The organism is Methylobacterium sp. 2A (assembly GCF_009806555.1).
In the GTDB taxonomy this organism is placed as follows: Bacteria; Pseudomonadota; Alphaproteobacteria; order Rhizobiales; family Beijerinckiaceae; genus Methylobacterium.
Genome location: NZ_VUOK01000003.1, coordinates 222,784 through 338,126, shown reverse-complemented (window position 1 = coordinate 338,126; position 115,343 = coordinate 222,784). Strand labels below are relative to the sequence as shown.

The 115,343-nt window shown below is 70.9% G+C and carries 86 protein-coding genes and 6 pseudogenes (2 of these 92 only partly in view); 42 read left to right on the top strand and 50 right to left on the bottom strand.

Annotated features, from left to right (window positions below; translation table 11 throughout):
• Nucleotides 1–1,169 carry the 5' portion of a restriction endonuclease gene (locus FVE89_RS01770; RefSeq protein WP_043075224.1) on the bottom strand. The gene continues 1,168 nt to the left of window position 1, outside the view, so only the first 1,169 of its 2,337 coding nucleotides appear in the window; its start codon is at nt 1,167–1,169; its stop codon lies beyond the left edge, outside the window.
• A gap of 371 nt (nt 1,170–1,540) precedes the next feature.
• Between FVE89_RS01770 and FVE89_RS01765 the strand changes: the two genes are divergently transcribed.
• A complete protein-coding gene (locus FVE89_RS01765) occupies nt 1,541–1,819 on the top strand; it encodes a metal-sensing transcriptional repressor (protein WP_043343706.1) in 279 nt (92 codons plus the stop codon).
• 309 nt (nt 1,820–2,128) lie between these two features.
• On the opposite strand, the gene FVE89_RS01760 is transcribed toward FVE89_RS01765, so the two are convergent.
• Nucleotides 2,129–3,142, bottom strand: a complete 1,014-nt coding sequence (locus FVE89_RS01760; protein ID WP_043075223.1) for a hypothetical protein — start codon at nt 3,140–3,142, stop codon at nt 2,129–2,131.
• Nucleotides 3,143–3,641: 499 nt separating this feature from the next.
• On the opposite strand from FVE89_RS01760, the gene FVE89_RS01755 reads away from it, so the two are divergent.
• Nucleotides 3,642–5,141: a TniQ family protein gene (locus FVE89_RS01755; RefSeq protein ID WP_071000293.1), complete on the top strand. Its 1,500-nt coding sequence runs from the start codon at nt 3,642–3,644 to the stop codon at nt 5,139–5,141.
• A gap of 231 nt (nt 5,142–5,372) precedes the next feature.
• Here FVE89_RS01755 and FVE89_RS01750 read toward each other — a convergent pair whose 3' ends face one another.
• Nucleotides 5,373–6,785 carry a hypothetical protein gene (locus FVE89_RS01750; protein ID WP_160532432.1) on the bottom strand — a complete coding sequence of 471 codons (1,413 nt, stop codon included), beginning with the start codon at nt 6,783–6,785 and terminating at the stop codon, nt 5,373–5,375.
• 485 nt (nt 6,786–7,270) lie between these two features.
• Here FVE89_RS01750 and FVE89_RS31465 point away from each other — a divergent pair, with 485 nt between their 5' ends.
• The 4 genes from FVE89_RS31465 (at nt 7,271) to FVE89_RS01730 (ending at nt 12,938) form a co-directional block, all read left to right on the top strand.
• Nucleotides 7,271–9,952: an EAL domain-containing protein gene (locus tag FVE89_RS31465; protein ID WP_071000292.1), complete on the top strand. Its 2,682-nt coding sequence runs from the start codon at nt 7,271–7,273 to the stop codon at nt 9,950–9,952.
• Nucleotides 9,953–10,247: 295 nt separating this feature from the next.
• Nucleotides 10,248–10,769, top strand: coding sequence for a LysR substrate-binding domain-containing protein (locus FVE89_RS01740; protein WP_107645319.1), 522 nt, complete (start codon nt 10,248–10,250; stop codon nt 10,767–10,769).
• Between the two features lie 608 nt (nt 10,770–11,377).
• Entirely contained in the window at nt 11,378–12,013 is a 636-nt protein-coding gene (locus FVE89_RS01735; protein ID WP_043075221.1) for a PAS domain-containing protein, read from the top strand.
• Nucleotides 12,014–12,275: 262 nt separating this feature from the next.
• Entirely contained in the window at nt 12,276–12,938 is a 663-nt protein-coding gene (locus FVE89_RS01730) for a hypothetical protein (protein WP_043075220.1), read from the top strand.
• A gap of 13 nt (nt 12,939–12,951) precedes the next feature.
• On the opposite strand, the gene FVE89_RS01725 is transcribed toward FVE89_RS01730, so the two are convergent.
• Both FVE89_RS01725 and FVE89_RS01720 read right to left on the bottom strand, forming a co-directional pair.
• Complete coding sequence (locus tag FVE89_RS01725; protein ID WP_071000291.1) at nt 12,952–14,619, bottom strand: TniQ family protein; 1,668 nt, start codon at nt 14,617–14,619, stop codon at nt 12,952–12,954.
• Nucleotides 14,616–15,122, bottom strand: coding sequence for a hypothetical protein (locus FVE89_RS01720; RefSeq protein ID WP_043075217.1), 507 nt, complete (start codon nt 15,120–15,122; stop codon nt 14,616–14,618). Before FVE89_RS01720 ends, FVE89_RS01725 begins: the two co-directional genes overlap by 4 nt.
• Nucleotides 15,123–15,578: 456 nt before the next feature.
• Here FVE89_RS01720 and FVE89_RS01715 point away from each other — a divergent pair, with 456 nt between their 5' ends.
• On the top strand, nt 15,579–16,613 hold the full coding sequence (locus FVE89_RS01715; protein ID WP_083374425.1) for a phage exclusion protein Lit family protein: 1,035 nt from the start codon (nt 15,579–15,581) through the stop codon (nt 16,611–16,613).
• A gap of 132 nt (nt 16,614–16,745) precedes the next feature.
• On the opposite strand, the gene FVE89_RS01710 is transcribed toward FVE89_RS01715, so the two are convergent.
• The 8 genes from FVE89_RS01710 to FVE89_RS01675 all read right to left on the bottom strand — a co-directional run bounded on the left by FVE89_RS01710 (nt 16,746) and on the right by FVE89_RS01675 (nt 25,613).
• Nucleotides 16,746–17,072 carry a DUF6527 family protein gene (locus tag FVE89_RS01710; protein ID WP_238195010.1) on the bottom strand — a complete coding sequence of 109 codons (327 nt, stop codon included), beginning with the start codon at nt 17,070–17,072 and terminating at the stop codon, nt 16,746–16,748.
• Nucleotides 17,073–17,083: 11 nt separating this feature from the next.
• Complete coding sequence (locus FVE89_RS01705) at nt 17,084–18,478, bottom strand: ThiF family adenylyltransferase (RefSeq protein ID WP_071000290.1); 1,395 nt, start codon at nt 18,476–18,478, stop codon at nt 17,084–17,086.
• Nucleotides 18,478–19,170 carry a multiubiquitin domain-containing protein gene (locus FVE89_RS01700; RefSeq protein WP_043075260.1) on the bottom strand — a complete coding sequence of 231 codons (693 nt, stop codon included), beginning with the start codon at nt 19,168–19,170 and terminating at the stop codon, nt 18,478–18,480. The genes FVE89_RS01705 and FVE89_RS01700 overlap by 1 nt, the downstream gene beginning before the upstream one ends.
• A gap of 143 nt (nt 19,171–19,313) precedes the next feature.
• Nucleotides 19,314–22,742, bottom strand: a complete 3,429-nt coding sequence (locus tag FVE89_RS01695) for a UvrD-helicase domain-containing protein (RefSeq protein ID WP_043075261.1) — start codon at nt 22,740–22,742, stop codon at nt 19,314–19,316.
• Nucleotides 22,729–23,361 carry a hypothetical protein gene (locus tag FVE89_RS01690; RefSeq protein ID WP_043075262.1) on the bottom strand — a complete coding sequence of 211 codons (633 nt, stop codon included), beginning with the start codon at nt 23,359–23,361 and terminating at the stop codon, nt 22,729–22,731. The genes FVE89_RS01695 and FVE89_RS01690 overlap by 14 nt, the downstream gene beginning before the upstream one ends.
• A complete protein-coding gene (locus FVE89_RS01685) occupies nt 23,358–24,131 on the bottom strand; it encodes a sigma-70 family RNA polymerase sigma factor (protein WP_043075263.1) in 774 nt (257 codons plus the stop codon). The genes FVE89_RS01690 and FVE89_RS01685 overlap by 4 nt, the downstream gene beginning before the upstream one ends.
• Before the next feature lie 133 nt (nt 24,132–24,264).
• On the bottom strand, nt 24,265–25,062 hold the full coding sequence (locus FVE89_RS01680; RefSeq protein ID WP_043075264.1) for a metallophosphoesterase: 798 nt from the start codon (nt 25,060–25,062) through the stop codon (nt 24,265–24,267).
• Nucleotides 25,059–25,613 carry a metallophosphoesterase family protein gene (locus tag FVE89_RS01675; RefSeq protein WP_043075265.1) on the bottom strand — a complete coding sequence of 185 codons (555 nt, stop codon included), beginning with the start codon at nt 25,611–25,613 and terminating at the stop codon, nt 25,059–25,061. Before FVE89_RS01675 ends, FVE89_RS01680 begins: the two co-directional genes overlap by 4 nt.
• Nucleotides 25,614–25,869: 256 nt before the next feature.
• Between FVE89_RS01675 and FVE89_RS01670 the strand changes: the two genes are divergently transcribed.
• Nucleotides 25,870–26,562, top strand: coding sequence for a DNA-binding protein (locus FVE89_RS01670; protein WP_083374424.1), 693 nt, complete (start codon nt 25,870–25,872; stop codon nt 26,560–26,562).
• Nucleotides 26,563–26,689: 127 nt separating this feature from the next.
• Here FVE89_RS01670 and FVE89_RS01665 read toward each other — a convergent pair whose 3' ends face one another.
• Together FVE89_RS01665 and FVE89_RS01660 are read right to left on the bottom strand one after the other, a co-directional pair.
• Nucleotides 26,690–27,178: a hypothetical protein gene (locus FVE89_RS01665; protein WP_124262949.1), complete on the bottom strand. Its 489-nt coding sequence runs from the start codon at nt 27,176–27,178 to the stop codon at nt 26,690–26,692.
• Nucleotides 27,179–27,379: 201 nt separating this feature from the next.
• Nucleotides 27,380–27,460, bottom strand: a pseudogene (locus FVE89_RS01660) (arsenic resistance protein ArsH); the annotation flags it as partial.
• 223 nt (nt 27,461–27,683) lie between these two features.
• On the opposite strand from FVE89_RS01660, the gene FVE89_RS01655 reads away from it, so the two are divergent.
• The gene (locus FVE89_RS01655) at nt 27,684–27,893 is read left to right on the top strand and encodes a hypothetical protein (RefSeq protein ID WP_043075266.1); all 210 of its coding nucleotides are present in this window, start codon (nt 27,684–27,686) and stop codon (nt 27,891–27,893) included.
• 27 nt (nt 27,894–27,920) lie between these two features.
• Here the strand turns inward: FVE89_RS01655 and FVE89_RS01650 are convergent, their stop codons facing one another.
• Entirely contained in the window at nt 27,921–28,133 is a 213-nt protein-coding gene (locus FVE89_RS01650; RefSeq protein WP_043075267.1) for a DUF2188 domain-containing protein, read from the bottom strand.
• 97 nt (nt 28,134–28,230) lie between these two features.
• On the opposite strand from FVE89_RS01650, the gene FVE89_RS01645 reads away from it, so the two are divergent.
• Nucleotides 28,231–28,587: a hypothetical protein gene (locus FVE89_RS01645; RefSeq protein ID WP_043075268.1), complete on the top strand. Its 357-nt coding sequence runs from the start codon at nt 28,231–28,233 to the stop codon at nt 28,585–28,587.
• A gap of 22 nt (nt 28,588–28,609) precedes the next feature.
• Here the strand turns inward: FVE89_RS01645 and FVE89_RS01640 are convergent, their stop codons facing one another.
• Both FVE89_RS01640 and FVE89_RS01635 read right to left on the bottom strand, forming a co-directional pair.
• On the bottom strand, nt 28,610–29,191 hold the full coding sequence (locus FVE89_RS01640) for a toll/interleukin-1 receptor domain-containing protein (protein ID WP_043075269.1): 582 nt from the start codon (nt 29,189–29,191) through the stop codon (nt 28,610–28,612).
• A gap of 219 nt (nt 29,192–29,410) precedes the next feature.
• Complete coding sequence (locus tag FVE89_RS01635; RefSeq protein ID WP_160532430.1) at nt 29,411–30,163, bottom strand: hypothetical protein; 753 nt, start codon at nt 30,161–30,163, stop codon at nt 29,411–29,413.
• A 515-nt stretch (nt 30,164–30,678) separates the two neighbouring features.
• Between FVE89_RS01635 and FVE89_RS01630 the strand changes: the two genes are divergently transcribed.
• The 7 genes from FVE89_RS01630 (at nt 30,679) to FVE89_RS01600 (ending at nt 40,658) form a co-directional block, all read left to right on the top strand.
• The gene (locus FVE89_RS01630) at nt 30,679–31,341 is read left to right on the top strand and encodes a hypothetical protein (protein ID WP_071000289.1); all 663 of its coding nucleotides are present in this window, start codon (nt 30,679–30,681) and stop codon (nt 31,339–31,341) included.
• A gap of 975 nt (nt 31,342–32,316) precedes the next feature.
• Complete coding sequence (locus FVE89_RS01625; RefSeq protein WP_071000288.1) at nt 32,317–33,303, top strand: hypothetical protein; 987 nt, start codon at nt 32,317–32,319, stop codon at nt 33,301–33,303.
• Between the two features lie 150 nt (nt 33,304–33,453).
• Nucleotides 33,454–34,239, top strand: a complete 786-nt coding sequence (locus FVE89_RS01620; RefSeq protein ID WP_071000287.1) for a hypothetical protein — start codon at nt 33,454–33,456, stop codon at nt 34,237–34,239.
• A 98-nt stretch (nt 34,240–34,337) separates the two neighbouring features.
• A complete protein-coding gene (locus FVE89_RS01615; protein WP_071000286.1) occupies nt 34,338–36,440 on the top strand; it encodes a DDE-type integrase/transposase/recombinase in 2,103 nt (700 codons plus the stop codon).
• A gap of 11 nt (nt 36,441–36,451) precedes the next feature.
• The gene (locus tag FVE89_RS01610) at nt 36,452–37,564 is read left to right on the top strand and encodes a TniB family NTP-binding protein (RefSeq protein ID WP_083374423.1); all 1,113 of its coding nucleotides are present in this window, start codon (nt 36,452–36,454) and stop codon (nt 37,562–37,564) included.
• Nucleotides 37,554–39,473: a TniQ family protein gene (locus FVE89_RS01605; RefSeq protein ID WP_071000285.1), complete on the top strand. Its 1,920-nt coding sequence runs from the start codon at nt 37,554–37,556 to the stop codon at nt 39,471–39,473. The genes FVE89_RS01610 and FVE89_RS01605 overlap by 11 nt, the downstream gene beginning before the upstream one ends.
• Before the next feature lie 879 nt (nt 39,474–40,352).
• Nucleotides 40,353–40,658 carry a hypothetical protein gene (locus FVE89_RS01600; protein WP_024828423.1) on the top strand — a complete coding sequence of 102 codons (306 nt, stop codon included), beginning with the start codon at nt 40,353–40,355 and terminating at the stop codon, nt 40,656–40,658.
• A gap of 64 nt (nt 40,659–40,722) precedes the next feature.
• Here FVE89_RS01600 and FVE89_RS01595 read toward each other — a convergent pair whose 3' ends face one another.
• The 3 genes from FVE89_RS01595 to FVE89_RS01585 all read right to left on the bottom strand — a co-directional run bounded on the left by FVE89_RS01595 (nt 40,723) and on the right by FVE89_RS01585 (nt 44,861).
• Nucleotides 40,723–41,274, bottom strand: a complete 552-nt coding sequence (locus tag FVE89_RS01595) for a PAS domain-containing protein (RefSeq protein WP_043075177.1) — start codon at nt 41,272–41,274, stop codon at nt 40,723–40,725.
• 1,972 nt (nt 41,275–43,246) lie between these two features.
• Nucleotides 43,247–44,578, bottom strand: a complete 1,332-nt coding sequence (locus FVE89_RS01590; protein WP_071000284.1) for an MFS transporter — start codon at nt 44,576–44,578, stop codon at nt 43,247–43,249.
• Nucleotides 44,579–44,588: 10 nt separating this feature from the next.
• Nucleotides 44,589–44,861: a metal-sensing transcriptional repressor gene (locus tag FVE89_RS01585; RefSeq protein ID WP_024828426.1), complete on the bottom strand. Its 273-nt coding sequence runs from the start codon at nt 44,859–44,861 to the stop codon at nt 44,589–44,591.
• A 108-nt stretch (nt 44,862–44,969) separates the two neighbouring features.
• On the opposite strand from FVE89_RS01585, the gene FVE89_RS01580 reads away from it, so the two are divergent.
• On the top strand, nt 44,970–45,269 hold the full coding sequence (locus FVE89_RS01580; RefSeq protein ID WP_071000283.1) for a hypothetical protein: 300 nt from the start codon (nt 44,970–44,972) through the stop codon (nt 45,267–45,269).
• An 849-nt stretch (nt 45,270–46,118) separates the two neighbouring features.
• Here the strand turns inward: FVE89_RS01580 and FVE89_RS30750 are convergent.
• The 8 genes from FVE89_RS30750 to FVE89_RS01540 all read right to left on the bottom strand — a co-directional run bounded on the left by FVE89_RS30750 (nt 46,119) and on the right by FVE89_RS01540 (nt 54,373).
• Nucleotides 46,119–46,418: a hypothetical protein gene (locus FVE89_RS30750; RefSeq protein ID WP_127992114.1), complete on the bottom strand. Its 300-nt coding sequence runs from the start codon at nt 46,416–46,418 to the stop codon at nt 46,119–46,121.
• A 145-nt stretch (nt 46,419–46,563) separates the two neighbouring features.
• Nucleotides 46,564–46,854: a hypothetical protein gene (locus FVE89_RS01570; protein ID WP_024828429.1), complete on the bottom strand. Its 291-nt coding sequence runs from the start codon at nt 46,852–46,854 to the stop codon at nt 46,564–46,566.
• Nucleotides 46,855–46,954: 100 nt separating this feature from the next.
• On the bottom strand, nt 46,955–47,125 hold the full coding sequence (locus FVE89_RS01565; protein ID WP_159392781.1) for a hypothetical protein: 171 nt from the start codon (nt 47,123–47,125) through the stop codon (nt 46,955–46,957).
• Nucleotides 47,126–47,140: 15 nt separating this feature from the next.
• The gene (locus FVE89_RS01560) at nt 47,141–48,082 is read right to left on the bottom strand and encodes a cation diffusion facilitator family transporter (protein WP_043075180.1); all 942 of its coding nucleotides are present in this window, start codon (nt 48,080–48,082) and stop codon (nt 47,141–47,143) included.
• Between the two features lie 40 nt (nt 48,083–48,122).
• The gene (locus FVE89_RS01555; protein ID WP_089231486.1) at nt 48,123–48,683 is read right to left on the bottom strand and encodes a threonyl-trna synthetase; all 561 of its coding nucleotides are present in this window, start codon (nt 48,681–48,683) and stop codon (nt 48,123–48,125) included.
• A gap of 5 nt (nt 48,684–48,688) precedes the next feature.
• On the bottom strand, nt 48,689–51,937 hold the full coding sequence (locus tag FVE89_RS01550) for a CusA/CzcA family heavy metal efflux RND transporter (RefSeq protein WP_043075181.1): 3,249 nt from the start codon (nt 51,935–51,937) through the stop codon (nt 48,689–48,691).
• A gap of 11 nt (nt 51,938–51,948) precedes the next feature.
• A complete protein-coding gene (locus FVE89_RS01545; protein ID WP_071000282.1) occupies nt 51,949–53,316 on the bottom strand; it encodes an efflux RND transporter periplasmic adaptor subunit in 1,368 nt (455 codons plus the stop codon).
• Between the two features lie 793 nt (nt 53,317–54,109).
• Nucleotides 54,110–54,373 carry a hypothetical protein gene (locus FVE89_RS01540; protein WP_024828435.1) on the bottom strand — a complete coding sequence of 88 codons (264 nt, stop codon included), beginning with the start codon at nt 54,371–54,373 and terminating at the stop codon, nt 54,110–54,112.
• 266 nt (nt 54,374–54,639) lie between these two features.
• Here FVE89_RS01540 and FVE89_RS01535 point away from each other — a divergent pair, with 266 nt between their 5' ends.
• Nucleotides 54,640–55,371, top strand: a complete 732-nt coding sequence (locus FVE89_RS01535) for a YoaK family protein (RefSeq protein WP_043075184.1) — start codon at nt 54,640–54,642, stop codon at nt 55,369–55,371.
• Here the strand turns inward: FVE89_RS01535 and FVE89_RS01530 are convergent.
• Nucleotides 55,305–56,726: an ATP-binding protein gene (locus FVE89_RS01530; protein WP_083374422.1), complete on the bottom strand. Its 1,422-nt coding sequence runs from the start codon at nt 56,724–56,726 to the stop codon at nt 55,305–55,307. The genes FVE89_RS01535 and FVE89_RS01530 overlap by 67 nt on opposite strands.
• On the bottom strand, nt 56,723–57,469 hold the full coding sequence (locus FVE89_RS01525) for a response regulator transcription factor (RefSeq protein ID WP_024828438.1): 747 nt from the start codon (nt 57,467–57,469) through the stop codon (nt 56,723–56,725). The genes FVE89_RS01530 and FVE89_RS01525 overlap by 4 nt, the downstream gene beginning before the upstream one ends.
• A gap of 549 nt (nt 57,470–58,018) precedes the next feature.
• Here FVE89_RS01525 and FVE89_RS01520 point away from each other — a divergent pair.
• A pseudogene (locus FVE89_RS01520) lies at nt 58,019–58,333 on the top strand (MgtC/SapB family protein); the annotation flags it as partial.
• Nucleotides 58,334–58,396: 63 nt separating this feature from the next.
• Here the strand turns inward: FVE89_RS01520 and FVE89_RS01515 are convergent.
• Nucleotides 58,397–58,711, bottom strand: a pseudogene (locus FVE89_RS01515) (IS256 family transposase); the annotation flags it as partial.
• A gap of 337 nt (nt 58,712–59,048) precedes the next feature.
• Between FVE89_RS01515 and FVE89_RS01510 the strand changes: the two are divergent.
• A complete protein-coding gene (locus tag FVE89_RS01510; protein WP_071000281.1) occupies nt 59,049–61,244 on the top strand; it encodes a heavy metal translocating P-type ATPase in 2,196 nt (731 codons plus the stop codon).
• A 127-nt stretch (nt 61,245–61,371) separates the two neighbouring features.
• Here the strand turns inward: FVE89_RS01510 and FVE89_RS01505 are convergent, their stop codons facing one another.
• Nucleotides 61,372–61,983, bottom strand: a complete 612-nt coding sequence (locus tag FVE89_RS01505) for an SCO family protein (RefSeq protein WP_024828449.1) — start codon at nt 61,981–61,983, stop codon at nt 61,372–61,374.
• 558 nt (nt 61,984–62,541) lie between these two features.
• Between FVE89_RS01505 and FVE89_RS01500 the strand changes: the two genes are divergently transcribed.
• Nucleotides 62,542–63,480 (top strand): NAD(P)/FAD-dependent oxidoreductase, encoded by a 939-nt coding sequence (locus tag FVE89_RS01500; protein WP_043075186.1) that lies wholly within the window; start codon nt 62,542–62,544, stop codon nt 63,478–63,480.
• Between the two features lie 985 nt (nt 63,481–64,465).
• Here the strand turns inward: FVE89_RS01500 and FVE89_RS01490 are convergent.
• Genes FVE89_RS01490 through FVE89_RS01470 form a run of 5 tightly spaced genes read right to left on the bottom strand, consistent with a single transcriptional unit; the run spans nt 64,466 to nt 66,863 of the window.
• Entirely contained in the window at nt 64,466–64,891 is a 426-nt protein-coding gene (locus FVE89_RS01490) for an MgtC/SapB family protein (RefSeq protein ID WP_043075188.1), read from the bottom strand.
• Nucleotides 64,892–64,921: 30 nt separating this feature from the next.
• On the bottom strand, nt 64,922–65,077 hold the full coding sequence (locus FVE89_RS01485; RefSeq protein WP_159392780.1) for a hypothetical protein: 156 nt from the start codon (nt 65,075–65,077) through the stop codon (nt 64,922–64,924).
• Nucleotides 65,078–65,125: 48 nt separating this feature from the next.
• Entirely contained in the window at nt 65,126–65,509 is a 384-nt protein-coding gene (locus FVE89_RS01480) for a hypothetical protein (RefSeq protein ID WP_024828456.1), read from the bottom strand.
• A complete protein-coding gene (locus tag FVE89_RS01475) occupies nt 65,506–66,501 on the bottom strand; it encodes a thioredoxin family protein (RefSeq protein WP_052516998.1) in 996 nt (331 codons plus the stop codon). The genes FVE89_RS01480 and FVE89_RS01475 overlap by 4 nt, the downstream gene beginning before the upstream one ends.
• Complete coding sequence (locus FVE89_RS01470; protein ID WP_160532426.1) at nt 66,489–66,863, bottom strand: hypothetical protein; 375 nt, start codon at nt 66,861–66,863, stop codon at nt 66,489–66,491. The genes FVE89_RS01475 and FVE89_RS01470 overlap by 13 nt, the downstream gene beginning before the upstream one ends.
• Nucleotides 66,864–67,086: 223 nt before the next feature.
• On the opposite strand from FVE89_RS01470, the gene FVE89_RS01465 reads away from it, so the two are divergent.
• A complete protein-coding gene (locus FVE89_RS01465) occupies nt 67,087–67,962 on the top strand; it encodes a LysR substrate-binding domain-containing protein (RefSeq protein WP_024828459.1) in 876 nt (291 codons plus the stop codon).
• A 956-nt stretch (nt 67,963–68,918) separates the two neighbouring features.
• Here the strand turns inward: FVE89_RS01465 and FVE89_RS01460 are convergent.
• Nucleotides 68,919–69,605 carry a transporter gene (locus tag FVE89_RS01460; RefSeq protein WP_071000280.1) on the bottom strand — a complete coding sequence of 229 codons (687 nt, stop codon included), beginning with the start codon at nt 69,603–69,605 and terminating at the stop codon, nt 68,919–68,921.
• Nucleotides 69,606–69,612: 7 nt separating this feature from the next.
• The gene (locus FVE89_RS01455) at nt 69,613–69,906 is read right to left on the bottom strand and encodes a hypothetical protein (RefSeq protein WP_043075190.1); all 294 of its coding nucleotides are present in this window, start codon (nt 69,904–69,906) and stop codon (nt 69,613–69,615) included.
• Between the two features lie 1,726 nt (nt 69,907–71,632).
• Between FVE89_RS01455 and FVE89_RS01445 the strand changes: the two genes are divergently transcribed.
• Nucleotides 71,633–73,744: a carbohydrate porin gene (locus FVE89_RS01445; RefSeq protein WP_071000279.1), complete on the top strand. Its 2,112-nt coding sequence runs from the start codon at nt 71,633–71,635 to the stop codon at nt 73,742–73,744.
• Between the two features lie 99 nt (nt 73,745–73,843).
• Here FVE89_RS01445 and FVE89_RS01440 read toward each other — a convergent pair whose 3' ends face one another.
• Complete coding sequence (locus FVE89_RS01440; RefSeq protein ID WP_127992115.1) at nt 73,844–74,131, bottom strand: hypothetical protein; 288 nt, start codon at nt 74,129–74,131, stop codon at nt 73,844–73,846.
• Between the two features lie 192 nt (nt 74,132–74,323).
• Here FVE89_RS01440 and FVE89_RS01435 point away from each other — a divergent pair, with 192 nt between their 5' ends.
• Entirely contained in the window at nt 74,324–75,004 is a 681-nt protein-coding gene (locus tag FVE89_RS01435) for a hypothetical protein (RefSeq protein ID WP_124262952.1), read from the top strand.
• Between the two features lie 640 nt (nt 75,005–75,644).
• On the opposite strand, the pseudogene FVE89_RS30825 reads toward FVE89_RS01435, so the two are convergent.
• Nucleotides 75,645–76,094 (bottom strand): annotated as a pseudogene (locus tag FVE89_RS30825) (transposase); the annotation flags it as partial.
• Nucleotides 76,095–76,161: 67 nt separating this feature from the next.
• On the opposite strand from FVE89_RS30825, the gene FVE89_RS01425 reads away from it, so the two are divergent.
• A protein-coding gene (locus FVE89_RS01425; protein ID WP_246730441.1) for an IS3 family transposase occupies nt 76,162–77,360 on the top strand; the annotation gives its coding sequence in 2 pieces (ribosomal slippage) (nt 76,162–76,429 and nt 76,429–77,360; 1,200 coding nt in all).
• 182 nt (nt 77,361–77,542) lie between these two features.
• Here the strand turns inward: FVE89_RS01425 and FVE89_RS01420 are convergent.
• Nucleotides 77,543–78,994 (bottom strand): hypothetical protein, encoded by a 1,452-nt coding sequence (locus tag FVE89_RS01420; RefSeq protein WP_210254041.1) that lies wholly within the window; start codon nt 78,992–78,994, stop codon nt 77,543–77,545.
• A gap of 873 nt (nt 78,995–79,867) precedes the next feature.
• On the opposite strand from FVE89_RS01420, the gene FVE89_RS01415 reads away from it, so the two are divergent.
• Entirely contained in the window at nt 79,868–82,240 is a 2,373-nt protein-coding gene (locus tag FVE89_RS01415; RefSeq protein WP_071000275.1) for an EAL domain-containing protein, read from the top strand.
• Between the two features lie 319 nt (nt 82,241–82,559).
• On the opposite strand, the gene FVE89_RS01410 is transcribed toward FVE89_RS01415, so the two are convergent.
• Nucleotides 82,560–83,642 (bottom strand): catalase family protein, encoded by a 1,083-nt coding sequence (locus tag FVE89_RS01410; protein ID WP_043074875.1) that lies wholly within the window; start codon nt 83,640–83,642, stop codon nt 82,560–82,562.
• Between the two features lie 460 nt (nt 83,643–84,102).
• On the opposite strand from FVE89_RS01410, the gene FVE89_RS01405 reads away from it, so the two are divergent.
• The 7 genes and pseudogenes from FVE89_RS01405 (at nt 84,103) to FVE89_RS01380 (ending at nt 98,803) form a co-directional block, all read left to right on the top strand.
• Entirely contained in the window at nt 84,103–85,245 is a 1,143-nt protein-coding gene (locus tag FVE89_RS01405) for an isocitrate/isopropylmalate dehydrogenase family protein (protein WP_246730440.1), read from the top strand.
• A 432-nt stretch (nt 85,246–85,677) separates the two neighbouring features.
• Nucleotides 85,678–85,887, top strand: a pseudogene (locus tag FVE89_RS31620) (peptidoglycan-binding domain-containing protein); the annotation flags it as partial.
• 930 nt (nt 85,888–86,817) lie between these two features.
• Entirely contained in the window at nt 86,818–88,959 is a 2,142-nt protein-coding gene (locus FVE89_RS31460; RefSeq protein ID WP_071000759.1) for a TerB N-terminal domain-containing protein, read from the top strand.
• On the top strand, nt 88,956–90,296 hold the full coding sequence (locus FVE89_RS01395) for an ATP-binding protein (RefSeq protein ID WP_071000274.1): 1,341 nt from the start codon (nt 88,956–88,958) through the stop codon (nt 90,294–90,296). The genes FVE89_RS31460 and FVE89_RS01395 overlap by 4 nt, the downstream gene beginning before the upstream one ends.
• Entirely contained in the window at nt 90,293–92,611 is a 2,319-nt protein-coding gene (locus tag FVE89_RS01390) for a DEAD/DEAH box helicase (protein ID WP_071000273.1), read from the top strand. The genes FVE89_RS01395 and FVE89_RS01390 overlap by 4 nt, the downstream gene beginning before the upstream one ends.
• 130 nt (nt 92,612–92,741) lie before the next feature.
• Complete coding sequence (locus FVE89_RS01385) at nt 92,742–95,390, top strand: PD-(D/E)XK nuclease family protein (protein WP_199825813.1); 2,649 nt, start codon at nt 92,742–92,744, stop codon at nt 95,388–95,390.
• On the top strand, nt 95,390–98,803 hold the full coding sequence (locus tag FVE89_RS01380; RefSeq protein ID WP_071000271.1) for a UvrD-helicase domain-containing protein: 3,414 nt from the start codon (nt 95,390–95,392) through the stop codon (nt 98,801–98,803). Before FVE89_RS01385 ends, FVE89_RS01380 begins: the two co-directional genes overlap by 1 nt.
• 144 nt (nt 98,804–98,947) lie before the next feature.
• Here the strand turns inward: FVE89_RS01380 and FVE89_RS01375 are convergent, their stop codons facing one another.
• The 3 genes from FVE89_RS01375 to FVE89_RS01365 are packed head-to-tail and all read right to left on the bottom strand — an operon-like array spanning nt 98,948 to nt 101,585.
• Nucleotides 98,948–99,433 (bottom strand): Mov34/MPN/PAD-1 family protein, encoded by a 486-nt coding sequence (locus FVE89_RS01375; protein WP_160532425.1) that lies wholly within the window; start codon nt 99,431–99,433, stop codon nt 98,948–98,950.
• Nucleotides 99,430–101,148, bottom strand: a complete 1,719-nt coding sequence (locus FVE89_RS01370) for a ThiF family adenylyltransferase (RefSeq protein ID WP_159392778.1) — start codon at nt 101,146–101,148, stop codon at nt 99,430–99,432. Before FVE89_RS01370 ends, FVE89_RS01375 begins: the two co-directional genes overlap by 4 nt.
• 2 nt (nt 101,149–101,150) lie before the next feature.
• A complete protein-coding gene (locus FVE89_RS01365) occupies nt 101,151–101,585 on the bottom strand; it encodes a hypothetical protein (RefSeq protein WP_127992122.1) in 435 nt (144 codons plus the stop codon).
• 92 nt (nt 101,586–101,677) lie between these two features.
• Here FVE89_RS01365 and FVE89_RS01360 point away from each other — a divergent pair, with 92 nt between their 5' ends.
• Both FVE89_RS01360 and FVE89_RS01355 read left to right on the top strand, forming a co-directional pair.
• Nucleotides 101,678–102,625 (top strand): WYL domain-containing protein, encoded by a 948-nt coding sequence (locus FVE89_RS01360; RefSeq protein ID WP_071000268.1) that lies wholly within the window; start codon nt 101,678–101,680, stop codon nt 102,623–102,625.
• A gap of 197 nt (nt 102,626–102,822) precedes the next feature.
• Nucleotides 102,823–103,056, top strand: coding sequence for a hypothetical protein (locus FVE89_RS01355; protein WP_052516965.1), 234 nt, complete (start codon nt 102,823–102,825; stop codon nt 103,054–103,056).
• A gap of 135 nt (nt 103,057–103,191) precedes the next feature.
• Here the strand turns inward: FVE89_RS01355 and FVE89_RS30820 are convergent.
• A pseudogene (locus FVE89_RS30820) lies at nt 103,192–103,676 on the bottom strand (HAD-IC family P-type ATPase); the annotation flags it as partial.
• A 668-nt stretch (nt 103,677–104,344) separates the two neighbouring features.
• Here FVE89_RS30820 and FVE89_RS01345 point away from each other — a divergent pair.
• A complete protein-coding gene (locus FVE89_RS01345; RefSeq protein WP_052516963.1) occupies nt 104,345–106,927 on the top strand; it encodes a PAS domain S-box protein in 2,583 nt (860 codons plus the stop codon).
• On the top strand, nt 106,924–107,307 hold the full coding sequence (locus tag FVE89_RS01340) for a response regulator (protein ID WP_043074867.1): 384 nt from the start codon (nt 106,924–106,926) through the stop codon (nt 107,305–107,307). Before FVE89_RS01345 ends, FVE89_RS01340 begins: the two co-directional genes overlap by 4 nt.
• 42 nt (nt 107,308–107,349) lie before the next feature.
• On the opposite strand, the gene FVE89_RS01335 is transcribed toward FVE89_RS01340, so the two are convergent.
• Nucleotides 107,350–109,800 carry a PAS domain-containing protein gene (locus FVE89_RS01335; RefSeq protein ID WP_043074866.1) on the bottom strand — a complete coding sequence of 817 codons (2,451 nt, stop codon included), beginning with the start codon at nt 109,798–109,800 and terminating at the stop codon, nt 107,350–107,352.
• A gap of 720 nt (nt 109,801–110,520) precedes the next feature.
• Nucleotides 110,521–111,327: an SDR family oxidoreductase gene (locus FVE89_RS01330; protein ID WP_071000267.1), complete on the bottom strand. Its 807-nt coding sequence runs from the start codon at nt 111,325–111,327 to the stop codon at nt 110,521–110,523.
• Between the two features lie 291 nt (nt 111,328–111,618).
• On the opposite strand from FVE89_RS01330, the gene dps reads away from it, so the two are divergent.
• The 4 genes from dps to FVE89_RS01310 form a co-directional block, all read left to right on the top strand.
• On the top strand, nt 111,619–112,155 hold the full coding sequence (gene dps, locus FVE89_RS01325) for a DNA starvation/stationary phase protection protein Dps (protein WP_043074865.1): 537 nt from the start codon (nt 111,619–111,621) through the stop codon (nt 112,153–112,155).
• A gap of 594 nt (nt 112,156–112,749) precedes the next feature.
• Nucleotides 112,750–113,874 carry an ATP-binding protein gene (locus tag FVE89_RS01320; protein WP_043074863.1) on the top strand — a complete coding sequence of 375 codons (1,125 nt, stop codon included), beginning with the start codon at nt 112,750–112,752 and terminating at the stop codon, nt 113,872–113,874.
• The gene (locus FVE89_RS01315; RefSeq protein WP_043074862.1) at nt 113,858–114,283 is read left to right on the top strand and encodes a response regulator; all 426 of its coding nucleotides are present in this window, start codon (nt 113,858–113,860) and stop codon (nt 114,281–114,283) included. Before FVE89_RS01320 ends, FVE89_RS01315 begins: the two co-directional genes overlap by 17 nt.
• A gap of 7 nt (nt 114,284–114,290) precedes the next feature.
• A protein-coding gene (locus tag FVE89_RS01310; RefSeq protein ID WP_071000266.1) for a hybrid sensor histidine kinase/response regulator crosses the window boundary here: on the top strand, nt 114,291–115,343 show its 5' portion. The gene runs 120 nt beyond the window's last position; the window shows 1,053 of its 1,173 coding nt (coding positions 1–1,053); it begins with the start codon at nt 114,291–114,293; its stop codon lies beyond the right edge, outside the window.

Here is a 115,343-nt window from a genome sequence, read left to right as displayed (position 1 = left end):
GGCCGCAGGCCCCGCGTGAACGCCGGGTCGCCGAGACGCTCGGCGACCCCGGGCAGGAAGCCGTCGACCTCGGCCACGGCGTCGAGGCAGGGCTTGACCGACGCCTTCCATGCCGGCGCCTGGCCGCCGAACGCGACGTGGTTGTACAGGATCTGCGCCCTCTCGGCACCCGTGAGCGCACCGACGTCGACGACCGCCCGCCCGTCGACGAAGGCGGCGAGGTTGCGCTGCCCAAGGAGCGGCTTGGCGCGCTGGTAGATGTGGCGGCGCGAGGTGAGCAGGAAGCGGTTGCCGTGCGACAGGGCCGCCTCGATCTTCCGGAAGGCGGAACTCCAGTCCTGGACGTACTCGTCCCGCATGACGTTCGGGCCGAAAGCGTCGTCGATCCAGAAGAAGCGCTTCCGATCATTCGGATTCCAGCCGTCACCGAGCTCCCGCGGCCCGGTCAGGTGCAGCACCGTGCAGCCCGCCTCCTCGCTCGCCATCGCCGAGAGGATGGCGCCGATGGTCGACTTGCCCGCCGAGGGGTTGCCAAGGAGCAGGACGGCTCCGTGCTCGTTCAGGGCGTGGACGGCACGGCGGTGCGCCTCGGTCGGCACGTACGAACGCAGCTTCGGCAGCCACTGCTCCAGCAGCGCGCGCGACTGCGCCGCCATGCGCTCGTCCAGGATCGCCCCGAGGTCGCCGAGGCCGTAGACCTGCGGGACGAGGGCGCGCAGGCGGGCGCGCGCACGTATCGACCGGATCAGCCATTCCCGGCCGAGGACGTGCGGCCTCGCGACGCCCCGCGCACGAAGCCGCGCGCGTATCGCGCAAGCCACCGGGGCGTCCACGCCCATGCTGGTCATCAGGATGTAGGTCTTCGCCTGCCCCAGGGCGACGAGCCGGTCGACGCTGGCGAGCTCCGCGGCGATGTCCCCCACCCTCAGGCGCCTCCGTCCGTCCGCGGAGTGCTTGCACTGGATCGTCGCGTCGTGGCCGCCGCCCGGCCCCGACAGGAACACCGCGTCCTGCCCGCCGTCCTGCGCCTCCCGATAGACCTGGACCGGGCGCCGCAGCACCTCCTCGCAGACCTGCGCGCATAGATCCTGGAAGGCCTTCCACCCGATCGTATGCAGGGCGAGGTCGCTCCAGGGCCCCTCGGCCCGCACCCGCATCGTACCGGCCATGCCGTCCCTCCGACCCAGGGCAGCAATCGTTCGCCCAGGCCCAAAGGATAGGCCGGCATCGCCTACCCATTCGATAGCGCATTCGGCCGCCGCACTGGAAAGCCCGGCGCGACGGGGCCGCGGACGATGCCCCCCGATGCTCGGCTAGGTCGGGAGTCCCCTTCGGCCCGCGGGGACGATGACCGGGCATGCCCCTTCGCGGAGCGGCGTCGCCTCCCCGCTCGCCCGCGGCGCGTCCGGTCCGCCACGGGCCCACGGATGCCGGGCGCCGGCCCTCCCGGTCTCCCGCATCGGCGCCTCCCGCCGCCCTGTCGCCCCAGGGTCGACGGCCCCGTCCGGCTCAGCCTATGGTGCGGCGGGAGGACCGTGACGTGGGGGATACGGACGCAGGCAAGGCGAAGCTCGTCGCGCGCATCCGCCGGGTCATGGGACAGGCTGGGGCCGTGGAGCGGTCGATCGTCGACGAGGGCGACACCCTGGAGCTGCTCATGCTCCTGTCGGCGTTGAGCGGGGCGATCGACGGCCTGACGGCCGAGGTGATGGAACGGCACGTCCGCCGGACCCTGGCGGACCCGGCGACCGACCCGGATCCGGGCCGAGCCGACGGGGCGAGCGTCCTGATCAAGGCGATCCGGACGTACATGAAGTGACCGGGCGCCGAATCCGGATCTCGCCAGCAGCGGCTGCCCGGGGACGTGTGCGTGGCCCGGCCATCGTCCGACCGAGGCGTTCATCGACGGCAGGACGCGAGGTTTCGGCGGACGCGCGCCCCGGCGCCGCGGCCGGGTCCCCCGGATCGAGTTCCCGTCCGTCGGCAAGGTGCGCCGATGCGAACCACGGCGGACGCAGCGGTGCCGGCTCACGCCCTCGCCAGGGGCGCCGCCCAGCGGCAGAAAAGGGTCACGGGCGCCCGACGGGCCCACGGCGCCGGCCCGTCCGTCGCCGATCGCGGCGCCCCGTCAGCCACCGCCGATCCCTGCAGGACCCACAAGCGACTGGAACCTTCGCTCGCACCTCTTGCTCATGCCGAGCGAGGACAGGATCCTGGATGCACCCAACGAGTCGACATTCCTGACCCTGTACCGATCCGAGAGTATGTAATTTATCGTCGCCGGCATGCTTCTCCTGATCTCGGGATCGTTCGCCGACGGAATGGAAAGCAAGCGTTTTGCCGCGGCGTAAACGACGCCCTCGACCCCCAATATGGTCAAGGCCTTCTCGTTGACGTCCATGGCTATCAGCCTCAGGATCGAAGAGTTCGAGAGGGCCTGCCTGTGGGTGAAGAGGATCTCCGCACCTTCCTTGAGCGGCAGTATCTCCGGCACGCGCATATCGTCGGTGTGATCCGGCCACGCCTCCAGCGCATCTCGGATCCCGTCCCCTCGCGAGAGGTCTTCCGCCGCGCCGCTCGCGATCGCGTCGCGGTGCGCGATGCAGTTGCGAGCGACGCGAAAGTATACGTACAGGGGCAGCAGGAACTTGACGCCGTCGAGGTCGGCGCCGATCCGCTCATAGTATCTGGTCAGCCCAGCCTCGGCCGCGGCCGCTCCGTCGTCGGTGCCGTCGCCACCCTGCCTGGCAGGGAGACGCCCCTTGGGCTTCGGCTTGGCCCCGCGGAAGCGGCCGTAGCTCTCCAGCTCGGCGCTCAGGTTGTCCAGGAACAGGTCGAACGCCGAGAAGCCGCGAACGACGCCCGCTCGCCCGATATCCAGCCTCCCCTCGTCGATCAGCTCTTGCGGGCGGCCCCAGTCCGGCATCCCGCCCCAGAGGTCGTTCTGGGCGTACAGGATCTCCTTGATGCCGTCGCGGGTCTCGCCCTTGTCGATCGCGTCCTTAAGCATCCCCAGCCCGATGACCTGCGTCTTGAGGGAACGGTTGAGCCTCTCGTGAAAGCGATGAAACCGCAACGACGCCTCGGTGTTGGCCCCCGCGAGACCGTGCTGCGTCTGCATCCTGTCCTTCCGTTCCGTCATCGGCGGGGGGATCGCCCGCCCCTGGGCGCGGCGCGTCTATAGAGGCCTGTCACCGAAGCGTCGATTCCGGGGGAGCGCGCGCCGGCGACTGGCGGCGGCGGAGATCCGACGCGAGGAACCGTGCCCGGCCGCCGCGACGGCACGTATCGGGTGGCCTCGGCATGGAGCCGCGGTTCGAGGGTCGATGACCTTCATCGCCGCAGCGCCGCCGATGCGGGCGTCGCCCCGGCCGGGTCGGCCAGGGATCGGGTCAGGACGAGAAGCGACGCAACCGTGCGGTCCCGGCCCCGTCGGCCGGCCCGCTCGCGGACGTCGCTCGCCAGCCGTGGACGGGGCGCGACGCCGCCGGCCGGCCCTTCTTCCCGGTGCCCGATCTTGCCTCGGCGCGCGGATGGGTGGAGCTGCCCCTAGCCGGGCCGCGCGGCTGAAGGCTTGACGCCGAAGGGGGAACCACCCTTGGGATCGGGCGTCAGGCCGGTTTCGTCAGCACGCCATCACCATGCCACATGCGATCCGCGTTCCGCCGCGGCCGGGGGAGCCCGCGTACGAGGCGTTCGAGCGGCTGGCCGCCCGTTTGGGCGATGCCGACGGCGACCGGCTGGCCCGCTCGCTGGGAATCGATCGCAAGGCCTTGCGGCACGGCGTAGGCGTGGACCGGGTCGGCGAGTTGCTCGGCCTGGAAGCCCGGTCGTTGACCGACGCGACGTTCGTGCGGGAGGCCCGCGGCATGCGGCTCGGCGGCTTCGTCGTGCCGTTCCGGGGCTGGGCGCCTTCGAAGCGCGTCTGCATCCCGTGCCTGGTACAGGATTCAAACGGCGATGATGACGCAGCAACGCTCTGGAAGTACCGTCGGACGTGGTGGGACCTTCGGGCCGTCGACCGCTGCGAACGCCATGGCTGCGCCTTGCTCGACGCCTGCCCGGGATGCGGATCGCCCCTCGCATGGCGCGATCGCCCCCCGCGCCTGTGCTCGTCCTGCGGTCACGACCTTCTCGCCGCGTCGGGGGCCTCGGCCCCCGACGCGGGCTGGGAAGCCTACCTGGTCGGTCGGCTGGGCTTCGGTCCGGCGCGTCCCGCCGCGATCCTCGACGCCATGCCGCTCACCGACGCGCTCTCATGCGTCCTGGCGGTCGGCGAGACGCTGAGCCCTCGTTCGGCGTCCAGGAGCAGCCCGCAGGTCGACCGCGCGCGCGCGACCCTCGGCTTCGGCCTTGTCGGGGACGGGGGCCGCGCGCTGCGGGCCGGCCTCCTCGGGCTGGAGCCACCGTCTCCCCACCTCGACGGCCGGCGCCTGCGCCGGTTGCTCGACCCGCTGCTGGGCTGGCTCGAAGCGCATCCCGGCGATGCGACCGGTCCGATCAGGGACGCGCTCCTGTCCCACGTCCGATCCGCCTGGGTCGTGTCGCGCGAGCTCCCCCTGCTCGGGGAGACCCTCGCGCCGGTGGTCCAGGAGCACCGCCTCGCCCTGGGGCGCCGGCTCGGCCTCGACCCGACGATCCTGGATCGTCTCTTGCGGCACGCCGGCCTCGCCGCCGCGGGCGAGCGAGAATGCAGCGCGGAGGAGTTCGCCAGGCTCAGGGACGCGGTCGAAGCCTCCGTGTCGGTCCCCGAGGCGAGGCGCATCCTCGACCTCGACACGCGGACGCTGTCGGCGCTTGCGGGTATGGACATCCTCCCGCGGGTCCCTTGGGCCGAAGGCGAGGCGACCCGCGGTCGCTTCGTCCGGAGCGCCCTCGAACGCCTGGCGGCGTCGTTGCGGTACGATGTCCCGACGGTGGGTCGCCGGACCGCGGACCATATGACCTTCGACGACGCGTCGCGGGCCCTGCGCCGCGGGTCCCGCCACCACGATCGCGCGCGGGCCATCCGGCACCTGCTGAGCGACAGGATCCGGCCGTGCGCACGGCTCGACCGCGGGCAGGGGCCGACGACGCTTCTGTTCGACCGGCGGACGATCGAGGTTCTCCAGGACGCGGACATGCAGCCCCCAGATCTCTGAGCGTTCGGGCGCCGCTTCAAGCCTCCGCGCTCAGTGGGCGAAGACGCTGCGGGAAGTAGCATCCTGCGTCGTCGATGCCACGAGCGCCACCTGCCTCTAAATAGTGGCTTCCCCGATGACGGCCGCCGCCGCGGAAGGCGGGGCATGACCGGCCCGGGGAACAGGTCCAGCGCGGGCGCGGCGACCGGGGTGCCGCCCCCGGTCCCGAACCGCCCTCGTCCGTACGGCCGATCACCCGGCGGGCCGGCCCTGCTCGATCTCCTGCACATGCGCGGCATGAAGCGCCTCCCCTTGCCGCAGGAGCCAACGCATCGCGGCCGGGATGGCCTCGACGTCGAGCCCTTCCGACCGGGCCCGGCCCGTCAGGGCGGCGGCGATGTCGGGGTGCCTGCCGAACTTCAGCCGCAGGACCCAGAGATCGATGGCCAGCGACCGATGGCGGACGAACTCGGCCTCGGCCACGGCCAAGGCCAGATTGGCCCGGTCGCACGCCTCCGCCTTCGCGACATCGATCTCGGGCTTCTCGTTGTCGCGCACCTCGCCGAGGCATTCGCGCATGTCCTCCAGCGTCAGCGTAGGTCTCCGATCCACGACGGGGCGGGCGGACTGCAGCCTGGAGGAGACGTCGCCGCAGTCCGAGCAGACGTATACCTGCCGGCGCAACGCCACGACGAGCCCGGCGCCGCCGTGGCCGTAGAGCGCATGCCTGAACTCCCGGCTCTGCGGGTCGGTCTCCAGCTCAAGATGCGAATGGGTGCGCAGCTCCGCGAACCATTTGCCGCCGCCGGAGATACGCAGGATCGCGGGCTTGCCACGGCCGCAGCACGGGCAGGCCCAATCGGGCGGCGTCCGCTGCCAGCCCTTCCCGGCCTGTCTCTCGAACGCGGCGATGTCGGCGGCGGTGGGACGCCGCCCGGCGACCGGCTTGCGCGCCCGTCCCGAGTTGCCGACAGCGTCGCGGCGCACGGACCTGGCGCGCAACCGCGCCTCGATCCCCAATTGCCAGGTCCGCATCGCATGCAGGTCCGGGTCGTCGCGGACCCAACGGTCGATCATTCGTTCGTCCGCCGGCCTGGCGAACGCCATGACCGCGTCCGGCCCGCGCTCCTGAGCGAAACTCCCCGAGGCCAGCCGCTCGACCAGGAGCGCGGCGAACGCCAGCCGGTCCTCGAAACCATGCCTGACCTCGCTCCAGGTGCGGCAGGCCGCCTCCACGTCGACCTCGTGGAGCGCATTGGACCGCGGCCGGATGAACCGGCCGATCTCAGCCGGGGAGAAGGAGAAGGCGGGGTGGATCTCCGATCCCAGCAGCCGCTTCGCGGTGCCGTCCGCCGCGTTGCACGCGTCGCAAACGAGCGTGTCGCGGAAGCGCACCACCAGCGCACGCATGTGCTCGCCGGCATGGGCCGACCCGGCGCCGGCGCCCTCCACCCGGGAGACGCCCACCCATGCGCCGACCAGGCTCTGCAGGTGATCCCGGAGGTGGTCGTGATGCAGGTCGAGATGCGCGAGCAGGACCCCGTTCCGTGCCTTGCGCACGATCATCGGCTTGGGCCTGCGACAGCATGTGCAGTGCCAGTCGGCCGGCACGCCGGCCCAATTCGCGTTCAGGTCCAGTCCGGTGGCGCCATGCGCCCGCAGCAACGTCTTGGTCTGCTCCGTCCATTGCCCGTCGAAGCCCGGGAACCAATGCGCGAGCCCGGCATCATCGAGGCCCGGGACGTCGGGCAAGCGCAGGTCGGCCCTGATCATGCCGGCCTCTGACGTAGCCATCTCCAACCCGCTCCAATTTCATGCCGGTCGACGGATCTCGCGCCGCCCCCCCCGCACCCGCCATGGACGTGGCAGGATAGCCGGGCGTCAAGCGCGCCCGGCGCCATCACGCGCGCGCGACGGCGCCGGAGGACGCATTGGGCGCCATCGCGGCCGGTGCCGGTCTCCGAACCGAAGGTCGCGCGGGTCGCGGGGAGCGCTTCGAGCACCACCGTAACGCATGGTTCATCGTATTCGAGGCTCGGCCAGGGGAAGTCGATCGACCGGTAAGATTCTCAACGCACCCGGCCCCAGAAGGCAGCCGGGACGTGCGAAGACATAAGGGGAGCCTGTTGCCGGTGCCGGGACCTCGGTCGATGCTCGCCTCCGCGCTTCGCCCCGGCGCGGCTCTCGCCGCCGCGCTGGCCGCATTGGCCCTGGCGATCGCGTCGGCCGCGGCGCTGCTCGTGGTCGACATGAACCGGCAGGCCGTTCAGGACGTCGAGCGCGGCCTGGTCGGGCTTTCGGCCGTCCTCGCCGACCAGGCCGACCGCTCCCTGCAGGCGATGGAGATGGTGCAGGATGCCGTCATCGACGGCTTGCGCGAGGCGGGCGTCGCCACGTCCGAGGAGTACGCGGCGGCGGCGGGCCGGCAGGACCTCCACCTGGCCCTCAGGGCCCGCATCGCCGCGCTCCCGCAGGTCAACGCGATCACGATCGTCGACCACGCCGGCAAACTGCTGAACTTCAGCCGCTACTGGCCGATCCCCGACGTCAACATCGCGGACCGAGACTACTTCAAGGCGCTCGCCGCGGACCCGGGGCGCGGACGTTTCGTCGGCCGACCGGTTCGGAATCGCGGCGACGGCGCATGGACGATCTACGTCGCCCGCAAGGTCTCAGCCTCCGACGGGACGTTCCTCGGCCTCGTGCTCGGCGCGGTAGAACTCGGCTACTTCGAGGGCCTCTACCGGCAGATCTCGCCGACCGACGACGCCGTCGTCTCGGTCTTCCGCGACGACGGCATGCTGCTCGTGCGCCACCCGCACCGGGCGGCCACGATCGGCAAGGTCCTGCCCACCGCGGCGGCTGCGCTGATCGCCGCGCGGGACCGGGCGGGCGGCGTCCTGCGCAACGTCAGCCCGATCGACGGCCACGAGCGCCTCGTCGCGACGAAGGCCCTCGCCCGCTACCCGCTCATCCTCAGCGTCAGCCGGACGGTGGAGGCGAGCCTCGCCCCCGTCCGGCGCCAGGCTTTCGTCGTCGGCGCGTCGGCGGCGCTCCTGGTGTCATGCATCGCCGCCCTGTCCGCCCTCTTCCTCCGTCAGGCCCGCGCCTTGCGGCGCGCCGCCGCCGCCGAGGAGCGCGCCCGCGGCGAACGCGACCTGCGTGAGCATTGCGAGCGCTTCGGCTTCGCGCTCGACAACATGATCCAGGGCCTCTGCCTCTTCGACGCCGACAGGCGGCTGGTCGTCATGAACCAGCGCTTCGCCGAACTGTACGCGGTCCCGCGCCATCTTCGCGAGCCAGGCGCGAAGGCGGAAGACCTCCGCCGGGTCGTCCTGTCGCTGCGGGGGGAAGCGGGAGGCGACTGGGACATGGTCGTCACCCCGCCGGGTTCGGACGCCCCTTCGTTGACGGCCTCCGTCGTCCGCCTGTCCGACGACCGGGACGTCAGCGTCATGCGCGTGCCCGTTCCCGGCGGGGGGTGGATCTGCACGCACGAGGACGTCACGGAGCGCCGCAGGAGCGAGGAGCGCCTCGGCTTCCTCGCGCGGCACGACGCCCTGACCGAGCTGCCGAATCGCGTGCAGTTCGCGGACGTGGTAGCCCGCGAGCTGGCGATCTGCGCCGGGACGGGGCAGGAGGCCGCGCTCCTCTGCCTCGACCTCGACGGGTTCAAGCAGGTGAACGACCTGTTCGGCCATCCCGCCGGGGACCGCCTGCTCGTCGAGGTCGCCAAACGACTGCGGGGGCTGCTGGGCGAACGCTGCGTCGCCGCGCGCCTGGGAGGCGACGAGTTCGCCGTGCTCGCGACCGGCCTCGATGGCCGCAGGACGCCCGCCACGACCGCACGGGCCGTCATCGACGCGCTGGGCGCGCCCTTCGCGGACGGCGAGCGGCGGATCGACGTCGGCTGCAGCGTCGGAATCGCTTCGTTCCCGCGCGACGGCGACACCTGCGAACGCCTTCTCTCCGCGTCCGACATGGCGTTGGTGCGCGCCAAGCGTGACGGCAAGGGGGGCTACCGTTTCTTCAAGCCGGAGATGGACGCCGCGGCGCGCGAACGGCATCAGCTGGCGCTCGACCTACGCGCGGCCATCGGCACCCCGCAGTTCGCGCTGCATTACCAACCGCAGTTCGAGGTCGCCACGGGCCGCGCCTGCGGCTTCGAGGCCCTCCTGCGCTGGACGCACCCGATCCGGGGAGCGATCCCGCCGACACTGTTCGTGCCGCTCGCCGAGGAGACAGGCGCGATCCTGCCGCTCGGCGAATGGGTGCTGCGGGAGGCCTGCCGCGAGGCTGCAACCTGGGGGCTGCCCCTCGGCATCGCCGTCAACCTCTCGATTGCGCAGTTCCGGCAGGCCGACCTGTGCGACGTGGTCAGGCAAGCGCTCGCGGAGACGGGACTGCGGCCCGATCGCCTGGAACTGGAGGTGACCGAGAGCCTGTTCCTCAATAGCGCGGCGCGCTCGCAGGAGGTGCTGGGCGACCTCAAGGCGCTCGGGGTGCGCATCTCCATGGACGATTTCGGGACCGGCTACTCGTCGCTGGCCACGCTGCAGTCATTCCCCTTCGACAAGATCAAGATCGATCGCTCGTTCGTGGGCCAAGTCGGCGTCACGAGCAAGGGTGGCGCGATCGTGCGCGCGATCATCAGCCTCGGCGAGAGCCTCGGCGTCCCGGTTATCGCCGAAGGGATCGAGACGGAGGAGCAGCTCGCATTCCTGCGGCGGCACCGCTGCGCGGAGATGCAGGGCTATCTGCGCGGCATGCCACGGCCGATAGCGGAGTATCTCCCGCTGCTCGCTGCGGAGGTGGACCTTCGCGTCGCGTAGGCGCGCAGCCGGTGCACCGAACGCTCGGCGGAAGGCGGCGCCGGCACCCGCGACGCGAGCGCTGACCTGGGCGAGACCTGTCAGCAGGCACATGCCGTTCAGGGGTGCCATCGATCTTTTCCCGATGCCGCCGAAGTCTTCATCCGGGGGGCGGTTCTGACGCTCGGCATCCACTGCTGGCGCGATCGAGCGAAGCGCTCGTCCTTCAGCGACCGTGGCGTCAGAACGGTGGCAGGGCGGCCCATTCCGAGGCGCTCCTCCGCCGGTCCATCGACGCCGCGATCACCTGCGATAGATGTCCGACCTCGACGACATCGAGCGGTTTCCGTTCTACCGGGAGCCCTACGTGCTGGTCGTGCCGCGCGGGCTCAGGGAGGAACTCGAAGGGCAGGAATTGGCCGCGATCTTCGAGAAGCATCGTCGCGTCCGGCACAGCGAGCGCTCCTATGTCGGCGGGCAGGTCGAACGGCACCTCAGCCGCTCGGGTCTCCGGCCTCCACGGGCGTTCGAGTTCGACACGTCGGACAGTCTCGTCGCGATGGTGGCGACCGGCATGGGGGTCGCCATCACCACGCCCCTGTGCCTGCTGCAGGGCATCGCGCATGCCAGCCACGTCAGCGTCCTGCCCCTGCCCGGTCCGGGGTTTTCCCGGGAGCCGCTGCTGGTCACGCGCCGAGGTTATCTGGTCTCATTGGCACCCCGGATCGCCGAGCTGGCTCGGGCCGCGATCATCCAGCGAGAGCTGCCCCGCATTCACGCGCTCGTGCCGTGGTTCTCGCCTCCCTCTTCCCCCGCAGCGCCTTCGATGGCTCGATAAGCCCAAGGCTCTGATCCAGCACATCAATACGGCATCAAATCTGCTATGTTTATTGGTGCTTTAAATCTTTTTGATGTGCGTGTATAGATAACCGCGCCACAAGCAGATTAGCCTCTAAGGGCGTTCAATGATTTGTTACTATGTACGCCAAATACAAACTTTTGATACTTCGCAAGTGTCTGCTTTTGGCAAGCGCCGACACTCGTTCTCATGGCTGACATGGGTCGTAGTCTGAACGTCCGGTTGCGTGGAGCGGGTCAGCTTCCGCTTCTGAGCCTGCTTTGATTTTCCGGGCTAGCCACGAATGGCCGCCTACCGGAAGCGACGATCGCAATCCGCGCAGCTGGCATGGTCCGGATCCGAGAGCTGGCATGCGTCGAGCGCTGCCGCGGCAGATGCAAGCGGCTGTGCACGAAACCTGGGCGAAGCTTGTCTGGGAAGCCTGAGCCCATGCCCCGCGAAGCCGCGTTTCGGCCAATGCCTAGCCTGACGCGCTCAAACACAGCATGGCCACCTCGACCCGTCGTACGAAAGCTGCCTTTCGGATTGCTCCGCAGCCCTGGGTTGTGTTTCAAATGCCTTCGGCGGTCTTGGAACCTGGACAGAGCATGCCACGCCGATCAGCGGACGCCCATCTCTCGGCGGCCTCCCTGCCGCTCACGACGCTCGACATCGGCCTGTGGGAAGAAGACGTCGACGCCGACCGGGTCCGCGCCGACGAGGTGATGGCACGGATGTTCGGGCTGTCCGGCGCGGCGGTCACAGAAGGCATCTCGCGCGCGCACCTCCTTTCAATCTTCCATCCCGAGGACGTGGCCCGGGACCCAGAGCGCCGCCGCAGCGTGCGGGAAGAAGGCGGGCTGTTCGTATGGGAGCACCGCATCCTGCCCGCGCCGGGCGTCGTGCGCTGGGTTCTCGCCCGCGGACACTACGAGCGGGACGTAGATGGTGGGATGCGCGGGCGCGGGATCGTCATCGACGTGACCGACAGCCGGACAGACAGCCGCATCGATGGCCCCGCGCACTTCCTCGCGGCCTTCGAGACGTCGGGGTCCGTGTTGGAACGCATCGCGGACAATGCGATCGAGGCCTGCGACCTGATCCGCTCCCTGGACGCGGACAAGGCGGCGCGGCTGCGGCTGCTGGTCGACGCCTTGCTGCACGAACTCGGACGCCAGCTCGCGGCCTCGCTTCACGAGGACGCCGCGAGGCCCGCCATATCGCGCGGTTCCAAGGTACACTGAAGCGGCCCCGCGCGCCGACCCGGTCTGAGTCGAGTATCCGGGCGCTGATAGCCGACCCAATGTTCCGCGTTGAGAACGTAGGGGATGAGAGGCAAGCAACACCATAGTTGCGTGCCTCGAACACCAAAGATCCGCACATGTTTCGAGGCTCTGCGCAACCTCACATGTGATGAGGCTTCGGACGGTTTTTGGGTTGCAGCCCGGGATCAGAGAATCGCTTGACCGGCCGGCGCTCCCGCCGTGGGCGGGACGAGGCTTCGCCATGGGCTACAAGCATAGCAATCCGCAGAACCGGGCGAAGGCGGCGTCCCTGCTCAGGCAGCTGAAGGGCCAGCTCGTGGACGTGACGGGCGTGCGGGTGGAAGCCCTGAGCAACGTCTACGCCGCCGCCGAGGCGTACTGGCAGCTTTCCAAGGCAGCCGGCGTCCACCTGTACCAGGAAGGCGGCGGCTGGCACGCCGACCTGGAGTTCAAGGGACTGCCGCACGGCATCCCGAGGATCGTCGGAACCCCCGAGCCCGTCGCGACGCGGGCGGAGGCCATCGAGAGCGTGGTCGAGATGATGTCGATGTGCGCCCAGCGCGACAACGTCCCGCCCCCGGATCCGGCGACGGGGCTACGCTGGTTCCGGTTCGACGAGCATCAGATCCCGGTCGACCCGCGGATGCTGCAACACTTTGTCTCCCGCGTTCCGGAGGTCGCGTTCGACGCGGATCACATCCGGAAGGAACTCGACGTCCTCCGGGCCGACATCTCGGGCGACGCCCCCGTCACGGCCGATGCCTGGGAGGCTGCCGAGTTCCAGCTCCGTTACGACGCTAGCCGGATGTGCTGCGCCGCCATGGCCTTCGGCATCATGCAGATGTCGTACGATCCGCCGGCGGACCTCGATCTGGCCTTGGCGGCCGCCCCCGGAATGCACTGAACGCCGCGGCCGGTCATGCGGCGTCGGCCGCCGACAGGCAAGCCGTCAGGTCGCGGCGTCGGTAAAGCTTCATCCGGACCCGGTCGTACGCCGCCGCGTCCCCGATGCCGGCTTCAGCGAGCCGACGCATCGCCTGCTGGGGCGCGAGGCCCAGGACGGCGGCCGCCTCCTTCAGGGTGACGTACTCCGAGGCGAACGCCTCGACGCTCGCCCTGGTCAACGCCCTCACTGACCGCGGATCGCGCGGGCGGTATCCGGGTGACCATTCCAGCATCCCTTCCCTGACCGGGCACCACAGTCTCCCCGGGTCCACGCCGGCCAGCATGGCGGCCGCCTCGGTCTCGGTGACGTCGTCGGGGGAGCCGGCGCCCTGGAGGACCGTGGATAGCTCGTCGCGGTCGATCAGGAGGTCGCCGTAGCGTCCGCCCGTCGTATGGCGTCCGACCCATGCGAGCCGCTCGTCGAGGATGAGGTTCAGGATCTCGACGGTGCCGACGCGCAAGCCGGGCGCCGCACGCTCGATCGTCATCCTCGGCTCGGCGGGGTTGGCCACCGGCACCGCGTTCCTAAACAGCCTCGCCATGAAGGCGTCGACGTCCGGACGGAGGAATCGGCGTTTCGAGCCCGCGTTCCGGTCGGCCTCGGGCAAGGGCGACAGCAGTCCCGCCTCCTCAAGGTGCCCGACCTGCTTCGCTGAGAAGCCGGTCCTGGCGGCGACGTCCTTGGCCGTGAGGTGGTCCTCGACGTCGGCGACGACCCTCCCGAACTCCTCGACGGTGATCCAGAGCCGCCGCCCGTCGGCGACCGCCTCGGGGCCGACCAGCCGGATCAGCCCGGCGTCGGACCGGGAGCTCGAAAAAGCGGCGCTCCTTTGCGTGTGCATGCGCCGCTCGTCCAGCCGCACGCCGAGGAAGGCGGTCCCCGGGCTTATGGGGAGCCTCCCGAAGGCGTGCTCCCGCAGGACGTGGCGGAATTTCTCGAACGCGACGTCCTTGGGATTCGCCCGCAGGACTGCGTGGACGCGCCCGTAGACCTTGCCATGGCCGACGGAGCCGCGCTTCCCGAAACGGACGCGCCCGACGATGCCGTCGAGGGCGCTCCCGACCGCCTCGGCCCCCTGCGCGGCGGTGCGGTAGCCCTCCTCCGCGGCCCGCGCGAGGTCCGCCATGCCCATGTCCGAGGGATGCGTTCCCGGACCGTGAAGGACCGAGGTCCCGAGCCCCTCGCAGAAGGCCGAGGCGGCGTGCAGGGGCACGTCGTCGAGCCAGTTGCCGGGATTGCGCATGCCATCGAGCCTGGCGACGAACCAGTCCACGAAGGCGGTGCCAGTGGCGGGTTCAGCCTCCGCCCGGAGCCGGTCGAGCACGGGGAGCACGCGGCGCGCCAACGTCGCCGAGAAGTCGTGACCGGCCCGGAGCGTCGCATCGGCCTCGACGTGGACCAGCACGGCCCCGTGCCGGCCGCAGACCCGGACCGGTAGCAGCAACCATTCAAGCCTCGACCACGGCCGGGCCTTCGTGGGGTTCTCGAACCGGGCGAGGTCTTCCGCGACGCAGTGCGGGCAGACCCTCGTCGCGGAGGTCAGGACCGATCCGGGCGGGAGCCGGTGACCGCCGACCTCCGCGGCCTTGTCGCCGACGGCGTGCGTGGGCGTGTAGCGACCGAGGTCGAAGCGGCTCACCGGCGTCGGCCGGCGCAGGTTGGCCAGGAGATCGGCCCGATCCTGACGTAGAGGTCGGCGGATGCGACGAGGGTCGCAGGCAGGTAGCGCGCCGGGCTCTGCGAGACGCCTGCGACGCGCGCGCCGTCCGAGAGCAGGCGCCCGACCTTCTCATTGCCCTCCGTCGGTCTATCCTGAGTGCGTGAGGCGCCGGATCTGCAGCAGATGTGGGCGAAATCGGTGAGACTCCGGAGCGCCAGTTCGATGCCGGGGATCCAGTCCGGGCTCGGAACCTCGACCACGACGGCGATGCCGTCCGCTTCCCGCAGGCGGCGCAGACCCGCGGGGCCAAGGGCTTCGGCGAGCGCCACGGTGGGAAGCACGTCGCGGGCGGGGCGTAGGCCGTTCAGGCAGGCGGCGACGTAGGTGTCGTCGGCCGCTTCGACGGGGAACTCGACATCGATGGGGTCCGCCGGCGGGCGACGCTTGCCGAGGATGCGGCTCTCGATGGTCTGACGGGTCATGGCTGCCTCCAAGCGCGAGGCAGCCATCCGCTGACGCGGCGAGCTAGGCCTCGGGAGGTTTCTGGGTCTGGCGAGGGATGCGCGGCCGGCCGGCTATGCCGACGGGCGTCGCGGACCGGCGGGAACGCCGGCGATCCCGTTTTCGCGGGCACGTCCAGGGCATAGAAGGGCTTTCGAGGCTGGGGCCGCCCGAGCGTCAGCTACGAGGGCGGTATGGGTGCTTCCGCATCGGCGGGGGCACAGGAAGCGCCTTCGACGCGCCGAGAACACATACAGAACGCCGCGAATCGGCGTCAACAGATTTGGCAGTTCCCGAACTACCTTTCATGCGTTCCCGTGGATAGCGGGGATGACGCTGGGGGCTCTCTACCGATCGCGCGAACCCCAAGCTCGCTCGCGCCCTAGCCCAAGGGTTGCCTCGGATCACCCCGAGAGCGTGCGAGCCGCCGATACTTGATGGCCAATGGGCGTCCTAGCCATATCGGCGGCGGCAGGCACGACCTACTCGATGCCGTGTCCCGCGCCGCACGTAGAGCAAAATCCATGAGTTGCCTTCCTCAGGTGTTCTCGACATTCCGACCCGTCGTCGAACGATGGTACCTCGCCTGCTGTGACGATGCCGGCGTGACACCGGCCGAAGTGCCCTTGAAGCTTGAGGACTTGGCTCTGGAAGTTCCTCGGACCTTCAGGTCGGAGTTCGCGGCCGTGACGCCCCCGCCTGCAGTGAGGATCACCTGGAACGGTCTTGCGAGCCTGTGGGCTTTTTCCCAGGCGGTCGTTCGGGTCGGACGTCCCATGTTCGAGGCCCAGAGAACAGCCGACCCTACCGCAGGCCCTCCGCAGCTTGCGATCGGCGGAGAGCTTGAGGAGGGGCTGCATCTCTTCGAACTGTCGTCGAGACTGAGCAGGAACAAGTTCGACGGCTGGGTCGATTGGGCTCCGGTGCCGGACCCCGACGCCGTCGGTGCCAGCCTTGGCGGCAACCGCACCTTCGAGAACGCACTCGGCTGGATCATGCGTCACGAGTTGGCTCATCTGAGGCTGAACCATCATGCCGTGGCCGAGCCGTTGCCGCACGAAGCCAAGGAACAGGAATTCCAGGCCGACGCGCAAGCCACGCATTGGATGAAGGGATCGTTGCAGGTCGATCCGGGCAGGGCTCTGGAGACGCGACCCTCGGAGACCGAGCTGGATCTGGAGCGGCGTGCCCTCGGCATGTTCACCGGGCTTGCCTGGGTGGCGCAATTCGAACTCGTCCCTCATGGAAACAGCTCGACGCATCCGCCCGTGATGGATCGCATCGGTAGGATGATCGGCGACCTGAGACTCGCGGATGACAGTTTCGCCTGTGAGATGCTCTCTTACGTGACCAAGGTGTTGGTCGATCCGGAAGGCGTATGGCCTCCGGACCAGGAAGTCCCGACCGCCAAGGACGCGGCGATGGAAGCGATGTTCAGGCTGAGCCGTGCGGTGGCCGCCTTCAAAGGCTGACGCGCGGTTCGAAAGGCTCGTAGATCCCGGTGACCCGGGCCGGCCAAGCCATGCCCGGGTGTGTCGCGCTCTCGGGCATGGCTTGGCATGCTTGAGGCGTCGCCTAACGAGATTTCGACGCCGGCGTCGCGGTCAGCACCACTCGACCCTGCCCTTGCGGAGCCAGAAATGGCTCTTGCATCCGACCTTGCGCCAGACGCTGGGTGCGAGCGACGCGGTGCCGTCCCAATGATCCCTCAACTTCCAGCCGGGACGGTCGCCGGGGACGAGCGAGAGCTTGATGGTCTCGCCGCAACCGCAGGGGCAATCGAAAGCCGCGAACCAGCGATGGCCGTCCTCGCCCACGACGTAGACGGTGCGCGGGGCGAGCGCGTCCGGCTCCTCCTCAACGAAGGCGGCGGTGTGGCGTCCCCGACGACGGGAGACCCAGCCGAGGGCGGCCCGGATCTTCGAGAGCATGGCATCCCTCATCACGCTGCCCTCGCGAGCATGTCGAGGGCGGGCCGGTTCAGGAACGGCACCATGTCGCCGCGGCCGACGTAGCGGGCCAACGCCTCGTCGACGCCCTCGTCCGGCAGGTTCTCCCAGTAGCCGGCCGTCAGGCTGAACGTCTGGGTGGCGAACCCGCCGTTCGGGTCGAGCCGCGAGGGATGCAGCCTCAGCAGGAACTCCATGACCGCCAGGCTGGAGAAGAGCCCGTTCAGCGCCCCGACCGCCGGTCGGTCCTCGGGAACCCCACGGATGTAGCCGCGGGCGAGCCGGTCCTCGTAGGCCGCCGGATCCTGCCTGCGGAGGCTCTCGGCTTCCAGCATGCCGTCCGTGTAGAGGCCCCGGCCCCGCAGGCTGGAGCGTCCGGGTTGCAGGTAGTGGACCGAGCCGCAGATCTGCCCGATGCCCCCATGTCCGTCGGCGTCGAGCATCACGCCGACATCGAAGTAGGCCAGGCCGTAAAAGGTCGCGAGCCGGTTCAGCAGATCACGCCCCTCGACGCCGTCCATGCATCCGAAGACGACGTCGCAGGTCGAGATCGCATGCAGGGCGGCGGGGTGGGAGAGGTCGTGGGCGAAGGCCTCGACCCGCGAGCCCAGGCCGAGCCGTTCGACGAAGCCGGCGAGCACCTCGACCTTCGGTCGTCCGATGTCGCCCCGCGTCGTGTTGACGATGCGATTGAGGTTCTTCTCCTCGACCTTGTCCGGATCGACGAGCACGATCTCGCCGACGCCGAGCCGGGCGACCTGATCGACGAGTGGACTGCCGGTGCCGGAGCAACCGACTACGCCGAGCCTGAGCCCACGGACAGCCTGGAAGGTGCCGCGTCCGAAGGCCTGCGCGTGCCGCCGGGCGAACTCGGGGATCTCGCGATCCGCGTCCGCCGGCGGCCTCCAGAAGCGGATGTCGTCGCCCACGACGCAGACGTGATGCAGTTCGCCATGCGTCCCGTCGGCCCTGTGGGCGCGGGCCAGCACGGCGCCCGAGGGCACCATGACGGCGCTGAGGTGCGGGGCCCCGTCGTCGACCCAGGCGTGGACGCTCCCGAACAGGGCGGCGTCGGCCTCGTCGTCGACCTCGCTGAAGTGGAGATTCCCGCCCGGATGGGAGTGGATCTTCGCCACCGCCATCCCGCGCCGCGCCGCCTTGTCGAGCAAGGGTTCGAGGTAGGAGGTTGGCCAGGTGACGCGCCGGTCGGTGCGCTGGCAGGCCTCGTGGGGCACCGGGACGATCTCGTGGACGACGAGCTTGGTGCGGCCGGGCGACACGGCCCGACCGCACAGCATCAGGGCGACGGCCTCGCGGCCATCCCCCGGGAAAAGGTGGGCGTGGATCGCGGCGTGCTGGGCGCCGGTGAGGGCGAGCGTGACGCGCATCAGGCGGCCCCCACTTCCTTGGCGAGGTTGTGCTCGACGACGGCGAGGTGGGTGCCGATGTCGTCGATGTCCGGCCGCCAGGGGTTCAGGCCGGTGCGGTGGCGCGACCAGCCCTGCCAGTGCTTGCCCTCGAAGATGTCACCGACGAGCGCCCGGATCTGCGCGCCGTCCGTGCGGGCCAGGGGCGGGTGGAAGTACCACATGTCGATCTGCGAGGTCGGGTATCCCGGCAGGAGCCGCAGCATCAGGTCCGTCCGTTCCGGCGCGTAGCCGGCCCGGACGGGATAGCCGCGGATCACGACGCGGGGGACGCCCATGTCCTGGACGGTCTCCCAGCGCAGTCCCGTGGCGTCGAGGGTCTCGCGATCGCCCTCGGGCAGCACGAAGTCCCGGCGAAGGGGGAGCGCCTGCTCCCCCTCGGTCTGGTCCAGCGGCAGGGTGATGAAGCGCTCCTCGCCCTTGTCGCTGACGTGCACCACCTCGTCGAGGGCGATCGGCTTCATGGTGGCGCCGATCTTCTGGAGGAGCTTGAACCGCTCCGGGTGGTGCTTGCCGGCGATGACGAGGAGGTCGCGGCCGGTCAGGTCCGGAAGCGGGTTCTCGTACTCCGTCTTGTCGATGCGGAAGCGATAGACCTGGACCTTGCGGGTGCCGTCCTCGTCGCGGTCGTTGTCGTGGCCGTTGGTCGTCATGACTGTTCCTTTCGATCTCTCGGTGGGTCGGGTGCTCCCCGCACCGTCGAGAGGTTGATCGAAAGGGACCGGCGGATCCGGAAACGGCCGCGCTCACTTTTTTTCCAGGATTGATCGCGGCCATCTTGCCGGCCGGCCGAGCCTCAGCGCTCCCTGGACAGGGGGTGCCGCACGAAGGCGCCGCCGGCCGGTAGGCCAGGGCAGGCGAACAGGTGCGGGCAGCGGAGGCAACCGCGCCCGGGATTGGGGGCGAAGCGGCCAGCGCCGACGTCGGCCATGTGCTGGGCGACGGCGGCCACGAGTTCCGCCCGCTTGTCGGGCGGGACCGGTCGGCGGGTCGCGCCGGTGAGGTGGATCGCCTCGACCGTCACGGGCTCGCCGAAGGCCTGCTCGGCGGCCGCATCGAGGATCGCGTATTCGATCTCCTTCTCAAGCGAGGCCATGGCCTTGCGCGTGGCGACGCGCCTCACGACGAGGCGGCCGTCACGGGTGCGCACCACGTCGTGCGCCCGTGACAGGACATGTCCGCCGCCGGCGCCCAGGCGCAGGGCCCTGGGGGGCTGCCGGCCTTCCTCGGCGCGCGTGCCCACGAGGAAGCGGAGCATCTCCTCGGCGATCTGCCTATAGGCGTTGGCGTGGCCATGCTCGGCCGGCCCGTGCCCCTCCCAGGCACCGTCGAACGCCGCCGCGAAGCCCGCCGGCTCGGCCTGCGCCGCGTCGAAGTTCCGGTCGAGCCAATCGATCATCGCCCGGACGGCGTTGTGCATCCGGATGTAGGGGTTCTCGTCGCGTCGGCCGCCGAGGCCGAGGACGTAGGTGTAGAGGAAGCGCAAGCCGCACTTCCCGTAGGAATCGAGGTGCTGGTGATCGAGTTCGACCGGCACGCTCCAGGCCACCGCCACCGGTGGCGGCGCGGCCGCAGCCGGCGGTGCCGGGAGAGGAGCGATCGGGGGCGCGGGGTCCAGCGTCGCGGCGATCCGGGCGTTGTACGCGGACGGGTTGCGCCTCCTCGCTCCACCCTTCTGAAGCGTGGAGCGGTAGAGGCGCAGGCCGTCCCGCGCGCGGGAGAGCAGCACGAAGAACAGGCAGGCCTCCTGTTCTTCGTGGCCGGCCACGCTGGCCTGGAGGCCGGTCAGGCCCGCGCTGCCGGCGATGAGACCGTCCGGCGGCGGGCAGTCCGGCGCCTTCGCGCTTCTGGGCAGCCCCGTCGCGATCATGCCCGGGGCATGGACGAGGTCGAATTCGAGGCCCTTGCTGCCGTGGATGGTCATCAGCCGGACGGCATCGAGCTCCAGGGCGGCGTCCGGGAACTGGCGCAGCGAACGCTCCTCGTTCAGCCGGATCAACCTCCTGATCTGACGCGAGACCTCGGAGGTCGGGAACTCCCCCTCGATCGGCAGGGATCTGAGGAAGTTGAGGAATTGCCAGACCGCGACGCCGGCCATCCGGTCGGCCAGCGTCGTGGCCCCGCCGATGCGGCGCGCGATACCGAGCCTGTCGAGCACCAGGGCGCTCGCTACGTTCCAGGGATGGGCGCGGGCCTCGAAGCCGCCGCAGGCGTCGCGTAGGCGCCTGAGGGATTCACGCCCGGCGAGGCTCAAGCCGGGGAGCGCGTCGGCGTCCTCCAGCCAGGCCAGCGGGCCGCCGGCCGCCTCCCTGAGGTGGACGGCGACGAGGGCGACGTCGCCGAGGCCCATCGCGACCTCCGGGATCATGGCGACGCGCACCAGCGTCGCGGCGCGGGGATCGTGGAACAGGGCGAGCAGGCTGAGCAGGTCCTTGATCTCGGGCCGCTCGAAGAGGGGCCCGAGGTAGAGGACGGGGATGTTCCGAGCCGTCAGGCCGGCGGCGAACGCGGCGAGCCGGTCGTTGGCCGTGCAGAGGATCGCCTGGTCGCGATAGTCGATCCCACCGTCGTTCGCCTCGGCGACGGAGGCGGCGACCAGCGCGATCTCGTCGTCGGGCGTGCCGGCCTCGTGCATGACCGGTCGCCGGCCGCAGGCTCCTCGATCGGCGGTGAGGCGGAGATCGCCGAGGCGTCGGAAGGCCTCGACGCTCGACGCGAAGGCCGAGAAGGTGTCGATGATCTCGCCGCGGGAGCGATAATTGACGGTCAGTGCGCCGTCCGTCGCTTTGGGATAGTCGTCCTTGAAGGCACCCATGCTCGCCGAGGTCGCGCCCCGGAAGCGGTAGATCGACTGGCGGGCGTCGCCGACCACCCAGAGGCGCTCGCCCTCGTCCGCCGCGAGTGCCGCGATCAGGCGCACGGTGGCGAAGTTCACGTCCTGGTATTCGTCGACGAGGATGTGACGGTGCCGGAGCGCCAAGGCCCTGGCGACCTGGGGATGGTCGGCCATCAGGCGAACCGGCTTCATGATGAGGTCGCCGAAGTCCAGGGCGTCGCTGTCCGCCAGGAGGCGTTCGTAGGCCGCGTAGACGAGTGCCTCCTCGGCCGCGCGCTTCGCCCGCAGGCGTGTCGCATCGTCGGTCGCGGCTCTCTCCATGGCCTCGGCGAGCTCGGCGTAGCGGACGTGATCGACGAGTTCGTCCTTGGCCCGCGAGATGGCGGCGAGGATGTCCGCGAGGTTCTCCTCGGGATCCCAGAGATCGCGGTAGTGGTCCAGGGCCAGGCTCGGGATCACCCCTTCGAGCATCGTGATGGCCGTGGCCTTGTCGACGAGGCGCGGGCTCGCAGGGAGCCGGAGCCGATCGTGGAAGCGGCGGACGATGTCGAGGCCGAAGGCGTGGAAGGTTCCGATCCAGACTGAGGCGGCCGCCTCGGGATGGGACAGGGCGAGCCGGTCCATCAGCTCGCCGGCCGCCTTGTTCGAGAAGGTCAGGACGAGGATGCCGTTCGGGTCGACGCCCTCGTCGATGAGGCTGGTCACACGCCGGATGAGGGTCCTCGTCTTCCCCGTGCCCGGGCCTGCCTGAAGGAGATAGGGGCTGCCGCGGTGCGCCACGGCGATGTCCTGGCTGGGGTCGCGCCGGAGCGCACCGCCGGAGGGGACGGCGACCGCGTCTGGGACCGGCGGAAGCAGCAGGGCATCGAGCAATTGCTGGGTGACGACGTCTTCCGTGATGCCGAGGCGGGCGGCGATGTCCGCGACGCTCATGCCCTCCGCGTGACGATCGCGCGCGACCGATCGTGGCAGCACCAGTTCGCGGGCGAAGAGGTCGGCCTGGACCTCCCGACGCTCGCCTCGCCCATAGTCGACGAGCTTCTCGACGGCGGTGCCGCTCTCCGCCGAGCGGCTGGGATCGGTGTGGTGGGTGAGGACCGGGTCCGTGCAGCCGTGCATCGCCACATGGCCGAGCTCGTGCCCGATCAACAGGGCGTCGCCACCCGCCGTGCCAGTCTCGCCGTACAGGATCCCCTTCGTGTCGGGATCGATGCGCGCTTTGCATCCATGCAGCGACACGTCGCCGGCCTGCACCGGTTGATGCCACAGGTCGTGCGTGGCGATGGCACGTACGACGATGTCGAACGGCTGCCAGGGATCACCGCCGTCGGCGACGATCTCCCGGTGGATGCGTGCAGCTCGTTTCCTCGCGGCCTCAATCGGATCCACGTTCGGCCCTTGCCATGTTGAGCAGCCGTTCCTGCTGCTCGGGGGTCAGGCCGGACGTGGCGACGGCTTCCTCGAAGCTCTGCTTCGCCCCGGCTTCCGGTTTCCCGTCCGATTTGGCCATCATGCCGCGGGGTATCGCGGAGGGTCGTCCGAGGCTGGCTATTATGAGGTCCACTTCATGCCCGACCTCATCGGCGACGAGCTTCGAGAAAGCCCTCGGGAAGCGGGCCGCCTCGATGAGGCCGTCCTTCATCTTGATCAGAAAGAGCGGGGTCACATCCAGGCGCGCCGCCAATCGCGGGAAGGCCGCCCCGCTGAACCCGGCGAAGACGTTCGGCAACGCCGCCGCGCTGCGCACGGGGGCTCTCTCGACGTCCGACCTTGTTCCGGCCTGGAAACGGGCCCATGCGGACGCCACCGTAGCTTTTGTCGAGGCATCGGCGGGCGGTAGCGGGCGGGAGGGTTCCAGCACCATCTCGACCGCCAATTCCGTCAGCTCCCGGCGCAACTCGGGGTGATCCTTCGCATACGCTTCGAGGCGTCTCGGCGTCGGCTCACCCTCGGTCGCGAACATCATCAATACGTCGCGCGCGCCGCGCGCGGTGCTGGTCGTCGTCATCGTCCCTCTCCGAGTTCACGACGCAGCTTCTCGTACGCCTTCTGGAGGCGATACCGTATCGCCCGGTCGGAGACGCCGCAAAGCTTCGCAATGGTTTCCGCGTCGTCGCCCTCGATGGGATGCCCCTTGAGGACGAGCGTGACAGCCACCCTTTCGTGGTCTGGCAAACGGTCGATCGCCCGAAGAAGCTCGTTCCGGAAATGTTCTTTTTCCTGTTCGGCGCCCTCTGCCTGGGAAAACTGCCTGAGTTGCTTGGCCAGCGCGGGAAGTGGCTGACCCTCCTGGTCGTGCATGTCCTCGACGTGATCTTCCTTGGCGGCGAGGCGTCCGGACGCGCGCAGCACGTCGATGCGCAACGCGGCGAGCGCGCTTGCGAAACGCACCTCGAAGTAGTCGAGACCGTCCCCAGGCTGGTTTCGGTCCTCCACCAGGAGGTCGACGAACCTGTCGGCCACCTCCTGTCGCAACTCCTCGGGATCGTAGAGGGAGCTCGGCCGGATGGATCCTTTCAACGACCGGGCGACCCGATCGAGGAGGATCTCGAACAGCTGCGCGAAGCGGTCATCGGAATTGTCGAGGCGGGTCGACCTGACGAGGTGGAGCAGGCACTCGGGCTCCATGAAGCCCGGCGCTCCTCGATCGTCGACGCGGGCCTCGCGGATGACGGCGTCGAGATCGAGCCCTGCGGCACGGTCTATGGCGGCGTCGACGGAAGCCGTCCTGACATAGAGTTCCCCCGTTTTCTTGCGCTTCGTGAGAGGAGGCGGCATGCCGGATCCGTGTCGCGTTCGAGCAATGCTACCTCAAGATGATTCGCCGCCAAGCTCGAAACGTCGGGCGTGTCCTCTTCTCCCCGAAGTGCGTCTTCGGAGTGCGCGGCCCTGCTGACCTTCCGGTGGCCGATCAAGGCAGGTCGATGGTGCGACCATCCTCGAAGCCGCTGGCTTCCTCGTGGTGGCCGCGCGAGTTGCAGACCATCCGGGTCCGGCCGACGTGGTAATCGACGCTCCGGTGGATGTGGCCGTGGACCCACAGGTCCGGGCCGCACGCGTGGATCAGGTCACGCAGATCCGAGGTGTAGCACCAGCCGAGATCCTCGTGCGGACGCGGCAGGCTGTCGGGCTGCGGCGCGTGATGGGTGACGACGACCGTCGGGCCGTCGTGCGCCGTCGCGAGCGTCGCCTCCAGGAATACACGCGTCTTCCTGTGCAGGGCGAGGATCTCGCCCGGCTCGACACGGTGCCGTGACCGCGGCCCGTTCCGGATCCGGCGATAGTCGTTCATGCCGCCGCGGCCCTGGGCGGCGCGCATGGCGGCGTGAAGCCCGAAGGGGCCGAGCCGGAAGTCGGTCCAGAGCGTGCCGCCGGCGAAGCGCGTGCCACCGATGACGACGGCGTCGTCGAGCAGCAGGTGGATGCCGTGGCGCGCGGTGACGTCCCGGCCGCGGGACAGCTGGTCGACGAGCGTGTAGCGGTCCTCGCCCCGGTCCCACCAAAAGACATGGTTGCCCGGAACGTAGACGACCAGCACGTCGGGCAGGCGCTCGGCGAGCCAGTCGAAGGCGCGCACGAGCGGCGTATGGACGTCGCCCGCGACGACGGCCACGTCGAAGCCGTCGGGCGGCGCGTGCGCCGCCGGATCCCAGGCGTTCTCGGGCCATTCCTGATGGAGGTCGCTGAAGACCCAGAGCTTCTGCGTCATGGCGCCCTCCCGTCGTTGGCGGCATTCTCGGCGAGGCGGATGCGGATCTCGTCCAGGGTGACCGGGCGGAAGCCGAAGCAGTCCACGCCGACGTCGGTGCTCGCCGCGGTGCCGGGCAGCGTGCCGTGGGAATGGCCGTAGAGATGGATGTCGCCGCGGTGCATTCGGGGCCAGACTCGGTGGGCATAGTGGCTGCACCACACGCCCTGGACAGACCCGTCCGGCAGCGGAACCTGCACGTGGGCGACGTCGAAGATGCCGTCCCAGGGCAGGCGCGCGCCGATGCGGTCGTGGTTGCCGCGAACGAGATAGCGCCTGGCGCCGTTCAGTCGCGTGAAGATCTCCCGGGCCTTGGCTTCGGAGCAGCGGTAGCAGAAGTCGCCGAGGTGCCAGACGGTGTCGCCCGGGCGGACGTCGGCGTTCCAACGCACGATCAGGGCCTCGTCATGGGCCTCCATCGTGTCGAAGGGGCGTCGCAGGCCCAGCCGGTCGCCAAGGGTGGCCCGGTGCGCGAAATGATGGTCGCTTGAGAAGAGGATCCGAGGGGGCATGAGAGCCTCGCGCGCTTGGCGGAGGCTCGACGCAGGTGGTCTCGCGCTCCGGGTTTTAGGGGGGCGTGGGACGACCGATGCGTATCATGGCGGGCTCCTGGGTCGGGGCGGTCCTTATTCCCTGGACGGTCCCGGGGCGCAAGGAGCGCGACTCGGTGGGGTAGCGGTAGCGGTAACGCGACCATGATTTGCTACCGAAATCCATAGGCTCGTTAACCATCTTGGGTGATGCTCGTGGCGTGGCGGGGGGCGGGCCATGAATGAGCAGCGGAAGCAGGAACTGTTCAGGGCGGCGGACGGGCTGTTAGCCAGGACCGGACGCGTGTCGCTGCGGACGCTGATCCCGCTTCTGAAGAAGGGCGGCTCGAACCGTGAGGTCGGGCCGGCGCTGGCGGAGTGGAAGGCGGCGAAGGGCTACGCGCCAGCGCTGAAGATCAAAGAGCTGCCGGTGCCGCTGCAGGATGCGCTGGCGAAGGTGGCGGGGGATCTCTGGGCGGCGGCGCAGGCCGAGGCGGCGGCGCGGCTGACCCGGGACCGCGAGAACCTGGCGGTGACCGTGCGTGCGAGCGAGGAACTGCTGGCCGAGGCGCTGGATCGTCTGGACGCGGCCGAGGCGGAGATCGCGGGGCTGCGCGAGAGCGTCACGCGGGCCGAGGCGCGGCTGGAGCGGGGCCGGTCGGAGGAGTTCTGGGACCGCGTCATGCGGGAGATCTACGAGATCCTGCGCGCCTCCGGCACGATGACCGCGGCGCAGATCCTCCGGCTCCTGAAGCCGGCGACGGTGCGCGGGGCGGCGGATCGCCGGGAGCCGCTGACGCCGAGGACACTGCACAAGAAGATGTCGGTGCGGGTGAGCCACGGCTGGTATTTCGAGCGCGGCGAGACGGGATTCTCGCGCGGCACGTTCCCGACGCTCGGCCGCGCCAGGGAAGCGGCTCCCCCAGCTTGAGCGAAGCGGCCACGGTCGTTGCCGGCTGGCCCGCCGGAATTGTGCCGACTTTATCCGCGCCGGCATATTCGGGCGCAGACGACGGATCCGCCCGGCGTTTCTCTGTGACCGCCGGCCAGCGAACCGCTCAATCGGGATCGCTCAAATTCATGGGCAGGGGCTCGAAGCGATCGCGAAACTGCTTGCCGAGATCCTGACACGCCATGAAGGCATGGTGGTTCAGCTTCGAGCAAAGCTCGTAGATGCGGAAGATCTCATCGAGGTCGAAGCGCGGCCGCTCCTCGAACCGCGGCATGAACAGGTTCATCTCCGCGCCGTTGTGATTGAACACCTCGTGGAGATACAGCATCCGTAGTTCCACGGCGTCGGCGTCGGAATGCCCGTAGAGACTATTGCGATGGGCGACGACCTTCTCGTGCAGGGCCAATTCGGCCGAGGACAGTTCGACGCCGAGCGCCTTCCAGCCGAGCTTCGGGACCCGTCCCTTGGATTGCGAGAACGGTCGTGCGTAGGCCACGACCATCGTTGTCTCGTAGCAACGGAACTTCCGCCAGGCCGGCAGGCCGTAGACGACGTCGTCTTCCAGTTCCTGCAGGAGGAAGGTGGCCGCGCTCATGGCCTGCGCGAAATCGGAGCAGGAGAGCTGAAGGCGCGTGAACCGATGGAATTCGGCTTCGTCGCGAGGGCTCGGCGCGGCTGCTGCCCCGTTATCCGGTTCGTCCATGCTCCGATGCCCCCGATCGTATCGTCCCGTTCGAAACCTGACCCGATCGCGGCATGATCGGGAAGGGGCAGCGTGATCGGGCCGGACGGTTCCTCAACGCTTCACGAAGCCGATGTCGGCGACGACCGCCTTCAGGCGCTCGGGCTCCCGTTCTTTCCGCTCGCTGTAGCGGTCGGCGCGCTCGCGGGTACCCGCACTGGGGAATGTCGGGCTGGCTGCCGCCCTATGGCGCGTGTGCGGTCCCGATCCGAAAAACAGCGTTTGACCTCCCGCCGGCGGGAAGCGTCGCGAAGGCTGTCGCTCCTGATTGGCGCGCTTCATCCACCGTCCGGAACCCGACGATACGCGAGAACTTGGCTTCGAGGACCGGGCGGTTTGCCCGGCGGGAGCACGCATCATGTCGAGTGACACCGAAAAGCATCGCGAACTGCTCAGCGGCCTGAAGCAGGCCCGGGGCAAGGCGGACGGCTCGTTCGAGGCAGCCATCACGGCCGCCTTCGAGCATGTCTTCGAGCATCTGGAGCGCTTGAATGGCCACGTCTCGTCGGGCGGTCCCGGCGGAGCGGACCGGCATCTCGAACCTGACGAGAGCGCAACCCTTCGCTGACGAAGGTCGCGATCCGACGGCCGTGGACTATCGGGTCTTCCGAAACTGGTCGGGACCGCCGACCTTCGTGTTCCGGACCCGCGCCACGTTCGGCTTCTTGTCGGGCTCCAGTTCGCGAGCCCGCTCGATCCCCGCCTTCTGGGTCGGCGTGATGGCGCTCGCGCGCTTGGATCCCTCGCGGCGCACGGCGAAGTCGCCGTCCTCGCGCGGCTCCACGTAGATGTTTCCTGGCTTGGTCATCGGCAGTCTCCGTCACCAACTAGGCGTGACGTGATGGCTGGCCGCCACGCTTTCAATGCACGGGTCAACCATTTGACCCACGCCAAGGGAGAACCCCGTGACGCCTACGGAGATCAAGGCCAAGGTTCAGGACACCCACCGCCGGGCGATGTCGAACGCCTCCCTGCAGATGTCGCGCGACGGCGGCGTCCACCACCTGTTCCGCGACGTGAAGCTGTATGGCCGGGACGCCGGCGTCGACTTCGTCGAGACGAATATAGGCCAGATCGTCCAGGAAGCGGTGTCGATGGCCGAGTGCAAGCGGCCTTCCTTGGAGATCCCGGCCTACGGCTTCGGGAAGGCGGCCGTCGCAGGCATGGCTCAGGCGCTGGAGGACCTCACGGCCCTGAAGATCGAGGTCAAGGGGAACACACTTCAGCTGATCTGGGCGCAGCCGAACCCGGGCTACGTCTAGGCTACCTCCGCCGCGGGGCGGATCAGGTCTTGGTGCCCGCTTTGGAAGGCTTGCGTGCCACGTTCGCCCGGGCACGTGGCTTCTTCGCCTTCGGCGGCGCCGAACCCTTGGCGGCCGCCTTCGCCGTGGCCTTGGCGGCGGCCCGCTTCGGCTTGGCCGGCTGCGAAGCCGCCGCGATTTCCCGTCGGACGGCGGCCACTACGCGTCGAATGCCCTGAGCGACATTGAGATAGGCGGCATCCGCACTGCGCCAGCGGGTGACCTCCCGCCCGTCTTCCGGGAGCAGCTTGAAGCCTGCGGCCGGGGTCGACTTCCAGTCGCAGGGCCGGACGACGACGGCGACCACCCGCATTGTGCCGCGGGCACGCCGGTTCATGGCGCGCCTGTACTCGATCTTCCAGCAGTAGTGGCTCGCCAGGTAGTCGGGGCTCAGCAGGCCGACGAAGACGTGGGCGTTCCTGAGTGCCCGGGCGATGGCGGTATCGAGCTTGTCGCCCGCGTTCATGTCGCCGTCGAACCAAGTCGAGACGTTGTCGCCCTTCAAGGGGGCCAGATGCGTTTCGAGTTTCCTGCGCGCGTCGGCGTCCATGTGCGAGTAGGACACGAAGATCCTGACCTCGGACTTTTCCTTCCTGCCGGGCTGCCCGGACGGCCTCGTCGTGCGCGCCGGCGGCCGTGCCGCCTTGGGCCGGGGGACGGCCTTCCGTGTGGATAAGGAAGCGCGGGCGCGCATCGTTGCCCCCGTTTGGCTAGCGGCCAAGGTCGCGAGTCATGCTCCCTGGACCCGGTTTGTTCCCAAACCGGAAGGGTTTCGGTCGTCGGCCTAGGCGAGGTAGGGCAGATATCCCGGTCCTGGTTGGACCAAGCGCCTGTCGACGAGGATGGTCCGCCGGTTGGTGGCCCCGGGATCCGAGAGACGGGGGGTCAGCGAGATGATCGCGACCTTCCAGTCCGGGATACCGGGGATAGGGGCTTCCATCACGGCGACCAGCACGGTCACGCCTCTCCTTCGCAACTCGGACACCGATGCAAGGACATTCCCGCATAGATCCCGCCTGCGGTTGAACTCGCCGCCGCCTATGGAATGCGGCCCCATCACCCATGAAACCAGATCGATCCATTCCGTCAGGGCTTCGACGTCGGCGTCGTAGGCGGGCCCGAGTTCCGGACGATGGATCAAGAACGCCTGCGTGCCGGCGACCATCCGGACCTGCCGGTGCGTCAGAAAGGGCCGTACCGGAACCGCTTCGAGGTTACCCATTTCCTCGACGAACTCGGCGGCGGCCTGCTCGCGTGGAATGGGAATGCGGGCGGCCGTGAAGGCCCCCTTCTCATAGCCGAGCGCGAGGGCGACCCTGTCCAGGCTTTCAACGCCGACCGGCTCGGCGCGCTCGACGCGTTCGATCGTAGACAACGAGACACAGGCGAAATCGGCCAGGGTCTCCTTCTTCCACTGTCTCAGGCTTCGTCCCATCCGGGTCACCATCGCGACCAGCTCGATGGGCGGCACGGCAGGAACCCCCGGCGGCCGAGGCGGCATGGCTGCCAGGCGCTCGATGATTTCCTTGGACTTCATGACGTTCTCCTTCCGACAAGGGGAAGGTGACCCGGGACGCTCGTCCAAAGGAGATCGAAAAAACCTTCAGCGACGAACGCCGGTGACGGCTGATTCGGGCGCCGCCCACGCTCAAAGGCAGCGGGCCGTCATCAAGTGATGGCGGCCCGCTTTACTCTAGGCTGACCCGACGTGGAACTTAGATGTCCGAAAGCGGATCTTTGGATCGGCTATCAGGCGCGCGGCCCAGCCAGCGAAGTCCTGGAGTTGGCCGCCCATTAACCATCCGCTCAATCCGCGATCGCCAACGTCGGCCAGAACGGCTTTGCTGCCCCCCGACCCGGAACCGCCACAGGGCCTGCGCGGCCAGACGCGGATCGGCCCATGGCCGCGGCGCCTACGCATCGCGCCACCTTCGGAACCGGCTCGCTCACGGCGTCCCTGACCCCGTTTCCGCCCTGGCCATAGTCGGACCAGGCGCCTGGCCACGCGGGGGAATGCGGGTGCCGACCATCCCGCACCAGGAGTCACCAACTATGCCGGAGCCCACTCAGATCCCCCGAAGACCGCCGCTGCATCGCGATCGGCTGGAGGCATTCGAGCGCGTGAGGCGCGCTGTCGCGTCGGGAACGTCGACCTTCGCGATCGATCACGGCGAAAACCGGCGGACCTCGGATCGGGCCGCGGAGATCGTTCGCGCGCTGGAGTCCGACAAGACCGCGACCGTTCGGCGAGGCGGTGGCGCGGACGTGACGCGGGTGCTCGTGACGATGGCGGGACGCCGCCTCGCCGTGGCGCGGGATGCGGGCGGCGTCGCGCTGTTCCCCCTGGACGGACCCATGCGGGTCGTGGATCGGCCGCAGCGATGGGACGCGGACGTCGACCTGGCGCGACAGGATCGGCGCGGCCTCGTTCGCGCGATGGCCCCCGACGAATACGATGACGACACGCGTGCCGGCTCCGCCGTCACCGTCGTGCTCGACCCGGTGGTCGATTGGCCCACGCATCCCGTCTACGAGGCCCGCCGGCACAGCGCCGGCGACGCGATCCGTGTCTGGGAAGTCTTCACCCTGGACGGCGAGTCCCACGGCCTGCTGCTCATGATGGAAAACGGCTTCCACGGGGTCGAACCGTGCGGCGCGGTCAGCCCGGAAGTCAGCCCCGGCGCGGCCGCTTGGCAGATCGTCATGAACGGCTAGGGGCTCGGCCGGAGGCCCGGGCCGACGACGGGATCCGCCAGCCCACGGGGCCGGAGATGGCCGGCACGGAGGGCGTGTGGGAGTTCCCCTGGCGCGGCTCCGCCGCGACCTGAAGCGCCATCCCGCGGAGGATCCGTCCGTCGCCCGGGATGCCCGCGCCGCCGCGGAACCGGCCGGAGCACGGCTGCGCGGTCTGACGTCGGCGAAGGAGAGGCCGGGCCCGCGGACCGACCATGCCCCACGCATGGCTGGCCGACGCCCGCGGCTCCTGCTTCTTCACCGCCGCCGATGTCGACGCGGTCCGACCTGCGACGGGCAAGGCCCGGAATCGCCGCAGTGTGCGGGCGAGCCTCGCGGTGGCGGTCGATCAATCGATCGGGCGGCGCCGCTTCGACGGGCGGACCGTACGCGGGGCCGCCCGCTTCCGAAGGGTCGCGCAGCTTCGACCGAGCCGATCGGCGGGACGCCGGCGCGCTTCTCCCCGCGACCGGACGCGAACGAAGCCGGCCGCGCCGTTTGTCGATCTTTAGATAGTATTAACGATGTACAAAACGCCTTATCCACAGTCTTGCGGACCTTAGCGCATTTTCTCACTTGCATACATCCGCTCTCGCATGTATTACGACCGTGAGCGTCGCTGCGACACCCGTCCGCGCTCAACCCTCCCCCAAACATACATCCCTGCCCGACCGCGGGCATGGCGACCTGTCCTGGTCGCATTCTCCGGTCGGGGCCGCCCCGGTCAGCCGGATCCAGGCGGCACGTTCGCCCCGCCGGCGCCAGCCGTTCGACGCCGCGCGAGCCCGCCCGTCCCCGATGTGCCCCCGTCCGTCAGCGTCCCCCTTGGGCCGCGGCGGTACGACGACGACCCGCACGGGTCCGCCCGTGCAGCGGCGCCCGAAGCCGCCGGTCGGCGGCCGCCCCGTGCCCGCCCGGCATCCGCTCGTCCCGCAAGCCGCCAGGCAAGGAAGATCCATGCCCCCCCAGAACGACTTTCCCACCCGCCACGCCGCGCCCGCCCCCAGCGAGCGTCTCGCCGCCGAAGTCGAACGGCGACTCGTCTACGTCCGCGCGATGCGAGGCCTGGCCCGGCGGCCTGCGCTGACCAGGGTCGCCGCCGTCGTCGCGGAGGTCGCGGCGGAGGTCGGCGGCAAGCCGCCGGCCCCCCGGACCGTGGCCGCATGGTGCCGCCGGTACGAAAGCGCCGGCCGCGACCCTGCCGCTCTGATCCCGGTGCTGCGCAGCCGCGGGACGGCGACGCCCGTCAGGCCTGTCCGGATGGGCGACGGCGCACAGCTGCCGGACGTCATGGGGCCGGCGAGACCGGCGAAGCCCGGCACGACGCCTGATCACGGCGTCGTGTCGATGACGACGCCCGCGCGCACGGTCATCCCGGAACAGCGCCGCTCCCGCCAAGCCCCGCATCGACGCGCGGCCGAGCCGGCCGTCGATCCTGCGGATGCCCCGCGGCGCTTCGGCAGGATCGACGGCGCGCGACGCCCCGACCCCCGGCTTCCGGAGGGCGCGGTTCGCATGGACATCGTCCGCCTGCGGGACGCTTCGGGGGAAACGGCGGACCTGGCCCTCGCGTGGGACCGCGGCGGGCGCCCGTTCGGGGCCGCGCTCGGACGGTCCCTCGAAGCGGGCGAGTTCGTGCGCCTGCTCCATGGCGGCGTGTCCGCCGCGGGCGTCGAGGTGATCGGACTCGCGGCCCTCGCCCCCACCGCCGTCCTGGTCGACAACGCCCGCGAGTTCCATAGCGCGTCGTTCCGCGAGGCGGCGCACGCCCTCGGGGTCAGCATCCACTACGTGCCGACCGGCGCGTCTCAGCGGAATCCGTCCGAACGAGTCCTGCGCAAGGTCGCGGCGCACATGGGCATCTCCGGCATCCGCGGCCTCGCCGAACATCTTCGGCGGTGGCTCGGACCGGACGGCGAGAAGATCGCCGCGACCGCGGGCTGACCGCGCCGCAGTCCCGCCTGCGCCGACCGTCGGTCGGCGGGGCGCCGCCCGCCGCGCCCCGGATCGCATGCCGGGGCCTACCTCGCCCCGACGGAACGGCCGCGACCGCCCCCACCCTCGGGATCGCCGCCGCCGATCCAGGATCTTGCCATGACCGAGAGCAGACACGCCATGTGTGCCACCCCCTTCGCCGCCGAAACCCATGAGTTCGTCAGGGCGATCGCCGACGGATACCTGTTCCGGGAGCGGGCGACCGGGATCCATGTCGCCGTTTCCCCGGCGGGGATGGTCGCGTCCTGGTGCCGCAACGTCTCGGGCCACCGGACGGTCGCGGCCGCCCCCGACGGCGGGCGGCCCGGCCCGGCCGTCTCCGGGACACCCCCGGCTGTCCTCCCGCAGGGTCGGCCTCGGCCGCAGGAGGCGGCCGGCACCCTCGCGACCTGGCGCGGCGCGTTCGCCGCGGATCCGGCCGCCGCGGCGCCGCCCCCCGGCTATCGGCGCCTGCGGCGCCGCCTGGTGACCGGCCGCCGCGACACCTTCAGCGGCTTCCGGCCGTCGAGGAAGACGGGGCGGATGGTGGCCTACGAAAGCCTTCTCGAACGGACCGCCGCGATCCTGCTGGAGGAGGCGCGGGAGGTCTCCGACTACCTGGAGCAACCGGCCTCCGAGTCGTGGGACGACGCGGGGACGCCGCGCCGATACACCGCCGACTTCGGCGCGCTGACCGCGCTCGGGATCGCCTACGTCGAGGTCAAGCCGCGGCGCCTCGCCCGTCGGCCCGGGACGATGGCGCGTCACAGGGCCGTCCGCGAGGCCCTCCACGCCCGGGGGATCGGCTTCGTCGTCTGGACCGAGCGCGAGATGGCGCGGCCGGCACGGGCGATCGCCCTGCTGCTGTGCGCCGCCCGGCGCGCCGAGCGGGACCGGCGCGCCTGATCGCCCGTCCCGGCGGCGGGCCGTCCCGGCCGCCCGGACCGCACCCGTCGCCGTCGATCCCCTCCCGCGCCCACCGCCCAGCAAGTCGGCAGCGACCCATGATCGTGCCCTTCATCAACTTCCCCCTCGGCTCGTCGGTCAGGATCGAGGACGTCACGCATACGTACATGTCGCGCGAGCAGGCCGGCTGCGTGTTCCGGAGCGAGGTGGACGGGCGCACGGTGACGCACGGATCCAAGGAGATCGCGTCGCTCTACTTCTCCGGGAAGTTCGTGATCCCGAGGCAGCTGCACCCGGCCCTGCCGGCCGGCATCCGCGAGAACCTGCGGCGGAGCCTGTCCGAGTTCCCCGACCACAGGCAGGCGGAGGCCGAGCGCCGCCTGGACTACGTCATGACGATCGACGGGCTGGAGGAGCGCCGGAAGAACGGCGACGGAACGCTGTTCCGGCGCAACGCACGCCGGTACGCGTCCGTGGCCCGGGCGGTGGCGAGCCTCAGGCGGCGCCGGGCCGGCGTCCCGGGCCTCCTGCCCGACGCCGCGGCGCGGAAGCAGGCGAGGGCCGAGGCCACGCCGTCCGCCCCCACGCTGCGGGATTGGATGCGGCGCTGGGAGCGGTCCGGCCGCGAGCCCTCCGCCCTGGTGCGGCTCGACGATCGCAAGGGGCGCAAGCCCAGGGAGCTGGCGCCCGCCCTCGTCGACCTCATGGCCGAAGCCGTCAGGACCTTCTACCGCCAGGAGGAAGGGCCGACGATCCGCCTGCTCCACGAGTACGTGGCGGGGCGCGTCCAGCAGCACAACCGGGAGACCGGCGACAGGCTCACGCCGCTCACGGAGACGGCGCTCCACCGTTTCGTCACGGGGCGCTTCGGCGCCCGCGAGCTCGCCGAGGCCCGGCTCAAGCCGCGCAAGGCGGCGATGCGCTTCGACGCCAAGCGGCGCCGGGCCTCGCCAAAGAAGGCGTGCGAGGTCATCGAGATCGATCACGTCCTCCTGGACGTGACGGTCGTGCGCGACCGCGGCGGCGAACCGCTTGAGACCGAGGAGGGCTCCCATCGGCGAAAGCGCGGCATCGCCGGGCGGCCCTGGCTGACGCTCGCCATCTGCACGGCGACGCGATGCGTGGTGGGATGGTCGATCTCGCTGGATCCCCCCTCGTACGTGTCGGTGATGCTGTGCCTGCGCAGCATGCTCTCGGCGAAGGCAGACGTGAGCGTGAACGGGCGCGCGGTCGTGAATCCGGTCTTCGGGATGCCGAAGGTCCTGAGGCTCGACAACGGCAAGGAGTTCCACAGCCTCGCCCTGAAGGCCGCGGCGGCCAAGCTCGGCTTCGAGCTGCTCTACTGCCCGCGGCGGGCGCCCTGGGAGAAGGGGCGCGTCGAGCGCTTCTTCGGCGAGGTCCAGCGCAACTTCGCAACGATGCCCGGCCGAACGTTCGGAAGCCCGGAGCGGCGCGGCGACTACCGCCCGCACGACCGCGCCCGCATGACCATGGGCGAGATCAGGGTGCTGTTCGCGATCTGGGTGGCGGCCTACTACCATCAGAAGAACCACCGCGGGCTGTTCCACAGGACGCCGATGGAGGTCTGGCAGGAGATGTCGCCCCTCGGGGTGGACATGCCGCCCAGCGCGCGCGACGTCGTGGTGGCTACCGCCCTGCCGCTGCTGAAGCCGATCCAGGACACCGGCATCGAGTACCTCGAACTGCACTGGGACTGCGCCGAGCTGGAGCGCCTGCGGGAGCTCCACGGACGCAAGCGGAAGTGGCGGTGCGCGCTCGACCCGCTCGACCTGACGACGATGACCGTCTGGGACGACACGGTCGAGCCCAACGTGGAGATCCGGGCGACCTGCCAGGAGCCGGACCTGATCGAGGGCCTCGACCTCGACATGTGGAAGCGGCTCAGGAACCGGTCGAAGGAGCGTACGCCCGAATCCGAGCGGGTCCGTCGGGAGACGCTGGCGGACGCGCGCGTGGAGATGTTCGAGCGGGCCAGCCGGGACGACCGCGCCGGGAAGCCCCTGGGCAGGGGGAAGCAGAAGTTCGCCGACGCCGCCCGGCCGGCCCGTGCCGTCGCGGCCCTGCCGACGCCCGAGGCGGCCGAGGCACCGTCCGCCGCGGCGACGCATTCCCCCGCCGAGGCTGCCGGCGCGCCGGCCCGCCGCGGCTCCGTGGCCACCCGCTCGCAATACTACGACTGAGGACGACACCCATGACACACGCCATGACGCCCGACGCCCACGCCTCCCGCGAGCCGGTCCCCGGATCCGCGCCCCCCTCCGGCGCGGCCGCGCCCGGCGGCCCCGCGGGGGGCGGCAGGACGAACTGGGACGCGCCGCACAACGCCGCCCGGCTCGACGCCTTCGTCCTGGCCATGCGGGAACGCATCCACGTCCCCACCGTGGCGTACGGGGAGGCCCAGCGGGAGATGCGCCTGCTGCGCGACCGCGCGCGCCGGCGGGAGCGGGGCAACGTCCTGGTGATCGGCGGCGAGGCCGGGGCGGGCAAGAGCTGGGTCCTCGACCGCGAGCTGACGGCGGTCGACTTCCCCGACGTCAAGACGAGCTGGGCGGACCCCCTGCCGGTCCTGCGCCTGGACGCGCCCTCGCCCGGCCGCATGAAGGCGCTCCTGGTCAAGATGCTGTCGCAGGTGGCCGGGTACGAGGCGAGCGACCGGCCGTCCGAGCCGATGCTGATGCGGCAGTTCGTCAAGGTCGCGCAGGCGCGCGGGGTGCGGGTGGTCAAGATCGACGAGTTCCAGCACATCGTGAACCTGGCGCGCACGGACAGGCACGAGCGCACCGTGTCCGAGACCCTCAAGACGCTCCTGAACGAGACCGACATCCAGCTCGTGCTGGCGGGCGAGCCGTCCGTCATGACCTTCTTCGATCGCTGGAAGCAATTCGAGCGCCGCGGCGCGAAGCTGCCGATGACGCCGTTCGCCGGCGAGGCCGCCCGGGAGGAGTTCGCCGACTTCCTCAATCATTACGACGACCAACTCGTGGCCCTGCATTTCCGGGCAAGAAGCGGCTTCGCCGAGAAGGTCGACCGCTTCCGGCTGGCGACGGACGGCTATGTCGGCCTCGCGTCCAAGCTCATCCACCTCGCCGCGGAGATGTCGTTCAAGGCCGGTCACAACTGCGTCGACGACACCCTCGCCGTGGCCTACGAGCGCTGGCGTCGCCGCGGCGACGGCGCCAACCCGTTCCTCATGAAACCCGACGCGGTGTGCAGGGCGCTCCGGCGCCCGGCGACGCCGGCAGGGGGCGACCTGACCCGCCTGCGCGGGACCGGCGGCGTCCCGGAGCCGAGCTATGGCAAGTAGGCCCGAGCCGGCGGCCCGCCTGCCGCTGCACCTGGCGCCGGGCAGCGGCGAGCCGGCCTACGCCCTGCTCGAACGCCTCTCGCGGCGGTACGGGGCCGGGAGCCCGGCGGCGTTCGCGGCCGCCAACGGCCTGGACTGGAGGTCGGTCGTGGCGGGGCGCGACACGGACCGGGTCGCCGCGCTGGCCGGCGTCGACGCCGGCGCCCTGCGGGCCGCCACCTTCGTGGTCGAGGGCGCGACGGTCCGGCTCGGCGACGAGATCGTCGCGCGGGCCGATTGGTCGCCCCCGGCCCGGCGACGCTGCCGCGCGTGCGAGGCGGAGGACGCGGCACGGCTCGACGCGCCGCCCCCCCGGGCGTTCCGCCGGGCCTGGTGGGACGTCCGCTCCCTCCGGCGCTGCCCCCGGCACGGGACCGACCTCGCCGCGGCGGCGGCGGGGGACGCCGGCATGCCGGATCCCGCCACCACACCCTGCGAGGCCGGATTCCCCGGCGAGACCTACGTCCTCGGACGCCTCGGCTTCGGGGGACGGCGCCGGGTCCCGCTGCTCGACGCGCTGTCGCTGGCCGCCGCCATCCCCCTCGTCGAGCGCGTCGGCGCGATGCGCCTCCACGGACGCCGCGCGCGGAGCGACGCCAGGCTGGTGGACGCCGGCCCGCTGCTGTCCGCCGGCATGGCGGCGTTCGAGGGCGGCCCCTCGCCGTTCCGCTCTTTCCTCGACGGCTTGGTGGCGACGGCCCGGCCGGACCGCGACGAGTTGACCCCCGGCGTGGCCTACGGCCGGCTCTACGGCTGGCTCGTGCACGACGAGCGGGACCCGGCCTACGGGCCGGTCCGCGAGGCGCTCCGCGCGCACGCCATCGCGTCCCTGCCCCTTCAACCGGGCAGGGACCTGCTCGGCCGGCCCGTCACGGAGCCGGTCCTCGGGACGGTCGCCCGTCTCAGCAGGGTTACCGGCCTGGAGAAGGCGACCGTCGAGCGTCTGCTCGCGTCTCTCGGGGCGGTCCCGGCGCCGGGGCCGAGCCCGATACCGCTCTACGCCGCCGCGGACTGCGCCCGTCTGGCCGACCTCGCCGCCGCGACGTGCTGGTCGGCCGAGGCGCGGCGGGCGCTCGGCCTGACCAACGAAGGGATGGCCTCGGTCGTGTCCGCCGGCTGCCTGGTCCCTGTCCTGCCCCGGCACGGGCGCGAGGTCCGCGAGGACCGGTTCGACCGGGCCGCCGTGGAGCGGCTCGCCGTCGGGGTGTTCACGGGGGTGCCGCGCCTGCGCGACGTGCCCGCGGGCTGCGCCCCGCTGCCGGAGGCCGCGCGGCGCGGCATGTCGTCGATCGGCTCGATCGTGCGGGCGGTCCTGGACGGCCGCCTTGCCCCCCGGGGACGGGTGCGCGGCCGGGCCGGGCTCCCCGGCCTGGTCCTCCGGGTCGCCGACGTCGCGGCGCTGCAACGGGCGCCCAGCGACGACGTCCCCTGGACGGAGGTCGTGGCCCGGGTCGGCGACCGCGGGCTCGCGAGGTCCCTGGTCGCGTCGGGCCGGCTCGGGCTGCGCCGCGCGCCCTGCGGCTTCCGGAACCGGCACCGGCGCGAGGTGGCGCGCGCGGACTGGGCGCAGTTCCGGCAGGGCTTCGTGTCCGCCGGCGAGCTGGCGCGCGCCGAGGGGACGTCTGCGGCGGCGATGGCGCGGAGGCTGTCGCGGTCCGGGATCGGGCCGGCCTTCGGGTCCGGGTCGCCCGGCGGCCCGACGTTCTATCGCAGGGAGGACGTCGGAACCCTCCCGCGCGCGACGCCGGCCACACGGCGGAGACGGCCGCCGCGACCCGGGCCTGGAGTGGGCTCCCGACCGGTCGTGCGCCCGTCCGCCGGGGCCGTGGCCGACCGGTTGCCAGGAACCCGCCGCCGCGCAGCGCCATAGGGCGCCGCGGAACGGCGCGAGGCCCCGGCCCAGCGTCCGGCATCGATCCGAGCCCGCCGTCGGGGCCGCCGGCCGACCCCGGCGCCGTTCGACCGCGGCGCCGACGACCGGCAGCGTGGAAGCGGCTCAGCCGATGGTGTTCGCCGGAGGTTGCGGACTGTCATGGGCGCAGCGACGCGCGATCCGAGCCGTCGACCGGCCCGCGCCCGGATTCCCCCCGAGGAACCCGCAAAGCCTTGTCCGCGGGCCCCTCGCTCGACCGGACGCGGGTCGGTGGACAGGTTCGCCGAGCCCCGGGGGCTCATGGCGGATCGTCGACGGCTCGCTGGCGGTGACATCGGCATTCCACCGTCGACCCCTCGTTCAGGGTGTCCGTCCTTGAACCGAAGGGACCTCTCGCTGACCGTCGCAGCCGCAGCCGGCTCGGGCCTGCCGAGGCGGATGCGCACGCATCGGAGAGCTGCCAGGCCGTTCGGACGTCGGGCACGCAGGCGGCCGCTCCAGATGGGGCCGGGGCCCCGAACGTTGCGGCACTCCCCACCCATCGACGCGACGCAGGATGTGGACGTGCCGCCAAGCCGAACGACCGGGCCATGCCACAGACGCACGCTGGGATTGTTGCGCTGCACGAAACTCCATCCGGCGTGGTGCGGTTTGAGAACCTTGTCGGGGCGGCAGGCTTCGGCCATCGCCCGTAGGTCCCCACCGCACATGACGACCGAGCCGAAGTCGAGGTGGCGCCCCACCACTAAACGCCCGACCGGTGGATGCGCGACCAGCACTGGCGTCGCCGAAACGCCGACCGCTCATGGAGCGGACCGAACAGCTCTCGGCCCCGCGTCCCATGCCTCCGTTCGGCGCCGACCAGCGGACGGGGCGGTGGGCTACAGGACCGGCGCCGATCGCCTGCAAGCCATCGCGGATCGGCTGCGCGTCCCGGTCGCGACCTTCTTCGTCGGAACGGTCGGCTCGATCGAGGGCGTATCGCCGGTCCTCGACCTGCTGCGCCATCCGGAGACGGCAAGGCTCGTCAGGGCGTTCGCGGCGATCTCCGACCCGGTGACGCGCCATCGCGTGCTGTCCGCCGTCGAGGCCGCTGCGGCGGGCGCCGAGGCGCCGGATGAGCCGCCGTCCGGGCCGGCGACCGAGGCCGCATGCGACGGTTCGCAGGAGGGCCAGGGGTAGCGGTGGGTCTTCGTGTCCGGTGACCGCATCCAGTCCGCCGCGACGCGGGTTCTGTCCTGGTCGGTCAGTTCAGCGACCGGCCTTGCATCCGCATCCGGGCGGCAAGGGCAAGGCCAACTTCAAGTAGGGCGATCCGCGCGCCCGGCAGCGCTGCCTTCGCCCCGTCGTCCTCCTCGATCAGCGAATGGGTGATGATCAAGTGATCGGCGATAAGGTCGAGGGTGTCGATCGGCATGGTCGCCGGGTGGGGTGGGGGCGGCACGAACCGACCGACGTTGCCATAGGCCGCGATCGTATCGGTGGCCCCCCCGGCCAGTTCGGTGATCGAGCCGAGATAGCCGATGAACGCGCCGTTCTCGATGCCGAACGAGGGCACGCCACCCGCCCCAACCCAGCGCGGGGTATCGTCGGGCTTGAGCAGGCGATACCGGATGCTGAACTCCGCCCCGCTCGCGAGGGCCTCATCGAGAATGCCGGTGGCGGTGCCGCGGTCGTCCGGGTGAACGCGTAGGACCCACCCCCGATCGAGGGCCTCCGTGCTTGGCTGGCCGGTGAGTGCCTCCCACTCAGGGCAGGCGTAGACGCATCGCCCGCGAGCGTCGGTCACGAAGATCATCGTCGCATGGTCCGGCCGTGCTCCCCGCGCGCGATGAACGGACGCGAGCGGTTCTCGACCCCAGGGCGACGCCACGAGCGGTCGGTCCTGACGAATGCTGCGGCTGTGGCACGGACTGCGGACCGACGCGGGCCGCGCGGTCGCCCTCGACGCCCACCGCGAGGTCGCGGACCGGGAAGGCGGCCGAACGGTGAAACCTACCGATCCTACATCGGGACCGCGCAGTCGGGCAGGGCCATCGCCGCCAGGGGAGGCACCGGTAACCTTGGCCTCGCGATCGCGGTTCGGGACTCCCTGAGGTTGGATGGGGGCGATGCACTTCCGGATGCGCCGGTTGAGAAACGAGGCGACCGAGATGGGCTTCCTGGTCCTGGCCTACGGTCCGGAGCGGGTGATGGCGGTCCTTGGCACCGGTCCCCGTCCACGCCGCCCTCCGCGTGTGAGCGCACGCGGCACCGCGCGCGCTGTCACAACTTCGCACCGACACACCGAAACCCGTTTCCACCCGGCCCCCACGCCGAGAAGGACAGCCGCTTATGAGGGGAGCTGCCAGCGCTCTCGGCGGCTCGGTTGGGTCGGAAGCGGGCAGGCCGCCTTTCCCGGGTCGTGGACGCCGACCGGAATCCGGGGGTGATCACACCGGCCTCGGCTACGATCATTGCGCTGCCTGCGAGTGGATGGGGAAGCGCCAGCCGGCGCGAAGGCGAGAATGACCAAGCAGTCGATGATCGGGTTGATCCGCCGACGTTGGACGTCGGAACGACCCTTCGAAGGCCATACGACCGATAGCCTGAACCGCAAGATCGCAAATCCCGCCACACGAAACGACGTTCGAGAGTAGGCCCGGCGTGAGCTGCAGATCCGGCGACAGCTGGAACCCCTCACCTGAGGCTTCTGGCGTGCGATCGCTTCCGAGCAATTCTGATCTGGCGGCTCACCCATCCTCCCAGATCGGGCATACGCGGAACGTTCCCTTTCCGGCCAGGAACCGGGGTCCCTTGAAGTCCGGCCCTGCCTTCGGCGGCGGTCGCCGTGTCCGTGAAAGCGCGCTGCCGCAGCGACACCGGCGCCGCGGCGACCTCGGCGGCGAGGGCCGCACGAGGTTCGGGCGGCGGCGGGACCGGCGTGATGTCGCCGAAGCCGCTCCGGTCATGCTCGTCTGGGACCGGGATCGCGCGCGTCCGCCGCATGATCTGAGGCCACCGATGAGCCGTGTTGAGGATGCCGCGCGCGGTTTCTTGGCACAAGGCAACGGATCGCCGCCGCTGCGGCGCGGCCCATTCCCGGCGCGCGGAAACACGGCATCTGAAACGTCCCGTCGTCGCGGCCCCGGGGCGGGATCCCGTGGACGGACGCATCGTCGTCCCCCCGCTGGTCGTGGACGCTCAAGTCCTTCGCGGGCGAGACTTCGATGCGCGTCATGGGGTTGGATGGCCACTCGGGGGACGTGCCGCCCCTTTCCTGGGACGCCACGCGCGGCTCGGCTCGTCAGGCGACCGAGGGGAATGCGGTCCGAGCCGATCCACGCCGGACCTTCAGCATCTCGTGGGGAGCGGCGAAGCGCCCGACACCCGGGGCCGTGGCCCGGGCCACCGCGCACCCGGCCAAGGCCGGGCGGCACCCGATGGCCGAGTCGGAGTGTGGCTCGGTGGCTTGACCGAACGACGGTCCCGGACGCCACGACGCCGCCAGGCCGCAACGGCGGCGCGCTTCCGGCGCGCTTCGGGATGCGAGGACGGAACAGTTGGCCGCCCGCCCATCGGTCCCGCGCAGCACCGCCCGGCCCGCGCAGGGCGGCTGCCGGCCTGGCCACCGGGATGCGCAGCCGTTGCGGCAGACCGCGGTCAGACGCAGATGTCGGGGACGAGCAAGCCTCCCCGCAGCCGGCGGCCCGCCCGGTGGACGGCATGGGGCGCACGGCTTGGGACCGGCGCCCTGGCGTTCCGCCGGCAGCGCCCGGTGCGTGCCGGCCTCAGCCCGGCCTAGCCGTCGGCCACCGGGGATGCAGGTCGTCGATGACGAAGGCGTGGACGTGCCGGCCCCGGCCGGCGCCCGCAAGGTGGGGGTGGTCGGGCGAGAGGTCGGGATGCGCGTGCTCGACGACGTCCGGATCCGAGGCGGGCCACAGCACGGCCGCCGCCGCGACGGCCGCCAGGGTGAGCGCAGCCAGGACCGCGAGCGTGACCGGCAGGCCGGCCTCTGCGCCGAGCCACCCCGCGAGCGGATAGGTGATGAGCCAAGCGACGTGAGACAGGGCGAACTGCGCCGCGAACACCGCGGGCCGATCCTCGGGCGTGGCCGAGCGCCGGAGCAGCCGCCCGGTCGGGGTCTGGGCGGCGGAGTAGCCAGCCCCGAGCACGAGCCAGGTCGTGAGGAGCATCGGCCAGCCGATCACGCCTCCCCAGGTCGTCGCGGCGAAGGCGAGCAGCCCGACGCCGAGGAGACCCGCCGCAAGCAGCATCACGGTCCGGTCCGGCAGCCGGTCGAGCGCCCGCGGCAGGAGCAGGGCCGCAACCATCGAGCCACCGCCGAACAACCCGAGCGCCACGGCGACGTCGTTCTGGGGCCGGTGCAGGATGGCTTGCGCGATCACGACTGTGTTGACGATGACCATCGAGCCGGCCGCCGACACCGCGAGGTTCAGGGCCAGCAACCCGCGCAGGCGGGGCGTGGCGAGGTAGATGCGCAGACCCCTCGTGGTCCGGTCATAGATCCCGCGGCGCTCGGTCGACTTCGGGCTCGGCAGGCTGACTGAGACGACGAGCGCCGCCGAGCACAGGAAGCCCACCACGGTCCCTTCGAACAGCCAGTGGAAGTCGATGACGGTCAGCAGGACCGCAGCGAGCGCCGGGCTGAGCAGGTTCTCCAGGTCGTAGGCCAGCCGTGAGAGGGAGAGCGCCCGGGTGTAGTCGCGCTCTTCCGGAAGGATGTCCGGGATGGTCGCCTGGAAGGTCGGGGTGAAGGCGGCCGAGCAGGACTGAAGCACGAAGACGAGGACGTAGACCTGCCAGACCTGGCCGACGAACGGCAGGATCAGGGCGACGGCGGCGCGGACGAGGTCGGTCGAAACCAGGAAGGCGCGACGCGGCAACCGCCCGGTGAATGCGTTCGCCACGGGCGCCACCAGCACGTAGGCGACCATCTTGATGGCGAGCGCCATGCCGAGCACCGCGCCGGCCTCCGGGCCTGCGAGGCGATAGGCCAGCAGCCCGAGTGCGACCGTCAGCAGGCCGGTGCCGATCAGGGCGATGACCTGCGCGGCGTAGAGGTGCCGGTAGGTACGGTCGGCGAGGACGCTCAGCATCGGGCGAGCCTCACAGGTACTTCGCCAGCGCCTTGAACTCGGCGAGCGCGGCCTTGGCTGTCGTGCCGCCGTCCCCGACCCCGTCGCCGATGCAGTGTTCCATGTGGTCCTCGATGAGGACGCGCTTGGCGCTGGCGATGGCGCTTTCGACCGCGTGGAGCTGCTGCGCGAGGTCCACGCAGGCGCGGCCCTCCTCGATCATGGCGATGACGCCGGCGAGGTGGCCGTTGGCGCGCCTCAGGCGCTTGACGATGTCCGGGTGGGAGGCGTGCGCACGTTCCATGTCGACGTGCTATCCCCCCGGATAGGATATGAGAAGGGAAATCGACGTTCCGGCGTCGGCTGGCTCGCTCCGAGAGAGGGGGGTCGGGTGTCCTCGTGGCGGCGTCTCATGGCGGCGGCCCTCGCATTCGCGCCGATGGCCGTCCTGGTCATGCCGACGATGGTCGATGGTCGTCGTGGGGCTACGACGCCTGTCGTGCACGCGTTCGCCGACCACGACCATGGCGCGGGCCGGCATGCCGAGGACGACTTGGCCGACCACGCCCAATCCCGCGCGCAGGACGCGATGCCCGTTCTCGCTCCGGCCGCCGGGGGCGCCGCCTGGACGGCCACGACGTTCCCGGTCGGCGACCGGCCCGTGCATGCCGCTGGCAGGGTCCGGGAGCCGTTCGAGCCACTGAGGGCGTGAGGAAGCCTGTCCGGTACCTGCACTCGAACGGCGGCACCGCGCGCCCACGCCTGCGGCCGACCGCCCATGGCATCGACATGTTCAGGCGTCCCCTCCCCGCGCCGCTGACCATCGCCGACGGCTTCCTGATCGCGACGTGGCGGCTCGGGGCGCAGGATGCCGGCCGCGCCCATCACGGCGAAGACGACCGGCGAGGTCGCCAGGCTGCGCATGGGCCGCGGCGACCGGATGGCGAAGGGCGAGGTCGTCACCCCGCTCGACGGCCGCGAGATCACCGAATCGAAGGGCGAGCACCCCGTCGCCAGGGTGTCCGCCGCCCCCCGGAGGCCGGTGTTCGAGCGCGACAAGGTCCTCTGTGCCAAGCGCATCATGTCCGAGCGGCAGTACCTGCGCTCGCAGGCGAGCTACCCGACCTCAAGGTCAGGGAGGACGCCGCCCGGCGCAAGCTCATCTTCCCGGGCCCGGGCACGGCCGAGATCGACGCCTGTCGAACCAGCCGGAGGCACAGTGCGAGCGTCAGGAGATCCGCTCACACATCGCGGGCAAGATCGTCGAGCGCCGCGTCGACCCTGGGGCCGCGGTCGGGCGGGACAACCTGGAGATCGAACTCTACTCGGTCGTCGACCTGTCGAAGGTCCGTGTCGGCCCCGCGGTGCGCGCAGGCGGCATGCCCCTGGTCGGCGAGCGTCCGGCGGTCACGGTCCGCGGCGAGGCGGCGAGGCGGCGAGCGGGCGCAACGTCTTCAACGTCGCCGCTCGGTTCTGGGATGTCGTTCCGAAGCCGGCCGGCCGGGGCTGGTGCGAGCTGTCGCCCGCGATGCCGGTCCGCCGCGGCCCCGAACAGGAGTCGTCATTGGCCCGGCCCGCCAGGGGGCGCCAACGCCAGGGCGCGCGCGAGGGCCAGGACCTCCTGGCGGTCCGCCCGGTGGCGCAGGCCCTGCCACGCCTGCAACATCGCGGCCGTCTCGGCGTGCTCTGCCAGCGCCGCCGAGCCATCGCGGAAGGCCGCCTCGGGGACGCCGAGCGCTGCGGCCACGCCCGCCAGGAGCACGGCCGTGGCGGGCCGGGCCGGCCGCGCGGGCTCCCCGGGCCCACCATCGACGCGGCTGCCGGAACGGCGCCGCCGAGAACGTCGGTCCCTCGAACCCATCGATATCCTCATGGCACTTCCGAGGGCCGTCCCCCCGAGACATCCCCCGATCGGACCGAGGTCCGCCCGGCGGGGCGGGAAGGCGGTCGCGCGGCGATCTTCGCCGTTCCGGGAGCCGCGGGCCGGCCGCACCGGGCCCCCGGCGTCAGGGATCCTTTCGGTCGAAGGTCCGGCGCAGGTCCCGCGCGAACGCCTTCGCGAGCTCCGGCGCCTCGGCCACCACCTCCTCGTAGAACCTCGTCCCGACCGGGCTCTCCTGGGTGTAGTCGGGGGGCAGGTCGCCGATCGTGCTGGCGATCTCGCGGAAGACCACTTCCCGCTCGTGAGGCGGCAATTTTTGCATGACGAGATGCATCATCGCTATCGTGGATGTCCGCAATACCGCGATCATCGCCGTGGTGGTCACCGCGAAGTGATGCGTCTGCTCGCTGTTCATGATCTATCGCCTCGCATCGCCCCCGAAACCTCCCGTGCGCCCGCGCGCGATTGACAAAGGCCGGCCTCGCCGGAGCACATCCCGATCCACGACGGGCACCTCAATGAAACCTGCCCTTCATGGCCATGATCAGAAGCAGCGCGACAGCGATCCCCATCGAGTAGACCACCATCGCCCGGTTGGCGGCCTTGCGGACGTAGGGCCTGACGCGTCGCCTGCCGCGTGGCCTCGACGTCCAGTCGGGTTGGAGCCGCTCCGATTTCTTGCTCATGTCCGACGCCCCCGGTCACACCGGCAGGTGCGCGCCCTCGGCCGCGAGCGCCTCGTCCTCGACCTGGACCGTGACGTGCTCGATGCCGTGCCGCTCCTTCATCAGCCCGCGGACGGCCCGGATGACGGCGGGACCGCCGGCGGGGTCGTCGACCACCACGTGGCCGCTCATCGCGTCGAACCCGGAGGTGAGCGTCCACGCGTGCAGGTCGTAGGCGCGCCGGACGCCCGGCATCGCCTCGATCTCGGCCTTCAGGGCCGCGAGGTCGACGCCCGGGGGCGTCCCCTCCAGCAGGATGTGCAGGGCCTCGCTCAGCAGGCGCCACGTCCGCGGGACGATGAACAGCCCGATGCCGGCCCCGACCAGCGGGTCCACCCAGCGAACGCCGGTCCACATCACCACGAGCGCCGCGACGATGACGCCGAGCGAGCCCAGCATGTCGGAGAAGACCTCGAAGTAGGCACCCTTGACGTTGAGGCTCTCGGACGATCCGCCCGACAGAAGTCGCATGCTGGCGAGGTTGACGCCGAGGCCGACGAGCGCCACCAGCATCATCGGCCAGCCGAGGATCTCGGTCGGCTCGACGAAGCGGCGGTAGGCCTCGAAGAGGATGTAGACGGTCACCCCGAGCAGCACGACGGCGTTCGCGAGCGCCGCCAGGATCTCGAAGCGCATGTAGCCGAAGCTCTTGCCCGGCGTCGGGGCCTTGCCCGCGTAGTGGATGGCGAGCAGCGACAGGGCGAGACCGCCCGCGTCGGTGACCATGTGCGCGGCGTCCGCGAGCAACGCCAGGCTGCCGGTGAGCAGGCCGCCCACCACCTCGGCGAACATGTACGTGAGGGTCAGCGCCAATGCCCAGGCGAGGCGCCCCTTGTTCCGGGCGGCCGCCGAGCCGGAGGGGATGCCACCGCCGTGCGAGTGCCCATGGCCGCCGCCGTGCGCGTGTCCGTGTCCCATGCCTACCTTCCGGATGTGCTGCGTTGCGAGGGGGGCGGCCTCACGGACCGTCCGTCCCGATGAGGTCGGCGACGTGCGCGCCGGCCGGATGCCCGGTCGCGGCGCGATGGGCCTGCGAGCAGGCCGCGTAGCCCGGGCCGAAGGCGGCCATCACGAGCTGGCGCCGCCCGTCGGCGGTCCCGCGGCTGGCAAGGAGCGCACGGCCGCCGGGCCAGACCTCGGAACCTGCCGACGGGCCGGGCCCGGGCTCGCCGTAGCGGCGCACGCCCTCGTCGTGGATGGTCCTGCGCGAACGCTCCAGCGCCTCCCCGGACAGGGGCACGCCGACCCAGACCATCTCCTGGAGTCCCTCGTCCCGGCAGACCACCAGGACCACCTCCGCGGTCTCCGATCCGGTGGCCGGCCCCCACCCGCTGGGATAGTAAAGGCCGGTCAGGTTCGCCTCGCGGTCGACCTTGAGCGGCCGCGGCACGGTGGCGACCGGGCCCCAGGCGAGACCGAACGGGGCCTCGCGGCCGGGGGCCTCCTCCGCCCGCGCCGCGTGCGACAGGTTCAGGACGCACAGCGCGGTGGCCGTCGCGAGTCCGGCGATTTCCCGCATCGCGCCTACTCCGCCGCCTTGAGGTGCCGGGGGGCCGCCTCGCCCGGCCGCTGGGCCGCCTTCGCGGGCTCGACCTTGCCGAAGCGCGCATAGAGGGCCGGCAGCACCACCAGGGTCAGTAGGGTGGCGCTGATCAGGCCGCCGATGACCACGGTGGCGAGCGGCCGCTGGATCTCGGCGCCGGTCTCGGTGGCGATGGCCATGGGCACGAAGCCGAGCGACGCGACGAGGGCGGTCATCGCCACCGGCCGCAGCCGGGTCATGGCGCCCTCCAGGATCGCCTCCCGCTTCGGCCGGCCCTCGGCTACGAGCTGCTTGATGAAGGTCAGCATCACGAGGCCGTTCAGCACCGCCACGCCCGAGAGCGCGATGAACCCGACCGCCGCCGGCACCGAGACGGGCATCCCGCGCAGCCACAGGGCCACGATGCCACCGGTCAGCGCCAGCGGCACGGCGCTGAACACGAGGAGCGCGTCGCGCGGGCTGCCCAGCGCCGAGTAGAGCAGCAGGAAGATCAGGAAGAAGCACACCGGCACCACGACGGCGAGCCGCTTCTTGGCCGAGGCGAGGTTCTCGAACTGCCCGCCCCAGGTCACGTAGTAGCCGGGCGGCAGCTGCACCTGGCTCCCGACCTTCACCTGGGCCTCCGCCACGAGCGAGCCGATGTCGCGCCCGCGGACGTTGGCGGTGACGACGACCCGGCGCTTGCCGTTCTCGCGCGAGATCTGGTTCGGCCCCTCCGCGACGGAGAAGCTGGCGACCTGCTTGAGCAGGACCGAGGTCGCCCGGCCGTTCAGGCCGGGCGGCAGCGGCACCGGGATGTTCTCCAGGGCTTCCCGGTCCTCGCGCACCGTGTCGGTGAGGCGCACCACGATGGGGAAGCGCCGGTCGCCCTCGAACACGACCCCGGCGTCCCGGCCGCCGATCGCCGCGCCGATGACGTCCTGGATCGCCCCGGTACTGAGGCCGTAGCGGGCCGCCTCGGCCTTGTTGATCTTGATCTCCAGGAACGGCAGGCCCGCCGTCTGCTCGACCTTAACGTCCTCGGCGCCCTCGATGCCCCTGAGGATGGCCGCGACCTGGTTGGCGACCTTGAGCATCGGCTCGAACTCCTCGCCGAACACCTTCACGGCGAGGTCGCCGCGGCTGCCGGCGAGCAGCTCGTTGAACCGCAGCTGGATCGGCTGGGAGAACTCGTAGACGTTGCCGGCGAGTTGCCCGACCGCCTTCTCGATCTGCTCCTGCAGCTCCGCCTTGGGCAGCTCCGGATCCGGCCACTCCTCCTGCGGTTTGAGGATCACGAAGGTGTCGGACGAGTTCGGCGGCATCGGGTCCGAGGCGACCTCGGCGGTGCCGGTCTTCGAGAAGACGTAGGCGACCTGCGGGAACTTCGAGACCACCTGCTCGACCTTGAGCTGCATAGCCTGCGACTGGCTCAGCGAGGTCGAGGGGATGCGGGTCGCGTTGAGCGCGATGCTCTTCTCGTCCAGCGTCGGGATGAACTCGGTGCCGAGCCGGGTGAACAAGGCTCCCGCGACGACGAGCAACAGCAGGGCCCCGCCGACGAACGCGAAGGGCGCCCTGACCGCGGCGCCGAGCACAGGCCGGTAGGCTCCCTTGAGCGCCCGGATGATCAGGTTGTCCTTCTCGGTGACCTTGCCCGTGATGACGATGGCGATCAGCGCCGGCACGAAGGTCAGCGAGAGCACAAAGGCGGCGACCAGCGCGATGATCACGGTCAGCGCCATCGGCTGGAACATCTTCCCCTCGACGCCGGTGAAGGTCAGCAGGGGCACGTAGACCAGGATGATGATCGCCTGCCCGTAGAGGGACGGCTTGATCATCTCCTCGGCCGAGGCCCGCACCGTCTGCAACCGTTCCTCGGTGTCGAGGGTCCGGCCCAGCGCATGCTGTTTCTCGGCGAGGTGGCGCAGGGCGTTCTCGGTGATGATCACCGCCCCGTCGACGATCAGCCCGAAGTCGAGGGCGCCGAGGCTCATCAGGTTGGCCGAGATCTTCGCCTCGACCATGCCGGTCATGGTCATCAGCATGGCGACCGGGATCACCAGCGCCGTGATGATCGCCGCCCGGATGTTGCCGAGCAGCAGGAACAGGATGACGATGACGAGGGTCGCGCCCTCGGACAGGTTCTTGGCCACCGTCTTCACGGTCGCCTCCACCAGGCGGGTCCGGTCGAGGACGGTCTGGACCTCGACGCCGGGCGGCAGGCTCTTGCGGATCTGGTCCATCTTGGCGTCGACGGCGGCCGCGACCGTGCGGCTGTTCTCGCCGATCAGCATCAGCGCGGTGCCGACCACGACCTCCCGCCCGTCCTCGCTGCCCGAGCCGGTGCGCAGGTCGCGGCCGATGCGGACCTCGGCGATGTCCTTGATCCGCACCGGGATGCCGCCGCGGGTCGCGACCACGACGTTGCCGATGTCGTCCATGTTCTCCAGGCGGCCGGCGGCGCGGACGACGTAGCCCTCGCCGTTGTCCTCCAGGTAGCGGGCGCCCTGGTTGGCGTTGTTGGTGTCGAGGGCGCGCCCGACGTCCGCGAAGGACAGGTCCAGGGACGCGAGCTTCGTGGGATTGGGCTGGACGTGGTACTGCTTCTCGAAGCCGCCGATCCCGTCGACCCCGGCAACGCCGGGCACGGTCTTGATCAGCGGCCGGATGATCCAGTCCTGGACCGTGCGCAGGAAGGCGGTCTGCTCCAGCGGGGTCCTGAGGCGCTGGCCCTCGGGGGTCAGGTAGCTGCCGTCCGGCTGCCAGCCGGGCTTCCCGCCCTGCGAGACCTTGCGGTCGCCCGGTTTCGCGTAGTGGATCGACCACATGTAGATCTCGCCGAGGCCCGTCGAGATCGGGCCCATCGCGGGCTCGGCGCCCGGCGGCAGGTCTTTCTTGACCTGGGCAAGGCGCTCGGCGACCTGCTGGCGGGCGAAGTAGATGTCGAGGGTCTCGGCGAAGACCGCGGTGACCTGCGAGAAGCCGTTGCGCGAGAGCGAGCGGGTGTATTCGAGGCCCTTGATGCCGGCGAGCGCCGTCTCGACCGGGTAGGTGACCTGCTTCTCGATGTCGACCGGCGACAGCGACGGCGCCGTCGTGTTGATCTGCACCTGGTTGTTGGTGATGTCGGGCACCGCGTCGATCGGCAGCTTGGTCACCGCGTAGCCGCCGAAGCCGGCGGCGAGCAGGGACAGCAGGAGGATCAGCCAGCGCTGGTGGACGGAGAAGTCGAGGATGCGGGCGATCATGGTCCGTCCCCTCAATGGTCGTGGTCGGCTTCGGACTTGCCGAGCTCGGCTTTCAGCAGGAAGGTGTTGCCGACCGCGAGTTCGTCGCCGGCCTTCAGGCCCGAGGCGACCTCGACGGCGTCGTCGTCGGACCGGCCGAGTTCGACCTCGCGCTTCTCGAACCCCTCCGGCGTCCGCACGAAGACGACGCTCTTGCCCTCGACCGTCTGGACCGCCGCCTTGGGCACGCGGACGGCGACGTCGTCGCGCGAGACGTCCACCTCGGCGGTGACGTAGGTCCCCGGGCGCCAGGACATGTCCTTGTTCGGCAGGGCGACGACGACCCGCGCGGCGCGGGTGTCGGCGTTGAGCAGCGGGCTGACGAAGATGACCTTGCCCCGGGCCTTCCGCTCGCCGTCCCCCTGGTCCGGGGTGACCGTGACCTCCGCGCCCTCCTTCACCTTGGCGAGTTCCGAGGTCGGCACGGAGAGCTCGATCCAGACCGTCGAGAGGTCGGCGACGGTGTACACGTCGGCGGGGTCGCCCTCCTTGCCCACCGCGGTGCCGACGTCGACCTTGCGTTCGACGATCCGGCCCGCGAGCGGCGAACGCAGCTCGTACTGGCGCAGCGTCGAGGCGTTGGGCGTCGCCTCGTCGCGCTTCTGGGCGGCGGCGACCTCCGCGGCGTTCAGGCCGAGCGCAGAGAGCTTCTGCCGGGCGAGGTCGACGCGCAATTGGTTCTCCTGGAACACGGCCTTGGCGTTGTCGTACGCGGCCTGAGACGCCGCCGCGGACGCCAGCAGCTTCTGCTGGCGCTCGAAGTTGATCTTCTGCAGGTCCGACTGCACCATGGCGGTGAGGTACTCGCTCTTGGCGTCGGCGACCTCGCGGCTGTCGAGCACGGCGACGACGTCGCCCTTCCTCACGTCGTCACCCAGGCGTTTGCGCATCTCGGACACCGTGCCGACGACCCGGACCGGGACCCGGGCGATCCGGTCGGTGTCCGGCGTGATGGTGCCCGGCGCGAGGATGTGCCGGGAGATCGTCCCGCCCTCCGCCTTGGCGACCTTGATGTCCTGGTTCTCCACCTGCTCGGCGCTCATCTTGATGTGGCCTTCCTCGCCCTCCGACTCGGAGTGCTCGTGCTCGCCGCGCGCCTGGCCGTCGGCCTTCCCGGCCGAGGGCTTGCCGTGGTCGTGGCCGTCGTCCGCGGTCTCGGCGGGTCCCTTGGCTGGCTCCTTGGCGGGGGCACTTGTAGCCGGCCCTGCGGCGTACGTGACCATCGACGGCGGCACGCCGACCGCGGTCAGGAGGCCGCGGACGAAGCCGGAGACGGCGGGAAGGGTGGCGCCCGCAAAGACGCCGGCGGCCACGAGGACCGCGGTCAGAAAGATGCGCATGATGTTCGCTCGGCCGAGACCGTGCGCCGTCAGGGACGGCGCCGTCGTTGATGCTGGGTGACGTGCGGCGACGCCCCGGAAGCGATCAGCTCCGCGCGGACGCGCCCGTGGCAGCGTCGCCTCAGGCGCGCGGGGGCCTCGGCAGGCGGTCCGGGAAGACCGAGCGGACGGACGCGGCGACCCGCGCGTAACTCAGGCGCGAGGCCATGACAGGCGTGGCCGCAGTCGTGCCATGCGGACTGACGGCGAGGTGACAGCCGCAATGGAGATGGCTGTGCACACCCGGGTCGGCGGCCCTATCCGCAGCCGCCCCCTCGTCGGACGCGACGGCGAGTTCCGTGCGGCCGTGCCCGTGATGCCCCTGGTGGTACGCTAGGTCAGAGGCCATTCCGGCGCTCGGCGCCGCCATGGCGAGCGCCAGGACCAGGGCGAGCGCGCGCGCGGCGGTCGACCACCACCCCATGACCGCCCCGAAGGACCTATGGCTCCGCGCCGCTGGCATCACCGCCCTTATGACCGATTAGAGGATTCGACCGCAAGCCATCGCCATCCAGGTCGCCGGCCGGAGCGAAGGTTGTCCGGGCGCCCCCACGTACCCGCCCCGACTGGCGTCGGGGCGGGCGTTCCACGGCACGCTTGAGGGGCAGACGACGCACCGTGAACCCTTTGTCGCGCGGGCCGGCTCAAGCGAGCGCGTAGCCGATGCTCGCGGCGAGAACCGCGAAGACGACGAGGAGGGGCAGCAGTCGCATGACGGCATCTCCACCCTTCGCCTCCACCGCCCGCGCGGCTGTCACCTCTTGCCGCTGGCGTCCTGGCTGTGCCCGTGGGCGTGGCCGTCGTTGGCGCCGTGCGCCGGCGTGCCGTCGGACCGCCGCTCCTGCGACTCACGGACCCGCGGATCGTCGCGGTGGGCGGGTCCGCCGGAGACGCCGCCGGTGTTCGGGACCGCGCGCTCGGGGTTCGCCGCGTTTCCGTGCCCGTCGATCGCGAGCGCGGGCAGCGCGGCCGCGGCGAGCGTCGCGACGGCGAGGGCGGCGGTGAGCGTCCTCTTCATGGGTCCATCTCCTGTCCGGTCTGCGGTCGGGCCGACCGCTTCGGGACCCGAGATAGACGACCCGTATGTCTGCCGGTCGCCGCGTCGGTGACGAAGTGTGTCCGCTCCGCACACGGGCATCCGGGCCTGTCGCAGCCCGGACGATCGCGTCGACACACTTCGTCACCGTCCGGAAAAGCCGCGACCACGGGGCGGCCTTAACCCTGGCGGCAGCCCGGCGCGACCGAGCGAGGCCGGAACACCCACCCGAAGATCATAGGTGACGAATGGACAAATCCTTCCCGTCGAGCCCAGCGACGCGCGTGCCGCTCGCCATCGCGCTGGCCGCGCTGGCGGGCTCCGCGGACTCGATCGGATTCCTCGAACACTCGCAGCTGTTCATGTCGTTCATGAGCGGGAACACGACCCGCTTCGGGGTCGCGGCCAGCGGTTTCGACTGGCCGGGAGCCATGCGCTTCGGCAGCACCATCTCTCTGTTCTGCTTCGGCGCCTTCGTCGGGACGCTTCTGGCGGCTTGGGCCGGCCGGTGGCGCCTCTCGGTCCTGCTCGGCGTCCAGGCCGTGCTGCTGTCCATCGGCAACCTCCTGCCGGAGGGACCGGAGGCGTTCCCGCTTCACGCGTACCCGGTCGTGCTGGCGTTGGGGATCCTCAACGCGACGCTGCAGGACGAGGGCGGCCGAAGCCTTGCGCTGACCTACGTCACGGGAACGGTCGTGCGCTTCGGGACCGGGCTCGCGAACATGGTCCTGCACGAACCCGCGCCCTCCTTCTGGCTCCAGGCCCCGCTCTGGGGGGGCCTGACCGCGGGGGCGGTCGCGGGCGGCTTCCTGCAGAGGCTGCTCGGGCCCGACGCCTTCCTCGTGCCCGCCGCGCTCTCAGCGGCGCTGGCGGCAGCCACGCTGCTACTGACGCTGGCGCTGCCGGGCAGCGCCTACGTGTCCAACGCGCGGTCGGCGCAGCCGGACGCGCACCCCGACGCGCCGGCGACCGCGCGCTGAGGGCCGGCCGGGGGGACGCCGCCCTGACCGCGCCCGCCCGGCCGAGGCAGGCGGATCTCGGCCCGTAGGCCTCCCCCGGGCCGGTTCGCCAGGCGGAGGCTGCCACCCTCGGCCTCGACCGCCCGTCGCGCGATGGTCAGTCCCAGGCCGGTCCCGCCCGTGTTCCGGTTTCGCGACGCCTCCAAACGCACGAACGGCTCGAAGGCCCGGGCCACGTCCTCCGACGGGATACCGGGCCCGTCGTCGTCGACGTGCACCACGAGGTCACCGTCTTCGAAGCCCAGGGCGATGCGCACCCGGTCGCCGTAGCGGACGCCGTTGTCGACGAGGTTTTCCAGTGCCCGCCGAAGCGCGACCGGCCTCACTTCCGCCAGCGCCCGTCCGGGGCCGGCATACGCGACATCCCGGCCGGCGTCCGCCGAGGCGTCCGCCACCCCCATCAGGAGGCTCGCGACGTTGACGGCCTGCCGCGCTTCCGGGTCGTCGCCGCCGCGCACGTAAGCCAGGGTCGCCTCGACCATGGCCTGCATCTCGTCGAGGTCCGCCGCCATCGCGCGACGCTCGTCGGCGTCCTCGACCCGGTCGAGGCGCAGGCGGAGCCGGGCGATGGGCGTGCGCAGGTCGTGCGAGACCGCCGCCAGCGCCTGGGTCCGCTCGGCGACGAGACCGTGGATGCGGTCCTGCATGGCGTTCAGCGCGCGCCCGATCCCACGCGTCTCGTCCGGCCCCACCTCCGGCACCGGTACGACCGCCCCGCGGCCGATCCGCCCGGTGGCGCGGGTCAACTCGCGCAGGGGGCCGGCGATGCGGTGAACCACGACCACGGCGGCGACACCGACCAGGATGGCCATCGCCGTCGCCAGGTAGGCCCAGGCCCCCAGGCGGGCGAGGCCCGGCGCGTGGGCCGAGCGGAAGGTCAGGTAGCCGCCGTCAGGCAGCGGGAAGGCGCCGCGCAGGTCCCGCTGGCGCAGCGGCTCGTCCGGCGCGGCCAGGGTCAACGCAAGCTTCGGGCCGAGCACCGGCTCGACCTCCAGGACACGGTCTCGGAGGTCCAGCAGCGCCGGGTCGGTCCCGACGGCCCCGGCTGGCGGCCCACGTTCCCAGCCGATCTCGAAATGCGCCGAAGAGAGCGCCTGCGCCTCGGTCCCGCGATCCTCCGGAGGCCGGCGCAGCACCGCCTCGCGCGCCAAGACGAGTTGGTGGGCGATCTCGGTCGCGAACGCGTCATCGGCGGCGGCCGACGCCGACCGGCGGTAGAGCGCGAGCGCGCCGCCGTGCACGGCCAGGACCGCCAACAGGAGGACGGCGACCGTGCGCCCTTCCAGGCTGCGGGCGAGGCCGGCCAGCCCCCTCAAGTGCGCCCGACCTTCGCGGCCAGCATGTAGCCGGAGCCGCGCACCGTCTTGATCACCGGGGCCGCGCCCTCGGGCGGTTCGAGCTTGCGCCGGAGGCGGCTGACCAGGGTGTCGACGCTGCGGTCGGATGGCGCGGCGAGGCGCCCGCGGCCCATCTCAAGGATCTGCTCGCGGCCGAGCACCCGCCCGGGATGCTCCAGGAAGACCAGGAGCAGGTCGTGCTCCGCCCCCGACAGGTCCACGGCGGCTCCCTCGGGATCGGTCAGGGCCCGGCTGCGCAGGTCGAGGCGCCAGCCGGCGAAGGACAGCGTCTCCGGCCGCGCCGCGGCGTTGGGAGCCGGCGCGATGGTCGCGCGGCGCAGCACCGCGCGGATGCGGGCCAGCAGCTCCGGCCGTCCGAACGGCTTGGCGATGTAATCGTCGGCGCCGAGCTCCAAGCCAAGGACCCGGTCGGCCTCCTCGTTGCGGGCGCTCAGCATGATGACGGGTACGGTGCCCTTCACCCTGAGGGCCTTGAGCAGGTCGAATCCGGAGGCGCCCGGCAGCATGACGTCGAGCAGGACGAGGTCGACGGGCACCTCGGGCAGGAGCGTCCACATCTCGGCGCCGCTCCGGCAGCCCGTCACGCGGTAGCCGCTCTCCCGAAGGATGCGCGCGACGAGCACGCGCATGCCGTCATCATCCTCGACGAGGAGGATGTGCTCCGTCGGGGAAGCCCCGCCCCGTTCACCGCCCTGCTCCATCAGGCGCCTGTCCCGCCGGCCGGCGAGGGACTGCCCGTCGGGGCCGCGGCAAGGAACCTCTTGGCCGCCGGCCACCAGGGGGCTGTCCGAAGGGGTGCGGCAGGGGAGCCGCAAGGTCGGCCGGCCTCGACGGCCCGAGCCTCGGCCTTGTCCGCGTGTGGCGCCCTCGTCATGAACCCTCCACCGTGTCGGCCGAGGACGGCCCATGCAAGGGCAGGCTTCCCGGCCCTCGACGGGATCGTCGCGCCCTGCCGCGGGGCGCGGTCGCCCCCCGAGCCGGCCGACCGAGACCTGTCCCGTTCGCGTCAAACCGTGTCAAGGCCGCCTGTCCGCACTGAAGGCCGTTATCATCGCGGTTCTAGTAGGTCCGAGGACGCTCCCGCCGGTCCCCCCGGGGCGGCCCATCTTGACCACGCCCCTTTCTCGTCGCGACGCCGCATGCCGGTCCTGGCCATGACGCCGTTCCAAACGAACGCGCGGTCGGTGGCCTCCCACCTCATCCGCCCTTCATTGGCGCCCGCGATCCCGATCGGATGAGACCGCGAGCGGAATGCGCGCTCCGCAGGGATTCGGACCTTCCCCCTTGGCTCCATCGCCGCCTGCGGCTTCGTGTGGGTCGCCATTCGGGCCGTCGGGATCGACCCCGGCAATCCCGCCAGCATCATCGAAGGCTTGGCCACCGGCGTAGGCTTCATCGGCGGCGGCGCGGTCCTCCAGCGCGCCCGGCGTACGTCGGGTACGGCCACGGCTGAGAGCTTGTGGGCGACGGGCGCGGTCGGCGCGGCGGCGGTCTCAGGCCTCCACGACGTCGCCCCCATCCTGATCATCGTGATGTTCCTCGCCTGCGCCGACTCGCGCCCCTGAATCGGCCATGGGCGTCGCATCTGCCTGGATCTCCCAATCCGCGGAAGCGATGCGCCGCGCCTATTTCGGCGGGAGCGTCGAAGTGAAGCGGCCCCGGTCCAGAAACCCGTTCCAGCCGTGTTTCTGGACGCGAACGCATGCTATAGGCTTCAGGCCGATGCCAGTCTGGAGAGCTCGCTCGGGACCGTGGCCGTACCGCACAAGCCGGACGCGCCCTTCCGGCAGCCGCAGATCCTGCATCGCGCTCGGGACGACGTCCGCTTCCATCTCGAAAGCTTGAGCGAGCGGGCGGCGGTCGCCGGTGCGCAGCACCTCTACCGGGCGATCGTCGACGTCCTCGGGCTGACGAAGCCGGACGACGTTGGGCGGTGTCTCCATGCCGGATCGCTCTCGCCGAGAGGTTCTGGCAGGCCAGGACACCCGCCCCGATACGCCGCCTTCAAATCACCGCCGTCGCTCGATCTCCGGCATTGCTCGATGGCGGAAGCCCCCGGCATTTACCTTGGTGGCAGCCCGACAGGCGGCCGAACGACACCTGGAGACTCACCCTTCGGCCGGACCAGGATCGGATGCGGGGTACCCCCGGCGGATCGTCGGCTTCTTGAGCCCGGCGCGACACTCAGGAGCGCGGTGGACCTCGCCCCGAACATGGGGCTTGAACCTCTAGTCGGTAGAGGTCGTACACGCCCTGGCGAGGCGACAAGGACCACGTTCCATGAATCCCACACTGGCTACCTCCCGCTACCGCATCGCCGGCATGGACTGCGCCGCCTGTGCGGCCAAGATCACGAACGCCGTGCGCCGCGTGCCCGGCGTCTCCGACGTGTCGGTGTCGGTCACAGCCGGGACGATGACCGTCGAGCATGAGGATGACCCGCATCTCGGAGTCGCCGTGGTCCGCCAGGTCAACGGCCTCGGCGGTTATCGCGCCGCGCCCCTGTCCCAGGCGACTCAGGCCGACGTCGATGGCACCGGCACCCATAGCCATGGCCCCGACAATGCGAACGGGCAGGCCCAGAGCCACGACCATGGGACGCCAGCGGCGGAACCGTGGTGGCAGGGTGCCAAGATCCGCTTGGCAGCCGCGAGCGGCTGCGCCTTTGCACTGGCCTGGCTCGCCGCCAAGGTCGTCCCGGCCTACGAGCCCTGGTTTTACGGCGCCGCCGTCCTCGTCGGGCTCGTCCCCATCGCCCGGCGCGCCTTCGCCGCAGCTCGGTTCGGCACGCCCTTCACCATCGAAAGCCTCATGACGATTGCGGCCGCGGGCGCCCTCGTCATCGGGGCCGCCGAGGAGGCCGCCGCGGTGGTGTTCCTGTTCCTGATCGGCGAGCTGCTGGAGGGCGTGGCGGCCGGCCGGGCCAGGGCCTCGATCCAGGGCCTCGCGGCGCTGGTTCCCAAGACCGCCCTGGTCGAGCGCGACGGCACCACGACCGAGGTGCCCGCCGAGCAGCTGACCGTCGGTTCGGTCATCCTGGTGCGGCCCGGTGACCGCATCGCCGCCGACGGCGAGGTGGCCGAGGGGACCGGCGCCGTCGACGAGGCGCCGGTCACCGGCGAGAGCACGCCCAAGCGCAAGGGGGTGGGCGATGCCGTCTTCGCCGGCACCGTCAACGCGGATGGGGTGCTGCGCGTGCGCGTGACGGCGGCGGCGGCCGACAACACCATCGCGCGGATCGTGCAGCTGGTGGAGGAAGCGCAGGAGGCCAAGGCTCCGACCGAACGTTTCATCGACCGCTTCTCCACCTATTACACACCCGCCGTCGTCGCGGTCGCGGCGCTCGTCGCGGTCGTGCCGCCGCTGGTGTTCGGCGGGGCCTGGGGCGAATGGATCTACAAGGGCTTGGCGATCCTGCTGATCGGCTGCCCCTGCGCGCTGGTCATCTCGACGCCGGCGGCCATCGCCGCTGCCCTCTCGGCCGGCGCCCGGCGCGGCTTGCTGATGAAGGGCGGCACGGTGCTGGAGGGGCTCGGCGCCATCAAGGCCGTGGCCTTCGACAAGACGGGCACCCTGACCGAGGGCAGGCCCAAGGTGACGGACATCGTGGCGATCGGGCGGTCCGAGGACCAGGTGCTGTCCCTCGCCGCGGCGCTGGAGACCGGATCGAGCCACCCGCTGGCGCTCGCCATCCTGGGGCGGGCCAAGGCCGCGGGCGTGCCGGTGCCCCCCGTGAGCGACGCTTCGGCCCTTGGCGGCAAGGGCATCCTCGGCCGGGTCGGCGGCAAGGCGGTGTTCCTCGGCTCGCCGGCCGCGGCGGCGGAACGCGTCACCGTGCCCGAGGAGCACCGAACGCGCATCGCGGCGCTCAACGGCGAGGGAAAGACCGTGTCCGTGCTGCTCGACGGCGACGCGCTCGCCGGCTTCGTCGCGATGCGCGACGAGCCGCGCGCCGACGCACGGGCCGGCATCGAGGCGCTCAGGGCCTCGGGCGTGGAGCCGGTGATGCTGACCGGCGACAACCGGCTGACCGCCGAGGCGATCGGGCGGGATCTGGGCCTCGCGGTGCGGGCCGAGCTGTTGCCGCAGGACAAGCAACGCATCGTCCGCGAGTTGCAGGCGGGCGGCCGGAAGGTCGCCAAGGTCGGGGACGGCATCAACGACGCGCCGGCCCTCGCCGCGGCCGACATCGGCATCGCGATGGGGGGTGGCACCGACGTGGCGCTTGAGACCGCGGACGCGGCGGTGCTGCACGGTCGGGTCACGGATGTGGCCACCATGATCGCGTTGTCGAAGCGGACCATGGGCAACATCCGTCAAAACATCGCGGTCGCGCTGGGGTTGAAGGCGGTATTCCTGGTGACGACCGTGATCGGCGCGACGGGGCTGTGGCCGGCGATCCTGGCCGACACCGGCGCCACCGTGCTCGTCACCATGAACGCGCTTCGGCTCCTAGCACCCATCCGGAGCGCCTGAGACGTGGCGGACCGTCCGCGCCGCTGACTTCCGGCAGTCAGCGTCCGTTGACGGCCGCCCCGTGCGGGTAGCGCCCCGCCTTGGACGAAGGACGTGGCGTCGGAGGGCGCTGCATCGGCCCTCCGCCTCAGCGAGCGATCAGCCGCCTCAGCTTCAGCAGGCGGGTTTCTCTCGGTTCGTGGGGGTCGAGCGCGTTCGCCATCCCGCCCCCAGGGCGCATCAGGTAGGTCGTAGCCGTGTGGTCCATCGTGTAACCGCCGCCCTCGATCGGGACTTTTCGGAAGTAGGCGTGGTAGGCCCTCGCGGCCGCCTCGACCTCCGCGATCGTCCCGGTGAGGCCGACGATGCGCGGGTCGAAGGCCCGGAGGTAGTCGGCGAGGATCTGCTTTGTGTCCCGTTCGGGATCGACCGTGACGAACAAGGCAGTGACCTTGTCCGCATCCGGGCCAAGCGCCGCCAAGAGCTCGGTCATCTCCAAGAGGGCGGTCGGGCACACCTCCGGGCAGTGGGTGAAGCCGAAGAAGACCGCGAGTGGCCTGCCTTCGAAGTCACCATCCGTCAGCACCTCGCCCTTGTGGCTTGTCAGACGGAAAGGGCCTCCGATTTGGGTTCGGTCCGGTGTCGACGCCATCCGCCGTGGCTTCGGCTCGAAGAGGCCGTTGCCGTAGAGGCCAAACGCGACCAGGGCCGCCAGGGAGAGCGTCCAGGGACCGGCCCGCACGATGCGAAGTCTCTTCATCGGAGTTTCCCATGATGCCCGCGCCCTTTTGACCGACCATGCTTCCGGCGGCGCGATGGAGGATCGCGCCGGGGAGGAGGCGACGAATGGGGCAGCGCGGGAGGTGATCTCCGCATCCCCAGGATCGAACAGAGTGGGAGCACGCGGCGATCCTGAAGCAGCATCGCACCGTGAGCGCGCCAGGGACGGGACATGGGACGCTGGAGTGATACTTGTCCTCGCGGGGAGCGGAACGGCAGCTGGCCTGCCTCGAACGATTTGTGTGAGGAGCTCTCGCATCGGAAGAGGCGATCGGCGTTTGCCGCAGAGATCGGCCGTAGCACCTGTCGGGCTATCCGATGCAGCCCGCTCCGGGCTGCTGGCCTCGATGGGTTCGGCAAACAGGGGCTCGATCTGCGCATTGGGCTATGTCCCGCCGAAGCTGAGACGCGCTACTTTGCTCCAGCCGAGGTGCGAGCCTCGGCCGCCCGACCCAAACCAAAACGTCTCCGGGAAACCTGGGCCGGTTCACGCAATCCGCGGGCGGCACTCGTCCGGAGCCATGAGGAGGCGATGGCAATGAGCGGCAGCGATGAGCGGCCGATAGACACGCTCGTGATCGGCGGTGGCCCTGCCGGGCTGACGGCAGCGATCTATCTCGCCCGCTACCACCGGACGGTTGCGGTCGTCGACGACGGCAACAGCCGGGCCAAATGGATCCCGCGCTCGCACAATCACGCCGGCTTTCCCGACGGCATCGGCGGGGAAGAACTCCTGGCGCGCATGTCGGCGCAGGCCGGACGCTACGGCTCTCGGTTCGTGAGGGGCCGCATCGACGTGATCGAGGGGCATCCCGGCCGCTTTCTCGCGCGGGGAGACGGCATCGCCCTGGTGGCACGCACCCTCATCCTCGCGACCGGAACCGTGAACCGGCGGCCAGACGTCGATCCGGACACGCACCGACGGGCCCTCGATCGCGGCCAGCTCCGGTACTGTCCGGTCTGCGACGGCTTCGAAGCAACGAGCCAGGCGATCGGCGTCATCGGCGCTGACGCGCGCGGCGTCGCGGAGGCCTTGTTCCTACGCACCTACTCCGCTGACGTCACGCTTCTCCCGACCGGCCCGATGGAGATCACGGCCGGCGACCGCTCGCTTCTCGAACGGGCCGGCGTCGCGATGGAGGCACGTCCGCTGGCGCGGCTTGTCTTCGACGACGACCGCGTCACCGCGCTTTTGGAAGGTGGCGGCGAGCGCCGCTTCGACACCGTCTACCCCGCGCTGGGATCGGACTCGAACGACGGCCTCGCGCACGCGCTCGGGCTGGAGATGGGAGACGGCTGCTGCATCGCGGTCGACCAGAAGCAGCGCACGAGCCGCGAGGGCATCTATGCCGCGGGCGACATCGTCTACGCTCTCGATCAGATCAGCGTCGCCATGGGCCACGCCGCGATTGCGGCGACGACCCTGCACAACGATCTGCGCGCGCAGGAAGGCCGTAGTCAGCCGGGCCTTCCCTGACAATGCTCATTGCCAACCTCTTCATGATGGCGGTTGAAGCGTCGGGCGCGCAGGTGCAGTGCTTCGGGATGACCGATGCTCGGCAGATCGGCTGGACGGCGGTCATAGCGGTTGTGAGGGGCTGAGCTGGTTGCGCCGCTGGGGGGGACAGCGCCCCTGCACACGGCGCGCTCGGGCGACGACCTCGACACGACCGTCGCTCCGGATGAGGCCTTCGATGGTGGAGCATGGCAGGGATGGGGACAGGATCATCTCACCTCGTGAAGCAGCCCGTGCCCCCCTCGCAGCAACCTTGCCACCCGAGAGGCGAGTGAACCACCGAGCCGCTACTGCTGGCGGATTACCCCGCGCCGGCCGTTGGCTGGGGCATCCGGCAGATCGCGCTGGAGGAATTGGCGGTCGCGAACATGGTGTGCCCGGCCTCCGGCGCCATGCCTGAGCCAGGCACGCACATGGCGCAGAAGGAATGGATGAACCGGTCCATCCAGGACGCGGGCTGGGGGACGTTGACCGGGATGGTCCGCTACAAGGCCGCGAGAGCCGGTGCCGCGCTGATCCTGGTCGATGCGTAGAGCACGCCCGCCGAGTGCGGGTGGTGCGGCGCGGCTCCGCCGGCGCCGCTGCCCGTGCGGGGCGGACGAGCACCGTGACGTCAATGCGGCCAGGGTGATCCTCGGCCGTGGTCGCGCGGCGAAGGCCGCTGGCGAAGGGGTCACCCCTCGGGGGCGCCGACGCGGGCCGTCGGGCCGTGCGTCGCCCCGGGATGCACGGCCCGGCGTGAACCGCGCCGGAGACCGGCGGGCGAGGTCATCGGCCTCAAATGACGACTGACCCGAAAAGACCCTCGTGCCCACCGAGATGCCGGAGCCGGCGGGCAGCGTCCGACTTCCGGATGGCGAGCTCCCCGATCCTGAGCACGCCGAGCCGGTCGGGCGCGTGGCGGGGCGGGCTGTGCGGGTCCGCCTCGCCGGCCCGCACCGGCGGCCTATCCCTTGAACGCTGTGTTGAGCTGTAGGGTCGCGAACGTCACGATCGATAGGATCGCGGCGATGTCGTAGAGCCCGTAGCCGACGGCTGCCCCGAGCGCACCCGTCGCCCACAGGCTCGCCGCAGTGGCGGTGCCGGAGGTTCCCCCGGCGCGCTTGAGGATCGCGCCGCCGCCGATGAAGCCGACGCCGGTGATGAGACCCTCGATGATCCGCGCCTGACCAGCCGAATCCTGGCCCAGCACTCGGATGGCGACGATCACGAAGCCGCAACTGGCGATCGCCACGAGCGGGAAGGTGCGCAGCCCTGCGCTCCGAGCCTCATGCTCGCGGTTCCAGCCGATAGGCAGGGCCAGGGCGTACGCGACCGCGAGGGCGATGAGGTGGGAGGCGACCTCCCAAAGGTCGAAGTTGCGTCCTGGCATTCGGTCCCCCTGCCCGACCGGGCGATCCGTCTACGACCTCAGGACGACGAGCGTCGCCTTCTCGATCCGCGCGAAGACGGCGATCACATACACGTACTTCGGGCAGGCCCCTACCGCGGAGCAAAGCCCCATGCGCTCGGCCATCGCGAACCCCGAGGCCCCCTTGCGGGCGGAGCTGGCAGTCACATCACGGCACCGCCCGATCCCAATGGGGGCGGCCGAGCGACCGTCCCGTTAGGTGGATGTTTCCGATGGCACTTCCGTATCGCCGGGCGCGGCATTCGGCTTCCCGGCCTCCCGCACGGACGACCGCAGCGCATCGCGAATGTCCTCGTCATCGGGGAGCGGATCGTAGCGACCGTTGCGGTGGCGGTAGAGGCGACAGGTCAAGGCGGCGGGCTCATCGCCGACCGGCGCGATGTCGCGGCCATCGACACGGATCGTGGGCGAGCCGACAAAGTTCTCGTCCCTCGCCTCCCGCAAGACCAAGATCTCGCGCAATTCGATGGCCTGTGGATCCAAGCCGAACTCCGGCAGGAGGCGGCGCAGCTGGGTCAAAGCCTCCGCGTGAGACGGGCAGTCCTCCCAGTAAAGCAGTGCGACATGCGGCGGGGTCATCGCTCGCTCCCGCCAGGACCGGACCCGAGGGTCCACTTCACGGTGCAACCGACGGGTTTGGTCTCAGGGACTGCCACATCCCTTCCGGCGAGCACGGCGTCCAGGGCGGCGCGCAGCCATCCGGCGTCGCGGGATGGGTCGCGGTGGTCCTCATCCGGCGCACCGTGATAGGCGACCCGTCCGTCGGCATCGAGCACGAACGCCTCTGGGGTATGGCGTACGCCCCATGCCCGAGCAACTTCCTGGCCGGCGTCCATCAGGTAGGGACTGGCCATTTCCCCGGCCGTCACCCGATGTCTGCAGGCATCCAGCGTGTCATGGGGGGAAACGATCGGGTCGTTCGCGTTGATCTGCAGGACGCGGACCAACAGATCATAATCACGCGCCACGTTTTGTATGCGCTCATGCCAGGCAAGTGCCCAGGGGCAGTGGTTGCAGGTCCAGACGATCAGGGTGGCCGGGACCCGCCCTCCGTGCAACGACGTCGACCGGTCGCTCGTATCGCGCAGCACGAACGGCGGGGCACGATCCCCCACGCGGAGGGCAGGCTTGAGATCAGCAGGCTCCTTGTGGTGCGGCGAAGGCTCCAGATGTTGGATGCGCCCGTCGTCTCCGAGAGTGAAGGCGACATCGAGCGCCGAGAGGCCGTTGGGACCAGTGCGCCCATCCGCCCCGCCGGTGAACCTCGCGCGAAGGGCCAGCCTCGTGGCGGTTGCGGCGGGCAACAGGCGCCATTCCAGCGCCTGCATCGCAGGTCCGGCCGGCATCCGCGCTTGGTGAGCCAAGACCGCATCGATGCCGACGACCGTCTGGCCGGCAAAGGTCAGTCTCACGTCGTCGCTCAGCGCGGAACGGCGGGCGGCATCGGCCGAGGGCCCGGTCTGCCCGAGGGCGTTCATCCATGCGGCGACGGCAGTCGGGAGCTTGTCAGGCAACACCATGGTTCGAATCTCCTCGTGGGACACGTCGCTGGTCTGGGTCAGCCGCCCCATCGCTCGGAGCCGTCCCGGTCGTTGCGCCAAGGGGCGTCACGACCGACGCGACACAGGGTGATGGCGAACAGTTGGACCGACGATCCATCGAGCGAGTAGACGCTGTCCTTGCAGGCAAAGTCGGCGCTTCCGGTCTCGCGCTGCACCAAGACTTGCCCCGTGACGGGACTGGTCCAAGGCAGAAGGGGCTTGGCCGTCCAAGCGGCCGTGGCTCCGGGCGGGAGATCGGCGACTGCGCTGCTGATGGCGGCCATCTCTCCGGCGTGTATCAGGCGCTGCCAAAGTCGGCCCGCGGCACCGACGACGGGTAACGGCACCAGCAGCACCGCCGGGATCAAAAAACGGAAACGTCCTTGCGGCAACACGACCCTTAACCTAGCGAATGAACGTTGCCTCGATGCGACGCGGCCCCGGTACCGCCGATCCCGCGGTCCAACTCGCGCCGCACGAGTCGGCTGACCTCCGCGCGAGACGCTCCCTTGGCCCGGTGCGGGGAACGATCCGATGCCTGCGGCACACCCGACGGCATACCGGCGTCCCTGCGCGACCGCCAATCGTCATTGATGCAGGCTGTGATCAGGATCGATGATCAACCTTGAGCTTCGGCACCTACGATCGTTCGTCTGTCTCGCCGAGGAACTACACTTCGCGCGAGCCGCCGCACGCCTCAACATCGTGCAGCCGGCGCTCAGCGCGCAGATCCGCGGCATGGAGGGCATGCTCGGCGTTGAGTTGTTCGATAGAGGCCGACACAAGGTGGCGTTGACCGAACCAGGGCGCCTCTTGCTGGCCGAGGCCCGCGCAACCCTGGCGCAGGCCCAACACAGTATCGAGGTCGTTCAGCGCGCCGGGCGCGGGGAGGCCGGCCACCTACGGATCGGCTACACCGGCGCCGCTGCGTACTCGGGACTGATGTCGCGCCTGGTCCGCGATTTCCGCCGACGCGCGCCCGCCGTCACCTTCGGCTTCGAGGAGCTGTATCCGACGCTGCAACGCGATGCGCTCCTGGCAAGCCGCATCGACATGGGACTGATGGTGTTCCTGCCCTCGTTCCGCGACGAGCGGCTGGCCCATCGCGTGATCGAGCATTGGTCGCTGGTGGTTGCGCTGCCTGCCACCCATCCGCTCGTGTCCTGCGATCGGATCCGCCCCGATCAACTTCAAGGAGATGCGTTCGTCGTCTACGCGGCGCACGGCGGGGAACTCGGCGGGGAAGTTTTGGACCGGATCGGTGTGGTGCCGACCGCCGTCCATAGAGCCGCAACCGTGACCTCGCTCCTTGCCCTCGTTGCAGCCGGGCTTGGCCTTGCCGTCGTTCCCTCGGGTTTGGCAATCAGCACGACCGCCGACGTTGTTTTCCGATCCCTCGACTTATCGATTCCACCGCTGGAGGTTTCAGTCGTCTATGACGCGACGACCATGGTCCCGGCCCTGATGAATTTCATCAATGCATTCACATGACGGTCGCTGGCGAACGTTTCCGGCACAAAGACGCTCACTTCGCCATGTCAGCGAGATTCCTCGCAGGGATTGTATGTCGGAAGCGGGAAGATCGATTGGGTCGGTTGTCGTGATGAAAGCCGATCGCGGCCGCGATCGGCGACAGGTGGCATCAGCCCTCGACCTCGGCCATTAGCCCTTCAACCGATCCGGCGGCGCTCGGCCGCGGCATCGGGATGATCGTGGCGACTTTTCTCGGGTTCGGGGCGGTCGCTGCGAGACGGAACTCGTATCGCGGTCGGTTCGGTCCTCGCAACCGCAGGCAATCCAAGCTTCACGCAGCAAGCCCTGCCGGCCTCGTCGTGGGCGACATTCCGACGGACACGTCCGCGTCCCACAAGCCAAGCCGGCGCGTCGTCGGCATCGTTCTCGGCCCTGACCCCGGTGGACGTATCTTACGAGTACCGTCGCTCACGGTACAGGGTGCATCGTTTCGAGTCCTGTCTCAGTTTGAACCAGCCCGCGGGCCGGCGCTCCTGCGATTCCGTCCCACTTCCCGGACGCGCATGCGCGGCGGGGTCTGCGGCCCAGGCGACACCACGGACTGGTGGCCGGGGCCCGGCCGGGCGGATCCTCGCCCGCGAGCATGAGGCCGCGGGCGGGATCGGCGCCCCCTCGCAGTTCGGTTTCCCGGTCCCCGCTGGCCATCCGCGACGATTTGCCGATGAGTTGGCGTCGGGGGAGCCCAACGCAGGAGGTGACCTGTCGCCGCTCGCGGAACCTTTGTCGTCCCCCCGGAACGGGTGGGCGTCGGCCCCGGGGCAGACATGGCTCGCCCTTCAGAGATCTGCTGGCGGATCCCGGTCGGCGTCAGGCGCCCCCCTGATCGCGGAGATCGGAACCCATGCGGCGCCCGGGAACGGGCCGCACGACGGGTGACGGGCGGCCGGCAGCGGGCGAGCCTCGCCCGCGGGGCCTCATCCCACCAGCTCGTCGAGAAGAAGCAGCAGCAGGAAGCCGACGAAGAACATGGCGGTCACCCAGGGACGGTCCTCGGACTCGTGCGCCTCGACCAGCAGTTCCTCGGTGACGAGGTAAAGCAGCGCGATCAAGCCGAAGGCCAGGAAGCCGCCTTGGACGGGGGCGGGCATGGAGCCCACGGGACCGCCGAGCAGGGCGCCGAGCGGCAGCAGCAGGACGAGACCCGCCGTCGCGCCGACCACCTTCCACTTCGATGCGCCGCCCTCGCCGAGCTCGCTGGCCACCGTGAGGCCCAGGAACAGCACCTCGACGGTGAGAGCCACGGTGAGCAGGAAGCCGGCCCTCGCGGCGGATGCGAAGGCGATGCCCAGCACGAGGCCGTCCACCAGGATGTCGATGCCGGTCACGGTCAGCAGCCCCACCGGCCCGGCCGCCCGCCGCTCCAGCATGCGGACCCCGAGCATCGCCGCCACGCCGACGGCGCCCCCGACCAGCGTGGCCCAAGGGGAGCCGACATGCTTCAGGTCTGGCAGGATCTCGCCGGCGGCAGCGGCGAACACCACCCCCGCCGCGAGATGCTGGATGGCGCTGACGAAGACGGCCCCCGGCCGCAGGTTGGCCGCGATCGCGGCCCCGAGGATGGCCGCCGCGGCCGGGATCAGCGTGTAGATCCAGGCTTGCATCGTGGCCTCACGCGGCGCCGTTCGGGCGGGCGGCGACGGGCCCGTCGTTGCACCCGAAGCGCTGCCCCTCGCCCCCGCGGAACTTCCGCCGGGCCTGCCGCGGGACCTGTGCGGACGTGGCCGGCGAGATGCCGGCCCTCGTCCTGGCGACCGCGAGGCCGGTCCACGCGCTCGACGGGTCGCGGAGGCAGTGCGCCGCGGCCGCGGCGTCCCCATCGTGCCGGAACGGCCCGGCAGCAGGCGCGCCCGTTGGCCCGCAGGCACGGCCGATCGGGTCCGCGTCGCGGCAGAGGCTGGCCATGTCACGCTCCCTTCCGAGGTCGAGCCGCGAGCCCTAGATCATCCAATGGCCGGTGGGGCAAGCCTCCCGGGCCGTGCGGGAAGCGAAATGAATCGAGCGACCCCGGCGCCATCGCGCCGGGGTCGCTCGGTCTTCCACGTCGCATCCTTCCCGGCCTCGCCCCACCTCGTCGCGTGCCCGATGCGCGATCGCCGCCGCGACGGAGATTCCCGGCGCGGCCTGGCTTGAGCCGGGGATCGATCCCGCGCCGACGCCGATGCCGTTCGTCACCTTCCTGCGGGTGCCGCTGCGAGAACCCGGCCGCGTCTTCGACCTGGCCCGCATCCGCGGGGCCCTGCTGGCCGCCGCCTCCTCGTCGGTGCCGCTGTCGGGCACGGCCCCCGATCTGGTATCTGCCAGCCGACCCGATGCTGCCCGCCGGCCTTCCGATCTACCGGTTCCGGGATTTGGCGACGGTCTACGGCACTGCCTGCCAGGAGCCGATCCAGGGGAGTTCGGCGACGGCATCATGTCGGCGATCGGCTCTGGACATGGACGTGGCTCAGAAGGCCAAGAACGAGCGCGACCGCGTGCGGCCCAGGATGTCGGGGAAGCTCCCGCTATACAAGCGTCACGGCGACGACGACACCTCGAATGCGGTTTCAAGGAGGACCAGGGACGCGGGTCCGGCCGGCGGCTGGCGAGCCGTCGCGCCGGTCATATCGAGGCGGCGGGCCCACTCCGTCCCACCAGGCATCCCGGTCGGGATATGCGTCATGACGGTCGAAATCGACAAGGACCCGTCGGCCGCCCCACGAACCCGCCGAGGCATGGAAGTGAATGAGGTGCGTCGGTTCGGCGGGGCGACACTCGACATCTTAGCCGAGACTAACAATCACAGTCCGGCCCAAGAAAATGCGGCCTAACTTGCTCATCCGTCAATCGGATTCATGATTTTTGGGCTTGACCGCCTCGGCCCTTCGTTTACTGGAATGCCGTCGCCGGCGCGCCTGTGCCGCCCGCGTCGCACACCGGAACCCTCTCCACCCCATGCCCAGCGACAGTCACAGTCGATCGACTGTGCCGCGCGCCGGCTAGGTCGCACGGACTCGCCCTGGAAGGGTGAACCCGGGACCTGGCCGCACGCGCGGCCCGTCCCAGGAGACCCTCATGTCCATCGTCCATCTCGCGTGGGCCGCGTCCGCGCCCGCCATTCCCCCTCGCGAAGGAACGGCGCCTCCTCGTCTTTCGGCCCACTGGTCGCTGAATCCCGCCACGGGTCGCCTGGAGTGTGCCTGGGTTCGGGCGCCGGGCCCACTGCAGGCGGCCGCGGTTGCCCAGGATCGCCCTGGACGTCTTGCGTTGCCGGAAGCGGCGTGAGACGGGGGCCCGCAAAGCTGCCCTCCCCCGACCCGCGCGGACAGGCGAGGCGTCCTTCGTTGGCGGATCTGCGCCGCGACGTCAGCCGGCCCGCGCGCGGCGGCCGCGGGCGCAAGACATCCGTACGACGCCAGTGACCGAATCGAGGCTGCGGTGGATTCCGGGGTTGCCCGCCAGCCCATCGCCGTCCACGACGGGCCGGAGGGGCGCCATGGCGCGATCGGGATCCGGCCGTCATCGAGATGTCTTGCGGGTTTGTGACTGACGCCCATGCCTTCGGGGCGACGTTCGCGGGCCTCGCCCCGTCGGAGCGAAAGCCGCCAATCAGACGATTCATCGCCGGCGTGCGACGTTCGGAAGTTTAGCCATGCGTACCCTAGTCAGGCTTGCGATCGCCGCTCCATGGTGCGTCCCGTTGATCCCGGAGGCGGGAGCCGCGGACCTGGGGATCCCCGCGCCGTCCGCGGCCAGCTTCGTCGATTGGTCGGGGCCGTACCTGGCCGGGCAGGCCAGCGGGGGCGCGTCGTACGGGGGCTTCGACCTCGGCGCGCCGCGCGTCGGGGGCCGGACCCTCCCCGATTTCCGGACAGGCGACGGGGCCGGGCGCAACGACGCCGGCCGGCGGGCGACCTCCGCGGTCGGCGGCCTCGCCCTCGGCTGGGACTGGCAGGCCGGGCAAACGGTGATCGGGCTGGAGGCGGACCTCTCGGCGGCATCGCTCAAGCGGCCGGTCCTCGGCACGACCCCCGGCTTCGGCTACGAGCGCCGCGACGGGCTGGACGGGCTCGACATCGTGCGGGCCAAGACCGGCGCGTACGGCACGCTCCGCGCGCGGCTGGGCTACAGCTTCGACCGCTACCTCGTGTACGGGAGCTTCGGCCTGGCGGCCGCCGACAGCCACGTGCTGTCGACGTTCCCGGGGCAGGACGGGACCGCCCCCGACCGCGGCCGGCGCGAGTTCGGGTCGGTCGGGTTCACGTTGGGCGCGGGCATCCAGTTCGCCATCCTCCCGAACTTCGCGCTCGGCATCGACTACCGCTACCTGGACCTCGGGCGGACCGACCGCCTCGGGCTCGGCTTCGTGCCCGGCGCCGACGGGGGCCCCTTCTCCGCGCGCGTCGGCGCCGCCTCGAACCAGGTGTTGGCCCGCCTTTACTGGTTCCCGGGGGGCCTCGCCCTGCCGCCCGAACCCGACGACGCGGCGCCGCACGATCCGGACACAGGCAATTCCGACCGCATCTCGGTGCACGGGCAGACGACCCTCGTCGCGCAGGGCGTGCCAAACTTCCGTTCGCCCTACGTCGGCCCTCAGAGCCTGGTCCCGAGCCAGACCCAGCAGACCACGACCGCGACCGTGTTCCTCGGCCTGAGGCTGACCGACAGCACCGAGCTCTACTACAACCCGGAGTTCAGCCAGGGCTTCGGCCTCAGCCGGACCACTGGCGTCGCCGGCTTCCTGAACGGCGAGGCGCAGAAGGCCGGCGCCGCGGCGCCCCGGCTGCGGTCGAACCGCTACTACGTGCGCCAGACCTTCGGGCTCGGCGGCGAGACCGAGACCGTGCCCGACGGGCCCAACCAGTTGGCCGGGACGCGCGACGTCGAGCGGGTCACGGTGGTGGCCGGCAAGTTCGCGCTCGGCGACTTCTTCGACGGCAACGCCTACGCGCACGACCCGCGCGTCGACTTCTTCAACTGGTCGCTGTGGGCCTCCGGCGCCTACGACTTCCCGGCCAACCTGCCAGGCTACACGCAGGGCGTCATGGTCGAGTACAACCGGAGCGCGTTCGCCGTCCGCGGTGCCTACACGCAGGTCCCGAAGGAGCCGTCCAGCGACGTCCTGGACCCGAGGGTCCTCCGGCGCGGCGGGGCCACGCTGGAGTTCGAGGAGCGCCATACCCTTCCGCTCCTCCACCAGCCGGGCAAGCTGCGCGTCGGCCTGTTCAGCAACGAGGGCGTGACCGCGAACTATCGCGACGTCGTCGCCCTCACGCAGGCGGGCGCGTTCGCCGACGCCAACGAAGCCGCGGCCGCAACGCGCCGCCCGAGGCGCAAGAGCGGCTTCTACGTCAACCTGGAGCAGGCCCTGACGGCCGACCTCGGCTCGTTCCTCCGGTTCAGCGACGGCGACGGCCGGACGGAGAACCTGTCGTTCGCCGACATCGACCGCTCGCTCTCGGGCGGCCTCTCGCTGAAGGGGGCCGGCTGGGGAAGAGCGCAGGACACCGTCGGCGTCGGGGCCGTGATGAACGCCCTGTCGCCCTCGCACCGGGCATACCTCGCGGCGGGCGGCCTCGGCCTGGTCGTCGGCGACGGGCGGCTTCGGTACGCCGCCGAGCGCGCGTTCGAGGCGTACTACGCCGTCGGCGTCAGCAGGGCCGTGACGGTGACGTTCGACTACCAGCACGTCGACAGCCCGGGATACAACCGCGACCGGGGGCCAGTGGACGCCTTCGCCACGCGCCTGCACGTCGACTTCTGACGGCATCGAGACCAGGGAGACGAGCCGACGGGCTCGACGGCAAGCCGTCGTGGCGGATGCGGCAGCGCCGGATCGGACCTGACGCCAGGGCCGTCTGGGTCAGCGCAGTCGCAGGTGGGATCCCGCGAAGGGCGGGAGTGCGATCCATGCGTCGGTTTCGGTCTGGCCCGATGCTGCATAAGCCTCGGACAGCCTCTCGAAGGCGATCTCGTCCCACGCATAGCAGTCGACTGGCCGAAATCCGATCGGTTGGCTGCGGCCGGTCCTGATCGCGTCGAGAAATCGGGGATTGGCGACGTACAAGACGTCCGGCCCCGTCGCGAGGATGACGCGTTTCAGGGGCTCCCCGTCGTAGGCTCGTACCAGGGCGAGATGCGCGTGATCCATCGAGGCCTCCATGGCCTGTTCGTGCCACCGATCCCCGTTTGATCAACCCTCTGGTTCCGCGGCGATTCGAGTGGCTGACCTTAACGAAACAGTAAGGCACCTTTGGCGAAACAGAAGGGCTTTGACGATGCCGCGACTTGCTGAGGGGGTGCGAATTCCGCCGGCCCCGTTTATGTTTCGCTGAGCGCCGTCTTGGCTGTAATCACTGTCCTGCGCGATCACGGCACGCCAAATCCCATCGACGAAATGGCGTTGCAGCACGTGTCTCAGAGTATGCGACGGCAGGTGCTCTCGGGCCTGAGGTTTCTGCGGCTGATCGATGCCCGTGGCCGTGCGCTGCCGAGGCTGAAATCCCTGGTTGTGGCGTACGAGACTCCGGCATGGCCGACCGTGCTGACGGGCGTGCTCAAGGCGGCTTACGAGCCGCTGTTCCAGCATGAGCTCGGCACGATGTCGCCGACTGTGTTTCAGCGCCTGTTTCGCTCGCAGTATCCCTCGACGGATGGCGTAACGCGGAAGGCCCTGACGTTTTTCATCAGCGCGGCGCGGTCGGCCGAGATCCCGTTGAATGGGGATCTCTTCGAGGGCCGCCGCGTGCGACGGGGTGGGCAGCGGCGGGAGGCTTTGGGCCGCGAGAATGGCGGCCGTGTCGAGCCCGTCGACGACGCACAGGATGAGACCCCGAGCCTTGGCGAATCGGGGGGCGAGGAATCCCCAGGAAAGGTGATCGCGGCCGATGACGGGCACGCGGCGCTCGCCTTTCTGACGGACCTTCTCGACGAGGCCCGTATGACGGGACAGGAGCAGGAGGCCGTGTGGACCCTGGTGAAGTATGTCCGCCGCTGCCGCGACCACGCGCATCGCGCTGCGTGACGACTCTTGATCCGGTTCGTGCCTGACTGCGTCTGGTCTCATGGCGTCGTCAATTTGACCGGTCTCGGCCAGGGGACGCCCCGCGCCGCCGGAGCTTGGGGCCCGTCGCGCGCAGGATCCGCGCCGCACGGATGCGCCGGTAGCGTGGGTTGTCGATCCGCCGCAGGCGCTTCAGGCGTTTGTCTTGAAGGACGGGGAGGAAGGTCCGGTCGCGGCGAAAACCTTCGGGCAGGCGGAGGATCTGGCGCGCGAGATCGCCGGGCCGGGCGACTTTTCGGAACATCCGCTGAGTGAGCCCGGCTTCGCCGGCGGCAGTGAAGAAGCGGCGCGGCCAGTCTTCGATCCACGCCGCGACGGTCTCGACGATGACAGCACAGTCGCCGGCACTGAGACACCGCGGGCAGATCTGAAGCGCGTGCCGGATCCGTGTGCGGCGATAGATCCCGGCCGACAGGATCAGGGACGCATCGCCCGATCCCCGCCCGAACCGACGGCGAGGGGCATCCAAGGTCATCGCGCGGACCCGGTCGAGCGTCAGGCCGGCGCGACCCGCGAGATCGGCGAGCCATGCGGTGTCCGCGACCTGGTCGAGATCGCGGTTCCACACCGGTCGGTCCGGCCACCACAGTGCGGCGAACGGCTTCACGACCTCCAGGGTGATGCCGTGATCGGCGGCCGCTTCCGCCGCGCGCTCAGGTATAGAGCCCTGATCGACACAGGCGAGGTTCACGCTGTCACTGGTTGCCCTCTGCACGGCACAAGCGAGCGCGGCCACGGCTGCGCGATCATCGGCGTTGGCCGGTGTGACGTGCAGAGCCAGCACTTGGCCGAGCGTACCGACCGCTGCGTGCAGCTTCGAGCCACGGGTGCGCTTGTGACCGTCCCAAGCGGCGCGAGCGACGCTCTCAGGGGTCGAACGCGGGGTGCGGCTGTCGTGCACCACGGCCGAGGGCTCCTCGGCACGACCCGCAGCCAGGCGCAACACGGCGCGCAGGTTGTGGATCAAGCTCTCGAAGCAGCCGGGCCGCAGCCAACGTTGCGCCTGATCGTACACGGCGTGCCACGGCGGCAAGTCATGGGGCATCGCGCGTTGACCTGACCGGCTGGCTTTGGACCGGGCTGATTGAGAGGATCAGCCGGGACCGAAGGAGCTGGGTATGAAGCGGGGTCAGAAGACGAGCGCAAAGCAGGTCGTGCTCAAGCTGCGCCAGATCAAGATCCTGACGGCACAGGGCAAGAGCTTGGCGCTCGCATGCAAGGAAGCCGAGATCCCAGAGCAAAGCTACTATCGCTGGCGCAAAGATTACGGCGGCTTACAGATCGATCAAGCCAAGCGAATGAAGGAGCTGGAGCGCGAGAATACCCGCCTGCACCGGCTGGTCGCCGATCTGTCCCTTGAAAAGCAGGTGCTCGCGGACTTCGCCGCGGGAAACTTGTAGCCCCCGAACGACGCCGGCAGGCGGTCGATGGTGCCCGAGAGAAGCACGGTCTCTTGGAGCGCCACGCCTGCCGGATCGTCGGCCAGCACCGGGGCACGCAGCGTTACGTGCCCACGGTTGCGGCCGACGAGGATGAACTGACCCGCGCCATCATCGCCCTGGCGTCCGAGTACGGCCGCTACGGCTACCGCCGCGTGACCGCGCTGCTGCAGGCGGCCGGCTGGCGGGTGGGCAAGGACCGGGTTCAGCGCATCTGGCGTCGTGAGGGGCTGAAGGTCCCAAAAAAGCACCGACCGCGCAGCCGCCTCTGGCTGAACAACGGCTCGTGCGTGCGGCTGCGCCCGCTCCACCCCAACCACGTCTGGAGCTTCGACTTCGTCCAGGCGCAGACCCATGACGGGCGGAGCCTGCGCGTCCTGACGCTGATTGACGAACACAGCCGGGCCTGCCTCGCGCTGAAGGTGGCGCGGCGCATCGGCAGCCTCGGCGTGATCGAGGCGCTGGCCGACGCGATGTGCCTGCACGGCATCCCGGAGCATCTCCATTGCGACAATGGCCCCGAGATGATTGCGAAGGCGCTGCGCAAATGGGTCGCCAAGACGGGCCCGCAGATCCAGTACATCACCCCAGGCTCGCCGTGGAAGAACGGGTACTGCGAGAGCTTCAACGGCAAGCTGAAGGACGAGTGCCTGAGGCAGGAGATCTTCTACTCGCTCAAGGAGGCGCAGACCGTGATCGGGATCTGGCAGAACACATACAACCGCGTCCGGCCGCATTCGTCCTTGGGCTACCGGCCGCCCGGGCCCGTCACCTTCCCGGATCTGGCCTTCCGGCCTCCATGGTCGCTGCCATGCAGTAGCCTCTCACTCGGCCCGGTCCAAAATACCGGTCAGGTCACCCGTGCCGACGGCCGGTGAGGAAACTCGCAGGGATCGACAGGTTTCGCGAAGCGGCTCGGCCGTTCGAAGCCTAACGATGTCCAGGGCGCGGCGAACACGCCTACGGCGCGGAAGGCCCACGGCAGCTTGGTACGCGTTTACCGAACCTCGCCCCGAGACGACGGCCCGTCCGATCGGGGAGCCGCGGAGGGGGCAGCGGGTCAGATGGACGGGCTCGGTCCATCGAGACCCGGACGATCGTCGGGCGATGGCGCCGTCTCTTGGTCCGGAGCACCTGCGGCGATGAAATCGAGGAGGGCTTGTTCCCGGTCGATTGGCCCGTTCGTCGCCGCCGGACGGCGTTGGCCATCGACGTCGAATGCCTCGAAGTGGAGTTGCGCGTTGCCGACGTCGCCGAAGGCCGCCCTGATCGGCTTGGCGTGGTATTGGGGGAGTCGGTTCGCGGCGAGCTCGTACCAGACTTTCTCCCGGATCGTTTCCACCATGCCCGAGGGTGCGAAGAGCAGGCCGCGAAGGCCCTCCAGATCGTCCTGCGCCTTCAGGGTCGCGACGACGCACGCGATGTGCCGGGCGAGCTTGCGGGCGTTGCCGACCTCGAAGCGCTTGCTCCCGTCGCCGGGACGATCGCCTCGGAGAAGCAATGCCGTCATCACCGGGTCGCGCCTTACGAGTCGGGCGATGTCGTCGGCCGCCGCGAAGGCGGCCACGGCGTCGCCGGCCTCGATCGCGCGCCGGGCCTCGCGGACGCCCGACATGAACGCCTCTCCCGTCGGGGGCAACGGCCTGCGGGTTGCCAGCCGGTTCCGCACGCACTCCTCGTAGGTGGCGCCCGGGTACACGGTCTCGGTCTGCGTCTCGGATCTGACGGTCGGCCGCTCAGTCCCTGCCGGCATCAGGGAGGCCAGGTGGTCGGCGAGCTTCCGACCCAGGCGGTCGACATCCCCGTCGGGGCCGCTGAGCATGACTTGGTAGTTCACGTGCACGAAGGGATCGACCGGGGCGAAATAGAACGCGCGCGACAGCCCGAGGACCTGCTTCACCCGTTCGCGGATGTTGTCGGGCGCGGCATGGAGCACGGTTCCGGGTGCGACCGCCTCGATCCTGGATGTCCAGGACACATGCACGCCACAGGCGCGGGCCTCCTCCATCGCCTCGGTCATTGCCCCCCGGACGCCATCCTTCAGGCGAGCGGCCTGGACGGAGACGCAGGCGCCGACGATGCCGAACAGCTCGTCCATCCGGTGCTCCACCATGGATTGGTCGAGACACTGCACCGCTTCGTCGCCGCCCGCCTCGGCCAGCGACGCGCAGAGGTCGTCGAGGACCGCGCCGCGGTTCGCCTTTGGGAGGGCCTGGTTGAGGGCGAAGGCGCGAGTCTCGTCCGGATGTCCCACCGCCGGAATCGAGCGCGAGAGTCCGATATGGCAAAAATGCGTGACCCGCACGGTGGGGCCGACAGAAGAACTTATTTCCATGGATGTCATGACTGGCCCGTCCCGCTCAGTGCACCATCGAGCCCGATGCCCGATCGTCCCGGCGAAGGTTGGTCGGGGGGCTTGCAACCCACAACCTCGGCCCACGCCGCCGACGGGAATGGGCCACCCGGCTGATCCTGCCCCGCCGACGGCCCGGCCACCGCGCCGGGACCGCACAAGAAAGTTCCGCGATCACCGGGGCACATGCGTCACCGCCCTCGCACCGTGCCAGAGCACAATGGCTGGGCCGTCTAGGGGCCGGGAACGGCTGCGCGGCGCTCGGCTTCACGATGCCGGTGATGGACGGGTTCCACTCTCTCGACAGGCTCCCGGGGCTGCCCGGCTGCGCGAAGGTCCCCGTGGTGGCGCTCAGCGCACGGGACGTGACGGCGACCGAGCGCGACCGCCGTCCGAGGCCGACCAGGCTGGCGCAACGGCGAAACGAGCCCGCAGAACATCGCCACGGGAGATGCGCAAGCTCGACAATCAGCAGACGGACGGCGCGAACGCCGCCACGACGCACGAGCCGGCACGGGCTCGGCGGGCTGACCACTGCGACGGCCTGCCCGTCGTCGCCGCTACCCGGGACACCATGGGTTCGACTTCGGCTCAGCCCGCGAATGTCTGGAGCGCGGCTTCGATGCGGCGGGGGTCGAACGGCTCGCCGAGCACGATCCCGCGCTCCGGAATCTTCGAGGCGTCCAAGGGCCGCGACGGGACCATCAGCAACTCGATAGGCGGCCAGCGGTGGCGGATCGAAGGCGGGCTGCATGCCCGCGGTGGAGCCGCGCATGTCGAGGCCGGTGAACACCGCGTCGATCTCGCTTGTTGGCCGGCAAGGTCGACGAGCCGTGGTCCCATGCCGCGCCCCTCGACGACACCGTCCCGACGCCACGACGATGACCGGGAGGCCCACCGGAAGGGGGGCCTGGCCGATCCGCGGCACCCATCGGCGATCGCCTGTGGATCCACGACATGGTCGCGCACGCTTAACTCGTCCGACAGGGACTTGTGCGATCAGAGGGATTCAACGGGTTTCGAGGCCGCGCCATGCTCAACGTCGTCGGATGCCTCGTCGAAACCCATGATCTCCGCCTCGTCGTCCTGGCGGCCGCCACCTGCGGACTGTCGGCGCTGACGACGGTCTGCCTCGTCGACCACGCCCGCCGGACCGCCGCCTGGGTCCAGGTCGGCTGGCTCGCCGTGGCCGCCTTCGCGGGGGGATCCGGCATCTGGGCGACGCACTTCATCGCCATGCTCGCGTTCGCGCCTGGCGTCCCGGGCGGCTACGATCTCGGTCTCACCGCGCTCTCCCTCGTCCTCGCGATCGCGCTGGTCGGCGCCGGCGTGGCCCTCTCGGTCTCCGTCGGGGGGCGTGCGGCCGCATGGGCCGGCGGTGGCGTCGTCGGGCTCGGCATCGCGGCGATGCACTACACCGGCATGGCCGCCTACGACGTCGCCGGGCACAAGGCGTGGGACCCCGCCGCCGTCGCGGCCTCGCTCGCCCTTTCCGTCCTGCTCGGCGGGGCCGCCCTGTCGGCCCGGCCGGGCGGGCGAGGCCTCGCCCGCCAGCTTCCCGCCGCGCTCCTGCTGCTGCTCGCCATCTGCGGGCACCATTTCACCGCGATGGGCGCCGTCACCGTTACCCCGGACCCGACCATGGCCGTCTCCGAGGCCGCGGTCCCGAACGCGTGGCTGGCCGTCGCCGTCGCGCTGGCGAGCTTCACCATCCTCCTCATGGCCGGCGCCGCGCTCGCGCTGGACCTCCGCGACCGCCGGCATGCCCAATTGGAGGCCGACCGCCTGCACAGCCTCGCCAACGCCGCCGTCGAGGGGCTCGTGGTCTGCACGGGCGACACCGTCGTCAGCGCCAACCGCAGCTTCGCCAAGCTCGCCGGCCGGCCCCAGGCCGGCCTCCCGGGCTCGTCCCTGTCCGCCTACCTTCCCGGGGAAGCGACACGCCTCCTCATGGCCGGCCATCCCGAGCGACCGGTGGAGGTCGAGCTTCGGCGCGCGGACGGCACCTTGATCCCGGTCGAGGTGATCATGCAGCCGGTCGAGCATGCCGGGCGGCCCCACTACGCCGTGGCCGTGCGCGACCTGCGTGCCCGTCGCCAGGCCGAAAGCCGTATCGCGTTCCTCGCCCACCACGACGCCCTCACCGGCCTCGCGAACCGCGCCAGCTTCGGCCAGCGGCTCGACCTTGAGATGCGGGCGGCGGACGTGGGGGGACGCAAGCTCGCCGTGCTCTGCCTCGACCTCGACCGCTTCAAGGAGGTCAACGACCTGTTCGGTCACGCCGCCGGCGACGCGATGCTGGAGGCCGTCGCCCGCATCGTCTCCGCGGAGCTCGACGGCACCCAGACCATGGCGCGCCTCGGCGGCGACGAGTTCGCCGTTCTGATGCCGTGCGAGCATGCGACCGCCGCGGGGGGACTCGCGGAGCGCATCCTGGAGGCGCTGCGCGCCGGCCGGGCTGAGGGGGGCGGCCCCAGCATCGCGACCAGCATCGGCGTCGCCCTCTACCCGGACGACACCCGGGAACGCGCGGCGCTCCTCAACTTCGCGGACACCGCCCTGTATCGGGCCAAGTCGGAGGGCCGCGGCACGTACCGCTTCTTCGAGGCCCGGATGGGCGCGGAGGTGCACGAGCGCCGCTCGCTGGAACATGACCTCCGCCATGCCGTCGCCCGCGGCGAGATGGAGCTCGTCTACCAGCCCCAGACCGAGGTCGGCACCGGCGAGGTCATCGGCTTCGAGGCGCTGCTCCGTTGGAGGCACCCCGAGCGGGGCCACGTCCCGCCGTCCGTGTTCATCCCCATCGCGGAGGAGAGCGACATCATCCTTCGGATCGGCGAGTGGGTCCTGCGCGAGGCCTGCCGCGAGGCCGCGGGCTGGCCAAGGCCCCTGTCCATCGCCGTCAACGTCTCGGCGGTGCAGATCCACTCCCCGGACCTCGTCGGGCTGGTGCACGAGGTGCTCCTCGGGACCGGGTTGGCCCCCGGACGGCTGGAGGTCGAGATCACGGAGACGGCGCTGATCAGCGACCCGAACCGGGCGCTCCTCACCCTGCGGCAACTCAAGGCGGTCGGCGTGCGTGTCGCGATGGACGATTTCGGGACGGGCTACTCGTCGCTCTCCAACCTGCGCTCCTTCCCGTTCGACAAGATCAAGATCGACGGCTCGTTCACGCGCGCCGTCGACACCAACGAGCAGACCGCGGCCATCGTGCGCTCGGTGTTGGGCCTCGGCCGGGGCCTCGGGCTTCCGGTCCTGGCCGAGGGGGTCGAGACCGAGGCCGAACTCGGCTTCCTCGCCGCAGAGCGATGCCATGCGGTGCAGGGCTATCTCCTGGGACGCCCGTCGCCCATCGCGGCGTTCTCCCGCCATACCCATGGGATCGTCAGGCAGGATGCCGCGTGACACCCCCGGCGAGCGAGAGGCACGCCATCACCGAACGGTCGCGCGACGGATCGCCCGAATGGCCAAGCGGGCGGAGGACGCGGTCGCCGCCGACCTGAAGCAGGCTTTCGCCGGAGAGGCAGCGGAGCGACCGCGCCCCGCGACTGAGCGGCGTTCGGCCCGATGACCATCATGCTCGCCCCGGCCTCGAACACCGCCTCGCGCGGCCTGGTGAACGCCGGTCCTCCGTGACGCGCGGCGCAATCAGGGTCGCGGGCCGTCTGCCCTCGGGCTCGTCATCGAATCCTCTCTGACCGACCGGTCCCTGGCGTCGCCGTCCTCAGGCCGGGATGCGGTCGATGCCGCCAGTTTCCTCTTCCGCCACGCCGTTCTCGCGATGGCGGAACGCGCTGAGCGCCCTGTACACCTGCAGCCGCGCCCGCATGACGGAGCCAAGCGGCCGGTGCGCCGCGAGGCTATGCGCGGGACGGAAGGTCATCACCTCGTCGAAGTAGTTCACCCGCTCCGGGGAGTAGGCGTCCTGGGGCGGCAGGCGAACCGTCGCCACCGTGCGGTACGGGCTGACCGAGACCGGCCAGTCGACCGAGGCGTCCTCGATGGGCTGCTTGTCGGCGTCGGCCCAAAGCTGGACCCTCAGCTCGTAGACGACGTCGTGCTCCCGAAAGAAGTCGACCGTGGCGTGCCGGAACCCGTTTTCGTCCTGATGGGGGTCGAGCCGCCATTCGGAGAGCGCGCGCTGGGCGTCGGTCACCGGCACGGCCCCGAGCTTGGCCACGTAGTCCCCGAAGCGGACCGGCGCCTGGCTGAAGTAGCTGTCGGCGAGCGGATGGCTGTAGGGGTGGCCGAAGAAATCGGCCATGGCGCTCTCCGTGCCGAAGGCGTGTAGGACACGGTTGAGGTTACGCGCGGTCGAGGAGACTGCGCTCTTCACCCCCTCCGGCATCCCCGTCGACTTGCCGATGACCGTGCCGTCGCGCAGGAACCCCGCCGCCGTGCCGGACGGGAAGGTCGTGCCGGTGGCGAGGACGAAATCCTGGGTGTCGACCGCGTGGCCGGGCAGCTTCTCGCCGGGCACGTCGAAGACCTTGATCGACATGCCGCGGTGGGTCGAGACGCGGTCCCCCAGCGTTTCGCCGGGGCCTTGCGCGAAGCGCACCGCGACCGGATGCGTCCCCGGAGTGGCGAAAAGGCCCTGAGCCAACTCGGGCGGCAGACCCTCTGCGACCACCAGTTCGCCGGTCACGCAGGCCGAGCTCTTGGCGTGGCTCGCGCGCACCGCATGGTGCTCGCGCGCCTCGACGGCCCGTGACTGCCGGGTCATCCCCTCGATGATGCCGTCGATGGTCTTCTGCTCGTCCGGCGCGGGGGTCTCGATCTCGGCTGCGTAGCGCAGGTAGTCCATGGCCGACCTCCTCAAGGATGTGCCCGTATCGGGCGCCACGCTCGACGCGAGACGATGGCTGCACCGGGCGGACGTGCCGGCTCCCGGGTCGCCCCCGGGACTGCCGCGCGCGTGTGCCATGATCGGGGTACTGGCGGCATCGCCAACCGTACCTCGACAAACGCAGCCCAGGCCCTTCGTTCCCCGAAACTCGGCGACGGACGATTGAGTCATGCCCAATTCGGAGCGCACGTACGCCCTGGCAATTCGATCCCGGGTGTTCCGCCGACTGCGACCAGCGGCGCCGCACAGCGGAGACCCTGTCGTTCGCGCAGGCGCAAGGCCTCCGGCGGTCGAAATCCGCCCCCTCGTACCCACCGCCGGAGGCTGAACGGCGCCCGCGGCGGCGCCGGCCCTCGCTGGAGGGCAAGACGTCGATGCGCCCTCGACCGCACCGCAGTCCGAACGCCTTGCGTTCCGGATGTCGAGGGCTGACTCTATGAGCCCAGCGTACCGGCGCGGTCAGGGAGAAGCGCTCATGCACCTCGTCATGCTACCGGGTGATGGCATTGGACCTGAGATCTCACATGCCACCCGCCGCGTGCTGGAAGTCGTCGACCGGGCGCTCGCCCTGGGGCTCACCTTCGAGGAACACGAGATCGGGCTGTCCCGCCTCGCGAGGGATGGCTCGACGTTCCCGGAGGCGGTGTTGGAGCGCTGCCGGGCGTCGGACGGGGTGATCCTTGGGCCGGTCTCGCACTCGGACTATCCGCCCCGCGAGAAGGGTGGGATCAACGGCTCGGCGCTGCTGCGGCGCGAACTCGACCTCTATGCCAACATCCGGCCGTGCCGCTCGCGTGAAGGGCTGGCCTATTACGGCCGCACGCCCATCGACCTCGTGATCGTCCGCGAGAACACGGAAGGGTTCTACGCCGACCGCACGATGCACATGGGCACCGGGGAGTTCATGCCGACGCCCGACGTCGCCATCGCCATGCGCAAGGTGACCGCCAAGGGCTCCGAAAGGATCGCCCGCGCCGCTTTCGAGATCGCCCGCACCCGGCGTCGGCGGAAGCTGACCTACGTCCACAAGGTCAACGTGCTGAAGATGTCGGACGCCCTGTTCCTGAAGGAAGGCCGCCGCGTGGCGGAGAGCTATCCGGATATCGCCACCGACGACCAGTTGATCGACTCGATGACCGCGATGCTCGTGCGCGATGCCGCCCGCTTCGACGTGATAGTCACCACCAACATGTTCGGGGACATCCTGTCGGATCTCGCCTCCGAGTTGTCGGGCAGCCTCGGTTTGGGCGCGGCGATCAACGCAGGCGACCAGCACTGCGTGGCGCAAGCTCAGCACGGCTCGGCGCCCGACATCCAGGGGCAGGACAAGGCCAACCCATGCTCGCTGGTGCTGTCGGCCGCGATGCTGCTCGATTGGTTGGCAGATCGGCTCGACCGTCCCGATCTTCGGCGGGGCGCGGCGGCGATTGACGCGGCCGTCGATCACCTGGTCAAGGACCCAGCGACCCGCACACGCGACCTCGGTGGCCTGCTCGGTACCCAGGCTTTTGCGGAGACCCTCTGCAAGGAAGTCGAAAGCCGGCTTCGTCATACGCGGTAGGTCGTCAGCCAACGACGCGACTGGCCCGCCTTCCCCCGGTGCGGACCTCGCGAGTGGGTGCGCGGCTCGCGTCGTCGACCCTGCGACGAGCGCGACGGCACGGTTCGATTCGACCTGCGAGGAATCGGGCCGGCCTGTGGCCCGTCTCGACGGGCAGGCGCGGCGCGATGCGGGGCCAACGGCCCGAAACCGCGCGCCCTGTCCGGGCCGGATCGGCCACGATCGGACCGCGCGCATCCGTGCGACCCGCACGGCCGGCTATCCTCAACCTAGGATAGCGGACCCGGAACGGCGCGTTCGGTCTTGGATTCGCGGACCAAATCAGAATACGGTCGTGGGCCAGGCGGCGACAACGCGCGGCGGCCCGCGGAGCCAGATCACGTGGCAAGGGTAAGCAGAGCCAAGGGGCGTTGGGCCGCCCTGGTCTTGGTGATGGCGTTCGTTTCCGTCCCCCCGTCGGGTGGGGATGCCTCGGCGCAGGGGGTCGATCAGGCCACCCGCGCCGCACAGAACGACCTCAGGGACCTTGGCTTCGACCCTGGCACGATCGACGGCAGGTGGGGCCCGCGGTCGTTGGCTGCCCTCAGACGCTTCCAGCGCGGCGAAGGTCTCCCCGAGAGCGGAAGGGCCGATCCAGACACGCTGGCGCGCTTGCGGCAACGATCCAGGCAGCCGTCTGCGGCTTCGCCGATCGCCAAGGCCCCGGAGCCCGACGCGACCGCGCGCTCCCCGCTGCCATCCGTCGGTGTCGCACAAGTCCCGGATCCCGATGCGCGAGCCAAGGAAAGCCCGGCGCCGACGTCGTCGGCCCAGGATGCCATCGATAGCGACAGCCCCGACGGACACACCGGGGGGGCGAAAGCCGCCGCGCCTTCGGTCTCCGGTCAAGCGTCGGGAGAGTCCAGGGCCAACGCGCCGAACCCCGCCGCCGAGCCACGATCGCAAGCGCCGGGGACTTCGAGCCAGTCCCCGGCCCCCGCCTTCCCCCTCGCCACGCTCGCGCTGGTCGGCGCCATCGTACCCGGCGCCCTGCTGGCCGCCTGGGGCGTGCGCCGCAGACGCCGCCAATTGGTCCCGTCCACGCCGGAGACCATCGACGCCGGGCTTAGGGACGGCGAGCCGGCTCCATCGACCGGCCTGCCGCGCGAGGCACCCGTGGGTTTGCGCGCTGCACGGCCGGCGGCCTCGAACCACGTCGCCGTCATTCCCGAACCGAGGACGCCGATGGCCGACCCGAGCCCGATGACGGGGCTCGTCGGCTCCACGGAGGTCCCGGCGCCGGACGCCGTCGCCGATCCGCCGGCGGATGATCCCATTGAAGCGACGGATCGATCCGGCGCGATCGATCCCGGACAGGGATCCGGAGAGCCGCCGCGCGCCGGTCCGGCGCCTGCCTCGAACCCTTTCGTCGCGCGATCGCCGGAGACGGCCGACGACCGCTCGTGCCACCCGCCGGCCATCGCCCCGCGTTCCCCGGATGCGGCCGCGCCACCCCGGGCATCCGAACCCGCGACGCGTCCATCGAAGCACAGGCTTGCCGGCGACCGGACGTGGGTCCCCGCCGGCGTCGGCGTGGCCGTCGCGGGCCTGACCCTTCCCGGGCTCGTCTACGTCGGCAGGACCTTGCCGCCGGCCAAGGGGGGCGAACAGAACGACAACTGCCTGGTCGACCCCGGGCTCGCCGTCCCCAGGACCACCTCCGACACCGCCGGCCGGCACCTGGAATACTGCCCGTCCTACGGGAGCATGAAGCCTTCGTCCCGTCGGGCCTACCTCGAATGGCTGGCCGGCGACCGGGCCGCTCCGGGGACGCCCATCGGCTACGTGTTCCTGTACCTTTACGGGCTCGAACGGCGCGGGGTGCTCGAAGGATCGGCCGAGGACAGGCCCGCCATCCGAGCGGAAGTCGAGCGGCTCCTCTCGGTCTACGGCGACAACGGCTCGTTCCGCCACTACGCGAGCTGCCTGCTGGCGGCGCTGGACGCCCTGTCGCTCGTGCCCGGGACGGATCCGGCGCCGGTCTTCGAGCCCAGCGGCTACGAGCTGCCGCTGTCGGTGCGCTTCGCCGTCGGCTCCCGCATCCGCGACGGCAAGCCGGTCGAGGGCGTCTGGCTGCTGGCATGGACGATGTCCCACCCCGAGACGCGCGTGCGCACGCCGGCGCGCCGCGCCTTCGACCGCGTCAGGGACGAGTTCGTGGCGGAGTTCGAGCGCCGGCATCCGTCCGGCGGCCTGCCGATCAAGTGGCGCAAGGGCGCGCCGTCCCCGGCCTTGTACCGGGCGGCGAGCCGGACCTTCGAGGTCGACCTCGCGCTCTTCGGGTCCGAGCGGATGCCCGACCTCGCGCGTCACGCGGACGCGCTCGCCCTCGGGCGCGAGCTGCTCGACCTGAGCTCCGACCGGCTGGACGCCTACAGCCGACACCTGGGCAAGGAGGCGGGCCGAGCGTCCCCCCTCTCGCTCCAGGCCCTGGCCCTGTTGCCGGCCGGCCAGCGCGAGCGCGCGGCGGACGCGCCGGCCGCCGCCCACCTCTCGTGGCTGCGCGAGCGGGCGGAGGCGTGCGCCCCGGTGCCGCTGGCCGAGCTGGGCAGGCGCGTGGCCGGGCGGTCCGATGCGGGAGCCACCGCCGCCAAGCCGCGGGAGCTGGCCGACGTCCTGTGCCGCTTCGGGATCGGCCTGATCCCCGACCCCCGCTTCCCTGTCCGAGCCCCGGCGGCGGACGTGACGCTGTTCGCGTTGACCGGGCCTCGGGACGCCGTGGACGCCCCGTCCGCGGCTTACGAGGCTGCGTTCCTCACCCTGTCCGTCGGCATGCTGATGGCCCGCGCGGACGGCGTCGTGACCGAGGACGAACGCGCGGTCCTGCGCGACCTGGCTTCCGATGCGCCGGGCCTCGGCCCGGACGAGCGCTTGCGGCTGGGTGCCGACGCATCGTGGCTCGAAGCCCACCCGACCGAGCTCACCTCGATGCGCGCCCGGCTCGCCGGGCTGGACCCGGAGCGGAAGCGGGCCGTCGCCGACACGCTCGTGCGCGTGGCGTCCAGCGACGGCCGCCACCACCGGGCCGAGATCGCGCTGCTGGAGAAGGCGTTCCGTCAGATGGGCCTGGACCTCAACGGCTTGTACTCGGCGCTGCACGGGGCCGCGCCGGCGGCGGCGCCGGACGGGCCCGTGCTCGTCGCGCGCGGCCCGGCGCGCGAGGCGGCCTTCCTCATCCCCGGCGGCCCCGAGGACGGGCGGGAGCCGTCGGGCCGTGCGGCCGCCGACGCGTCCCGACGGGCGGAACGGGGACCGCCCGCGCCGGCGGGACGCGTCGATGCGGAGCGCCTGGCCGCCATCAGGTCGGAAACCGAGGCGGTGAGCTCCGTCCTCGCCGGGGTGTTCGACCTGGACGCCGACCCCATCCGTGAGGCGCAGGGGGCGCCCCCCGAGGCCGAACCGGCCCCGATGGCCGCCCCCGGGGCCCCCGACGGCGGGTTCGATGGCCTCGACGCCCGGCTCGCCGGCCTGATGCGCGCCCTCGCGGGGCGACCCGAGTGGCCGAGGGACGCGTTCGACCGCCTGGCCCGCGAGCGCGGGCTGATGCCCGGCGCGGCGATGGAGGACCTCAACGCGTGGTCCTTCGACCGATTCGACGACCCGCTCGTCGAGGAGGGCGACCCGGTCCTCGTGAACGTCGGCCTGATCCCGGCCCACCTTTTGGAAACAGCATGACCGTCACCGTCACCAAGCCCGCGCCGAACATCAGGCCCCGGGACCGCGACACCATCGTCAACGCACTGCGGGCGGGGGTCGTGCCGCGCCTGGGCCTGCAGCACATCCAGGTGGGGCGCCGAAGGGAGATCGAGGCGCTCCTCGCGGACGTCTCGCGGGTCGCCGACGGCGGCGCGGCGTTGCGTTTCGTCGTCGGCGAGTACGGTGCGGGGAAGACGTTCTTCCTCTTCCTCGTGCGCCAGCTCGCCCTGGCCAAGAACCTGGTGGTGATGCAGGCCGACCTCGCCCCGGACCGCCGGCTCCACGCGACGGGGGGCCAGGCGCGGCTGCTGTACGCGGAGCTCGCCCGGAACCTCGCGACCCGCGCGGCGCCCGACGGCGGGGCCATGCGCAACGTCCTCGAACGTTTCGTCGCCAGGGCCGTCGAGGACGGGAAGCGCCCCGGGCGCGCGACCGAGGACGCGATCCGGGCCGGCCTCGCCGAGTTGCAGGAACAGGTGGGAGGCTACGACTTCGCCACCGTGGTCGCCGCCTACGCCGCGGCCCACGAGGACGGCGACGAGGCACGGCAGGCGAACGCGCTGCGCTGGCTGCGGGGCGAGTACGCGACGCGGACCGAGGCGCGCCAGGATCTCGGCGTCCGCGGCATCATCGACGACGGGAACGTCTACGACAGCCTGAAGCTCCTCGCCCGCTTCGTACGCCTCGCCGGCTATGACGGGCTGTTCGTCTGCCTCGACGAGCTCGTGAACCTCTACAAGCTCCAGAGCCCCCAGGCCCGCAACCAGAACTACGAGCAGATCCTGCGCGTCCTCAACGACGTCCTCCAGGGCACGGTCGAGGGCCTGGGGTTCGTCCTCGGCGGGACGCCGGAGTTCCTGCTGGACACGCGGCGGGGCCTCTACTCCTACGAGGCGCTCCAGTCCCGGCTCGCGGGCAACAGCTTCGCGACGGACGGCCTTGTGGACCTGTCCGGTCCCGTGGTCCGGCTGCAGAACCTGACCCCCGAGGAGATGCTGGTCCTGCTCGAACGCCTGCGGGACGTGTTCGCGGGCGGCGACCGGGCCCGCCACCTGGTCCCGGACGAGGCGCTGCACGCGTTCCTCGACCATTGCCGGGCCAGGGTGGGCGACGCCTACTTCCGCACGCCCCGCAACACGGTCAAGGCGTTCGTGGACCTCCTGGCCGTGCTGGACCAGAACCCGGGGGCGGACTGGCGCGAACGGCTCGGCGCCGTGGCCATACCCGAGGACGGCGCCGCCGACGCTTCGGCGCCCGCGGACGACGGCGACGGCGAGGCCGCGGGGACCGACGACCTCGCGCGCCTGCGGCTGTGACAGGCGCGCGGGCGCCGGGCGCCCACGTCGTCCCCGACGCGGCCTCGACGGCCTTCGAAGCCCTGGCCGAGCCGGTGCGCCGCTGGATCTGGCGGCAGGGCTGGACCGCGCTGCGCGAGGTCCAGGAGATGGCCGTCCCGGCGATACTGGCGGGCGGCGACGTGATCCTCTCGGCCCGCACGGCCGCGGGCAAGACGGAGGCGGCGTTCCTGCCGTTGCTGACGCGCGTCCTGCCGCGGCTGGACGGCGGGAGGCCCGGGTTCGCCATCCTCTACGTCTGCCCGCTGAAGGCGCTGATCAACGACCAGCACCGGCGCCTCGAAGGCCTGCTGCAGGCCTGCGACGTCCCCCTGCACCGTTGGCACGGCGACGTCCCGGCCGACGCGAAGCGCAAGGCGCGCGAGCGCCCCCAGGGCGTCGTGCTGATCACGCCGGAATCCCTTGAGGCGACGCTGGTCCGCCGCGGACCCGACGCGGCGCGGCTGTTCGGGGCGCTCGACGCGGTGGTGGTGGACGAGCTGCACGCCTTCGTCGGCACGGAGCGGGGCCGCCAGCTCCAGTCCCTCCTGACGCGCGTCGAGGTGGCCTGCGGGCGCGACCACGTCGACCGCGTCGGGCTGTCGGCCACGTTGGGCGACATGCGCCTCGCCCGGGAGGCGTTGCGGCCGGGCGCCCCGGATTCGGTCCGGCTCGTGGAGAGCCGCGAGGGCGGCGCCGACCTGCTGCTGCAGGTCCGCGGCTACGAGCGCCCGCCGCGAAATGGCACCGGGAGCGAAGCCGCGGACGCGCGTCGCGAAGGCGCCCCCGACGCCGACGGTCCGGAGCGCGCGGAACCCGTGAAGCCGGCCCCGGACGCGAACGGGGCCGACGAGCCGATCGCGTCTCACCTGTTCGAGGTGCTCCGCGGCCGCCGCAACCTCCTGTTCGCCGGATCCCGGCAGCGGGTGGAGGTGTATGCGGACCGCCTGCGCGCCCTCGCCGAGGACGCGCGGCTCCCCAACGAGTTCTTCGCCCACCACGGCAACCTCGCCAGGGCCGAGCGCGAGGCGGTCGAGACCCGCCTGCGCGAGGACGGCCGGCCGACGACCGCGGTGGCGACGACGACCCTGGAGCTCGGCATCGACATCGGCGACGTCGAGAGCGTCGCGCAGATCGGTCCGGGCCCATCCGTGTCGTCGCTCCGCCAGCGGCTCGGGCGGTCCGGCCGGCGGCCCGGCATGCCATCGGTCCTGCGCATCTACGTCGCCGAGGAGGCGGCGGGGCCGACGCTCCATCCGGCGGACCGGCTGCGCCTCGACCTCGTGCAGGCCGTGGCGACCGTCGACCTGCTCCTGGAGCGCTGGTGCGAGCCGCCGCGGGTGGGCGGGCTGCATCTCTCGACGCTCACACACCAGGTGCTCGCGCTCGTCGCCCAGACGGGGGGCCTGCGGCCGGACGCCGCCTGGAGGACGCTCTGCGGGCGCGGGCCGTTTCGAAACGTCTCGCGCGACCTGTTCGTCGAGCTGCTAAGGGCGATCGCGCGTCCCGAGGCGGCCCTGGTCGAGATGTCGCCGGACGGCTTGCTGATGCTGGGGCCGGCCGGCGAGCGTCTCGCGGAGGGCCATCAGTTCTACGCCGTCTTCCAGACGGACGAAGAGTACCGGGTCATGGTCGTCGGCGGGAAGGTCCTGGGCACGGTGCCGCTCGACCTGACGCTGGCGCCCGGGCAGACGATCATCTTCAATGGCCGCCGATGGCGGATCGAGTCCCTGGACGCACGGGCCAAGGTCGTCGTGGTGGCTCCCACGAAGTCGGCGTTGCCGCCGAGGTTCGGCGGCGGATGGTCGGGCGTGCACGACGCCGTCGCCGCGGCGATGCGGCGATGCCTGTCCGGCACCGGGATGCCCGCCTACCTCGACGCCGGGGCTCGCGCGCTGCTCGACCAAGGCAGGGCGGCCTTCCTGGGGTACGGCCTCGACGGGACCTGCATCGTCGAGGTCGGGCGTGACTGCACGGTCCTGCCGTGGGTCGGCGCGGCCAAGCTTGAGACGTTGGCCTTGACGCTCCTGGCCCGCAACCTGCAGGCCACGCCCTACGGCCACGCCGTCGAGGTGCGGGGTTGCTCCGCGGGCGACCTGCGCGCCGTCCTCACCGACATCGCCGGCTCCCCGCCCCCCGACGCCGGCGCCCTTGCCGGCCTGGCGGCGAAGCCCGTCCGCGAGAAGTACGACGGCTACCTGACCGACGCCCTGCTCGCCCGGTCGCTGGCGGTCGAGCGGCTGGAGGCGGACGCCGTCCCTGACGTCGCGCGCCGCATCCTCGAACCCGGCGCCTGACGCGGTCGGCGCGGCCGACCGCGGCATCCGGGACACGGGACGCCCCCCGCACGCGTCGATCGGCGGCGCAAGCTTGACCATAAGGATCGCGTGCTCCGATAATGCCCGCAATCCGAGGTGGGGGTTGGCGATGGGGTTTCGCCGGACGGTTGTGGTCCACGGTCGACTGGCCGTGGCGGACGAACGGCTGGCGGCGGCTCGCCGGGGCGAGCACGGCGTGCAGGTGCTGACCGTGGAGGCCCTGGCCGCGCGCCTCGCCGGCGGCTTCGCCCGCCCCATCGACGACGAGTCCCTCAGGGGGGCGCTCAAGGAGGCCCTGGACGAGGTCGAGATCGGCGAGCTCGACCCGATCAAGTCGCTCCCGGGCATGGTCGACGCCGCGGCGGAGACGCTGCGGAAGGCCTGGGCTGCCGGGTTCGCCCTGGACGGCGCGGGCGCCGGCCGCGTCGCGTCCCTCGCCAGGCTGGAGGCGGCCGTCGTCGGGAAGCTGCCGTCAGGTATGATGCGCCCCACCGACCTCGCCGCCGCCGCGACGGCCCGCGCCGCCCACGCCGGGCGCGTGCTCGGGCCGACGACCTTCCAGGGTATGGCGGACCTCGCGCCCTGCTGGCGAGGGGTCGCCGCGGCCCTGGCCCGGCACGTGGCGGTTTGCTGGGCCTCGGGGCCGCGCCCGGTTCCCGAATGGGTGCCGGCGGCGGCCCTTCGCGTCGTCGACGGGCCCCGCTCGGCGCCCGCGGTCGAGGTCTGCACCGCGGCGACGCCACGCCACGAGGTGCTGGAGGCCTTCCGCTGGGCGAGGTGGCTGATGGCGACCGGCCGGGCCCGGCCGTCCGAGATCGCGGTGTCGTCCTGCAGGACGGAGGATTACGACGACGTCGTCCTCGCGCTCCGCGCGGAGGCGAACCTGGACGTGCGGTTCGTCCACGGGGTCCCTGCGACGGCGGTGCGCGAGGGGCAGGCGGCGGCGGCGCTCGCGGACATCCTGGTGAGGGGCGTCACGCAGGATGGCCTGCGCCGCCTCGCCGCGCTGCTGCGGCACGCCCCCGGGCCGTTCGCCGCCCTGCCGGAGGGATGGACGCGGATCCTGCCCCGCGAGGCCCCGCTTTCCGACCTCCCCGCCTGGGAGCGCCTGCTGGGCGGGGAGGGAGTGACCGGCCACTCGGAGGGTCCCGCGCTGGCCGCCGGGCTTCGCGCGATCCTGGCGCTCCTGGCCGCCGGGACCGCGGGGGCCGCCCGGGCGGGGGAGGCCCTGCTATCCGGGCTCGCGCTCCGGATCTGGCGGAAGGCCTTGCTGGAGGGGGCGCCCGCCGTGGTCGACCTGACGCTGTCACGGCAGCGCATCGACGACGACGCCGACGCCGGCACGTCGGTGGTCTGGGTGCCGGCGTCCTCCCTGGCGAGCGCCCCGCGGCGGTTCGTCCGGCTCCTCGGGCTGAGCTCGCGCGGCTGGCCGCAGGTGGCCACGGAGGACCGGCTGCTGTCGGACCATCTGGTCCCCTCGCACGTCCTGGATCCGCAGCCGCGCTCGGCCGTCGACCGGGGCGACTTCGACGCGATCCTCGCCACGAGCGCGGACGCCGTGGTGCTGTCGCGGGCCCGCCGCGGCGCCGACGGCCGGCTCCTCGGCCGCAGCCCTCTTCTGCGCGACCACCCCGACGGCGCGCACCTCGGGAGGAACCGCGTCCCCGAGCATGCCGCCGGCGAGGTCGACCGGCTCACGGCGCGGCCGGAGGAGTTCGCGTCCACGGCCCAGGCCCGGTCCGCCGCTTCCTGCTGGGCGTCGTGGGCCTCCCACTCCCCGACGCCGCACGACGGCCTGGTCCGGCCCGACCACCCCGTCATCCTGTCGGTGCTGGGCCGGGTGCACTCCGCCAACTCCCTGCGCAAGCTGCTGCGCGACCCCCTCGGTTTCGTGTGGCGCTACGGCCTCGGCCTCCAGGCCGCCGATTCCAGCCAGGAGACGCTGACGCTGGACGATCGCGCGTTCGGCAACCTCATGCACGAGGTGCTGGAGCTGGCGGTCATCGCCCTTGAGGCGGGGGACGGGGCCGCGTCGTCCGAGGCCGCGCGGCGGGCGGCACTGGAGGGCGCGGTCCGGGCCGTGGCCGACGCGTGGGAGCGCGGGCGGGCGATCCCGCCCGCGGTGGTCTGGCGCCGGGTCCTCGACGACGTGTCGGTCGCGTCGTGGAGCGCGCTCACGCACCCCGACGACGCCTACGAGGGGCAGTCCAGCTGGGTCGAGGTGCCGTTCGGCGGCCGGGGCCCCAAGCGGGCCGGGGGCGCCGTCCCGTGGGATCCGGACCTGCCCGTGGAGATCCCGGGGACGGGCTTCCGCATCTCCGGCTACATCGACCGCCTCGACCTCTCGGGGGACCGCGCCTCGGCCCGCGTCCGCGACTACAAGACCGGCAAGCCCCGCGGGTCCGACGACGTGCTGGCCGGAGGCCGGGAGCTGCAGCGCTGCATCTACGGCTACGCCGCCCGGGTCCTGCTCGGCGGCGACGTGGCCATAGACGCCTCGCTTCACTACCCGCGCGAGCGGACCTGCATCGCCCTCGAACGCCCCGACGCGGCGCTGGCCGACCTGGCCCGGCACCTCGCGGCGGCCGGGCGAAGCCTCGGGGCGGGCAACGCCTTGCCCGGACCCGACACCGAGGCCGGGTGGAACGACCTCGCCTTCGCGCTGCCGGCCAACGCCGGCGAGGTGTACTGCCCGCGCAAGCGGGCGTCGGCGACGGCGGCGCTCGGCGACGCCGCCCTGGTGTGGGAAGCGCCCTGATGACCGTGCACGACAGGGCCTTGGCGGACGCGGGGCAGCGCGCCCTGGCCATCGCGCGGCACGACCGCTCCATGCTCGTCGAGGCCGGCGCCGGCTCCGGGAAGACGGCGGTCCTCTCCGGCCGGATCGCCATGATGCTGGCGTCCGGCGTCCCGCCGCGCGAGATCGCGGCGGTGACGTTCACGGAGCTCGCCGCGAGCGAGCTGCTGGAGCGGATCGGCGACGTCGTCCACCGCCTCCTCGCCGGGGAGGTCCCCGAGGAGTTGCGCTGCGTCCTGCCGCATGGCCTGACGCGGGAGCAGGAGGGGAGCCTGGCCGCCGCGCAGGGCCGGATCGACGAACTGGTGTGCACGACCATCCACGGGTTCTGCCAGCGGCTCGTGAAGCCGTACCCGGTCGAGGCCGACATGGACCCCGGGGCGCGCGTCGCCGACGACGCCGAGGCCGACGGCCTGTTCCGCGACATCCTGGACGGCTGGCTGCGCGAGACGCTCGCGGGCGGCCGATGCCTCGTGGCGGAGATGTTCCTCGCGGATCCCGTCGCCGCCGAGAAGGCGGTAGAGCGCGTCGCCGGCTGCCTGCGCGCGGGCCGCGCCGTGGGCCCGCCGCCCCCGGTGCCGTCGTCCCGCCTCGCCGAAGGCTTCGCCGAAAGCGTCGCGGCCTACGCCGCCTTCGTCGCGGCGTCGCCCGCCGAGGCCGAGACCGCGGCCGCCGCCGCGGCCTTCGGCGCGATGGCGTCCCGGACGCCGGCGCACGGCCCGGTCGGGGACGCGGAGCTCCTGGGCGTCCTGACGGCGAAGCCCGACCCGGCGCTCTGCACGTCGAAGGGCGCGTTCGCGGCCTACAAGGGCGGGAAGGGCAAGTGGCAGGCCGCGGTCCGGAGCGCCGGGCTCCCGAAGGTCGAGGCGGACAGGCTCCATGCCGCGGCCAAGACGCTGCACGGGGATTGCTGCGCCGCGTGGGACGGCATGCGGGCGTCCGCGGCGAGCGAGCTCCTGGCCAGGCTCGTGCCCCGGGTCCGGACGGTCCTCGACCGCTACCGGGAGCGCAAGCGGGCCGGCGGCCTGCTCGACTTCGACGACCTCGTCGAGGCCGCGGTGCGCCTGCTCCGGGACCACGAGCCGGTCCGGCAGGCGCTGGGGCGGCGGCACCGGCACGTGCTGGTGGACGAGTTCCAGGACACCGACCCGCAGCAGGCGATGCTGTTCTGGCTGCTGTGCGGGGAACGGCCGGAGGGGGCGCCCGCCGACGACTGGACGGCGCGCGTGCTGCGGCCCGGCGCCCTGTTCCTCGTCGGCGACCCGAAGCAGGCGATCTACCGCTTCCGCGGCGCCGACGTCTCGACCTACGTCCGCGCCCGCGAGCGGATCCTGGCCCGCTCGCCCGACGACGTCGTGCCGATCTCCACGAACTTCCGGTCCTGCCGGTCGATCCTCGCGTTCGTCGACCGGTGCTTCCAGGACATCCTGGCCGGACCCGGCCAGCCCGGGTTCGCCCCCCTCGCGGCGTTCCACGAGGACCACGACCGCGGCCCCTGCGTCGCCGCCCTCGACGTGCCCGGCCCGGCGGACGGGACCAAGCGCAAGGCGGGCGCCCTGCGGGACGCCGAGGCGGAGGCGGTCGCCGAACTCTGCGCCCGCCTGATCGGGACGCAGCTGGTCACGTGCAAGACCCACGGCACGCGGCCCCTCCGGCCCGGCGACATCGCCCTGCTGGCGCCGAGCGGGAGCGACCTGTGGCGCTACGAGGAGGCGCTGGAGGCCCGGGGCGTCCCCGTGTCGACGCAGGCCGGCAAGGGCTTCTTCCGTCGCCAGGAGGTCCAGGACCTCATCGCCCTGACCCGCGTCCTCGCCGACCCGCGCGACACCCTGGCGCTCGGCGCGTTCCTGCGCGGGCCGACCGTAGGCCTGACCGACGAGGAACTGCTGGACCTGGTCCACGGCCTGCCGCGCGACCCGGACCGGCCGGACGCCGTGCCGCCCCTGCGCCTCGGGATCGACGTGGCCGCCGTCGCGCACCCGGTCGCGCGCCCCGTCCTCGAACGCCTCCAGGCGTTGGCGCGGCAGGCGCTGGGGACCACGCCGTACGACATCCTCAGCCGGGCGGTCGACGCCGTCATGCTGAGGCCGGTCCTGGGCCGGCGTCACGACGGCCACGCCGAGCGCGCCCTGGCCAACGTCGACCTGTACCTTGAGATGTCCCGCCCGTACGCCGTGCGCGGACTGCGCGCGTTCGCCCGCGCGATGCAGGCCGCCTGGGACGGCCGGACCCGCGCGGTCGAGGGGCGTCCGGACGCCCAGGCCGAGGCCGTCTCCCTGTTCACCATGCACGCGTCGAAGGGCCTCGAATGGCCCGTGGTCATCCCGATCAACACCTCGACGCTCACGATCCCGGCGAGCGGCGCCTTGGTCGACCGCGCCTCGAACTGCCTCTACTGCCCGGTCTTCGGGGTGCGGCCGGCCGGCTACGACGCCGTCCTGGCCGCCGAGGACCGCGAGGTCGGGAACGAGCGCGTGCGGCTCTGGTACGTGGCCGCGACCCGCGCGCGCGAGACCCTGGTGATCCCGCGGTTCCCCGACCCGGCCCACGACGACGCCTGGGCCTCGGTCGTCGGCCTGGGGCTGGACCGGCTGGCCGCCATCGACATGGACCGGCTTCCGGTCCCGGGCGCGAGGACCGGTCCCGCGGGTCGCAACGCCCAGACGCGCGAGAGTTTCGCGGAGGAGGCCGCGCGGGTGGCAGGCCACCGCCGGTTGAGATGGGTCGTGCCGAGCCGCCACGAGGGCGACGAGGCCGCGCCCGGCGGGGCCCTCGACATCGAGGCGCCCGACATCGAGGCGCCCGTCGCGCCGCCCGGCCTCGCGGCGGCCGTCCGCGGGAGCCGCGATCGCGGGCTGATCCTGCACAAGCTCATCGAGGAGCTGCTGACCGGCGAGACCGACGAGGGCGGCGATCTCGCGCTCCGCGCTTCCCAGCTCGCGATGCAGCTCGCCGTCCGGGACGTGGACCCCGACGAGGTGGCGGCCTGCGCGGCCCGGGCCTTGGCCGTGCCCGCCATCGCGGCCCTGCGCGCACGCCTCGTGCCGGAGCTGCCGGTGTACGCCTTGGAGGAACGCGACGGCGAGGACCACGCGACGGCCGGCATCGTCGACGCGATGGCCTACGACGAGTCCGGGCGGCCGGAGGTCGTCGTGGACTGGAAGAGCGACGTCGCGCCGACGGAGTCCGCGGTCGAGGGGTACCGGGGCCAAGTCCGGCGCTACATGGCCGCGACGGGCGCCGGCATCGGCCTGATCGTGTTTGCCACGGACGGGCGGGTCGTTTCGGTAGCTCCCCCGGCGGGGGCCCTGGCCGGGGCCGTACGTGAGGCGTGCCGCACCGAGGCTCCGCCGTCACTCGCCGGCGGCGCATGATCCTCCCCGTCGCCTGACGTCGGGAGCCGGCAGCGGAGCCGGCCCGGCCTGCGCGGCCGGCCGAAGATCCGGGCGGCCAAGGCGGACACGGCGTCCCTCACCGCGACCCCGGCCGGCGCGGAGGACCCGGATCGCCATGGCCCGCTACGGCGTCACCTCGTCGACGACCTCGACCCCGACGGGGGCGACGCCCCTTGGCCGCCGGGCGCCGGGTGCCAGCCTCCAGGCTCCGGCGCGCCAACCGTCCGCCCCGCGGAACAGGATCATCATGGCCGGGTCGGGACAACCCAAGGGGGTGAAGCCAGCCAGCTTCGCCAGGGTCGCGACGTCCAACCGGCTCAACGCGGCGTCCGTGGCGTCCGGATGGGAATGCCAGTCCGCCAGGAACGCCACGTCGCCGCCACGGTCCGCGAGATCGCGGATCCGGCGATTCTGCCAGTCGTGGTCGACTTCGAGCCAGGTCCGGGCCCGGCGCGCGCCGGGCCCGGACCCGATGACGTGGCGTACGAACCGGTCGCCGCGGCCGTCCCGCGATCCGAGCAGGATCCCGCCCTCCTCGTGCGGCAGGGCCGCGTCGGCCGCCGCGACGCAAAGTTCGAGAAGGCGTCGGGGGATGGCGAGACGGGTCAACCGCAGGCGCAGGCCGGATGGCGTTCGAATGGATCGAAGCGCCAGGCGGGCCTCCGGTCCTCGCCGACGAAGTTCAATGTCTCGACGAACGACGTCGCCGGCGCCGCGCGGAGGGTTCGGACCGCGACGCGCACCGCGTGCATCGACAGCTCGCCCAGGTCGTGCGAGGCTCCGGAGAAGGTCGCGTCGGCGCAACCGGGCAACCGAACCGCGTGCGCGTCCCCCCGCTCGCCGGACGGCCGCGCGATGGCGCCGGACCCGTATTGGTGGAGCAGGCAGTTCGGGCAGCCACCCCCGGGCGCGAAACATGCCACGACGCCGCCGGTGAACGCCGCCGTGCCGTAGGCGGAAATCAGCGGCGCACCCATGCTCCCGGCATGTCGGGCGAGGAGCCGCTCGACCTCGAACGAGGTGCTGCAGTCGACGACGAGATCGGCCTGGTTGAGGGCGGCGACGAACTCGCCCCCCTCCCCCTCGGCCGTCCGGAAGTCGAGGTTGCCGATCGGCATTCGGGCGACCGCCGTCCGCGTGGCCGCATGGTTGGCCGCGATGAAGTCGGCGAGGGCGTCGACCTTGAAGCGTCCCCATGCCGACTCGCCGAGCGGCCAGCGCACGGCATTGCCCGGCGTGACGATGTCCAAGTCGGCCATCGCGATCGAACGCGCCCCGTTGCGCGCTAGGTCGAGGGCGACCGGGGCGCCGACGGCGCCGAGGCCGACGATCGCGATCCGCTTCCCCGCGATGACGCCTGCGGACGGGGAGCGTGAGCGGCGGTCGTCCAACCCCGCCCGCAACGTCCGGGCCGTGCCGGAATGGATCTGGTCCGCGCGGCCGTGCTCGAACGCCCGCCGGCTGCCCGTGCGGACCAGGAGGATCCAGGACAGGCCGCGCTCGCCGTGCGTGATCTCGGTCCTGCACGCCACGGCCGCGATGCGGGCGCGCAGACTGTCGGCGAGCGGGATCAGCCCTGTCGTGCCGGTGCCGGGCGACACGGCGCCGAACACGCGTTCGTATTCGTCCGGCTGGGGTTCCTCGTCGAGCAGTCGCCACGGGACACGGATCGAACGCGCTGCGGAGAACTCCAGGGGAAGCGGACCGGCGTTCCGGGCGATCTCGCCGCCGCCGCCGTCCAGGACCCCTTCCACGAACGCTCGCAGCGCGGGGGGGCGGCCGGGCACCACCCCGACCCGCAAGGCCAACGTGCCGCAGGTATGGGTGCCCAATTCCCATCCCGACTCGATCACGAAGGCCGAGCCCGGCACGGCGAGCGCCGCCCACCAATCCTCCATGGGCTCGGCCACCGGCTCGCCGTCGGGGGTGCCGTCCAGGATCATCGGCAGCCGATCCTCGATGTAGGATGCGACCGACGTCTCCGGCTGCCAGGCATGCCGGTCGTGCGCCAGGAAACAGAGGTTGCCGTTCACCGGGTTGCAGTGGTTGCGCGGGCGATCCTCGACCCGCAGCATCCGGATCTCGGGTCGCGTCAGGGGAAAGCCGGGCGGGTAGATGATCGCCAGCGGAAGCGTGCGGCCCCGATGGTCCCACTCGTATCGGACGACCAGGAATCCGGGCGGCGCGGTCTCGCGGCCGGCGCCGGTCACGCGCCCCCGCTCGCGCAGCCGGGCGAGCTCCCAGGTGAAACGGTCCGGCCAGGCCGCCCCGCACGGCGTGTCGCCGCCGACGGGGCCGCCCGACCGGGCCATGGGAGCCGGCACGCTCATCCGACGCGACGCGGGGGGACCACCGGCGGGTTCCCGGGGCCGGGCGCGGGGGGAGCGGCCGGCGGCACGGGCTGACCGCCATGGGCGGGCGGGCAATCGCCGCCGTTCAGGGCATCGCGAATGTCGCGGTCGTCCTCGGCGATCCGCCGCTCGTCGGCGGCGATCGCCGCGTGCGCCTTCGTGGCGGCGTCCTCCTGGATGACGCGACGGCGCGCGAGCTCGGCCATCTCGGCGTCGATCCGCGCCGTCTCCGAACGGGCGTCCAACTCGATCGCGCGCTGCCGCTCGATGTCGGTCGCCGCCTCGACGATGTCCGCCGCATCGTGCTGGATCCGATCCTGCTTGTTTCCGTCCTGCATCGCCGCTCCTTTCGCCTCGCCGCCTGTGTCACCTATGTCCGGATGACGCCGCCTCGCGCCGGTCGCCGGCATCCTTCCGTCGGTCGCCGCGCGAGAATCGGCGACCCGTCTAGTCCATAGATGGGTATTGTTGCTATACCCGTCAAGTGAGCGGAGGGGTAGACATGGCCGAGCCGGAGCGGCGCGTCTGGGCGAGGAACGTCCGATACGAGTTCATGGAATGGAAGCTGTTCTGGGAAGGGCAGCTCAACCGCAGCGACCTGGAGGCGGCCTTCGACATCTCGACGCCGCAGGCCTCGGTCGACCTCAAGAATTACCGCGGCCTGGCGGAGGGCAACGTCGAGTACGACTCCACGGCGAAGTCGTTCGTGCCCGGCGCCGCGATCCGGCCCCGGTTCCTCGTGCCGTCGGCGGACAGGCTCCTGCTGCAGCTCCGGGCGCTGATGTCCGGGGCCCTCCCCCGGGACGTCGTGTGGTTCAAGACCTTGCCGGCGATCGACATGGCGCCGGACGTCGCGAGGCACGTGGATCCGGAGTGCCTCCGGCTGATCCTCGGCGCGATGCGGTCGCGCAGCGCCCTGCGGATCCGCTACCAGTCGCTGACGAACTCGCGTTGGCGGGTCATCGCGCCGCACGCGCTCGCCTTCGACGGTGCGCGGTGGCACGTGCGCGCCTGGGCTTGCGACCACAAGGATTTCCGGGACTTCGTCCTGAGCCGGATCGACGAGTTCGGGGGGGCGGAGGCCGCCAGCTACGAGCCCGCCGACGACGTCGAGTGGCACACGACGATCACCTTGAGGGTGCTGCCGCATCCCGGGCTGACGGACGACCAGCGCCGGGCGATCGAGCGCGACTACGGGATGGTCGACGGCGCCAGGGAGGTGGAGGTGCGTCTGTCGATGGCCTTCTACTTCATCAAGCGCCACAACCTGGACCTGATCGACCTGCCGCCGGAGCGGGTCCAGTTGCGCCTGGAAAACCTCGCCGAGGTCGGCCTGCGGGTCGCCGCGGCGAAGGAGGAGACCCGCAGGCGGGTCATCCCGTCCGGCGGCGGCGGTCCCGCAGACGGTTTGAGCCATGCCGCGGACCCGTGGGATTCAAGCCCGGCATGAACCTTCCGAATGCATCATGCACTGGGACGCGTCGATTCCGTGGATCCTGCCAACGCCCCCGGCCCCGGAATATGCTTTCGCGCGCAGAGTTCCGCGCCACTATGCCAAGAGTTTCCTCACGCAAGATTTTTGACTTCAAGCCCTTCCGAGGGTTCGTGATATCGAGCGGGGCGTAGGCTTCGGCTCGACAAAGCGCCATGGTGGCTCGCGCCCGGCTGATCTCGCTGGCGCTGCTGGCCTACTTGCTCACGCCTGTGGAAGGCGAGGCCGCCGGCCGCGCCGACGCGGCCTACGGCGGCTTCTGCATCGTTGCGGCCATCTTCCGGCTCCGCGTCTTCGAGGGCCATCGCCGAGACCGGTGTGACGTAACCCGCGGCTTGGTGTGCCTGCCCGGCGGTACCCTCAACCTGTTCGCTCCGCGCGGTTCGTAGGCCGCCGGGCTGCCGGCCCACAGCGCCGCGGCTGGCGCGACCATGGACAGTCCCCGCCGATGATGCCGGCGCCTGGTCAGCGAGGCGCCCTGGTCGCATGGGGGCCATGGATGGCAGCTCCGGGTGGGCCGCCGGTCAGATTCGTGCGCGCAGAAGCTGCAGAGCGTTGCCCGTCACCGGAACGGTCGCCCCGGTGTCGGCCAGGATCGCCGGCAACAGGCCGGTTATGCCGACGATGGTCGTCACCAGGAAAACCAGCTTCAGGCCGATGGCGATATCCGCCCGGATGTTGCCGAGCGTCTAACGGGCGAGCGCGACCATGCGGGCCACGTCCGCGGCCCGTCCGTGCAGGATCGCGGCATCGGTGGTCTCCTACGCGACGTCCGTGCCGCCACCCATGCGATCCCGACATCGGCGGCCGCCAGCGCCGGGGCGTCGTTGATGTCATCGCCGACCTTCGCCACGACGGCGCCCGCGCCCTGGAGCTCGCGCACGATGCGCAGCTCGTCCTCCGGCAGGAGCTCGGCCCGGGCCCCGATGCCGAGCGCGCTGGCGACGGCCTGGGCCGTGCGGGCATTATCGCCGGTCAGCATGATGGCGCCTGCGCACGCGGCCGCGACGCTGTCAGCTGCATCGACGGCATGAACCTGAAAGATGCTCTTGGCCAGATGGATGCCGACAGTGGTGATCTCCATGGGGATGGCTCCTGCACCTGCGTGGCTGCGGATTCGGTAGCAACCACATCTTGGCACCGACATGCCGTCAGTCGGAGCGGGAGCCATCCACTCCATCTGCTTCCGGGAGGCTGCCGGCTTCATCTGACTTCCGGCACTCGCCGCAAAGCCGAACGACAGGTTTCGCGCGCCCGGCGATCCGCTATGGCGTAGTCTCGCCAAAAGCCGTCGGTCTGCTTCGGAGAGGCCACGCCGGACAAGCGGACCAACCTCTATCGACCCAACACGGTGGTGCGGGTGTCCACCGGAGCATCCCAAAAGCAGCCATCCGCGGGCCACATGGCAACTCCGACGTGGATCAGAGAGCCATCGTAAAGCGCTGAACCGAACGCCGCAGTGACGTTGCGATGGCCCTTCGCTATCAGCGCGCTCAAAGGACGACATTATTCGCCGGGGGGCGGGCGTAGTTTTAAATGAACAACGATCTGCATGGCCTCTCGCGCGAGGAACTTGAGGCAGAGGTCCTGCGCCTTCGGGCGGAGCGAGGCGAGCGGACCGCTCACGGCGCAGAAGCGTTCAGCCGGCGTGACCACTCTCCTGTATCTGATGCCGACGTGCTGTTCTCCGCCGTCGACAAGACCGGCCTGCCGATGATCCTCACGGATCCCAACCAGGACGACGACCCCATCGTCTTCACCAACCGCGCCTTCCTCGACCTCACGGATTACGGGATCGACGAGGTCGTCGGTCGCAACTGCCGGTTCCTCCAGGGTCCGGCCACCGAGCCCAACCACGTCGACGAGATCCGCGCGGCGTTGCGCGACAACCGCGACCTCACCATCGAGATCACCAACCATCGCCGGGACGGCACGCCCTTCGTCAACGCCCTGTTCATCGGACCCGTCTTCGACGGCGAGGGCCGCCTGCGCTACCGCTTCGGCAGCCAGATCGACGTCACCGAGGCGCACCGCAACCGGCGCCGTCTCGCCGAGAGCGAGGCGCGCCAGCGCGCGATCTTCGACAGTGCGAGCGAGATGGCCATCGTCGTCACGGATGCCGCGGGCAAGGTGACCGACTGGAACGTCGGGGCGGAACGCATCCTGGGCTGGAATGCCGAAGAGATGCGCGGGCAGACCATCGAGCGGATCTTCACGCCCGAGGATAGGGCGACGGGTCGAGCCCGGGAAGAGATGGCTCTCGTCCTCGACGAGGGGCATGCCGAGGACATGCGCTGGCATCTGCGCAAGGACGGCGGCCGGTTCTACGCGGTCGGCGACATGACCTCGCTGCGGGGGCTCGACGGGACGCACCAGGGTTTCGTCAAGGCGTTCAGCGACCGCACGCAGGAGCGCAACGCCGCCACGAAGGAACAGGCCGACGCCGAGTTCATGCGCAGCGTCCTGGCGTCGTCCGCCGACTGCATCAAGGTGCTCGACCTCGACGGCGGCCTGACCTTCATGAGCGAGGGCGGCCGGAAGGTGATGGAGGTCAGCGACTTCAATCACATCAAGGGCTGCCCATGGCCGAGCTTCTGGCAGGGCCGGGGGAACGCCGATGCGCTCGCGGCGCTGGCAGCGGCCCGGGACGGGCGGATCGGTCACTTCCAGGGGCGCGCGGACACCTTCCTCGGTAACGCCAAGTGGTGGGACGTCCAGGTGACGCCGATCTTCGGCCCCGACGGGCGGCCGGAGCGGATCCTGTCCGTGTCGCGCGACATCACCGAGCGGCGGTCGTTCGAGGAGCGCCTCGCGACGAGCGAGGCCCATTGGCGCGGCCTGTTCGAGCGCCTGAGCGAAGGCTTCGTCGTCGGTGAGGTCGTGCGCGACACGACCGGGCGCATCACGGATTGGCGCTATGTCGACGTCAACTCCGCCTGGGGCCGTCTCGTCGGCATCGCCCCGGCCGACGTCGTCGGCCGCACGGTCCGCGAGGTGATCCCCGGCGTGGAGGACGCCTGGGTCGACGAGTTCGCCGACGTGGTCGAGACCGGGGAGCCCGTAACGTTCGTCCGGCAGGTCGGCACCCTGGCGCGGTGGTACGAGGGCCGGGCCTTCCCGCTCGGGAGCGGGCGCTTCGGCGTGATCTTCATGGAGGTGACGGAGCGAGTGCAGGCCGATGCCCGGCGCAGCGGCCTCCTGGAGTTCGGGGAGCGGCTGCGGAGCGCCATCGGCACCGACGCGATCGCGATGGCGGCCTCCGCCATCCTCGGGCGTGTGCTCGGAGTCGGTCGGGTGGGCTACGGCACCGTCGGCCCCGACGGCGAGGGCTTCGTGGTCGAGGAGGACTGGACCGCTCCCGACTTCCCGACGCTCGCCGGCCGCTACCGCATGGACGATTACGGCCTCTACGCCGAGGACCTCCGGCAGGGGCGGACGGTCGTCATCGGCGACGTGCGCGAGGACCCGCGAACCGCCGCTTCCGCCGCGACCTTGGAGGCGGTCTCCGCGCGAACGCTGGTCAACGTGCCCATCGTCGAGAAGGGCCGGACGGTGGCGGTGCTGTACGTGAACGACGACCGTCCGCGCTCCTGGGGGGAACCGGAGGTCGCGTTCATCCGCCAGATCGCAGAGCTGACCCGCCAGGCCGTCGAGCGGCGGCGCGCGGAAGAGCGGCAGGACCTGCTGAACCACGAACTCTCCCACCGCCTCAAGAACACGATGGCGATGGTCGTGAGCATCGCGCACCAGACGCTGCGCTCCGTGTCGGAGCGCGGACCGGTCGAGGCTTTCGAGAAGCGCATCCAGGCGCTGGCCTCGGCCCACGACCTGTTGCTGCGCAAGGACTGGACGGCCGCCGACCTGCGAAGCGTCTGCCGGGAGGTTCTGGGCACCGCGGCCGAGGCGCGCCGCTTCACGCTCGATGGCCCCGACGTGGCGCTCGGCCCCAGTGCCGCGCTGTCGGCGTCGCTGCTCCTCCATGAACTGGCGACCAACGCGGCCAAGTACGGCAGCTTGTCCGGCGAGGAGGGCGAGGTCAAGGTGCGGTGGTGGATCGACGGCGATGCGGGAGAGCCGGGGTTGGTGCTGCGGTGGCGCGAGCACGGCGGCCCTCCCGTGGTGGCCCCGACGCGGCGCGGCTTCGGATCGCGCCTGATCCGGACCGGCCTGGTGGGAACGGGCGAGGTCGACGTGACCTATCATACCGAGGGGCTCGTGGCGGCGATGCGTGCGCCGCTGGTCGAGGTGCAGCGTCTATGACAGCGAGACAGCCGGACGGAGCGAACCCGAAGCCGGTCGTGCTGGTGCTCCAGGACGAGCCGATCCTGGCGGGGATCATGAGGGACTTCGTCGAGGAGGCGGGATGCGAGGCCGTCGTTGTCCGCACCGCCGAGGCGGCGGTCCGCACCCTGGAGGGGCGGACGGACATCCGGGTCGTGTTCGCGGACCTCGACGTTCGCGGCTCGACCACGGGGCTGAAGCTGGTGGCGATGATCCGCGACCGGTGGCCGCCCATCGAGCTGGTCCTGACGGGCGCCCTGGCACCGGACCTCGACGCCATCCCGGCGCGGGGCGTGTTCTGCGACAAGCCCTTTCGGGAGAACAAGGTCATCTCCGCCATCCGTGGCTTCGCCGCCTGAGCGCGAAAGCTGCGCCCTCCCGGGGCGTCGCTTCACCCGGGCCTATCGCGGGCCGGTCTCCGACCGTCCCGGTACCGCCCGGAAGGCCTCGGCGACTTGCGCGGCCGAGTAGGGCTTGCGCACGAGGTCGAAGCCGTGCGTGCCCTCCCGGGCCATCACGTCGCTGTAGCCGGACGTGAGGATGATGGGCAGGTCCGGCAGCATCGCCCGGATGCGGTGGGCCATCGCGATGCCGCCCATCCCCGGCATCACCACGTCGGAGAACACCGCGTCGAACCGGTCCGGGTCGCGCTCGATCTCGGAGAGGGCCTCCTCGCCGTTCCTTGCCCAGACCGTGGAATGCCCGAGCTCCTCCAGGATCTGCGTGCAGGTCCGCCCGACATCGAGGTTGTCCTCGACGACGAGGATGCGCAGCGCCCGGCCATCGGACGCCGCCGTTTGCGTGTCCGGTGCCTCGGCGGCGGGGGCGTCGGCTTGGGGCAGGTACAGGGTGAAGGCCGTTTCGCGGCCAGGGACGCTGGCGACGTCGACGTCGCCGCCGGACTGCTTGGCGAAGCCGATGACCTGGCTGAGTCCGAGGCCGGTCCCCTTGCCGATGCCCTTGGTGGTGAAGAACGGCTCGAAGATGTGGGGGAGCGTCGCCGGGGGGATGCCCGTACCCTGGTCGATGACGGAGACCGCGACGAACGGCCCGCGCGTGCCGGCGTGCCCGCGGATCTCGGGCAGGCTCCGCCGGCATTCGAGCCGCAGCGTCAGCGTGCCCTCGCCGTCCATCGCGTCCCGGGCGTTGACCGCCATGTTAATCAGCGCCGTGTCGAACTGGGTCGGGTCGGCGAAGACGTGGCAGGTCGCCGTCGGGACCTCGACGACGACCCGGATGCGGGCCCCGGTGACCGATGACAGCATGTCGGCGGTCGAGGCGATGCGCGCGCCGACGTCGAACGTCTCGGGCATCAACGACTGACGGCGGGCGAAGGCGAGGAGCTGGCCCGTGAGCTTGGCGGCCCGGTCGACGGTGTCGGACACCGCGTCCATGTAGCGCCGCCGCCGCTCCTCCGGCAGGTCGGGCTTGCGCAGCAGGTCCATAGACGAGCGGATGATCGTCAGCAGGTTGTTGAAGTCGTGGGCGACGCCGCCGGTCAACTGCCCGACGGCCTCCATCTTCTGGGCTTGGCGCAGGGCTTCCTCTGCCTTGGCGAGCTGCTCCAGGTCGCGCAGCCGCTGGGTCACGTCGGTCGCGTACTGGAAGGCGCCGATGCGTCGGCCGTCCGCGTCGCGCAGCGGGGTGAAGGCGAGTTCGTAGTAGGGCCGCTTGCGGTCGGGGTCGCCGAACTCCTCGACCAGCGTGAAGGCATCGTCCGTCAGCGCCCGGGACCAGACGGCCCGCGCCTGGGCCTGCTGGTCGGGGGCGTGCGAGAGCAGGCCGATCAGGTCGTCGCCGACCTGGGGCCGGATGCCGTAGATGGCCTCGAACTCGTCGGCGTAGGCCCGGTTGAGGGCGAGCAGCCGGAACTCCGGGTCGAGGGCGCAGACGAGGGCGTCGGTGATCTCGAACACGTCCGCCCAGAGCTTGCGCTGGGCGAGCGCCTCCTCGATGCGACGCTCCAGGTGCGCGTTGAGCTCGCGCAGGTCGCGCTCGGCGAGCTTGCGGTCGTGGATGTCCTCGACGACGCCGTACCAGGAGACGATGGCACCGGTCCCGTCCCGGCGCGGCTGGGCGCGGGCGCGCATCCAGCGGTACTCGCCTGTCGAGCCCATGCGCAGGCGGTAATCGACGTCGACCGTGTCGCCCGAGGCGAGGCAGGCCGTGAAGACCGTGACCGTCGACGGGATGTCTTCGGGATGGACCGCCTTGATCCAGCCGGACCCGTAGGGCTCGCGCGGCCCCTGGCCGGTCAGGGTCAGCCACCGATTCGAGAACGAGGTGACGTTCCCTTCCGGGTCGCAGGTCCAGGGCACCTGCGGGTTCAGCTCGACCGTGTGCCGGTAGTGGTCCTCGCTCTCCCGGAGCGCCGCCTCGCCGACGACGCGGGCGGTCGTCTCCGCGGTGACGCAGAACAGGCCCGCGATCCGACCGTCCTCGTCGAAGGCGGGCGAGTAGGTGAAGGACCACCAACCCCGCTCCGGCCTGCCGTCGCGCGAGAGGTCGAGCGGCATGTCGGTGACGGTTGTGCCCTCGCCGGCCAGCGTCGTGGCGACGAGCGGGCCGATCTCGTCCCAGATGCTGGCCCAGACCTCCCGGAAAGGACGTCCCAGCGCCGTGTCCCCGCGGTAGCCAAGGATCGGCCGGTACGCGTCGTTGAAGAAGCACAGGAGATCGGGCCCCCAAGCGAGAAACATCGCCGTGGGGCACGCGAGCATCTGCGCCAGCGTGCCCTTGAGCGCCGGCGACCAGGTCCCGGGCAGTCCGAGCGAAGTGCTCGACCATTCGCGCTTACGGATCTCGGCGCCGGTGACACCGCCGGAGGGGAGGAACTGGAACGGGTCGATCACGCCGGGTCGGACCCCGCTATCGCGGCGCGGCGGGCATTCCGGCAAGGGCTCGTTCCTCGGCGGCGGAAGTCGCCGCCGGGAGCGGGCGAGCGGAAGATCGATAGGAGTGGCCACATGCGGCGGCTATCGCCCGTGATGGTGGGCCGGGCAATCGGACGGCCTGTCACGCCTTGCCACCAGCAGTTGGTGCAGGTTCGTCGCCTTCTTGACCCCTCCCGCCCTGGTTCGGATCGGGCGGAGGCAGGTGCGGCGGGGGCAACCGACCGGGGCTGGGAGGCGTCGGCAGGCCGATGTCCTCGGTCACCGGCGGGACTTCGCCGGATTCAATGTCGTTTCCCATCGCCTTGCCCTACGCTCGACAGCGAGGGACAACGCGGAAGTATCCGGAAGGTCGCTGGCCCAATCCTAAACCGAGAAGTCGAGACCGGAACGGCAAACGGCCAGACCGTTCGCACCGGAGAGGTCGTCCGTGCTGCCGCCGGCTGCACAACACCTCGCCGGTGCCGCAGCTTGCCTTCCATACGGACAAGGGCATGTGAAGCAGGTGCTTGCTCTGAGACCAGCCCCAGCCCACCGCACGACGCGTGGGACCTGACTCTACCAGCCGCTTCCCGTAGCCGGCCGCAGGATCGCCGAAAGGCAGTCCTAACCGGGCTGACGGCTCAGGTCGTCTCGGAGCTGCAGCGACTTCGTCCGGTACGAGACAGGCTTATCAGCGCCTCAAGCTCCCATGGTCATGACCGAGCCACCGTCGACCCGTAGGAACTCACCGGTGATGAAGCTGGCGTGTTCCGAACAGAGGAACGTGACTGCGGCGGCGACTTCCTCCGCGCGTCCGCGGCGCTTGGCGACGATGCCGGGGCGCTCCTCGTCCAGCGTCACCTGGACCGCCTCGTCGAAGGAGATGCCCTTCTCCCTCGCCTTCTTTTCCATCTGGGCGTCGGTCATCGGCGTGGCGATGAAGGCCGGCCCGACCGCGTTCACGAGTACGCCGTCAGGCCCGTAGGCCTTGGACAGTCCCTTAGCGAGGTTCAGGACGCCCGCTTTGGCCGCGGCATACGGCAGTTCCTCGACGTAGGGCTGCACGGCGTCCTCGGAGGAGAACAGCACGACCCGGCCCCAGCCGGCCTTGCGCATGTGTGGGATGAACGCCCTGGTCGCGCGCACTCCGGCCATGAGATCAGTTTGAATTGCCTCAAGCCAGTCGTCGTCGGTCAATTCGAGGAAGTCCCCCGACGCCCCGGTGATGCCTGCGGCGCAGACGAGGATGGTGGGCTTGTCGTCGAAGGCCATGTTGGCGAAGGCGGCGAGCACGTCGATCCCCTTGGCCGTGCTCAGGTCCGCCTCAACGGCGCGAACCTGGCCCAGCGCCGCCAGTTCGTTGGTCGTCGCCTGCAGCTCGGGACCTTCCTTGTCAGTCAGGACGACGTGGACGCCCTCGCGCAGAAGGTGTTCGGCGGTCGAGCGGCCCATGCCCGACTTGGCCCCCGTCACGACTGCGACCCGTCCGCTGATGCCGAGATCCATCTCTACGGTTCCGTTAATCCTTGGGAGGTCCACCCGGGGGCCCGGCAGGACCGGTAGTTGAGAAGTCCGCCTTTTGACGGGAGTTCCGTTCCCTTGATCCTCCCCGGGGGGAGCACAAGCTTGACGTTTGCGTGCGCCTGGACCGAACGACCACTTCAACTGGTGCAACGACCCCGCGTCGAACCGATGCACCCTGGACGATGCAGGCCTGCAAACCTGCAGGGCGGTGTCCGACTGGGGGAACCTCCTTTACGCTCCACTATTGCCGCCTCGACACAGTGGAGCACAGGCATGGCGACGAGCAGCACCCCGCGTACTCACCAGACCCGCAACAACACCAATTCCAACGCCAAAAGGGTTTCCATCGAGGCGCTGAACGCACGGCTGGCCGACGGCATCGACCTCGCCCTCGCGATCAAGCAGGCCCATTGGAACCTGAAGGGACCGCAGTTCATCGGCATCCACCTGATGCTGGACGGCTTCCGTGCCGAGATCAGCGACCTCAACGACAAGGTAGCGGAGCGGGCGGTTCAGCTCGGCGGTACGGCCCTGGGAACGGCGCAGGTCGTGGCGGGATCGACCAAGCTCCCCGCCTACCCGACCGGCATCTATGCCATCGCTGACCATATCGCCGCGCTGATAGACAGCTATGCCGTGTACGCCAACGCCGTGCGCGAGAACATCGACGAGACCGATGAGGCGGGAGACCCCGACACCGCCGACCTGTTCACGGAAGTGTCCCGCGCCGTCGACAAGCAACTGTGGTTCCTCGAAGCCCACGTCCAGGAGCCGACAGGCCAGATGCGGGACGGCGACGCCCGCAGCTGAGTTGTGTGCCGCCTCTCCGTGACCGACCGAACGGGGGGCGGCTACGGTGCTCATCGACGAGCGATGCGCTCGGCAGGTCGGTCATCCCCGACACCCAAGCCGCGACCTGCCGAGGCTGCGCGGGAGCTGACCCAGCGTTGCCTGCCCCGCGAGCGACGGGCGTCCCTCAGCCATGACCGGGATTCCGCCGACGCCTCGCGGTCGAAGCAGGGCGGCCGCATTACCGCGCAACTCCATGGCGCGGATGCGCTGGCTGCGAACCAGTACGCACAAGGTTGGAACGTGGATGTCCCCGGGCCTGCATACCGCCAGGTCCACCAGGGCTTCGGCATGAAACTCACGCCCGACTGCCTCGTCCAGCAAGCGGCGCATCGAACCGTATTCCCCGTCGTGCATCCCGATCCACGTCGCTTCGCGGTCCAAGTGAGCCGGGCCCGCTGCCGCGGAGATGTCGACGCGACCACGGCTAGTCAATTCAATCACGCTACGACAGGCCTTGCCGCCACCGCTTTGTCACGGCATGGGGCGTCACGCCTATACCGAAGTGGGCGGGCGTCATCTTCCCCGCCAATCTATCGACCAAGGAGAGCTTGCGTGGAGCGAGCCGCGAACCTGACTGCGGACGACTTCCGGGCGCTCGCCGACGCGCTGCCGCAGATGGCCTGGGTCGCCGAGCCGAACGGCGACATCATCTGGTACAATCGGCGCTGGTACGACTACACCGGCACCACCATCGAGCAGATGCGCGGCTGGGGCTGGCGCGACGTCCACCATCCCGACCATGTCGAGCGCGTCGTTGCGCTCATCAGCGAGGCGTTCCGCACCGGCGAGCCGTGGAAGGACACTTTCCCGCTGCGCGGCACCGACGGCGAGTACCGTTGGTTCCTGTCGCTGGCCGCACCCTACCGCGGTCCGGACGGCGCCATCCTGCGCTGGTTCGGCACCAACACCGACATCACCGAGCGCAAGGGCTTGGAGCGCCGCCTCGCCCGTCACGCCATCGACCTGCGCCGCTCGAACGAGGAACTGGAGCAGTTCGCCTACGTCGCCTCCCACGACCTGAAGGCGCCCCTGCGCGGCATCGAGAACCTTGTCGGGTGGATCGAGGAGGACCTGGAAGGCTCGCTGACCGGCGACGTCCAGACAAACATGGAGTTGCTGAAAAGCCGTGTGCGCCGGCTGGACAGCCTGCTTGACGACCTCCTGGCCTACTCACGGGCCGGGCGGGCTGATGCGACGATGGACACGGTGGACACGAAGTCCCTCGTCGATGAGCTCGCCGTGCTGGTAAGCCCTCCAGAAGGCTTCGCCATCACGGCAGATGCGTCCCTCCCGACGTTACAGGCGGCGCGTGCACCGCTGACCCAGGCCTTGCAGAACCTCATCGGCAACGCCATCAAGCACCACGACCGGCCGGCCGAGGGGCACATCCGGGTCGAGGCGAGGCCGGCAGGGGACGTGGTCGAGTTCGTCGTGACAGACGACGGCCCCGGCATTCCCGAACAGTTCCGCGAGCGCGTGTTCGGCATGTTCCAGACGCTCAAGCCCCGCGACGAGGTCGAGGGCAGCGGCATGGGGCTCGCCATCGTGCGCAAGCTGGTAGACCGTCAGGGCGGGAAGGTCTGGCTCGCCGACGGGCCGGACGGGCGCGGGCTGGCGGTGCATTTCACGTGGCCGCTCGACGGCCGGAAGGGACGGGCGGATGGGATCGACGGTTAACATCCTGCTGGTCGACGACGACGAGGTCGACGTGCAGGGGCTGAAGCGGGCGTTCAAAAAGAGCAAGATCGGCAACCCGATCACGGTCGCCCGCGACGGCATCGAGGCCCTGGAGATCCTGCGCGGCCAGAACGGGCGCGAGCGCCTGCCCAAGCCGCACCTGGTCCTGCTCGACCTGAACATGCCGCGCATGAACGGCATCGAGTTCCTGGAGGCGGTGCGCGCCGACGAGGACCTGCGCTCGGCGGTGGTGTTCATGATCACCACGTCGAAGGCCGACGAGGACCGGATGCGTGCCTACGGCCACAACGTCGCCGGCTACATCGTGAAGCGGGACCCGGCCAACACCTTCATGGAGGCGGTGGCGCTGCTGGAGCACTACTGGAAGGTCGTCGAGTTTCCTGCATAGTCGACCCGTGACGAATCCGACCCGCATCCTGCTGATCGACGACGATGCGGTCGACCGTGCGGCCGTGCGCCGGGCGCTGCGCAAGTCCGGGCTCAAGCATACGCTGACCGAGGCGTCGGGTGGCGAGGAAGGCCAGCGCCTCGCCGCCGAGATGGCCTTCGACTGCGTCCTGCTCGACTACCGCCTTCCGGGTATTGATACCTTCGCACTGCTCAAGACCCTGCTCGCGGCGGAAGGCGATGCGCGGGCGGTGCTGATGCTGACCGGCGAGGCCGACCCGGAGCTCGCGACACGGCTGATGCGGGCCGGCGCGCTGGATTACCTCGACAAGGCCGAGGTCACGCCGTCCGGCCTAGCCAGGGCTATCCGCTACGCCGAAGCGAGGCGGGCCTTTCAGGCGGAGCTTGCCGCCGCGCGGCGGGAGGCCGAGGCGAAATCCCTCGAACTCGACACGCTGAACCGGCAGAAGTCCCTCTTGTTCTCGATCATCGCCCACGACCTGCGCAACCCGTTCCAGGCCCTCCTCGGGCTGTCGGAGGTGCTGGGCAAGGCTGTCGCGGCCCGCGACCCCGCCTCCATCGAACGGCGAGCGAAGGGCATCCACGAGGCGGCGACGCAAGCCTACGCCCTGCTGGAAAGCCTGTTCTCCTGGGCGAGCCTGCAGATGGACACGATGGCGGTCACCCTGACCGACGTCGACCTCGACGCCGTGACCAGTGAGGTGGTGCGCGGCGCGGCGGAGGCCGCCTCGGACAAGGGTTTGAAGATCGAGGTTTCCTGTGGCGGGATCATCGTTCGCGCACAGCGGGACATGCTGACCACGGTGTTGCGCAATCTCGTCGGCAATGCCGTCAAGTTCACGCTGCCCGGCGGGACCATTTCCGTCACGGGCCGCCAGGATTGGGACGACGTCGAGATCTCCGTTACGGACACCGGGGTCGGCATGCCGCCAGGCAAGGTCGACGACCTGTTCCGGCTGGACAGGCGGACCACCACGAACGGCACGGCTGGCGAGCGGGGAAGCGGGCTCGGCCTGCTGCTGTGTCGGGACCTGGTCGAG

Excerpts from the sequence above, each read along its gene's own strand:
- FVE89_RS01560 (WP_043075180.1), bottom strand. The coding sequence starts at position 48,082 with ATGGGACACGGACACGCGCACGGCGGCGGCCATGGGCACTCGCACGGC.
- FVE89_RS01585 (WP_024828426.1), bottom strand. The coding sequence starts at position 44,861 with ATGGAACGTGCGCACGCCTCCCACCCGGACATCGTCAAGCGCCTGAGG.
- FVE89_RS01550 (WP_043075181.1), bottom strand. The coding sequence starts at position 51,937 with ATGATCGCCCGCATCCTCGACTTCTCCGTCCACCAGCGCTGGCTGATC.
- FVE89_RS01410 (WP_043074875.1), bottom strand. The coding sequence starts at position 83,642 with ATGGACTACCTGCGCTACGCAGCCGAGATCGAGACCCCCGCGCCGGAC.
- FVE89_RS01740 (WP_107645319.1), top strand. The coding sequence starts at position 10,248 with ATGTCCGACCTCGACGACATCGAGCGGTTTCCGTTCTACCGGGAGCCC.
- FVE89_RS01650 (WP_043075267.1), bottom strand. The coding sequence starts at position 28,133 with ATGACCAAGCCAGGAAACATCTACGTGGAGCCGCGCGAGGACGGCGAC.
- FVE89_RS01755 (WP_071000293.1), top strand. The coding sequence starts at position 3,642 with ATGCCACATGCGATCCGCGTTCCGCCGCGGCCGGGGGAGCCCGCGTAC.
- FVE89_RS01670 (WP_083374424.1), top strand. The coding sequence starts at position 25,870 with ATGAATGAGCAGCGGAAGCAGGAACTGTTCAGGGCGGCGGACGGGCTG.
- FVE89_RS01690 (WP_043075262.1), bottom strand. The coding sequence starts at position 23,361 with ATGACGACGACCAGCACCGCGCGCGGCGCGCGCGACGTATTGATGATG.
- FVE89_RS01415 (WP_071000275.1), top strand. The coding sequence starts at position 79,868 with ATGCTCAACGTCGTCGGATGCCTCGTCGAAACCCATGATCTCCGCCTC.
- FVE89_RS01620 (WP_071000287.1), top strand. The coding sequence starts at position 33,454 with ATGACCGAGAGCAGACACGCCATGTGTGCCACCCCCTTCGCCGCCGAA.
- FVE89_RS01760 (WP_043075223.1), bottom strand. The coding sequence starts at position 3,142 with ATGACGGAACGGAAGGACAGGATGCAGACGCAGCACGGTCTCGCGGGG.
- FVE89_RS01490 (WP_043075188.1), bottom strand. The coding sequence starts at position 64,891 with ATGCCAGGACGCAACTTCGACCTTTGGGAGGTCGCCTCCCACCTCATC.
- FVE89_RS01710 (WP_238195010.1), bottom strand. The coding sequence starts at position 17,072 with ATGCTCTCGAAGATCCGGGCCGCCCTCGGCTGGGTCTCCCGTCGTCGG.
- FVE89_RS01635 (WP_160532430.1), bottom strand. The coding sequence starts at position 30,163 with ATGAAGTCCAAGGAAATCATCGAGCGCCTGGCAGCCATGCCGCCTCGG.
- FVE89_RS01545 (WP_071000282.1), bottom strand. The coding sequence starts at position 53,316 with ATGCGCATCTTTCTGACCGCGGTCCTCGTGGCCGCCGGCGTCTTTGCG.
- FVE89_RS01460 (WP_071000280.1), bottom strand. The coding sequence starts at position 69,605 with ATGCAAGCCTGGATCTACACGCTGATCCCGGCCGCGGCGGCCATCCTC.
- FVE89_RS01605 (WP_071000285.1), top strand. The coding sequence starts at position 37,554 with ATGGCAAGTAGGCCCGAGCCGGCGGCCCGCCTGCCGCTGCACCTGGCG.
- FVE89_RS01455 (WP_043075190.1), bottom strand. The coding sequence starts at position 69,906 with ATGGCCAGCCTCTGCCGCGACGCGGACCCGATCGGCCGTGCCTGCGGG.
- FVE89_RS01715 (WP_083374425.1), top strand. The coding sequence starts at position 15,579 with ATGGCCAATGGGCGTCCTAGCCATATCGGCGGCGGCAGGCACGACCTA.
- dps (WP_043074865.1), top strand. The coding sequence starts at position 111,619 with ATGGCGACGAGCAGCACCCCGCGTACTCACCAGACCCGCAACAACACC.
- FVE89_RS01630 (WP_071000289.1), top strand. The coding sequence starts at position 30,679 with ATGCCGGAGCCCACTCAGATCCCCCGAAGACCGCCGCTGCATCGCGAT.
- FVE89_RS01615 (WP_071000286.1), top strand. The coding sequence starts at position 34,338 with ATGATCGTGCCCTTCATCAACTTCCCCCTCGGCTCGTCGGTCAGGATC.
- FVE89_RS01565 (WP_159392781.1), bottom strand. The coding sequence starts at position 47,125 with ATGAGCAAGAAATCGGAGCGGCTCCAACCCGACTGGACGTCGAGGCCA.
- FVE89_RS01505 (WP_024828449.1), bottom strand. The coding sequence starts at position 61,983 with ATGAAGAGACTTCGCATCGTGCGGGCCGGTCCCTGGACGCTCTCCCTG.
- FVE89_RS01675 (WP_043075265.1), bottom strand. The coding sequence starts at position 25,613 with ATGCCCCCTCGGATCCTCTTCTCAAGCGACCATCATTTCGCGCACCGG.
- FVE89_RS01700 (WP_043075260.1), bottom strand. The coding sequence starts at position 19,170 with ATGACGACCAACGGCCACGACAACGACCGCGACGAGGACGGCACCCGC.
- FVE89_RS01555 (WP_089231486.1), bottom strand. The coding sequence starts at position 48,683 with ATGCGGGAAATCGCCGGACTCGCGACGGCCACCGCGCTGTGCGTCCTG.
- FVE89_RS01330 (WP_071000267.1), bottom strand. The coding sequence starts at position 111,327 with ATGGATCTCGGCATCAGCGGACGGGTCGCAGTCGTGACGGGGGCCAAG.
- FVE89_RS01315 (WP_043074862.1), top strand. The coding sequence starts at position 113,858 with ATGGGATCGACGGTTAACATCCTGCTGGTCGACGACGACGAGGTCGAC.
- FVE89_RS01685 (WP_043075263.1), bottom strand. The coding sequence starts at position 24,131 with ATGCCGCCTCCTCTCACGAAGCGCAAGAAAACGGGGGAACTCTATGTC.
- FVE89_RS01595 (WP_043075177.1), bottom strand. The coding sequence starts at position 41,274 with ATGATCTTCGTGACCGACGCTCGCGGGCGATGCGTCTACGCCTGCCCT.
- FVE89_RS01610 (WP_083374423.1), top strand. The coding sequence starts at position 36,452 with ATGACACACGCCATGACGCCCGACGCCCACGCCTCCCGCGAGCCGGTC.
- FVE89_RS01365 (WP_127992122.1), bottom strand. The coding sequence starts at position 101,585 with ATGCCGGCGACCGGCGCGAGGCGGCGTCATCCGGACATAGGTGACACA.
- FVE89_RS01580 (WP_071000283.1), top strand. The coding sequence starts at position 44,970 with ATGGCGGCGGCCCTCGCATTCGCGCCGATGGCCGTCCTGGTCATGCCG.
- FVE89_RS01475 (WP_052516998.1), bottom strand. The coding sequence starts at position 66,501 with ATGGGGCGGCTGACCCAGACCAGCGACGTGTCCCACGAGGAGATTCGA.
- FVE89_RS01705 (WP_071000290.1), bottom strand. The coding sequence starts at position 18,478 with ATGCGCGTCACGCTCGCCCTCACCGGCGCCCAGCACGCCGCGATCCAC.
- FVE89_RS01480 (WP_024828456.1), bottom strand. The coding sequence starts at position 65,509 with ATGACCCCGCCGCATGTCGCACTGCTTTACTGGGAGGACTGCCCGTCT.
- FVE89_RS01655 (WP_043075266.1), top strand. The coding sequence starts at position 27,684 with ATGTCGAGTGACACCGAAAAGCATCGCGAACTGCTCAGCGGCCTGAAG.
- FVE89_RS01625 (WP_071000288.1), top strand. The coding sequence starts at position 32,317 with ATGCCCCCCCAGAACGACTTTCCCACCCGCCACGCCGCGCCCGCCCCC.
- FVE89_RS01440 (WP_127992115.1), bottom strand. The coding sequence starts at position 74,131 with ATGGATCACGCGCATCTCGCCCTGGTACGAGCCTACGACGGGGAGCCC.
- FVE89_RS01445 (WP_071000279.1), top strand. The coding sequence starts at position 71,633 with ATGCGTACCCTAGTCAGGCTTGCGATCGCCGCTCCATGGTGCGTCCCG.
- FVE89_RS01380 (WP_071000271.1), top strand. The coding sequence starts at position 95,390 with ATGACCGTGCACGACAGGGCCTTGGCGGACGCGGGGCAGCGCGCCCTG.
- FVE89_RS01730 (WP_043075220.1), top strand. The coding sequence starts at position 12,276 with ATGGGCTACAAGCATAGCAATCCGCAGAACCGGGCGAAGGCGGCGTCC.
- FVE89_RS01720 (WP_043075217.1), bottom strand. The coding sequence starts at position 15,122 with ATGACCCGTCAGACCATCGAGAGCCGCATCCTCGGCAAGCGTCGCCCG.
- FVE89_RS01510 (WP_071000281.1), top strand. The coding sequence starts at position 59,049 with ATGAATCCCACACTGGCTACCTCCCGCTACCGCATCGCCGGCATGGAC.
- FVE89_RS01340 (WP_043074867.1), top strand. The coding sequence starts at position 106,924 with ATGACAGCGAGACAGCCGGACGGAGCGAACCCGAAGCCGGTCGTGCTG.
- FVE89_RS01535 (WP_043075184.1), top strand. The coding sequence starts at position 54,640 with ATGGACAAATCCTTCCCGTCGAGCCCAGCGACGCGCGTGCCGCTCGCC.
- FVE89_RS01360 (WP_071000268.1), top strand. The coding sequence starts at position 101,678 with ATGGCCGAGCCGGAGCGGCGCGTCTGGGCGAGGAACGTCCGATACGAG.
- FVE89_RS01540 (WP_024828435.1), bottom strand. The coding sequence starts at position 54,373 with ATGAAGAGGACGCTCACCGCCGCCCTCGCCGTCGCGACGCTCGCCGCG.
- FVE89_RS01590 (WP_071000284.1), bottom strand. The coding sequence starts at position 44,578 with ATGCTGAGCGTCCTCGCCGACCGTACCTACCGGCACCTCTACGCCGCG.
- FVE89_RS01405 (WP_246730440.1), top strand. The coding sequence starts at position 84,103 with ATGTCGAGGGCTGACTCTATGAGCCCAGCGTACCGGCGCGGTCAGGGA.
- FVE89_RS01500 (WP_043075186.1), top strand. The coding sequence starts at position 62,542 with ATGAGCGGCAGCGATGAGCGGCCGATAGACACGCTCGTGATCGGCGGT.
- FVE89_RS01525 (WP_024828438.1), bottom strand. The coding sequence starts at position 57,469 with ATGGAGCAGGGCGGTGAACGGGGCGGGGCTTCCCCGACGGAGCACATC.
- FVE89_RS31465 (WP_071000292.1), top strand. The coding sequence starts at position 7,271 with ATGCTCGCCTCCGCGCTTCGCCCCGGCGCGGCTCTCGCCGCCGCGCTG.
- FVE89_RS01570 (WP_024828429.1), bottom strand. The coding sequence starts at position 46,854 with ATGAACAGCGAGCAGACGCATCACTTCGCGGTGACCACCACGGCGATG.
- FVE89_RS01735 (WP_043075221.1), top strand. The coding sequence starts at position 11,378 with ATGCCACGCCGATCAGCGGACGCCCATCTCTCGGCGGCCTCCCTGCCG.
- FVE89_RS01680 (WP_043075264.1), bottom strand. The coding sequence starts at position 25,062 with ATGACGCAGAAGCTCTGGGTCTTCAGCGACCTCCATCAGGAATGGCCC.
- FVE89_RS01385 (WP_199825813.1), top strand. The coding sequence starts at position 92,742 with ATGGGGTTTCGCCGGACGGTTGTGGTCCACGGTCGACTGGCCGTGGCG.
- FVE89_RS30750 (WP_127992114.1), bottom strand. The coding sequence starts at position 46,418 with ATGGGTTCGAGGGACCGACGTTCTCGGCGGCGCCGTTCCGGCAGCCGC.
- FVE89_RS01355 (WP_052516965.1), top strand. The coding sequence starts at position 102,823 with ATGGTGGCTCGCGCCCGGCTGATCTCGCTGGCGCTGCTGGCCTACTTG.
- FVE89_RS01395 (WP_071000274.1), top strand. The coding sequence starts at position 88,956 with ATGACCGTCACCGTCACCAAGCCCGCGCCGAACATCAGGCCCCGGGAC.
- FVE89_RS01665 (WP_124262949.1), bottom strand. The coding sequence starts at position 27,178 with ATGAGCGCGGCCACCTTCCTCCTGCAGGAACTGGAAGACGACGTCGTC.
- FVE89_RS01465 (WP_024828459.1), top strand. The coding sequence starts at position 67,087 with ATGATCAACCTTGAGCTTCGGCACCTACGATCGTTCGTCTGTCTCGCC.